At 37.4% G+C, this 115,343-nt stretch carries 95 protein-coding genes (1 of these 95 running past the window's edge); 44 read left to right on the top strand and 51 right to left on the bottom strand.

What is annotated here, in order from left to right:
- The 8 genes from ACFSQP_RS01060 to ACFSQP_RS01025 all read right to left on the bottom strand — a co-directional run.
- Nucleotides 1–9: the 5' portion of a DUF6625 family protein gene (locus tag ACFSQP_RS01060; protein WP_376891144.1), read on the bottom strand. 930 nt of this gene lie to the left of the window's left edge; 9 of the gene's 939 nt are visible here — the first part of the coding sequence; it begins with the start codon at nucleotides 7–9; its stop codon lies beyond the left edge, outside the window.
- Nucleotides 6–977: a glycosyltransferase family 2 protein gene (locus ACFSQP_RS01055; RefSeq protein ID WP_376891143.1), complete on the bottom strand. Its 972-nt coding sequence runs from the start codon at nucleotides 975–977 to the stop codon at nucleotides 6–8. Before ACFSQP_RS01055 ends, ACFSQP_RS01060 begins: the two co-directional genes overlap by 4 nt.
- Before the next feature lie 36 nt (nucleotides 978–1,013).
- Complete coding sequence (locus tag ACFSQP_RS01050; RefSeq protein ID WP_376891142.1) at nucleotides 1,014–2,126, bottom strand: glycosyltransferase; 1,113 nt, start codon at nucleotides 2,124–2,126, stop codon at nucleotides 1,014–1,016.
- Nucleotides 2,123–2,926, bottom strand: coding sequence for a class I SAM-dependent methyltransferase (locus ACFSQP_RS01045; RefSeq protein WP_376891140.1), 804 nt, complete (start codon nucleotides 2,924–2,926; stop codon nucleotides 2,123–2,125). The genes ACFSQP_RS01050 and ACFSQP_RS01045 overlap by 4 nt, the downstream gene beginning before the upstream one ends.
- Nucleotides 2,927–4,204, bottom strand: coding sequence for an ABC transporter ATP-binding protein (locus ACFSQP_RS01040; protein WP_376891139.1), 1,278 nt, complete (start codon nucleotides 4,202–4,204; stop codon nucleotides 2,927–2,929).
- Nucleotides 4,205–4,583: 379 nt separating this feature from the next.
- Complete coding sequence (locus tag ACFSQP_RS01035) at nucleotides 4,584–5,447, bottom strand: ABC transporter permease (RefSeq protein WP_376891138.1); 864 nt, start codon at nucleotides 5,445–5,447, stop codon at nucleotides 4,584–4,586.
- Nucleotides 5,448–5,540: 93 nt separating this feature from the next.
- The gene (locus ACFSQP_RS01030) at nucleotides 5,541–8,015 is read right to left on the bottom strand and encodes a GumC family protein (protein ID WP_376891137.1); all 2,475 of its coding nucleotides are present in this window, start codon (nucleotides 8,013–8,015) and stop codon (nucleotides 5,541–5,543) included.
- A gap of 5 nt (nucleotides 8,016–8,020) precedes the next feature.
- Nucleotides 8,021–8,815, bottom strand: coding sequence for a polysaccharide biosynthesis/export family protein (locus ACFSQP_RS01025; protein WP_376891136.1), 795 nt, complete (start codon nucleotides 8,813–8,815; stop codon nucleotides 8,021–8,023).
- Between the two features lie 104 nt (nucleotides 8,816–8,919).
- Here ACFSQP_RS01025 and ACFSQP_RS01020 point away from each other — a divergent pair, with 104 nt between their 5' ends.
- The 5 genes from ACFSQP_RS01020 to secA all read left to right on the top strand — a co-directional run bounded on the left by ACFSQP_RS01020 (nucleotide 8,920) and on the right by secA (nucleotide 16,147).
- Nucleotides 8,920–10,779, top strand: coding sequence for an ABC-F family ATP-binding cassette domain-containing protein (locus tag ACFSQP_RS01020; protein ID WP_376891135.1), 1,860 nt, complete (start codon nucleotides 8,920–8,922; stop codon nucleotides 10,777–10,779).
- Nucleotides 10,780–10,821: 42 nt separating this feature from the next.
- A complete protein-coding gene (locus ACFSQP_RS01015; protein ID WP_376891133.1) occupies nucleotides 10,822–11,589 on the top strand; it encodes an O-methyltransferase in 768 nt (255 codons plus the stop codon).
- 118 nt (nucleotides 11,590–11,707) lie between these two features.
- Nucleotides 11,708–12,280 carry a cob(I)yrinic acid a,c-diamide adenosyltransferase gene (locus ACFSQP_RS01010; RefSeq protein ID WP_376891131.1) on the top strand — a complete coding sequence of 191 codons (573 nt, stop codon included), beginning with the start codon at nucleotides 11,708–11,710 and terminating at the stop codon, nucleotides 12,278–12,280.
- Between the two features lie 140 nt (nucleotides 12,281–12,420).
- Entirely contained in the window at nucleotides 12,421–12,642 is a 222-nt protein-coding gene (locus tag ACFSQP_RS01005; protein WP_008637498.1) for a DUF2795 domain-containing protein, read from the top strand.
- Between the two features lie 148 nt (nucleotides 12,643–12,790).
- Nucleotides 12,791–16,147, top strand: coding sequence for a preprotein translocase subunit SecA (gene secA, locus ACFSQP_RS01000; RefSeq protein ID WP_376891129.1), 3,357 nt, complete (start codon nucleotides 12,791–12,793; stop codon nucleotides 16,145–16,147).
- Nucleotides 16,148–16,248: 101 nt separating this feature from the next.
- Here the strand turns inward: secA and ACFSQP_RS00995 are convergent, their stop codons facing one another.
- Nucleotides 16,249–16,962, bottom strand: coding sequence for a peptidoglycan DD-metalloendopeptidase family protein (locus ACFSQP_RS00995; protein ID WP_376891128.1), 714 nt, complete (start codon nucleotides 16,960–16,962; stop codon nucleotides 16,249–16,251).
- Nucleotides 16,963–17,241: 279 nt separating this feature from the next.
- On the opposite strand from ACFSQP_RS00995, the gene ACFSQP_RS00990 reads away from it, so the two are divergent.
- Together ACFSQP_RS00990 and meaB are read left to right on the top strand one after the other, a co-directional pair.
- Nucleotides 17,242–17,808 (top strand): DUF2911 domain-containing protein, encoded by a 567-nt coding sequence (locus tag ACFSQP_RS00990; protein WP_376891126.1) that lies wholly within the window; start codon nucleotides 17,242–17,244, stop codon nucleotides 17,806–17,808.
- Entirely contained in the window at nucleotides 17,801–18,880 is a 1,080-nt protein-coding gene (meaB, locus tag ACFSQP_RS00985; RefSeq protein WP_376891125.1) for a methylmalonyl Co-A mutase-associated GTPase MeaB, read from the top strand. The genes ACFSQP_RS00990 and meaB overlap by 8 nt, the downstream gene beginning before the upstream one ends.
- On the opposite strand, the gene ACFSQP_RS00980 is transcribed toward meaB, so the two are convergent.
- The gene (locus ACFSQP_RS00980) at nucleotides 18,872–19,825 is read right to left on the bottom strand and encodes an NAD-dependent epimerase/dehydratase family protein (RefSeq protein ID WP_376891124.1); all 954 of its coding nucleotides are present in this window, start codon (nucleotides 19,823–19,825) and stop codon (nucleotides 18,872–18,874) included. The genes meaB and ACFSQP_RS00980 overlap by 9 nt on opposite strands.
- A 90-nt stretch (nucleotides 19,826–19,915) precedes the next feature.
- Here ACFSQP_RS00980 and ACFSQP_RS00975 point away from each other — a divergent pair, with 90 nt between their 5' ends.
- The 3 genes from ACFSQP_RS00975 (at nucleotide 19,916) to ACFSQP_RS00965 (ending at nucleotide 22,867) form a co-directional block, all read left to right on the top strand.
- Nucleotides 19,916–20,629, top strand: a complete 714-nt coding sequence (locus ACFSQP_RS00975; protein WP_376891123.1) for a glycosyltransferase family 2 protein — start codon at nucleotides 19,916–19,918, stop codon at nucleotides 20,627–20,629.
- Complete coding sequence (locus ACFSQP_RS00970) at nucleotides 20,629–21,258, top strand: lipid-A-disaccharide synthase N-terminal domain-containing protein (protein ID WP_376891122.1); 630 nt, start codon at nucleotides 20,629–20,631, stop codon at nucleotides 21,256–21,258. The genes ACFSQP_RS00975 and ACFSQP_RS00970 overlap by 1 nt, the downstream gene beginning before the upstream one ends.
- A gap of 64 nt (nucleotides 21,259–21,322) precedes the next feature.
- Nucleotides 21,323–22,867, top strand: coding sequence for an ArnT family glycosyltransferase (locus tag ACFSQP_RS00965; protein ID WP_376891120.1), 1,545 nt, complete (start codon nucleotides 21,323–21,325; stop codon nucleotides 22,865–22,867).
- Here the strand turns inward: ACFSQP_RS00965 and ACFSQP_RS00960 are convergent.
- From ACFSQP_RS00960 to mnmA, 7 genes are all read right to left on the bottom strand, one after another.
- Entirely contained in the window at nucleotides 22,864–23,439 is a 576-nt protein-coding gene (locus ACFSQP_RS00960; protein ID WP_376891118.1) for a phosphatase PAP2 family protein, read from the bottom strand. The genes ACFSQP_RS00965 and ACFSQP_RS00960 overlap by 4 nt on opposite strands.
- A 2-nt stretch (nucleotides 23,440–23,441) precedes the next feature.
- Entirely contained in the window at nucleotides 23,442–23,669 is a 228-nt protein-coding gene (locus tag ACFSQP_RS00955; RefSeq protein WP_376891117.1) for a hypothetical protein, read from the bottom strand.
- Nucleotides 23,670–23,678: 9 nt separating this feature from the next.
- Entirely contained in the window at nucleotides 23,679–25,055 is a 1,377-nt protein-coding gene (locus ACFSQP_RS00950; RefSeq protein WP_376892105.1) for an MATE family efflux transporter, read from the bottom strand.
- 451 nt (nucleotides 25,056–25,506) lie between these two features.
- Nucleotides 25,507–28,371: a hypothetical protein gene (locus ACFSQP_RS00945; protein ID WP_376891115.1), complete on the bottom strand. Its 2,865-nt coding sequence runs from the start codon at nucleotides 28,369–28,371 to the stop codon at nucleotides 25,507–25,509.
- A complete protein-coding gene (locus ACFSQP_RS00940; protein WP_376891114.1) occupies nucleotides 28,368–28,826 on the bottom strand; it encodes a T9SS type A sorting domain-containing protein in 459 nt (152 codons plus the stop codon). The genes ACFSQP_RS00945 and ACFSQP_RS00940 overlap by 4 nt, the downstream gene beginning before the upstream one ends.
- A gap of 584 nt (nucleotides 28,827–29,410) precedes the next feature.
- Nucleotides 29,411–30,352 (bottom strand): NAD(P)H-dependent flavin oxidoreductase, encoded by a 942-nt coding sequence (locus tag ACFSQP_RS00935; RefSeq protein WP_376891112.1) that lies wholly within the window; start codon nucleotides 30,350–30,352, stop codon nucleotides 29,411–29,413.
- Between the two features lie 26 nt (nucleotides 30,353–30,378).
- Nucleotides 30,379–31,575 carry a tRNA 2-thiouridine(34) synthase MnmA gene (gene mnmA / locus ACFSQP_RS00930; RefSeq protein WP_376891111.1) on the bottom strand — a complete coding sequence of 399 codons (1,197 nt, stop codon included), beginning with the start codon at nucleotides 31,573–31,575 and terminating at the stop codon, nucleotides 30,379–30,381.
- Nucleotides 31,576–31,746: 171 nt separating this feature from the next.
- Here mnmA and ACFSQP_RS00925 point away from each other — a divergent pair, with 171 nt between their 5' ends.
- Nucleotides 31,747–33,183 (top strand): fasciclin domain-containing protein, encoded by a 1,437-nt coding sequence (locus tag ACFSQP_RS00925; RefSeq protein WP_376891110.1) that lies wholly within the window; start codon nucleotides 31,747–31,749, stop codon nucleotides 33,181–33,183.
- Nucleotides 33,184–33,783: 600 nt separating this feature from the next.
- On the opposite strand, the gene ACFSQP_RS00920 is transcribed toward ACFSQP_RS00925, so the two are convergent.
- The 9 genes from ACFSQP_RS00920 to bshC all read right to left on the bottom strand — a co-directional run bounded on the left by ACFSQP_RS00920 (nucleotide 33,784) and on the right by bshC (nucleotide 45,810).
- Nucleotides 33,784–34,488, bottom strand: a complete 705-nt coding sequence (locus ACFSQP_RS00920; RefSeq protein ID WP_376891108.1) for a toxin-antitoxin system YwqK family antitoxin — start codon at nucleotides 34,486–34,488, stop codon at nucleotides 33,784–33,786.
- 87 nt (nucleotides 34,489–34,575) lie between these two features.
- Complete coding sequence (gene yidC / locus ACFSQP_RS00915) at nucleotides 34,576–36,483, bottom strand: membrane protein insertase YidC (protein WP_376891107.1); 1,908 nt, start codon at nucleotides 36,481–36,483, stop codon at nucleotides 34,576–34,578.
- Nucleotides 36,484–36,592: 109 nt separating this feature from the next.
- Nucleotides 36,593–38,233 (bottom strand): CTP synthase, encoded by a 1,641-nt coding sequence (locus ACFSQP_RS00910; protein WP_376891105.1) that lies wholly within the window; start codon nucleotides 38,231–38,233, stop codon nucleotides 36,593–36,595.
- Nucleotides 38,234–38,456: 223 nt separating this feature from the next.
- A complete protein-coding gene (locus ACFSQP_RS00905; protein ID WP_376891104.1) occupies nucleotides 38,457–38,687 on the bottom strand; it encodes a DUF3820 family protein in 231 nt (76 codons plus the stop codon).
- Nucleotides 38,688–38,699: 12 nt separating this feature from the next.
- The gene (locus ACFSQP_RS00900; protein WP_376891102.1) at nucleotides 38,700–39,110 is read right to left on the bottom strand and encodes an OsmC family protein; all 411 of its coding nucleotides are present in this window, start codon (nucleotides 39,108–39,110) and stop codon (nucleotides 38,700–38,702) included.
- Nucleotides 39,111–39,115: 5 nt separating this feature from the next.
- On the bottom strand, nucleotides 39,116–41,044 hold the full coding sequence (locus ACFSQP_RS00895) for an amino acid ABC transporter substrate-binding protein (RefSeq protein WP_376891101.1): 1,929 nt from the start codon (nucleotides 41,042–41,044) through the stop codon (nucleotides 39,116–39,118).
- 195 nt (nucleotides 41,045–41,239) lie between these two features.
- Nucleotides 41,240–42,775, bottom strand: a complete 1,536-nt coding sequence (guaA, locus tag ACFSQP_RS00890; protein ID WP_376891099.1) for a glutamine-hydrolyzing GMP synthase — start codon at nucleotides 42,773–42,775, stop codon at nucleotides 41,240–41,242.
- 56 nt (nucleotides 42,776–42,831) lie between these two features.
- The gene (locus tag ACFSQP_RS00885) at nucleotides 42,832–44,202 is read right to left on the bottom strand and encodes a pyridoxal phosphate-dependent decarboxylase family protein (RefSeq protein ID WP_376891097.1); all 1,371 of its coding nucleotides are present in this window, start codon (nucleotides 44,200–44,202) and stop codon (nucleotides 42,832–42,834) included.
- 3 nt (nucleotides 44,203–44,205) lie between these two features.
- Nucleotides 44,206–45,810: a bacillithiol biosynthesis cysteine-adding enzyme BshC gene (gene bshC, locus ACFSQP_RS00880; protein ID WP_376891096.1), complete on the bottom strand. Its 1,605-nt coding sequence runs from the start codon at nucleotides 45,808–45,810 to the stop codon at nucleotides 44,206–44,208.
- A 312-nt stretch (nucleotides 45,811–46,122) separates the two neighbouring features.
- Between bshC and ACFSQP_RS00875 the strand changes: the two genes are divergently transcribed.
- From ACFSQP_RS00875 to ACFSQP_RS00865, 3 genes are all read left to right on the top strand, one after another.
- Nucleotides 46,123–46,275 (top strand): DUF5993 family protein, encoded by a 153-nt coding sequence (locus ACFSQP_RS00875; RefSeq protein ID WP_376891095.1) that lies wholly within the window; start codon nucleotides 46,123–46,125, stop codon nucleotides 46,273–46,275.
- 5 nt (nucleotides 46,276–46,280) lie between these two features.
- Nucleotides 46,281–46,805 carry a disulfide bond formation protein B gene (locus ACFSQP_RS00870; protein ID WP_376891093.1) on the top strand — a complete coding sequence of 175 codons (525 nt, stop codon included), beginning with the start codon at nucleotides 46,281–46,283 and terminating at the stop codon, nucleotides 46,803–46,805.
- A 191-nt stretch (nucleotides 46,806–46,996) separates the two neighbouring features.
- Nucleotides 46,997–48,265, top strand: coding sequence for a carboxypeptidase-like regulatory domain-containing protein (locus ACFSQP_RS00865; RefSeq protein ID WP_376891091.1), 1,269 nt, complete (start codon nucleotides 46,997–46,999; stop codon nucleotides 48,263–48,265).
- Between the two features lie 199 nt (nucleotides 48,266–48,464).
- Here ACFSQP_RS00865 and rimO read toward each other — a convergent pair whose 3' ends face one another.
- The 9 genes from rimO to ACFSQP_RS00820 all read right to left on the bottom strand — a co-directional run bounded on the left by rimO (nucleotide 48,465) and on the right by ACFSQP_RS00820 (nucleotide 54,771).
- Entirely contained in the window at nucleotides 48,465–49,766 is a 1,302-nt protein-coding gene (gene rimO, locus ACFSQP_RS00860; protein WP_376891090.1) for a 30S ribosomal protein S12 methylthiotransferase RimO, read from the bottom strand.
- Nucleotides 49,767–49,863: 97 nt separating this feature from the next.
- On the bottom strand, nucleotides 49,864–50,817 hold the full coding sequence (ftsY, locus tag ACFSQP_RS00855; RefSeq protein WP_376891089.1) for a signal recognition particle-docking protein FtsY: 954 nt from the start codon (nucleotides 50,815–50,817) through the stop codon (nucleotides 49,864–49,866).
- A 137-nt stretch (nucleotides 50,818–50,954) separates the two neighbouring features.
- Entirely contained in the window at nucleotides 50,955–51,107 is a 153-nt protein-coding gene (locus ACFSQP_RS00850; protein ID WP_376891088.1) for a DUF4295 domain-containing protein, read from the bottom strand.
- Between the two features lie 45 nt (nucleotides 51,108–51,152).
- Entirely contained in the window at nucleotides 51,153–51,335 is a 183-nt protein-coding gene (rpmG, locus tag ACFSQP_RS00845) for a 50S ribosomal protein L33 (RefSeq protein WP_031444791.1), read from the bottom strand.
- A 27-nt stretch (nucleotides 51,336–51,362) separates the two neighbouring features.
- Nucleotides 51,363–51,599, bottom strand: coding sequence for a 50S ribosomal protein L28 (rpmB, locus tag ACFSQP_RS00840; RefSeq protein ID WP_376891087.1), 237 nt, complete (start codon nucleotides 51,597–51,599; stop codon nucleotides 51,363–51,365).
- 101 nt (nucleotides 51,600–51,700) lie between these two features.
- Nucleotides 51,701–52,948 carry a competence/damage-inducible protein A gene (locus ACFSQP_RS00835; RefSeq protein ID WP_376891086.1) on the bottom strand — a complete coding sequence of 416 codons (1,248 nt, stop codon included), beginning with the start codon at nucleotides 52,946–52,948 and terminating at the stop codon, nucleotides 51,701–51,703.
- A complete protein-coding gene (locus tag ACFSQP_RS00830; protein ID WP_376891085.1) occupies nucleotides 52,948–53,289 on the bottom strand; it encodes an Hpt domain-containing protein in 342 nt (113 codons plus the stop codon). Before ACFSQP_RS00830 ends, ACFSQP_RS00835 begins: the two co-directional genes overlap by 1 nt.
- Nucleotides 53,290–53,901, bottom strand: coding sequence for a fumarylacetoacetate hydrolase family protein (locus ACFSQP_RS00825; RefSeq protein ID WP_376891083.1), 612 nt, complete (start codon nucleotides 53,899–53,901; stop codon nucleotides 53,290–53,292). It abuts the gene before it with no gap.
- A gap of 93 nt (nucleotides 53,902–53,994) precedes the next feature.
- On the bottom strand, nucleotides 53,995–54,771 hold the full coding sequence (locus ACFSQP_RS00820; protein WP_376891081.1) for an exonuclease domain-containing protein: 777 nt from the start codon (nucleotides 54,769–54,771) through the stop codon (nucleotides 53,995–53,997).
- A 232-nt stretch (nucleotides 54,772–55,003) separates the two neighbouring features.
- Between ACFSQP_RS00820 and ACFSQP_RS00815 the strand changes: the two genes are divergently transcribed.
- The gene (locus ACFSQP_RS00815) at nucleotides 55,004–55,534 is read left to right on the top strand and encodes a DUF421 domain-containing protein (protein WP_376891080.1); all 531 of its coding nucleotides are present in this window, start codon (nucleotides 55,004–55,006) and stop codon (nucleotides 55,532–55,534) included.
- A 114-nt stretch (nucleotides 55,535–55,648) separates the two neighbouring features.
- On the opposite strand, the gene ACFSQP_RS00810 is transcribed toward ACFSQP_RS00815, so the two are convergent.
- The 3 genes from ACFSQP_RS00810 to recR form a co-directional block, all read right to left on the bottom strand.
- Nucleotides 55,649–56,959: a dihydrolipoamide acetyltransferase family protein gene (locus tag ACFSQP_RS00810; protein ID WP_376891079.1), complete on the bottom strand. Its 1,311-nt coding sequence runs from the start codon at nucleotides 56,957–56,959 to the stop codon at nucleotides 55,649–55,651.
- An 80-nt stretch (nucleotides 56,960–57,039) separates the two neighbouring features.
- Nucleotides 57,040–58,146 carry a glycosyltransferase family 2 protein gene (locus ACFSQP_RS00805; protein WP_376891078.1) on the bottom strand — a complete coding sequence of 369 codons (1,107 nt, stop codon included), beginning with the start codon at nucleotides 58,144–58,146 and terminating at the stop codon, nucleotides 57,040–57,042.
- 3 nt (nucleotides 58,147–58,149) lie between these two features.
- Nucleotides 58,150–58,767 carry a recombination mediator RecR gene (gene recR, locus ACFSQP_RS00800; RefSeq protein WP_376891077.1) on the bottom strand — a complete coding sequence of 206 codons (618 nt, stop codon included), beginning with the start codon at nucleotides 58,765–58,767 and terminating at the stop codon, nucleotides 58,150–58,152.
- 80 nt (nucleotides 58,768–58,847) lie between these two features.
- On the opposite strand from recR, the gene ACFSQP_RS00795 reads away from it, so the two are divergent.
- Nucleotides 58,848–60,290 (top strand): sodium:solute symporter, encoded by a 1,443-nt coding sequence (locus ACFSQP_RS00795; protein ID WP_376891075.1) that lies wholly within the window; start codon nucleotides 58,848–58,850, stop codon nucleotides 60,288–60,290.
- On the opposite strand, the gene ACFSQP_RS00790 is transcribed toward ACFSQP_RS00795, so the two are convergent.
- Together ACFSQP_RS00790 and ACFSQP_RS00785 are read right to left on the bottom strand one after the other, a co-directional pair.
- The gene (locus ACFSQP_RS00790; RefSeq protein WP_376891073.1) at nucleotides 60,267–60,629 is read right to left on the bottom strand and encodes a CoA-binding protein; all 363 of its coding nucleotides are present in this window, start codon (nucleotides 60,627–60,629) and stop codon (nucleotides 60,267–60,269) included. The genes ACFSQP_RS00795 and ACFSQP_RS00790 overlap by 24 nt on opposite strands.
- Nucleotides 60,630–60,855: 226 nt before the next feature.
- Entirely contained in the window at nucleotides 60,856–61,866 is a 1,011-nt protein-coding gene (locus tag ACFSQP_RS00785) for a 3-oxoacyl-ACP synthase III family protein (protein ID WP_376891072.1), read from the bottom strand.
- Nucleotides 61,867–62,087: 221 nt separating this feature from the next.
- On the opposite strand from ACFSQP_RS00785, the gene ACFSQP_RS00780 reads away from it, so the two are divergent.
- Nucleotides 62,088–64,526, top strand: coding sequence for an alpha/beta hydrolase family protein (locus ACFSQP_RS00780; protein ID WP_376891070.1), 2,439 nt, complete (start codon nucleotides 62,088–62,090; stop codon nucleotides 64,524–64,526).
- A gap of 574 nt (nucleotides 64,527–65,100) precedes the next feature.
- Nucleotides 65,101–67,008, top strand: coding sequence for a molecular chaperone HtpG (htpG, locus tag ACFSQP_RS00775; RefSeq protein ID WP_376891069.1), 1,908 nt, complete (start codon nucleotides 65,101–65,103; stop codon nucleotides 67,006–67,008).
- A 431-nt stretch (nucleotides 67,009–67,439) separates the two neighbouring features.
- Here htpG and ACFSQP_RS00770 read toward each other — a convergent pair whose 3' ends face one another.
- From ACFSQP_RS00770 to ACFSQP_RS00760, 3 genes are all read right to left on the bottom strand, one after another.
- Nucleotides 67,440–68,216, bottom strand: a complete 777-nt coding sequence (locus ACFSQP_RS00770; RefSeq protein ID WP_376891067.1) for a hypothetical protein — start codon at nucleotides 68,214–68,216, stop codon at nucleotides 67,440–67,442.
- A 63-nt stretch (nucleotides 68,217–68,279) separates the two neighbouring features.
- Complete coding sequence (locus ACFSQP_RS00765; RefSeq protein WP_376891066.1) at nucleotides 68,280–68,705, bottom strand: rhodanese-like domain-containing protein; 426 nt, start codon at nucleotides 68,703–68,705, stop codon at nucleotides 68,280–68,282.
- The gene (locus ACFSQP_RS00760; RefSeq protein ID WP_376891065.1) at nucleotides 68,689–69,003 is read right to left on the bottom strand and encodes a rhodanese-like domain-containing protein; all 315 of its coding nucleotides are present in this window, start codon (nucleotides 69,001–69,003) and stop codon (nucleotides 68,689–68,691) included. Before ACFSQP_RS00760 ends, ACFSQP_RS00765 begins: the two co-directional genes overlap by 17 nt.
- A gap of 216 nt (nucleotides 69,004–69,219) precedes the next feature.
- Here ACFSQP_RS00760 and ACFSQP_RS00755 point away from each other — a divergent pair, with 216 nt between their 5' ends.
- The 7 genes from ACFSQP_RS00755 to ACFSQP_RS00725 all read left to right on the top strand — a co-directional run bounded on the left by ACFSQP_RS00755 (nucleotide 69,220) and on the right by ACFSQP_RS00725 (nucleotide 78,704).
- A complete protein-coding gene (locus tag ACFSQP_RS00755) occupies nucleotides 69,220–71,055 on the top strand; it encodes an OstA-like protein (protein WP_376891064.1) in 1,836 nt (611 codons plus the stop codon).
- Nucleotides 71,056–71,088: 33 nt separating this feature from the next.
- Nucleotides 71,089–72,303, top strand: a complete 1,215-nt coding sequence (locus tag ACFSQP_RS00750; RefSeq protein WP_376891063.1) for an aspartate aminotransferase family protein — start codon at nucleotides 71,089–71,091, stop codon at nucleotides 72,301–72,303.
- 111 nt (nucleotides 72,304–72,414) lie between these two features.
- On the top strand, nucleotides 72,415–73,797 hold the full coding sequence (locus ACFSQP_RS00745; RefSeq protein WP_376891062.1) for a tetratricopeptide repeat protein: 1,383 nt from the start codon (nucleotides 72,415–72,417) through the stop codon (nucleotides 73,795–73,797).
- A gap of 62 nt (nucleotides 73,798–73,859) precedes the next feature.
- Nucleotides 73,860–74,867, top strand: a complete 1,008-nt coding sequence (locus tag ACFSQP_RS00740) for a DUF368 domain-containing protein (protein ID WP_376891061.1) — start codon at nucleotides 73,860–73,862, stop codon at nucleotides 74,865–74,867.
- A 3-nt stretch (nucleotides 74,868–74,870) separates the two neighbouring features.
- Nucleotides 74,871–75,890, top strand: a complete 1,020-nt coding sequence (locus ACFSQP_RS00735; RefSeq protein ID WP_376891060.1) for a DUF368 domain-containing protein — start codon at nucleotides 74,871–74,873, stop codon at nucleotides 75,888–75,890.
- On the top strand, nucleotides 75,883–76,620 hold the full coding sequence (locus ACFSQP_RS00730; protein WP_376891059.1) for a shikimate dehydrogenase family protein: 738 nt from the start codon (nucleotides 75,883–75,885) through the stop codon (nucleotides 76,618–76,620). The genes ACFSQP_RS00735 and ACFSQP_RS00730 overlap by 8 nt, the downstream gene beginning before the upstream one ends.
- Nucleotides 76,621–76,721: 101 nt before the next feature.
- A complete protein-coding gene (locus ACFSQP_RS00725) occupies nucleotides 76,722–78,704 on the top strand; it encodes a DUF349 domain-containing protein (protein ID WP_376891058.1) in 1,983 nt (660 codons plus the stop codon).
- 89 nt (nucleotides 78,705–78,793) lie between these two features.
- Here ACFSQP_RS00725 and mazG read toward each other — a convergent pair whose 3' ends face one another.
- From mazG to ruvX, 5 genes are all read right to left on the bottom strand, one after another.
- Nucleotides 78,794–79,573 carry a nucleoside triphosphate pyrophosphohydrolase gene (gene mazG, locus ACFSQP_RS00720; RefSeq protein WP_376891056.1) on the bottom strand — a complete coding sequence of 260 codons (780 nt, stop codon included), beginning with the start codon at nucleotides 79,571–79,573 and terminating at the stop codon, nucleotides 78,794–78,796.
- Nucleotides 79,574–79,686: 113 nt separating this feature from the next.
- Nucleotides 79,687–80,106 (bottom strand): DUF5606 family protein, encoded by a 420-nt coding sequence (locus ACFSQP_RS00715; RefSeq protein ID WP_376891055.1) that lies wholly within the window; start codon nucleotides 80,104–80,106, stop codon nucleotides 79,687–79,689.
- 53 nt (nucleotides 80,107–80,159) lie between these two features.
- Entirely contained in the window at nucleotides 80,160–80,750 is a 591-nt protein-coding gene (gene def / locus ACFSQP_RS00710; protein WP_376891054.1) for a peptide deformylase, read from the bottom strand.
- 114 nt (nucleotides 80,751–80,864) lie between these two features.
- Entirely contained in the window at nucleotides 80,865–81,113 is a 249-nt protein-coding gene (locus ACFSQP_RS00705; protein ID WP_376891053.1) for a hypothetical protein, read from the bottom strand.
- 322 nt (nucleotides 81,114–81,435) lie between these two features.
- Nucleotides 81,436–81,855, bottom strand: a complete 420-nt coding sequence (gene ruvX, locus ACFSQP_RS00700; protein WP_376891051.1) for a Holliday junction resolvase RuvX — start codon at nucleotides 81,853–81,855, stop codon at nucleotides 81,436–81,438.
- A 146-nt stretch (nucleotides 81,856–82,001) separates the two neighbouring features.
- Here ruvX and ACFSQP_RS00695 point away from each other — a divergent pair, with 146 nt between their 5' ends.
- The 3 genes from ACFSQP_RS00695 (at nucleotide 82,002) to ACFSQP_RS00685 (ending at nucleotide 84,838) form a co-directional block, all read left to right on the top strand.
- A complete protein-coding gene (locus ACFSQP_RS00695) occupies nucleotides 82,002–82,817 on the top strand; it encodes a 2,3,4,5-tetrahydropyridine-2,6-dicarboxylate N-succinyltransferase (protein WP_376891049.1) in 816 nt (271 codons plus the stop codon).
- A 202-nt stretch (nucleotides 82,818–83,019) separates the two neighbouring features.
- On the top strand, nucleotides 83,020–84,087 hold the full coding sequence (locus tag ACFSQP_RS00690; protein ID WP_376891047.1) for a glycosyltransferase family 9 protein: 1,068 nt from the start codon (nucleotides 83,020–83,022) through the stop codon (nucleotides 84,085–84,087).
- Complete coding sequence (locus ACFSQP_RS00685; protein ID WP_376891046.1) at nucleotides 84,080–84,838, top strand: glycosyltransferase family 2 protein; 759 nt, start codon at nucleotides 84,080–84,082, stop codon at nucleotides 84,836–84,838. The genes ACFSQP_RS00690 and ACFSQP_RS00685 overlap by 8 nt, the downstream gene beginning before the upstream one ends.
- A gap of 1 nt (nucleotide 84,839) precedes the next feature.
- Here the strand turns inward: ACFSQP_RS00685 and ACFSQP_RS00680 are convergent, their stop codons facing one another.
- The 3 genes from ACFSQP_RS00680 to ACFSQP_RS00670 are packed head-to-tail and all read right to left on the bottom strand — an operon-like array spanning nucleotide 84,840 to nucleotide 87,484.
- On the bottom strand, nucleotides 84,840–85,607 hold the full coding sequence (locus tag ACFSQP_RS00680) for a lipopolysaccharide kinase InaA family protein (protein ID WP_376891044.1): 768 nt from the start codon (nucleotides 85,605–85,607) through the stop codon (nucleotides 84,840–84,842).
- Nucleotides 85,600–86,400 (bottom strand): glycosyltransferase family 2 protein, encoded by an 801-nt coding sequence (locus tag ACFSQP_RS00675; RefSeq protein ID WP_376891042.1) that lies wholly within the window; start codon nucleotides 86,398–86,400, stop codon nucleotides 85,600–85,602. The genes ACFSQP_RS00680 and ACFSQP_RS00675 overlap by 8 nt, the downstream gene beginning before the upstream one ends.
- Nucleotides 86,390–87,484, bottom strand: a complete 1,095-nt coding sequence (locus ACFSQP_RS00670) for a glycosyltransferase family 4 protein (RefSeq protein WP_376891041.1) — start codon at nucleotides 87,482–87,484, stop codon at nucleotides 86,390–86,392. Before ACFSQP_RS00670 ends, ACFSQP_RS00675 begins: the two co-directional genes overlap by 11 nt.
- 114 nt (nucleotides 87,485–87,598) lie before the next feature.
- On the opposite strand from ACFSQP_RS00670, the gene ACFSQP_RS00665 reads away from it, so the two are divergent.
- The 16 genes from ACFSQP_RS00665 to ACFSQP_RS00590 form a co-directional block, all read left to right on the top strand.
- A complete protein-coding gene (locus ACFSQP_RS00665) occupies nucleotides 87,599–88,804 on the top strand; it encodes a glycosyltransferase family 4 protein (RefSeq protein ID WP_376891039.1) in 1,206 nt (401 codons plus the stop codon).
- On the top strand, nucleotides 88,797–89,726 hold the full coding sequence (locus ACFSQP_RS00660) for a glycosyltransferase family 2 protein (protein WP_376891037.1): 930 nt from the start codon (nucleotides 88,797–88,799) through the stop codon (nucleotides 89,724–89,726). The genes ACFSQP_RS00665 and ACFSQP_RS00660 overlap by 8 nt, the downstream gene beginning before the upstream one ends.
- The gene (locus ACFSQP_RS00655; RefSeq protein WP_376891036.1) at nucleotides 89,710–90,405 is read left to right on the top strand and encodes a GNAT family N-acetyltransferase; all 696 of its coding nucleotides are present in this window, start codon (nucleotides 89,710–89,712) and stop codon (nucleotides 90,403–90,405) included. The genes ACFSQP_RS00660 and ACFSQP_RS00655 overlap by 17 nt, the downstream gene beginning before the upstream one ends.
- Nucleotides 90,405–91,532: a dTDP-4-amino-4,6-dideoxygalactose transaminase gene (rffA, locus tag ACFSQP_RS00650; protein WP_376891035.1), complete on the top strand. Its 1,128-nt coding sequence runs from the start codon at nucleotides 90,405–90,407 to the stop codon at nucleotides 91,530–91,532. The genes ACFSQP_RS00655 and rffA overlap by 1 nt, the downstream gene beginning before the upstream one ends.
- Entirely contained in the window at nucleotides 91,516–92,895 is a 1,380-nt protein-coding gene (locus ACFSQP_RS00645; protein WP_376891034.1) for a phospholipid carrier-dependent glycosyltransferase, read from the top strand. The genes rffA and ACFSQP_RS00645 overlap by 17 nt, the downstream gene beginning before the upstream one ends.
- A gap of 327 nt (nucleotides 92,896–93,222) precedes the next feature.
- Nucleotides 93,223–94,683, top strand: coding sequence for a CCA tRNA nucleotidyltransferase (locus ACFSQP_RS00640; protein ID WP_376891033.1), 1,461 nt, complete (start codon nucleotides 93,223–93,225; stop codon nucleotides 94,681–94,683).
- A 23-nt stretch (nucleotides 94,684–94,706) separates the two neighbouring features.
- Nucleotides 94,707–95,720: a COX15/CtaA family protein gene (locus ACFSQP_RS00635; protein ID WP_376891032.1), complete on the top strand. Its 1,014-nt coding sequence runs from the start codon at nucleotides 94,707–94,709 to the stop codon at nucleotides 95,718–95,720.
- 37 nt (nucleotides 95,721–95,757) lie between these two features.
- Nucleotides 95,758–96,273: an IS1096 element passenger TnpR family protein gene (locus ACFSQP_RS00630; RefSeq protein ID WP_376891031.1), complete on the top strand. Its 516-nt coding sequence runs from the start codon at nucleotides 95,758–95,760 to the stop codon at nucleotides 96,271–96,273.
- A gap of 125 nt (nucleotides 96,274–96,398) precedes the next feature.
- A complete protein-coding gene (locus tag ACFSQP_RS00625) occupies nucleotides 96,399–97,295 on the top strand; it encodes an ABC transporter ATP-binding protein (RefSeq protein WP_376891030.1) in 897 nt (298 codons plus the stop codon).
- Nucleotides 97,296–97,316: 21 nt separating this feature from the next.
- Nucleotides 97,317–98,144 carry an ABC transporter permease gene (locus tag ACFSQP_RS00620; RefSeq protein ID WP_376891029.1) on the top strand — a complete coding sequence of 276 codons (828 nt, stop codon included), beginning with the start codon at nucleotides 97,317–97,319 and terminating at the stop codon, nucleotides 98,142–98,144.
- 26 nt (nucleotides 98,145–98,170) lie between these two features.
- Nucleotides 98,171–101,548 (top strand): T9SS type B sorting domain-containing protein, encoded by a 3,378-nt coding sequence (locus ACFSQP_RS00615; protein WP_376891028.1) that lies wholly within the window; start codon nucleotides 98,171–98,173, stop codon nucleotides 101,546–101,548.
- Nucleotides 101,549–101,552: 4 nt separating this feature from the next.
- Nucleotides 101,553–103,937 carry a T9SS type B sorting domain-containing protein gene (locus ACFSQP_RS00610; protein ID WP_376891027.1) on the top strand — a complete coding sequence of 795 codons (2,385 nt, stop codon included), beginning with the start codon at nucleotides 101,553–101,555 and terminating at the stop codon, nucleotides 103,935–103,937.
- 93 nt (nucleotides 103,938–104,030) lie between these two features.
- Nucleotides 104,031–105,821, top strand: a complete 1,791-nt coding sequence (locus ACFSQP_RS00605; protein WP_376891026.1) for a T9SS type B sorting domain-containing protein — start codon at nucleotides 104,031–104,033, stop codon at nucleotides 105,819–105,821.
- A 122-nt stretch (nucleotides 105,822–105,943) separates the two neighbouring features.
- The gene (locus ACFSQP_RS00600; RefSeq protein ID WP_376891025.1) at nucleotides 105,944–110,767 is read left to right on the top strand and encodes a T9SS type B sorting domain-containing protein; all 4,824 of its coding nucleotides are present in this window, start codon (nucleotides 105,944–105,946) and stop codon (nucleotides 110,765–110,767) included.
- 93 nt (nucleotides 110,768–110,860) lie between these two features.
- Complete coding sequence (locus tag ACFSQP_RS00595) at nucleotides 110,861–113,191, top strand: T9SS type B sorting domain-containing protein (RefSeq protein ID WP_376891024.1); 2,331 nt, start codon at nucleotides 110,861–110,863, stop codon at nucleotides 113,189–113,191.
- Between the two features lie 47 nt (nucleotides 113,192–113,238).
- Nucleotides 113,239–115,343, top strand: a 2,105-nt coding sequence (locus tag ACFSQP_RS00590; protein ID WP_376891023.1) for a lamin tail domain-containing protein, incomplete at its 3' end; no start/stop codon positions are given.

Genomic DNA, 115,343 nt, shown 5'->3' with positions numbered 1-115,343 from the left:
GGTTTTCATTTAAAAATCTTATTTTTTATCCGTTTTTCAACTTTATAGATAGTCCTACTACTTAATAAAAATAAACTAATCCAAAACCATAACTGCGCGGTAAATAATTTAGCGTAAATAGCAAATACCCTAGCGATTTTAAGTAAAAAAGACCACCCCAATTTTAATTCTTTATTATAAATACAATCAAACAAATAGTGTATTATAATTTGATAATGGTAATTTATAATTTCCAAATCATTCAAAACAATACCTCGATTCAAATTATTTAGAGAAACTTGAAATAGGGATTCCTTATATCCTTTAACAAATTGTTGTTTATCCTCATAACTTTTAGATTTACTATGTTGGCGATACAGATATAGGCCTTCATTTAAAATAGTATAATCTTCGGTATTTAATTTATAAAATAAGCGAGAAAAAAAATCATTTTCCTGTCCACGTAATAAATTTTCATTAAACAAAGATTTTTCAACTAGAAAACTTCTTTTAACCATTAGTGATGGAAGCATGATATTAGTTTGCCAACAAACATATTCTTTAAAAAGATTTTTAATTAAGGGTAATTGTTTCAATTGTTTATTCTTCAATTCTTTGTCTACCGAAAAACCAGTACAAAAAACTATATTTACTTTATTACTAAATTTCATATATTTTTTACACAAAAAACTAGACAGCATAATATCATCACTATCAAACCACTGAATATACTCACCTGAACTCACCTCAAACCCGTAATTCCGAGCCCCATTCCCACCTGGCAGATGATTGTCAGGTCGTTTATGGTATTGAAAGCGCCTGTCCTTGGCTGTATAGTTTTTAAGTAATGCTTCTGTACCATCCGTACTCCCATCGTCAACTACTATACACTCCCAATTAGTATAGGTTTGTGCTAATACCGAATCCAAGGTCTCACCTATTAAATGAGCGCGATTAAAAGTGGGGATAATTATGGAAACTAGTGGTTGCACGGACATGAAAACGTTTTATGGTACTAATATACAAGTATCAATTTATAATCTATAATCTTTAACGACTTGTTCCAAAATGTCTTGTAGGGCTTCAATATGTCGTTGCATACTAAAATGATCCAAAATATGTATTTTTCCTGCGGCTCCTAATTGTCGAGCATAGGCAACATCATCCAACACCTGCAACATATGTTTAGCCATGACCTTTACATCATGCTCCGCACACAACAATCCTGTCTCCCCATGTTTAATAACATCTGGAATACCCGCATGGTATGTAGAAATTACAGGTAAACCAGCCACACTAGCTTCCAAAACAGCTAATGGTGTACCTTCCATATCGCCATTGCCAGCTGTTATAGAATGCTGCACAAAAGCCAACGACTCTACTAATAGCTTCTGATAAGCTTCCGGAGTAATAACGCCTAAAAATTGAATTTGATTTTCAATACCAAAATGCTTAACAAGGTTTCTACACATATTAAGCAACACACCATCACCTGCCAAAAGCAATTGAGCATCAGGATGTTTATTGGCTACCGCTTTAAAAGCCATTATGGTATAATAGGGTGCTTTTTTATCGGTGAAACGCCCAATTCCAATAAACTGTTTTTTAGAAAAGTTCGGTTTAAGTAATTCAAATTCAGGCTTTGGCCCGTAAACATTATAAACCAGTTTGTCCTCTGGGCAGCCTAGCGCTAGCAACATCTGTTTCATTTTTAGGGAAACAACCATAATTTTGGAGGCTAAACTAAAAATAGTTTGGTGGCTATGGCATGCTTTAACCACATCATGAACACTGGCATCATAACCATGAAAGTGCACAACAATGGGCAAACCACTTTTTTTTAATAAAGCCTGTAAGTTAAAAGCGTGTGTGCCGTATTCTACTAAAATAACCGCGATTTTATTTATTTTTAACGAGGCAAGTATGACTTGCTCATTTAAATGAGAATAAGAATAACCATGCAATTTCCGACGTATTCGATAACCCAAGTAAGTAGCTTTGCTAACTAACTTTGTCTGCCCCTCCAGTTTCATTTGTCCGAGACCTCCATAATAATAAAATACAGTGTCATTTAGATAATTTTTATGAGCCTGAATAAAGGTTTCAGAATACGGATTTTGACTGGGTGTAAAAATAGCTATGTTCATAAATTAAACTTTTTCTTTAAGCGTTTCAGTATGGACCTTATGTTCATGGTTTTGATGATATCCTTATTTTCGGCTTCAATAAAAATATCGAGTTTTGAATTTACACGCTTAACCCTGCTACTTTTTGGTTCTACATCAAGAGCATCTAGCTTTATCTTTCGCGTTTTATCACCATATTGAGGTTTTAACTCTATAACTGCGTATAGGTAATCATAATTGTTCCAAATACCCTGATATTCAAATAAAATAATTTCACCGTCAATATCTTTAGCTATAGTTCTAATCGTCTCAAAATCCACATCTTCATCAATTGGTTGAAGCCCAGAAGGGTTATATCGCTTTAAGAAGTTCTGATGGTATTTGGATGGACAAGCTAAAATGACACGCCCATTTACATCTAATTTGTTTTTTAGTGCATGATGAAAGTCCGTCCTATCCGAAAGTGGTATGTGTTCATAAACATCAATCATAACTATGGCATTAAATTTACCTTTTGGTAATCCTTCTGTCAAATCGTACGATCTAAAAAATAAGTTTTTTTGATTTTCAAAAAGCTTTTTAGCTGTCTCTATTAATACCGGACTTAAATCCACTGCCAAAACTTGGGAATTTGGAAAAGCTTTTGCAAACTCATGACTACTCCAACCTATGCCGCAACCTATATCCAAAACGGAACCAGAATTTTCCGGAATAAATTGACTCAATCTTTTAATTGCGCTAATAATACGCCTATTTCCTGTTACGTAATCATTAATCAGTTTTTTATCAAATTGATTATAATAATCTAAAGATTCTTTCATTTACTTAAATTCGCATGGAACAATTAAAGCGTTATATTTTCTATTAACTTTACCAATATTAAAAAAATCTCCGGGTAAAACGTTTAAACGAAAGGCTCTATCAATATAGTCCACATGATCTCTTTCAGCTGTAGTGTTTTTAGATAGAATAAACTGAAAGTTATAATCACCTCCTCGCAAAGCTAATCGATTAAAACAAATATCGATATACCCTCTTTGAATAAGTGAATTAACATCTACTTCCATTTCATCTGAAACCATCATCACCTTCATAACATTGTGATAATCGTTAATTGAAAACCCAAAAATTAATCTTTCTGAGATGTAAGTTTTTATTTTAAATTCTACGCGCATTTTCAAAAAATCACCTGACAAGACAGAATTAACAAGTGCGTTGCTTTTATTAAAAAGCAATATTTTATCGATAGTGATTTCCCCACTTCCTGAACGTTCTTTCCTTGTTCCAATATAAGAACTTTTACTTTCCTCATTTACTTTCAAATAAAAATCCACAGCCGCATCCGTATCGCCTTCAAAAACGGTTTTTCCGTGTTCCAATACAATAGCCCGCGTGCACAAGCTTTTTACGGCAGCCATATTATGGCTTACAAACAACACGGTGCGCCCATCGCCTTGACTAATATCTTGCATTTTACCAATAGCCTTTTTTTGGAATTCGGCATCGCCAACAGCCAACACCTCATCAATCACTAAAATATCAGGTTCTAAAAAGGCGGCTACGGCAAAAGCCAAACGCACACGCATACCACTACTATACCGCTTTACAGGTGTATCTACATAGCGTTCGCAACCAGAAAATTGGATTATTTCTTCTTCTTTGGCTCGTATCTCGGCTTTACTCATCCCCAATATGGCACCATTTAAATAAATATTTTCGCGACCTGTTAATTCGGGGTGAAAACCGGTGCCCACTTCTAATAAACTGGCTATGCGACCTTTAGTTTTTATTTCGCCTGTTGTCGGTATTGTAACCCGACTTAATATTTTAAGAAGCGTACTTTTTCCAGCCCCATTTTTACCAATAATACCTAACACTTCGCCTTGCTGCACCTCAAAATTAATATCACGCAAGGCCCAAACATAATCACTATCCGCTTTGGTGCTACGGTTGTTTACAGACCCTACCTTTAAATACGGATCTTCCTTACCGCGAATACCAGCCCACCACCTATTTAAATCATGACTAATTGTGCCGGTGCCAACAATACCTAATCGGTACTGTTTACTAATATTTTCAGCTTTTAAAATGACACTCATTATTTTGTGATTCGTGATTCCTGAATGTAAATAACATTCTTTATTTTTATATATTTTTCAACTAATTTCTAAACGCTTAAAGCCATACTTTAATTTGTAAAAACTCGTGATCATTTTTTCTCGCAGCAGCTTAAGCGCAATTTAATGGCTTGGAAACCGCCGCATGTTGCATTTGACTAACAGGTCTAAAATGTTCTAAAATTGGTAATTTAGAAGTTGAATGGACATTTAAAATCTCTAAATTCATGATTTTTTTTTAAACATCTAAATCTTTTCAATCTAAAACTGCATGAATTCATCCTTAATCCACTCACCATCCCTAAACACATATAGCGACACACTGGCTTGCTTCTCACTAATCATCACTCATTTTTCATAACTAAACCGTATCAATAAAGGTTTTTTCGGTTCTGTTAAAAATAATTATTCCCAACAAAACAATGACTGTTGTGGCAGCTATTGTATATAAAACGCCAAACCAGCTAAAAGTTCCTGAACCTAATAACATGAATCTTGCGGTTTCAATTATATAGGCCAGCGGGTTATATTCAACCAACCATGCAATGCGAGGCAATTTTTCGCGCATTAAGGCCAAGGGGTACATAACTGCCGAAACATACATAAGTAACTGCACACCAAAACCTACTAAAAATTTTAAATCGCGGTATTTAGTTACCAAACTGGAAATTATCATGCCTAATCCAAGCCCTAATAAGCCCATAAGCAAAACAAGAAGCGGAAAAAACACCACGGCTTTTGTTAGGTGAATACCAGCTCCATTAAGATAATAATACAGGTAAAAGGCAATAAAAATAAGCAATTGTATGCCAAATTTTAATAGGTTTGATATAATTATGGATAGCGGAACAATAATTCGCGGAAAATAAACTTTACCAAAAATAGCGGCATTAGCTTTAAAGGTATCACTGGTAGCTGTTAAGCAGGTGTTAAAGTAATTCCAGATAGAAATTCCAGCAAGGTTGAACAAGAATGGTGGTACCGTTCCTGTTTCTATATTGGCTACTTTATTAAAAATAAGTGTAAATGTTAAGGCGGTAAATAATGGCTGAATTAAATACCAAAGCGGGCCTAAAATAGTTTGTTTATAAACGGTTACCACATCGCGCTTTACAAACAAAAAAAGCAAGTCACGGTAACGCCAAATTTCGGCAAAATTAAAGTCTATTAGCTTCCGTTTGGACGTTATAGTGTATAGCCAGTTGTCGTCTTTATTTGTATGCACAATTGAAATGTTTATTATTTCTTACCACAAATTCAAATGGAAGCTTGTTAATTACCATCATTTGCAGCCCTGGGTTGCGGTTTGAAGGCCTAGCTAAATGCGTTTTAAAAACCTTTTTGCTCGGCTCCACAGACCTTTAGATTCGGTTTCGTGGTACGCATTACCGTAAACCCCATAGCCATAGCCGTAACCGTATCCATAGCCGTAACCGTAGTTCTGACTTGATTTGTGTTTATAAAAATTTAATACAAAATGAATGTTTTTAATTTCGCCATTTCGGTGTTTGGCATTAATTAAATGAAGCATGCCTTTTTTAGTATAATCCAACCGAATCATAAACAAGGTGGTGTCCGCATGCTTAACCAATTCCAAAGCATCGGTTACCAAACCTAAGGGAGGTGTATCTAATACTATTATATCATAGCGTTGCCGCAAGTCTTGCATTAAATCTTCCAAATCCGAGCTCATTAACAACTCCGATGGATTTGGTGGGATAGGTCCAGAGGTTACCACATCTAAATTTGCAATGTGGGTGGCATTAACAACCGATTCAAAATCAGTTTCCCCGATAAAGTAATTTACAATACCCAATTTATTGGTTAACGCAAAGTCGTCAAAAATTTTAGGTTTTCGTAAATCCAAGCCCAATAAAATGGTTTTCTTACCACTTAATGCGTAAACCGTGGCAATATTTATGGAACAGAATGTTTTACCCTCGCCACTAACAGACGAGGTTACTAAAATGGTGCGACCACCTTCCTGTTTCTTTTTATTTAATACAAACTGCAAACTAGAACGAATGGCACGAAAGGATTCGGCTACTGCCGATTTAGGCTTTTCAAATACCACCAAATTATTGGAATGTTTAAACTTTCCAATAAGGCCCAAAATAGGAATATGAGATAGGCGCTCCACATCTTCCGAGCCGTGAATGGTATGATCTAAAACAAACACAATAAAGATTAAAACTATGGGCACAAAAAAACCTAACAATAGTCCCATCATATAATTTAATGATTTGTTAGGACCTATTAATCCACCGCCAATATCTTTAGCTTCGTCTATAATACTAATATCGGACACGTTTGCAGCTTTTATAATGGCCGCTTCACTGCGTTTATCCATATATACATTATAGGCCTCCTGACTAATATCTAGCTTGCGTTGAATTTTTAGAAATTCTTGCTGATTTTCGGGTAAACTACTCAATTTAGCTTCTAATTTTGCCAAATTGCTGTTTAGTGAATTCATTAAAACACGAATGGTATTTTTCGTAGCCGAAATAGTTTCTAATAACACATTTTTTTCCGCATCTATTTGCCTGTCCAAATCTTTAAAAATAGCCGAACCTTCTCGGGTACTGTACTCGTAACTTTGCCGTTCTATAGAAAGTGCTGTAATTTTAGAAACGCTATTTTGAATATTAATTTCATCAATTCCCACAGAACTGGGTGCTGCTATGCTACTGTAATCGGTTTTCGTGCGTAAATAGGTTTCTAAAGCTTCTAAATAGTTGAGTTTAGTAAGTTCTGCTTCTTTTCGTATTTCCAGCTCTTTTAACTTGCTAGAAACATTGGTCATTTCATCCGAAACGTTAAACACCTTATTTTCTTGTCGAAAGCTGTTCATTTCGTCTGTAAAATCCTTTAAATTACTATTAACAGCTTGCAAACTGCTGTCTATAAATTTTATAGTATTGGTGGAGTATAAATTTTTCCGCTCCAGTTCAAAAGCACTTAAAATAATAGCCGTTGTATTTAGGTAATCAACTATTTTGGCTTTATTGGTGCCCGTTAAGCTTAAACGCAACACAGAGGCAGACGAGCTACTAAAGGGCGCTACCCGAATATTACGTTGGTAGCTACTTACCACAGCATCAAAATTAGAGAACTGAATAAAATAGGTGTCGCCTGGTTTAGCTGTTCTGCCGTCACGCCAGGTAACAATGCCGTGTAAAAAAGGCAAATTTATTACCTGCCCTATTTTAAAAACTTTGGTAAATGGGCCTACGGGTGTGGTAACCGGTTGCCGCTGTCGGGTATCGTATCGTTGCCCTGAAACCGCATCATGCTCGAAATTTGTAAAAACTTCAAAGCTATCGTCGGTTACAAAGCGAAGCCCTATAAAATGTCCTAAAGCTTGCGCCTGTGCACTATCGGGCTGAAATATAAACGGTGCGTTTTTGTAAATATCTACTTTGCGGTAGCGTCCTTCTTTAAAATAACTTAAATAAAATTTTAAGGAATCTACCACCTTTTCATTGTGGGTACGTGTTTGTAGGGTGGTTATGGTTTTCCCCATTTTGCCCGATACGCCTCCCCAATTAAAAGATATACTGGTGTTGGCTGAAAAGTAAGGATTTTGATCGTTTTCTACGCTTATTAACGACTCCAAGCGGTAAACATTTTGTTTGCGCACATTTATAAAATAGGCTACCACCAAACCTATTAAGACGCATACCAGAATAAACTTCCAGAGACTTAAAATTTTAAATAAAAAGCCTTTAAAGTCGAAGTTAAAATTGCCACCGCCAGCGGTATCTAAATCATCATAGTCGTATACTGCCATAATTATTAAAGCCTATCTATAAGGAGAATGGTGGTAGTAACAAAGGACACTACCGTCATGATGGTTCCAAATGTTTGCAGTCCGGTAACCCCTGTACCCCAAGTTTTTTGTTTTAACGGTTTAACGTAAATAATATCGTTCATTTGAATGTAATAATAAGGCGAATTCATAACATCCACATCCAACAGGTTAACATGGTGTATTTTTTGCCCGTTAGGGTATTGCCTTATAACAGCAACAGATTTCCTATCGCCAGTTACCAAAATATCGCCTGCATTGGCAAGCGCCTCAAAAATATTTACCCGCGGTTGGTACAGCGTTTGTGTTCCCGTAGAACCCACTTCCCCCGTTACTGTAAAACGCAATCCGGTTAGTTTTACCGTTACAAAAATATTGGAAGTTTCCTTTAGTTCTTCTTCCAATAGTTTTGTTTCTAGCATGGTTTCTATTTCGTCCGTGGTATAGCCTAAAACACGAACTTCACCTAAAATAGGTATACGAATATTACCGTGCAAATCTACTGTGAAACCGTCAAAAAAAGCCCGCTCATCGCCGGTGGCATTTAAATCGGTTGCTCCAGTTGGGTTAAACATTTGAATATTGCGTTGGTCCATGGCCTTTACCCGAATATTTAAAATATCGTTTATTTGAACGCGATAAGGCGCTTGCTTTTCTGAAACAACCACCAAAGAATCTGTTGCCATAGCTTTATTTTGAAGATACACCAACTCTTTATTAGGAATGCAGGACACCGAAAAAAGGCCCAATAAACAAACAGCAATAAAAAATAATGACTTCATGAAAAGGCTTAAGGGTTAGTGTACAAATATAGCTTTTCAATAGGAAAATGAAAACTTATCGTATAGTTTTTGAATTATTTACGTTCTTTGCAAAAAAACAACACGTGAACTACCTTACAGTTGAAAATATATCGAAATCTTACGGCGAATTAACGCTATTTGAGAACCTGTCTTTCAGCATTCACAAAGACCAGAAAATTGCATTTGTTGCCAAAAATGGTACCGGAAAAACATCTATTTTAAATATTCTATCTGGTAAAGATACAGCCGATTCTGGACAAATTATTTTCCGCAAGGATATTACAGTGGCCGTCTTGGCACAAGATCCAGATTTAAATGAAACCTTAACCGTTGAACAGGCTATTTTCGACACCAAAAACCCCATCCTGGATGTTATAAAAAACTACGAAAAAGCACTTAAAAACCCAGACGATGTAGAGGCTTACCAAAAGGCATTTGAACAAATGGAACGGCACCAAGCTTGGGATTTTGAAACCCAATACAAACAAATATTATTTCAACTAAAACTAAATGACCTAGACCAAAAAATAAGTACCATGTCTGGTGGTCAAAAAAAACGTTTGGCTTTGGCTAATGCCTTACTAAAAAAACCCGATTTATTAATTCTAGATGAGCCAACAAACCACCTTGATTTGGAGATGATTGAGTGGCTGGAGGTTTTTTTTGCAAAAGAAGCCATTACCCTATTCATGGTAACGCACGACCGGTATTTTTTGGAACGTGTGTGTAACGAAATAATTGAACTAGATCAAGGCGAACTATATACTTACAAAGGCAATTATTCCTATTACCTAGAAAAACGCGAAGCGCGGCTAGAAAACGAGGCTACAGAAACCAACAAGGCCAAACAACTCTTTAAAAAAGAATTGGATTGGATGCGTAAGCAACCAAAAGCAAGGACCACCAAATCTAAATCGCGCATAGACGATTTTCACGAAATAAAACACCGGGCCAACAAACGCCGCCAAGACCACCAAATACAGCTAGAACTGAATATGGAGCGTTTAGGAAGTAAAATTCTGGAATTTCATAACGTAAGTAAACGCTTTAAGGACAAAACCATTCTGGATAAGTTTGAGTATACCTTTAAAAAAGGCGAACGCATAGGTATTATTGGTAAAAATGGTACCGGTAAATCCACCTTTCTAAACATCTTAACCCAAACCCAGCAACCAGACGCAGGTAAAGTGGTTGTTGGCGAAACCGTTAAATTTGGATATTACACTCAAGCGGGTATTCATGTAAAACCAGACCAAAAAGTTATTGATGTTATCAAGGAGTTTGGCGAGTACATACCCTTAAAAAAGGGCCGCCAAATTAGTGCCGGACAACTTTTAGAACGCTTTTTGTTTAGCAGAAAAAAACAATACGATTTTGTTGAAAAATTAAGCGGTGGCGAACGCAAACGCTTGTATTTATGTACGGTTTTAATTCAAAATCCAAATTTTTTAATTTTAGACGAACCTACAAACGATTTAGACATTGTAACCCTTAACGTACTGGAAAGTTTTTTATTGGACTTCCCTGGCTGCTTAATTGTGGTATCGCACGACCGTTATTTTATGGATAAAATAGTGGACCACCTATTGGTGTTTCGCGGTAATGGCGTTATTGAAGATTTTCCCGGCAATTACTCCGATTTTAGATCTTACGAAGACAGTCAAGAACCCGAAACCCTTCAGCCTGAAAAAAAAGAGAAAAAACAATGGAAAAAGGATAGCAACACAGCTTTAAGCTATAACGAGCAGAAGGAATATAAAAATCTAGAGAGTAAAATAAATAGTTTGGAACGGGAGAAGGCTGCTCTGGAAAAAGAATTTTTAGACCCCAACTTAACACCAGAAGCCATAAACACCTTATCGGAAAAATTACAACACATTTTAGATACTATTGAAGCCAAAGAGATGCGCTGGTTTGAGTTAAGCGCCAAACTAGAAGACTAAAAGCTAAAAAAACGCTTCAACCTACAAAATTTCATTTTTGCCTTGTTGTACCAAATTAAAAAATACATTCAATTTCTGTTAAAATCATCCAACCAACATGGTGTACATTCGCCTTTTGTATACCAGTTGGTAACACACTGTTTCTACAACCGCCAACCTTACACAGATTATAACAGTTTAAAAACCTATCGGGCAGCACTAATTAAAAACCAAACCGCCTTACAGGTAACAGATTTAGGGATGGGTTCCAAAAAAAACAAAACCACCCAACGCCAAGTTTCGGAATTAGCAAAAACAGCGGGATCTACCTTAAAAAGAGCCAAATTAGCCTACCGCATAAGTCATTATTTTAAACCACAACAAATACTAGAGTTAGGCAGCTCCTTGGGCATAGCCACACAAGCCTTTCATTTAGGGCATCCAGCAGCAAAAATAACCACCGTGGAAGGCTGCCCAAACATAGCGGCTTTTACAAAAAATAACTTAAGCAACTACACCAATATTAGTTGCAAAACGGGCGCCTTTAAAACCTTTTTAAACGCAGAAAATAAAACCACATGGGATATCGTTTTTTTTGACGGACATCATAACAAAGATGCTACCCTAGCCTATTTCCAGGCGCTTTTACCCCAAACGCACAACGACACCCTATTTATTTTCGACGACATTTATTGGTCGCCCAACATGACCGACGCTTGGGAAACCATAAAAAAACACCCCAAAGTTACGGTAACTATCGATATCTTTTTTTGGGGTTTGGTATTTTTTAGACAAGAACAGGTTAAACAACATTTTACTATTAGGGTGTAATTCCAGACCAACAAACAGACCCTAGTAACAACCACATTAGCCCGGGCGCATCCAACAATCGTAAAAATTACTTTGCCTTATCCGTTATATCCAGTAACTTTGAAATTAAAAAACGCTTATGAAAATATACACAAAAACAGGCGACAAGGGCACCACAGCCTTATTTGGCGGTACCCGTGTACCCAAGCACCACATTCGCATAGATAGTTATGGCACCGTGGACGAACTCAACTCACATTTAGGCCTAATTCGCGATCAGGCCATAGATGCGCATTACAAATCGGTTTTAATGCACATACAGGATCGCTTATTTACGGTAGGAGCCATTTTAGCAACCGATCCAGAAAAAGCCATTTTAAAAAGCGGCAAAGAACGCTTAAACATTCCTAAAATTTCTGAAGAAAATATTAAAAAGTTAGAAACGGAAATAGATAATATGAATGCAGCTTTGCCACCCATGACACATTTTGTGCTGCCCGGCGGCCATCAAACCGTGTCATTCTGTCATATTGCACGTTGTGTATGCCGGCGAGCAGAACGGTTGGCAGCTGCATTAAACGATTTAGAACCCATAGACGATAAGGCGCTAACCTATTTAAACCGACTATCTGACTACCTGTTTGTATTGGCACGAAAATTGTCTTCAGACCTTAATGCCGATGAAATAAAATGGATTCCAGAAAAACTGTAAGCCATACAAACCTAACGAAATAAGCAATAAGGTAACAATTGGTAACACACGTTCTTATACTTAACAGGTAAATAATTGATTATTTTCTTGCATATTTTAATTAAAAATATATTTTTGCAAAAATTTAAAACGAAGTATCAATGTATTGGACACTAGAATTAGCATCTTATTTAAGCGATGCGCCTTGGCCAGCGACCAAAGACGAACTAATTGATTACTCAATTAGAACTGGAGCCCCATTAGAAGTAGTTGAAAATTTACAATCTATAGAAGATGAAGGCGACTCCTATGAGTCCATTCAAGAAATTTGGCCCGACTATCCAACAGACGAAGATTACCTCTGGAATGAGGATGAATATTAATAACATTAAAAGTTAAAAAGTCTCGTTTAGAGGCTTTTTTTGTGTATTATATTTAAAAAGTTCAAACAAAAAGCGTTTTTTTGTAGTCGGAACACAAACATTAATTTAATATTAGCGCCGTGCTAATACAACCATAAACACCCATAAAATGAGTTTTTTAAATTCAGTACTGAAGGTTTTTGTTGGCGATAAGTCCAAACAGGACGTAAAAGCCATTATGCCAATAGTTGAAAAAATTAAAACATTCGAAGCGAATCTCGAAAAATTATCGCATGACGAATTACGTGCCAAAACTGCATATTTTAAAGAGCAAATAGCAGCGGCTAGAAAACCGCTAAACCAGTCCATAGACGACCTCCTTCAAAAAGCAAACGAAACAGAAGACATAGACAAACGTGAAGATATTTATCAGGAAATAGATAAAATTAAAGACACCATCTATAGCGTTACCGAAGATGTGCTTAACGACATTCTTCCGGAAGCTTTTGCCGTAGTTAAAGAAACAGCTAAACGTTTTGTGCACAATACGCAAATTGCAGTAACCGCCAATAGTTTCGATCGCGAAATTTCAGGCGAAAAAGACTACGTAACCCTAGATAACGATCAGGCTATTTGGGCTAATTCTTGGGATGCTGCTGGAAAACCTATTACCTGGGACATGATTCATTACGATGTGCAGCTTATTGGTGGTATTGCTATGCACCAAGGTAAAATTGCCGAAATGCAAACAGGTGAAGGTAAAACATTGGTAGCTACCCTGCCAGTGTACTTAAATGCGTTAGCTGGCAAAGGTGTGCATTTGGTAACCGTAAACGACTATCTTGCAAAGCGAGATAGCGCCTGGATGGCACCTATTTTCGAATTTCATGGCATGCGGGTAGACTGTATAGATTACCACCAACCTAACTCGGCTGCACGTAAAAAAGCATATTTAGCAGATATTACCTATGGTACAAATAACGAATTTGGTTTCGATTACTTGCGCGATAATATGGCGCATGCTCCAGACGATTTAGTGCAACGTCCGCATCATTATGCCATTGTGGATGAGGTGGATTCTGTACTAATTGACGACGCCCGAACACCCTTAATTATTTCCGGACCTATTCCGCAAGGCGATCGCCATGAATTTACAGAGCTCAAACCAAAAGTTGAAAGCATCGTATCTGTGCAACGCAAATACCTAACAGGAGTTCTGGCAGAAGCGAAAAAATTGATTGCCGAAGGCGACACAAAAGAAGGTGGTTTTCAGTTGCTACGTGTGTATCGTGGTATTCCTAAAAATAAAGCGCTTATCAAGTTTTTAAGTGAAGAAGGGATAAAACAACTGCTACAAAAAACAGAAAACTATTACATGCAAGACAACAACCGCGAAATGCCTAAAATTGACGCGGAATTGTACTATGTAATAGAAGAAAAAAACAACCAAATAGAACTAACCGATAAGGGTATCGATTTTTTATCGGGTAAAGAAGATCCTAACTTCTTTATTATGCCAGAAATAGGCTTAGAAATCTCTAAAATTGAAAGTCAAAATTTATCCTCCGAAGAGGAAGCTAATTTAAAAGAAGAATTATTCCGAGATTACGGTATCAAATCCGAGCGCATTCATACCCTAAACCAATTACTTAAAGCTTATGCGTTGTTCGAAAAAGATAACCAATATGTGGTTATGGACAACAAAGTAATGATTGTAGATGAGCAAACAGGTCGTATTATGGACGGCCGCCGTTACAGCGATGGCTTACACCAAGCTATTGAAGCAAAAGAGAATGTTAAAATTGAAGATGCCACACAAACTTTTGCTACCGTAACACTTCAAAACTACTTCCGTATGTATCGCAAATTATCGGGTATGACAGGTACTGCCGTTACGGAAGCAGGCGAATTCTGGGAAATTTACAAACTGGATGTGGTTGAAATTCCAACCAACAAACCTATTGCCCGAGACGATCGTGAAGATTTAGTTTACAAAACCAAGCGCGAAAAGTACAACGCCGTAATTGAAGAGGTTACCAAATTATCGCAAGCTGGACGCCCCGTTCTTATTGGTACCACTAATGTGGAAATTAGTGAACTTTTAGGAAAAATGCTATCCATTCGAAAAGTACCACACAACGTATTAAACGCTAAATTACATAAAAAAGAAGCCGATATTGTAGCCGAAGCTGGAAAACCGGGTCAGGTAACCATTGCCACTAACATGGCAGGACGTGGTACAGATATTAAACTTTCGGATGCCGTTAAAAAAGCAGGTGGTTTGGCAATTGTGGGTACAGAACGTCACGATTCGCGTCGTGTAGACCGCCAGTTACGTGGTCGTGCTGGACGACAAGGAGATCCGGGTAGCTCGCAATTTTACGTATCGTTAGAGGATAACTTAATGCGTTTATTTGGTAGCGAGCGTATTGCCAAAATGATGGATAAAATGGGACTTGAAGAAGGCGAAGTCATTCAGCATTCCATGATTTCTAAATCCATTGAGCGTGCACAGAAAAAAGTGGAAGAAAATAACTTTGGTGTTCGTAAACGTTTACTAGAATACGACGATGTTATGAACTCCCAACGTGAGGTGGTTTACAAACGCCGTCATCATGCGCTGCACGGTGAGCGCTTGCGGGTAGATTTGGCCAACATGATTTACGACACCTCCGAAGGTATTGCCGAAACCAACAAAGCCGCTAACGATTATAAAAATTTCGAATTTGAATTAATCCGATACTTCTCCATGAGTGCGCCTATTTCGGAAGCCGAATTTACCAAGTTATCGGTACAAGAACTGGCGGGTAAAATTTACAAAGCTGCCTTCGAACATTATCGCAACAAAATGGAACGCAATGCCGAATTAGCTTTCCCTGTTATTAAAAATGTGTACGAAACACAACGCGATAAATTTAAGCGTATAGTTGTGCCATTTACGGATGGTGTAAAAAGCATTCAGGTTATTACAGACCTAGAAAAAGCATACGAAACCAACGGAAAACAGCTTATAAACGATTTTGAAAAAAATATTACTTTAGCCATTGTAGACGATTCATGGAAAACGCATTTGCGTAAAATGGATGAACTAAAACAATCCGTGCAACTAGCTGTTCACGAACAAAAAGACCCATTACTAATTTATAAATTTGAAGCTTTCGAATTGTTTAAAGGCATGATAGACAAGGTTAATAAAGAGGTTATCTCCTTCTTGTTTAAAGGTGAATTGCCTACCGAAACAACCGATGCCATTCAAGAAGCAAGACAGTCTGTTAAGCGTGAAAAGCTTCAAACACAAAAAGAGGATATTCAGAATCTAGATGAACGCACAGCGCAAAACCGCGCAGCTAGTAATACCCAACGCCAACCGGAAGTTGTTGAAACGATTGTGAGAGAAAGTCCTAAAATTGGTAGAAACGACAAAGTAACCATTAAACATGTAATGAGTGGCGAAAATAAAACCGTTAAGTTTAAACAAGCCGAACCGCTTATTGCTAAAGGCGATTGGGTTCTTGTAAATGACTAAACGCTTGAAATCTTGCATAAAAAGTCCGAAATTTCCCAAAAATTTCGGACTTTTTTTGTCGTAAACACAAACATATTTTTCAAAACTTACCATTAGTGTGCCTAGTAAGCTATCTGGTTAGCATCGGGCAGCTTTAACAGCAAATTAGGGTCCGGGCAATTACTGGAAAAATAAGCTAAATTAGAAGCACCACACACACCTGGGTAATCGCCTTCCCAACCTTGTAAATCCTTTATTATTTGAAAGTGCAAATGTGGTGCATAATCGCCATTTACATGAGGGGTTCCTAAAGTGCCAATTTGCATGCCTTGTTTTATGGACATACCCACTGTTTTGTTGTTTAATGAGGCCAAACTTAAATGCCCGTAAAGCGTATAAAATGTAACCGCCTTAATACGGTGTTCTAGTATAAGCGTGGGACCATAATCGCCATACCGCGCATTATTAGCAAAGCTATGTAAAACCCCGTCCAAAGGCGCATAAATTGGCGTTCCTGCGGCCACCCACAAATCCATACCCAAATGAATGTTGCGTTTTTCGGAGGTTGCAGGGTCATTAAAATGGCTGCTGCGGTTGTAAAGCCCACGAACTTCCTTATAACCTCCAAAAACCACATCGGCTTTATGTGTTTGGCAGTAGGTTTTTAAATAAGCAGACCAATCGGTTACCGTAACCAAATGAATCTCTTTACTATTTAAATAATGCCCTGATAAATTAATGCTTTTATAGGCAGAAAATGGAATTTGATTCGTTAATACGCGCAAGGGCGCTGGGCTCAAGTCCCTTAAAAATTGTGTAAAAGCGGCGGTCTTCATATTACTAAAATAGGAAACATTTATAACAAGTTGTGGTATATTACATAAAAAATAATACCACCATGCCACAACCAGTTTTAATACTTCAAACGCCAATTCAACAGGAAATTAAGCTGCTAATATTGTGTTTTGTAAGTACCAAAAAAGACCTTTTTTCTGTTTTTGCAGCCATTCGTTACTAGCCCACAAAAAAACAATACCCAACACTTAAATAAATGTTATAGTATTTCAATAAAAACAACATTTAAAGTATCTTTATATCCATTATTTAAAATAGATATGCAGAAGGTTTTTAGATGGTTTTTAGGCGGATTATCGCTTATAGCCATTGGTTTATTTTTATATTCTTTTTTTGTTGATGGTAGTTTGTTGGCACCGCGAAAAAGTCCCATTGATACCGTATCGTTTGCTAAAAACGATTTGCAATTAGACATCGTTTACAACAGGCCGTCCAAACGTGGCCGACTGGTATTTGGTGGGTTGGTTCCCTACGGGAAAGTGTGGCGAACAGGAGCCAATGAGGCTACGACATTTAAAACCAATAAGGCACTAAAAATAAACAACGATTCGCTTCCAGCAGGAAAGTATACACTTTGGACCATTCCAACAGATACTACTTGGCAAGTAATATTTAATTCCAAGCAATATCCTTGGGGTGTCGATTCCGAAATGAAACCCTTACGAGAGGCTCGCTTTGATGTCCTTACCATTAGTGTTCCTGTAGAAGAAACAGGCGTAACTGTAGAACAGTTTACCATTGGTTTTGACAATGCACTAGATAATTTATCATTAACCATCGCTTGGGATGAAACCAAAATAGCCGTACCATTAGAAACTTTTGAGTAAACAAACGGATAAACATAAAGCTTTACAGGAATCGGCTGGTGTGTCTCAAGTAGAAACCACCAACCAAGCCATTATTGCGGCTTTAAAAAAACGACGCCAAAAAAAACCAACCACGCAACAATTGGTTTCAGACATTTTAGCTGGTAATATGACAGCTTTAAGTCGCGCCATTACTTTAATTGAAAGTACCAATCCGGCTCACGCCCAACAGGCCAACGATATAATTACGGCCTGCTTACCACATGCCAATAAATCTGTACGAATTGGCATTACTGGAGTACCCGGTGTAGGTAAAAGCACGTTTATTGAATCCTTTGGTAGCTATTTATCCGCCATTGGAAAAAAAATAGCGGTTCTAGCTATTGATCCTAGTAGTTCCATAAGCAAAGGCAGTATTTTAGGCGACAAAACCCGAATGGAGGATTTGGTTAAAGATACCAATGTATTTATAAGACCTTCGCCTTCAGGCACATCCCTTGGTGGTGTAGCCAGAAAAACACGCGAAACGATCATTTTATGCGAAGCAGCCGGTTTTAATACCATTTTAATTGAAACCGTGGGCGTAGGACAAAGCGAAACGGCAGTACATAGCATGGTAGATTTTTTCTTATTGCTAAAACTAGCAGGCGCTGGCGATGAGTTACAAGGCATTAAACGCGGCATTATTGAGATGGCCGATTCTATCGTTATTAATAAGGCCGATGGCTCTAATGTAAAAGCCGCTAAAATAGCAAAAGTAGAATTTAACAGAGCACTGCATTTATATCCTAAAAAAGCCTCTAACTGGCAGCCAAAAGTAATGCTTTGCAGCGCTTTAAAAAATGAAGGCATTGAAACCATTTGGGACAGCATTCATACCTATGTAATGCTTACAACTAAAAATGGCTATTTTGACCAACGGCGCCACGACCAAAACAAATTTTGGCTTATTGAAACCATTAAAGACGCGCTTCACAGCACCTTTTTTAACAATCCTACTATAAAAATAGCCTTGCAGCAGCAAATTAGTTTAATTGAAAATCAAAAAACAACCCCTTTTGCAGCAGCCGAGTATTTATTAGGTTTAACCTAATGTAGGAAGCACATGAGTTTTATACCACATTACCTGTTTTTCAATACCTTCTAATAAGGTGGTTTGCGGATTGTATTGTAGTAATTTTCGCGCCTTTTCTATATGGGCTTTCGTACGAAGTTGGTCGCCTGCCCTAGCCGCAACAAGTTGAATAGGAATGTCTGTTTGCATAACTTGGCGTACTGCATCAATACCCTCTTGTGTGGTGTGCTCCTGCTCTGTTCCTAAATTTATAACGGCTCCGTTTACGGCATCTACTGCTTGCAAAACAGCAACTACCCCATCTACAATATCCGAAACATAAGTAAAACTGCGCAAATGATTGGCGCTACCAGTATATAATGGAAATGCTTTATTTTTAAAGCCACAGGCAATAAGCTTGGTATACATTTTTTCCGGACGTTCCCTAGGGCCATAAACCGAATACAAGCGCAAAGAACAGGCTTTTAGTTGCTGCTCGCGCGATTTTTGAAGCACCAACTGTTCGGCTGCTAATTTTGTAACACCGTAAAAGGAAGCTGGTTGTGGTGCAACAGATTCCGGAAAGGTTGCCTCCAACCCATAAATAGATGACGTGGCAATGTTTACAAACAATTCCAGATTTGGTAATTGTAAAGCGTAGTCTATTAGGTTTTTTGTAGCCAGTACATTATTACTCAAGTAATCTTGAAACGTTGACGTTTCCGAAATACCCGGTTGCGCTGCAAAATGAAAAATAAAGGCTACATCGTTTGGTAATAGCGCGCTTATATTATCTGCTCGTAAATCGATGTTTAAAACGGGAATACCCAATTGCCGCAATGCCGCTTCATTTTGCTTTTTTAGTAACGGACTATAATAAGGTGAAAAATTATCGACACCCACTACATCATAACCCATTATTTTTAAGCGTTCGGCGGTATGCGAACCAATAAACCCAACGGCACCGGTAACTAGTATTTTCATATTTTTCGACTGAACTACAAAGAAACATTTTTTTTCTGTAAGATTAGAATTCTATAAAAAAGAATACATTTGTAAAACAATACATATTTTATGGATTACCAATTTACAATAATAGTACCTGTTTATAATGAAGAAGCTAATTTGGCTCGCGTAGAGCAAGAACTAACAAACTATATAAAAATAGCGACTAAAAAAACAAAGGTGCTTTTTGTAAATGATGGCTCGCAAGATAATAGCCAAAGCCTTATTGAGGCAATTGCCGATAAAAATCCCGCGTTTCATTATATCACTTTTAAAAATAATTGTGGTTTAAGTGCCGCTATAAAAGCGGGTTTTGATTACGCCGACACCGAATTAGTTGGCTACATAGACTCCGATTTACAAACAGACCCGCAAGATTTCAACATTCTTTTAGAGCATATTAACCAATATGATTTAGTTACAGGCGTGCGTGCCAACCGAAAAGACAGTTTTGTTAAAAACATGTCGTCCACAATAGCCAATGGTATTCGCAGGGCCTTTACGCACGACGGTATGGATGATACAGGTTGCCCCCTTAAAGTTATAAAAACCGATTATGCCAAACGCATTCCAATGTTTAAAGGCCTTCATCGCTTTTTACCTGCCATGGTTTTACTACAAAACGGCACTATTATTCAAGTTCCTGTAAAACATTTTCCACGGGTAGCAGGCCAAGCTAAATTTGGTGTTTGGAACCGCTTAATTGGCCCCTTAATGGATTGCTTCGCCTATTTATGGATGAAAAAAAAGTACATTAATTACACCGTTTCAAAAAGAAATTAATGGATAACTGGCTTGTATACAGCATTGGATTTTTAGCGCAGCTCTTGTTTTCGTCGCGGCTAGTAATACAATGGGTATACTCGGAAAGACAAAAACGGGTTATTACTCCCACAATTTTCTGGACTTTAAGTTTACTAGCCTCTTTTTTACTATTTATTTACGGGTATTTACGTGACGATTTCGCTATTATGCTAGGTCAGGGTTTAACCTATTTTATTTACATTAGAAATTTGCAACTTCAAAACCAATGGCAGCGCTATCCCAAGTTTATGCAGTGGTTTTTGCTGTTAGTTCCTTCGTTTATTGTTATTTTTTATTTTAATAATAATGCCATTGATGTTGAAAAGTTATTTAAAAACGATGCCATTCCTTTTTGGCTTCTTTTGCTGGGTATTGTATCGCAAGTAGTATTTACCTTTCGTTTTGTTTACCAATGGCTTTATTCTGAAAAACTAAAAGAATCTGCCTTACCTTTCGGATTTTGGTTATTAAGTTTAATAGGCTCACTTCTTATTTTAACGTATGCCATTTTCAGAAAAGATCCGGTTCTATTTATTGGCCATGTTTTGGGCGCTATTATTTACATACGCAACATTATTTTAACTAGAAAACATGTTATCGCTACTTAAAAAACACCCCATTTTGGTTATTTGTCTAACCATACTACTGGTTTTACTGCCAAATTTACACATCATGGAAGTTACCATAATGGAGGCTCGAAATTTTATAACGGCCCGTGAAATGCTAACGGATGGCAATTGGTTATTAACCACCATGAACGGCGAACCACGCTATCAAAAACCGCCACTTCCCACTTGGTTAAGCGCTATATCTGCCAGTATTTTTGGTATGCATAGCGTTTTTGCCATGCGCTTACCCGCCGTATTATTTGCCATTATTATTGCTGTTTATGTATTTAAATTGGCCAAAAAACTGGACGGAAATAAAACTTTTGGTGTACTAGCTGCAGCTATTGTAACGAGTTCTTTCTATGTTTTAGGCATCATGATAGAAGCACCATGGGATATTTTTACACATGCTTTTATGTTAGTAGCCATTTACTACTTATTTGTTTTTTTTCAATCTGAAAAAAGAAATTGGCAAGCAGCTATCATAGCGGGTATTTGCATTGGTTTTTCAATTTTAAGTAAAGGCCCTGTTAGCTTTTACGCCTTATTACTCCCCTTTTTGCTAGCGTATGCCCTAATCTATTCTTTTAAAGGCTTCACACCTAAAATAGTGCCATTTTTAACGCTATTACTTATTGGCTTTACAATAGGCGGCTGGTGGTATTTATATGTACGTTTAGAAGATCCAAACACATTTTTAGCCATTGCCGAAAAAGAAACAAGTAATTGGAGTAGCTATAATGTACGCCCTTTTTACTATTACTGGAGTTTCTTTACTCAAAGTGGTTTATGGACTATGCCAGCTTTTATTAGTTTGCTATATCCGTATTTAAAAACCCGCGTTACCAATTTGAAAGCTTATCAATTTAGTTTGTTATGGACACTTTTAGCAGTTGTACTGCTATCGCTTATTCCAGAGAAGAAGTCGCGGTACCTCATGCCCGTTTTAATTCCGTTAGCTATAAACTGTAGTTTTTATATTGCCTTTCTAATTCGAGAATTTAAACACCTAAAACATAAAGGCGAAACGATTCCGGTATATGTTAATTTTGGCCTTATTGGCCTTATTGGTTTGGTTTTTCCAGCTTTAGCTTATTTGTTTTTAAAAGAGAATTTACAAGGCTATTGGGCTTATTATGTGGTGGCATCGGTTGTTGTTTTTACCATGGGCCTTATTATACTGCATGCGTTAACACAAAGAAATATAGGCCGTGCTGTGCAAGCTTCTGTTGGTCTTTATGCCGCCTTACTGCTCACTGCACTCCCACTAAAACCGGCTTTAAATAGTGACAGTTTTCACCCCATAACAACCAATTTTAATGGCTTACTACCGCTATACCAGTTACAATATATGGCACCCGAAATGATTTGGGAATACGGTAACAAAATTCCAGAGCTAATTAGCGAAAATGAAACCTTTAAGCCACCTGCTGAAGAGCGCTTTGGTTTGCTCGTTTCAGAAGAGCAGCTAGCACAGGTCCAGCAGTTAAAAACCAGTTACACCATTAAAAAACAGGACAGCTTTAATTTGAATACTGTTTTAAAAACATCGCGCCAATATAAAACGCGACTGGTAGCACATTACTTTGTTTTAACTAAAAAGGACTAAACTGTTTTATACTTATTTTGAAGATAGCCGTCTAATTTATAAAACATAAAACCAGATAGCGCACCAAAGGTCCAGCCGCAAAGCACATCTAATGGGTAATGAACACCAATGTAAATACGGCTATACCCCATAACAGCCGACCAAAACAGCATAAAAAAGATTAAATACTGGTATTTAAAGCGCAGCAACAAACCGCTAAAAACCGCAACAGCCATTGAATTGGAAGCATGCCCCGAAAAGAAACCAAACTGGCCACCACAATGGGGCTTTACCACACGCATTAAACCTTCCAATGCCGGATCGTGACAGGGCCGCAAGCGCATAACAAGAACCTTCTTAAATAAATTGGTAACCTGGTCCGTAAACAAAACCATTAACACGATAAGTACAATGGTTAACAAAAATAATTTTGGGGTTCTTGTTTTATATATGGCATATAATAATACCGCATAAAAGGGTATCCAATTAAACTTATAGGTGTAAAACATCCAAAAGCCGTCCCAACTGGGTACGCCCAAGTTGTTTAAGTATAAAAACAGTTCGGTATCTAATTGTGCAAGTTGTTCTATCATAATTAACTTTCGTAACGTTCTATTTCCCGATCGTAAAAATCGGTTGCTTGTTGAATAAGTGTTTCGGCTTCGGTTTCCAATTCTTTCTGATCTTGTGCATCAAAATCTTCTAACCATTCCACCTCATCGTTTTCCAGATTAATAATAAATCGCGGAAATTCGGTATGAATAACAAAAATGGCATTGGGAAAATCGGTGTTGTCGCCTAATAAAAATTTAGGAAAGTCCATATACAGGTATTACGAATTAGTATCAATTAAACGTTTGGTAAGATAGTTAAATCGGATAAATAATAAAACAGCAGCTACTGTTAATCCCGCCAATAAACCCATCCAAATTCCAAAACTGGCATAACGCTCGGCACTTCCAAAGTAAATGCTAATAGGAAATCCTACTACCCAGTAGGATATAAAGGTTAGTAAGGTAGGTATTTTAACATCCTGAAGACCGCGTAAAGCACCTAGCATAACCACTTGAATACTATCCGAAATTTGAAAAATGGCAGCAGCTATTAACAAATTGGCCGCAATGCTTAATACTTCGGCATTATCTATGGCGTTTATGACATCGTTATTATCAAGGTATAATTTTGGTAATTGCTGATGAAAAATAAAAAACAACAAGGCAAAACCGGTAGCTAAAATAAGACCAAGCAAGAAAATGGAAAAGGCAATACGGCGTAATTCGTAATAATTTCTTAATCCCTTCTGGTTGCCAACACGTACCATTGAGGCCACGCTTAAACCAGTTGCCACCATAAAAGTCATAGACGATAAGTTTAGCGCAATTTGATTAGCTGCTTGCGCATTTTTACCTAATAAGCCGCTTAACCAAATAGCAGCCGTAAAAATGGCTACTTCAAAAAACATTTGCATAGCACTGGGCAAACCTAAATTGTATATTTTTTTAAGCATGGCTGTTTCCAATACAAACAATTTTATTCGAACTACATAGGCTTTGGATTTGGCATGGCCTTTTAGTAACCACCACAAAAATAAAACCATAGCCACCCTAGATATTAAAGTGCCATAAGCAGCTCCCACAATACCCAATTGTGGAAAACCAAACTTGCCAAAAATAAGAACATAATTTAAAACCACATTTACAACGTTGGCAACTATGGTGGCATACATGGGGTAACGCGTCATGGAAAGACCGTCGCTAAATTGTTTAAATGCTTGAAAAATAATTAAAGGCACCAACGAAAACGCCACCCAATCTAAATATGGTATAGCCAGTTCCACCACCTCTAAAGGTTGTTTCATGGCGTACATTAATGGTTTTGCGAGTAATAAGACCAAAAATAAAAAAAAGCCTAAAGCAGTACATAAAAACAAACCATGCTTAAAAGCCGATTTACCTTTGGCAAAATTGCCTTCGGCATCGGCCTCGGCAATTAAGGGTGTAATAGCTGTAGAAAAACCAATGCCTAAAGACATGGCAATAAACATAAAACTATTACCAAGCGAAACAGCTGCTAATTCGGCTGTGCCCAATTGCCCAACCATAATATTATCTACAAAACTAACAAAGGTATGACCTAGCATGCCTAACATAACAGGTGCTGCCAGTTGCCAATTGTATTTAAATTCTTTGGTGTAGTTGCTTAAAACCAATGTTTCGTGTTTTTTTTCAGGAGCCAAAGGTAAGCCAAAGAATGGTATATGTCGGGTTGTTTTTGAAAATTCATAAAAAAATTCATCTACGCATATTTCATCTAAACAGTCTTAATTTTTGCATATTTAGAGCTGCCGATTAAAGGCTTATTTTTAGTTTTAAATCGGCTATTTTTTCAGATGCTTACTACTAAACAAATGGCTCTTAATAAATGGTTTATGAAGGCTTTTCACTTGTTCTGAATTTATAAAATGCCTTGTTGTTTCATCTACGAATGATTTATAATGCTAAAACAAGCCCTTCACATCACAGGCTCAAAAAACAGGATTTACATTTAATTCATTTAAATAGTTAAAAAGGCTTGCTTCGATAAACGAGGCAAGCCTTTTTTAATTTGTATGCGCAATACAGGCTGGTTTCTAGATTATAAACACAGCCAAGATGACACCTTTAAAAATTTTGAGAAATCGTGGCATAAAACGAACTGCCATCGTATATTAAAGTAATAATATCGGTTTTATTTGCTACTTGGGTTACCACAGGCACTTCACCACCAGACCATTTCCAATTGTTTGGAAAACTAACAGTTTTACCGCCTGTACTATCCTGTACCAATTTTACCAAATAAGTACCAACCGCTGGGTTGCTTGTTATTAATTGGGTGTTTGTTTGTAAAGTAATGGTAATAACATTTCCAGAACTTAAATCTACTGTTGTTTGGTTTGTTGCAGAAACAGCCTCTGGAGCCGTAAGCACATAACGCTTGGCTGTTACATCTGTTTCAAAATTAGTGGTATTAGCCAACCGACCGCTATAAGAAGGTGTTGCCCAAGTTGCTTGGCCAGCTGCGTTAATAGTTAAAACCTGTCCTGCTACACTATTATGCGTATTCGGATAAGTAACCGTACCCGCCTGCAACGTTCCTGCCACCGTGGTATTCCCGTTAAAAAGTACCTTAAATGCATCGGAGCGTGCCGTATTGGAACTACCATTACCAATAACCAAAGCGGTGTTGTTTGCTGAATAGTATGATGCATAACCACCACTAGTTACTGTAGCACTGGCATTGTTAAATTGTCCCATCACAACCGAACCGTAATCGCTTGCGGTGGTAAAATGCCCCATGGCAACAGAATTGCTACCGCTTGCAGTGGTATCTGACCCCATAGCTGTGGAATAAGTACCTGTTGAAGTGGTATAATAACCCATTGCCGTAGAAGATACACCACTTGCAGTGGTATTTTGCCCGATAGCCGTTGCATTGTCACCACTTGCATCAGTACTTCGCCCCATAGCCGTTGCAATGTCACCACTTGCATAAGTATTGCGCCCCATGGCCGTTGCATTGTCACCACTTGCATAGGTATCGCGACCCATGGCCGTTGAAGCTGCGCCACTTGCAAGCGTATCATCACCCATAGCAGTAGCAAAGTCGCCGCTTGCGGTAGTATCACCACCCATAGCTGTTGAAGATTCACCACTTGCACGGGTATCGCGACCCATGGCCATGGAAAATGGGCCGTTTGCACGAGTAGACAGACCCATTGCTGTTGAATTTATGCCACTTGCCTCTGTAACAGCACCCATGGCCGTGGAATAGTTGCCGCTAGCCGTAGTAGAAAAACCTAAAGCTAGCGAATTGGAGCCAGTAGCCCCACGAGAAGTGGATGAAGAACTGTTATACGATAAATCTACAGCCCCTGCTCCAATATTCCCATAATTTGCCGGATCCGCATCGGCACGGCGGTAACCAGTTACATTATTTTCTGTAATGCTTTCTAATCCTGGGGTTATTACTTGGCTGTCTACATAATTTTTGGTGGCTGCATCTTGCGCCTCGGTAGGATTGCCTACTCCTGTTAGTTTGTATGTACCTAAAGCTACATGGTCCGTAGCTGGCCCGAAGCCACTTAAAGGAATGTTCGGTTTGTCGAGTTTGTTATTGGTAATGGCATCCTCACTAATAGTAAGAGCGCCTGTATTACTCAACGTTGCGTCAGCAGATAGCGTTACCGCTGTGGGCGTATCCGCGATATCGCCTACTAAAATTTTACCCGATTCCAAGGCACTAATACTCCCCGCTGGGCCTTGCGGACCCATTGGGCCTATTTCGCCTTGGATACCTTGTTCGCCTATTTCGCCTTGCGGACCTTGCTCGCCTTGTAAGGATGCTAGCCAAGTAGCCTCGTCGCCAATGGTATTATCGGCTGCAAAAGCAATATCGTAAGCGCTTAAACCATCTGCGCCAGCTTGTCCTGGTAAGCCTTGCGGCCCCATAACACCAGGTGCACCATCCTGTCCATCCACACCTGGTAAACCTTGTGGACCAGGCAATCCCTGCGGCCCCATTGGGCCTATTTCGCCTTGGATACCTTGTTCGCCTATTTCGCCTTGCGGACCTTGCTCGCCTTGTAAGGATGCTAGCCAAGTAGCCTCGTCGCCAATGGTATTATCGGCTGCAAAAGCAATATCGTAAGCGCTTAAACCATCTGCGCCAGCTTGTCCTGGTAAGCCCTGCGGCCCCATAACACCAGGTGCACCATCCTGTCCATCCACACCTGGTAAACCTTGTGGACCAGGCAATCCCTGCGGCCCCATTGGGCCTATTTCGCCTTGGACACCTTGTTCGCCTATTTCGCCTTGGGGACCTTGCTCGCCTTGTAAGGATGCTAGCCAAGTAGCCTCGTCGCCAATGGTATTATCGGCTGCAAAAGCAATATCGTAAGCGCTTAAACCATCTGCGCCAGCTTGTCCTGGTAAGCCTTGCGGCCCCATAACACCAGGTGCACCATCCTGTCCATCTACACCTGGTAAACCTTGTGGACCAGGCAATCCCTGCGGACCCATTGGGCCTATTTCGCCTTGGATACCTTGTTCGCCTATTTCGCCTTGCGGACCTTGCTCGCCTTGTAAGGATGCTAGCCAAGTAGCCTCGTCGCCAATGGTATTATCGGCTGCAAAAGCAATATCGTAAGCGCTTAAACCATCTGCGCCAGCTTGTCCTGGTAAGCCCTGCGGACCAACGGGACCTTGGGGACCTTCCATACCCTGAAGGTTATTCCAGGTTGTTCCGTTAAAATAATAAAAACCAGAAGTACCGTCAGTTTGATATACCATCAAGCCTGTTGCAGATGTAGCTGGGTTAATGGCCAAACGCTGGGTTTCTGTCATTCTTGGTATGAGTATGCCCTTTTCTGTAGACTGAATATCTAACGCCGCCGATTCGTCTGGCGTGTTGGTATTAATACCCACACCATTTTGCGCTGAAAGCGTAAAGGTTGTAATAATTGCTAAAATGGTTAGTAGTTGTTTCATTTTTTAATGACTTTAAAAAGTTTGGAAGCGTTACTGTTTTGATCTTGAACTTGCAATAAATAGGTGGCCTCTTCATATAAACTTAAATCCACTTGATGTGAATTTCCTGTTTGAATAACTTGACCTATCATGTTGTACACCGTTGTTTTTACGGGATACGCGTATTTAATGTAAACCACACTAGCGGTAGGATTTGGATATATGGAAATAGCCGCCATAATTTGCGGATTATCCACATTTAAAGCACTGTTAAAGTCCGCCGTGACTTTGCTAAAAGTTGCCGCAGTGTTAAATGTATAGGTTAACCTGTTGACATTAGTATCAATATCAGGCACATAACCCAACCACATACCGGTAGCATTGCTAATGGCTAGAGAGAGTTCCGCTTCGTTGAGGCCATTTAATTCAGATTCTTGATACTCAAACTGAAGTTGCCCGGAAAAATCTGAAAGCACCGGACTAATATCGTTATGGGCAAGAATGGATTCCCTGTATTTACAGATGCCACAAAGCGCTGAAATTGCGTGTTTGCCGGAATGTTATAATCCTGATCTGGCGTTAGAGTCAACCCGTTAATGTAAAGATTGGCATTTGCTTGCAAGGAAACAAAACTATCAGCACCCACGAAAAAATCCTGACATTTCGCCTTCCAAAAACATAAAATAAAGAGGCAAGCTAGTGTAATATGCTTCATAATACGGTGATTTATTTTATTCAAAAATAAAAAAATACAACGTACTAATTTACAGGTGTTTATGGTATTTCGACGAACATAACTTTTAACAAGGCAGACATATTTAATTAGTCGATGAAAAATTAAAAAAAAACTTAATTGGACACTTAAAATTTCATTTTTGATAAAAAAAGCAAAGCTCATTTAAGCTAAAATCAAAAAAAAACCACATTATTTAAAAATAATATGGCTTTTTTTAAATGATTTTACTAAAAACTTAAAGCTTGCAAAAGATTATGCAGCATTGCCGTTAAATAGACTGTTAGTAGGCTTAAAATTGCTTTGATTTTTGTGGCCCATGCTACACTATAAATTAGGAACCTGTTGTTTTGCCGCTTCAAAGTCGGTAACAATTTCAGTCACAATATCTGCCACAGGCTTAATGTTATGAATAAGACCAGCTATTTGCCCGATTTCTAATTCGCCATCGTCCAAATCGCCTTCAAACATACCGCGTTTAGCACGCGCACGCCCTAACAATTCTTTTAATTGTTCTGGTGTGGGTGCTGTTTTATAAAGTTCTTGAATATCGTTATAAAACTTGTTTTTTAATAAACGTACAGGCGCCAATTCTTTTAAAGTAAGTTGGGTATCGCCTTCCTTTGCTTTTACAACTTCCTCCTTAAAAGATTGATGAGCGGAACTTTCCAAACTCGCCACAAAACGACTCCCTATTTGCACACCATCGGCACCTAGAATCATAGCAGCCAACATGGCTCTGCCCGTGGCAATCCCTCCCGCCGCAATTAAAGGAATGGAAAGCTGTTCTTTCACCATAGGTATAAGTGTAAGCGTTGTGGTTTCGTCCCGACCATTATGGCCACCAGCCTCAAAACCTTCGGCTACAACAGCATTTACACAGGCCTCTTGCGCTTTCAATGCAAATTTTACACTACTAACCACATGCACCACTATAATACCGCGTTCCTGCAACCAACTTGTCCAGGTTTTAGGATTTCCGGCGGATGTAAAAACAATCTTTACGCCCTCTTCCACAATAATATCCATAATTTCCTTTATGTTAGGATATAGCATAGGTACGTTAACACCGAAAGGCTTTTTAGTTGCTTTTTTACATTTTTGAATATGCTCTCGAAGCACTTCTGGATACATACTTCCAGCGCCTATTAAGCCTAAAATGCCTGCGTTACTCGCGGCTGAAGCCAATTTCCAACCAGAATTCCAAATCATACCAGCTTGTACTATTGGGTATTGAATATGAAACAGTTCCGTAATTTTATTGGACATATTTTATAGTTTAAATTAGTGGTTTTTTAAGAAATAACACCAGAGCCAATGAGCTCGTCTTTTAAATACCATGCAGCAAATTGACCTTCGGCAATGGCCGTTTGCGGATTAGAAAACTGAATATACAATCCAGAATCTACGCGGTATAACACCGCATTTTCTAGCGCTTGCCGGTAGCGAATACGCGCTAATACGGACAGGCTTTCGCCTTTTGCTAATTCTAAATCTTCGCGTATCCAGTGTACATCGTCATTTTCAATAAAGAGGGTTGTTTTGTACAAACCAGGATGCGTTTTACCCTGACCGGTATAAATAACATTGTCTTTTACATCTGTATCGATTACAAAAAGTGGTTCTACGGTACCTCCAACGGCTAAACCTTTGCGTTGGCCTTTGGTGTAAAAATGCGCACCTTGGTGTTTACCTACTATTTTTCCGTCAGAAACTTGGTATGTTATTTTTCTAGACAGGTAGGCAAGTTCTGCTTCTTTATTGGCAAATGTTGGTGCCGCTTCTGTATAGGCGTCAAACGTTTTAGGTATTTCTACAATTACACCCGCTTTTGGCTTTAATTGTTGTTGCAGAAAATCGGGTAAGCGCACCTTGCCAATAAAACACAAACCTTGCGAATCCTTTTTATCGGCTGTAATTAAATTTAATTTGGCAGCAATGTCGCGCACTTCCGGTTTTGTTAATTCGCCTATGGGAAATAAAGATTTGGCTAATTGCGCTTGCGATAATTGACATAAAAAATACGACTGATCTTTATTACTATCTATTCCTGCTAGAAGTTGATGCGTTGTTTCGCCATTATTGTTAAAAGAGGCTTTTCTGCAGTAGTGGCCCGTAGCAACATAATCGGCCCCCAAGCTTAAAGCTATTTTCATAAAAACATCGAACTTTATTTCTCGGTTGCACAACACATCTGGGTTTGGGGTTCGGCCGTTTTCATATTCTTTGAACATATAATCGACTATGCGTTCCTTATATTGTTCGCTTAAATCCACCGTTTGAAAAGGGATATTTAGTTTATTAGCAACCAACATAGCATCGTTGCTATCATCCAACCAAGGGCACTCATCTGAAATTGTTACCGAATCGTCATGCCAATTTTTCATAAAAAGGCCAATGACTTCGTAGCCACTTTCTTTTAAAAGGTAGGCTGCCACACTGGAATCTACACCACCGGACAAGCCAACTATAACGCGTTTCTTTTTCTCCATAATATTGGGTACAAAGATAGCGGTTTTATAACAATTACCACTTATTAAACCGCTACAGACATGCAATCCAATATCTTATTTGTTTAATATTTTGTTAAAATAAATAAACAAATGCTATTTTTTGTTTAATCTTTTCATATATTAGCTGAACAAATTTTAAATTTTATTATTATGAAAACATTAACAGCATTAAAAAGATTATCAGCAGCTTTGTTGGTAGTTCTATTTGTTGCCTCGTGTAGTAGCGATGACGACAACAACGTTCCAACCCCAACGCCACAGTTAAACAATATTGTGGACCTTGCTAGCGCTAACCCCGACTTAAGCTCGTTAGTAAGCGCGTTACAAGCAGCCGATGGTAATTTAGTTTCTGTACTGCAAGGTTCAGGACCATTTACAGTTTTAGCACCAACCAACGAGGCTTTTGCTTCTTTTTTAGCGGATAACGGATTTGCTTCTTTAGATGCAGTTCCAACTGATGTGCTTTCGCAGATTTTATTAAACCATGTAATTTCCGGTAGCATTTCATCGTCCAACCTAATCTCCCAAGGTTCAGGATATGCGTCAACAAATGCCACAGGTGTGGGAGATGCTAGTATGAGTTTGTATTTTAACACCTCCAACGGCGTCGTTTTTAACGGGGTTTCTACGGTAACAACTGCCGATATTTTTGCCTCCAATGGTCTGATTCATGTGGTGGATGCCGTAATTGGCCTTCCTGATGTTGTGGATTTCGCCAATGCTAATCCTAATTTGGATGGTTTATCTGCAGCTTTACTTGCAGCAGATGGTAATTTAGATACGGTGTTACGAGGCGATGGCCCTTTTACAGTTTTAGCTCCAGATAATAACGCTTTCAGTACGTTTTTAGACGATAATGGTTTAAATAATTTAGGTGCTGTGCCAACCGATTTGTTAGCCGACATTTTATTAAACCATGTGGTAAGTGGTGCGGTCTTTTCAGGAGACTTAGCTAACTTGGGAGCTGGTTACACCAATACAAACTCTGTTGGACCTAATGGCAATAATTTAAGTTTATATTTCAACACATCTAACGGTGTTGTATTTAATGGAACTTCCACGGTTTCTGCTGCTAATATTGTGGCTAAAAATGGTGTCATTCACGTTGTGGATGCCGTAATTGGCATTCCTACAGTAGTAACATTTGCCACTGCCGATCCTAATTTTTCAACATTGGTGCAAGCCTTAACAGCGTTAACACCTGCTACAGATTTTGCTAGCATTCTGTCTAGAACAGAAGGTGGTAATCCAGACGGTATAAATCCTGAATTTACAGTATTTGCTCCTACTAATGCCGCTTTTGCAGCGCTTCCAGCTATTCCAGATGAGCCTGCTTTAACGGATATATTATTATACCATGTGGTAAAAGAAGCGAACGTAACCTCTGGCGATTTAACTAACCCAGGAGACACCGTTCCAACAACCCTTCAAGGTGGCAGCTTTACAATAACCTTGCCAGGAACTAATGGAAATATTGCCGATGTTACCGATGGCTCTGGAGCTTCTGATATTGGTATTATTGCTGTAGATGTACAAGCTGGTAATGGCGTAATTCACGTATTAAACAAAGTAATGCTACCTAACTAAAAGTTAGTTTGGTGCCTTACAAAATGCCCAATTCGTCTAGGCGAATAATAAATTTAAGGTGGTGCAACCTTATCTGATGCAAACGGCAGAATGGGCAACATTATTGCTGTTGATGTAAAGGCTTCTGATGCCGTTATACATACCAGTAATGAGGTTGCTTGCCACCGATTACGTATCGGTAGTAACCATCTTTTAAAAATGGTGAGATGAAAACGCCATTGACATTAAAAATTACTATGAAAAAGAAAATAAGGCCGGACAGCAATGTTCGGCTTTATTTTTTAGCAGCACCACATTATGTACGCTTAAAAGAAAGCATTAATGACTAATAACCAACTTTTATAAGTCTTTGACTAGTTCAAAAATATCCACCATTGCATTTTCGAAAAGGGATGGCAGCTAATTTTTAGAAACAATTAATTGTAATAATCCAAATTATGTGTACCTTTGTTGCCTTGTTAGGTATTCCTCATTTTTGATTGATTAATAGCTTAAGAATTTTAAAATGTATACCTAAAAAAAAGGCTCCTTAATAAGGAGCCTTTATATTTTATATTATTTTTTACTTACAGCAGAAACAAAGACTTATATTAGCTTTAATTAGTCTTTATTTTTATAAGGATTTTTACTTTTAATAGTAAAGTCTTTTTCTTCCTTTAGCGCGCCATTTTCATAGTACTTCCAAATACCATGTTTTTTATCGTTACGATAATTTCCTTCCTGCAATAAGTTTCCCGAATTGTCGTAAAACTGGGCCAGACCATGTAATAAATCCATGTTATAATGATACATTTTTATTAAAGTCCCCGCTTCATTGTACCAGGCGGATTTACCATGTAGCTGCCCATTTTTGTAAAGCGATTTCTCGGCTACAACACCAGACGGATAATACACCAAGCGCTCACCCTCTAAACGTCCTTCATTGTTATAATGTTCCAAAGTCATTAACTGCTTACCATTGCTGTGGTAATATTTCCAAGTACCTATATAAGTTTTTTCGCGCATTGTACCCTCACTAATAATTTTACCCGAACTCGAGAAAAAAGTTACCTTGGCTTTATTTGTGTTGGGCTCGAATGCTTTGGTGGCCGTTAAAACCGCTTTGCCTTTTATATTTTTATAAAACTTAAAAACGCCTTCCTCCTGACCGTTGTTAAAAGTACCTTCGTAGCGCAAAACATTCGTGTTTTCAAAATTTTTCTTCCAAACCCCATGGCGTTCGCCGTTTTCATTAAATTGATTAATAGTTTGTGAAAAAGATGTTAAGCTAACACACAGGCTTATTAAAAAAAGAATCGGTTTCATAACAAGTGCTTTATTTACTATTTAAACGTTGGTATTGTAAATTTGTTTTATAGAAAAAAAGCCACCAAAATTGGCAGCTTTTAAGGGTTATTTTTTCTTCCGTTGCTCTTGGGCCTGCCGTTGTTGTTCTGCTTGCTCCATTAAATCTGCCATTTTTTTCTGAAATTTATTCTGTTTTTTAGGCTTGGTTTTATTTATTTGAATTTGAGCGTGAATTTTATCTTCATCTAAAATAAAATTCTTGATTACAATCATAATACCAATACTAATTAGATTGGAAATAAAATAATACAAACTTAAACCAGAGGCATAGTTATTAAAGAAGAATAGCATCATTATTGGCGACAAGTAAATCATGTATTTCATGAGTTTTGCCATATCTGGCATACCTTCTTGTGTAGGTTGTGTAGCCATTTGTTGGCCTGTTGTCATTTTCATGTAAAAGAAAATAGCTACGGAAGCCAAAATTGGAAACAAACTAACATGATCCCCATAAAATGGAATTGTAATTGGTAATTCCGCTATAATGTCGTAAGACGATAAATCGTCTGCCCAAAGAAAGCTTTTTTGTCTTAAATCGAATGCCGAAGGGAAAAACTGGAACAACGCATAAAAAACAGGCAACTGTATTAAAGCTGGTAAACAACCGCTTAATGGACTAGCACCAGCTTTGGTTTGTAAGGCCATGGTTTCTTGCTGGGCTTTCATTTTATTGTTTTTGTATTTTTCCCGAATAGCATCTAATTCGGGTTTCAATACTTTTAGTTTTGCTTGCGATAAAAACTGTTTGTATTGAGCAAAAGACAATAAGAATTTAATTAAAATAGTCATGACAATAATAGCCACACCATAGGGTAAGAAACCGGCTAAAAAGGCAAAGAGCGGTACAAAAACATACCGGTTTATCCAGCCAAAAATGCCCCATCCAAAAGGAATACTATCCTCCAAACCGATGTCGTATTGTTGCAATACTTTGTTATCTGTAGGGCCAAAATAAAATCCTAATTGCTCGTTAACCTCGCCAGCACGTGGCTCTAAATTAAAATTAGCCTGATATGCTTTTGTAAAAACAGTGTCTACATCTTCATTTTGAACTAAATCCGTTGAATTTAATTTCACTGATTTTAAAGGCGCCTTGGCAGTTAAAATACTGCTAAAAAAGTGCTGTCTGAAGGATAACCAACTAACATCCGCCTCGGTTTCGGTGTCTTCGCCTGTAGGACTTAATTTATCAATTTTACCACCCTCATATTGGTAGGTTAAACGGGTGTAACGGTTTTCATAACTAATACTTTTATCGTGACGATACGTTTTTAATTGCCAATCTAAATTAATAGGCTGGGTCGTATTTATAACATTGCTTAAACCCTGCGAGCGTATCGTAAAATCGATCATGTAGTTATCTGGCTTAATCTCGTACAAGTACTCCAAAAATTGACTATCTGAAACTTTCAATTTCATGGAAACCACCGTATTTTCGCCTTGTTTGGTTACTTGTGGCTCAAAAAATAAATCTTTGGTATTTAAAATCCGACTATCGGTTGTCCCAAAATTGATATTAAAGTTGGTGTTCCCGTCTTTAATTAGGTAAATAGGTACCGAATCAAAATCGACAAATTTACTTAAAATGACCTCTGATAAATAACCACCTTTATTGCTAAACTTTAAATCTAATACATCTGTTTTTACCACGGTTTCGTTTGGCGTAGCAGAAGGTAATAGTGCAGAATATGCAAACGCACCAAGCTTGTTTTGTACAGCAGCCACCCCAACAGAATCTTGAGCACTTATTGCCGTAAAGTCTTGAGCCGTTGTAATAGCTGTTTCATTTTGTTTAGCCCTTTCCTGCGCTGCCTCTACTTGCTCTTGTTTAATGCGTTCTTGTTCGGCAAGTTCTTCTGGTGTAGGCTGATTGGTGTACATCATGTACACTAAAATTCCGAAAATTAAGGCAAAACCAATAATCGAGTTAATATCTAATTTTTTTTCTTCCATACATTTAATACCTGTACTTTTCTATTTCCCTGCGAGGGGTAAAAAAAAGACACTGTTAATTTTATTTATTTCGATGCAATTTTAATGACTTACAAAAAACTATCCAAACCTATTGTTTTGCCATACTGGCATGTTTGTGCTTTTGTTTATGTTTTAAAGCTGCTGTTACAAAAGCTACAAAAAGCGGGTGTGGGTTGGCCACGGTACTTTTATATTCTGGGTGGTACTGAACCCCCATGAACCAAGGATGGCTTGGTATTTCTACAATTTCCACTAAATTGGTTTCCGGATTTAAGCCTGTAGCATACATACCAGCAGATTCCATTTGCGCTTTGTAATCGTTATTAAACTCATAACGATGCCTATGACGCTCTTCAATATTTGTAGATTGATATACTTGGTGAGCCAAACTATTGGTTGCTAATTGGCAACTCCATGAACCTAAACGCATGGTGCCTCCTTTTTTGGTAACCGCTTTTTGCGATTCCATTAAACCAATAACAGGATGCGAGGTAGTAGCATCCATTTCGGTTGAGTTGGCGTTTGGTAGCTGCAATACATTTCTTGCAAATTCAATTACTGCCATTTGCATACCCAAGCAAATACCAAAAAATGGCATGTTATTTTCTCTAACATATTTTACCGCATCAATTTTTCCTTCAATACCCCTTTCGCCAAAGCCTGGCGCCACTAAAATACCGTTTAAATGTCCAAGCTTTACGTGAATATTGTCTGCATTTAAATACTCCGAATGTATAGGCTCCACATGTACTTTAACCTCGTTTTCTGCACCTGCGTGAATAAAAGCCTCTAAAATAGATTTATAAGAATCTTGAAGTTCCACATACTTGCCTATTAAACCAATAGTTACCTCGTTTTTTGGGTTTTTATGTCGGTTTAAAAAGGCATTCCATCGCGTTAAATCTGGGGTATGACTCTCCAATGCCAGTTTTTTTAGCACCACTTTATCTAGGCCTTGTTTAAGCATTAGGTTAGGTACGTCGTAAATGGTTGAAGCATCTATAGACTGAATAACTGCCTCTTCCCGAACATTGCAAAAAAGTGCTAATTTTTTTCGAAGATCGTCTGGTAACTCGTGTTCTGTTCGGCAAACCAAAATATCAGCCATAACACCACTTTCCATAAGTGTTTTAACACTATGTTGGGTTGGTTTGGTTTTTAATTCGCCTGCCGCCGATAAATACGGCACGAGTGTTAAATGAATTACTAATCCGTTATTATCGCCCAAATCCCAACGCAATTGTCTTACCGCTTCTATGTATGGTAAAGACTCTATATCGCCCACGGTGCCTCCTATTTCAGTAATTACAATATCGTAAGCTCCCGAATTTCCTAATTTTTGAACGCGTTCTTTAATTTCATCTGTAATATGTGGAATAACTTGTACGGTTTTGCCTAAAAACTCACCGCGGCGCTCTTTGTCTATAACACTTTGATAAATACGACCAGTGGTAACATTATTAGCCTGACTGGTAGCTACGTTTAAAAAACGCTCGTAGTGCCCCAGATCTAAATCGGTTTCCGCACCGTCGTCTGTTACGTAGCATTCGCCATGCTCGTAAGGGTTTAAAGTACCTGGATCTATATTAATATAAGGATCTAACTTTTGAATAGTTGTACGGTAGCCCTGCGCTTGTAGGAGTTTTGCCAATGAAGCCGCAATAATACCTTTCCCCAGTGAAGATGTTACGCCGCCTGTTACAAATATGTATTTTGTTGTTGTTGTCATGATGCGTTGTTAAACGCCTGCGAATTTACGATTTTATGTTTAAAAGTGTCCTTGTTTTGTGGTTTATTTTAAAATAGACAGCTCTGGTTTTTCAGCTACTTATCCGTTGCTGCACACAAAATCAATTTACTGGAATGCAAACCGTTGAAGAAAGCAAAAGCGTTACAATTACCATGCAAGCGGTTTTTAAAAACCATGCAAAGCCGCTTAAACAAAATTCGGCTTATTGTTTGGGGTATTTTTTTTTAATGGTTCTAACTAAATCTTCTAATCCGTTAAGTTTAAGTTCGTAAACAGATTGAAGCATTTCGCCTAATTTCCCTTTTGGAAATCCTTTATTATAATACCAAACAATATAATGTTCGGGTAAATCTATTAAATACCGATCTTTATATTTACCAAAAGGCATTTTGGTGTGCGCCAGTGTAATAAGAAAGGTCTTGTCTGGTTCCATACTTAAAATTGCCTAGCTTAGCGCGTTCCAATTAAAAAGGATGTGTATCTCAATATCTGGATGTAGGCTATAAAACACAGGGCAAGTACGTCCTGTTTGCTCCAAAATTTTCTGTGTTTTTGTATCGGCTGCTTTTGGAAAGCTCACCTGTATATCTATTTTTGAAATACGCCGAGGATTGGCCGCCATTGTTTTGGTTACATGTGCTGTAGTACCTTCCATATTGTAACCCAAATCTTGAGCTTTAATTCCCATAACCGTTATCATACAATTGGCTAAACCAGTAGCAACGGTGTCCGTTGGTGAAAATGCTTCGCCCTTTCCATTGTTATCTAAAGGGGCATCGGTAACATAGCTATTACCCGACTTAACATGCGTATTTTTTGTACGCAAATCTCCTAAATAAATTACGGTTGCCGTCATAGGGCTTATTGTTTTATTTCTTCAATTTTTAAATCGTTATACTTAACCAAATACACCGTATCGTTATAATAACCACCAAAAGGTTGCTTTTTGTAAGCAAATTTATTTTCCACGTATTCAGTTAATGGTGCTTGTTGCACAGATTCGTATAAATTATTGAAATGTACCAAGCGCAGCACAACATCCATGGTAATATCGAATCCGCGAACTGCTAATTTGTTTGGCGTTACGCCAAATCGCTCTTGGTAGGCCTCTGCAAAACTATTTTTATCGTCCTCGTTATAGGTTTTTGCAATTGTAGCAAAGGTAAATTGCAAATTAGAAAGATGGTAATTGGACACATCATCGTCCTCGAAAGCACTGCCCATATTAGTTGTAGCCAGTACAATTTGTATATCTTTGGAGCGTAAAGAGTTTAGTTTACTTGTAACATTAGAAACAAATCCCGAACTGGTAGTTTCCAAAAACACGACATTTTTTCCCGGTTTTAATTTTGGAATAATATCTGTGTCGTAAATATAAAACGCATCATTATCATCTTTGTCCTTGCGGGAAAAGATTTGAATGGCTCCAGGGAAGTGGGATTTTAAGTTATTCGAAATTTCTTTTTTTCCTTGATCTGCAATAACAATAATTTGATTTAGACTGCTATCATTTTTTACAAAATTGATAATTTTATCCTTTAGTAAATCTTCCGAAGGTCTGGATTGAAATACGTTACTAGCTAAAGCCACTTGTTTTGTTAAAGGTGATACCACTGGCGTATTAAGTTCTTGAAGTTTTTCAGACACACGTTTAACATTGTCTGGCATAAAAGGACCAATAACGGCATGCACACTATCAAAATTATTTTCGTTTAAAATGTTAGTTACCTCACTTGCCATGTTTTTGGTATCATAAACATCCACTTTTAAATTAAGGCCTAATTTTTTAAGTGAATCCAAGGCTACCACCATGCCCGAGTAAAAATCTAGCGACGTGTTTAAAAACGGATCTTTCTGTATAAGTTCCTGGGTGTCTGCTACAGAATCGATAGTTACTTTTTGCAACCTAAAAGGCAGCATAATAGCAATATGCTTCTCATTAAAATTTGTTATATTATTGGTAAGATTACTAGCCTCTGCTTGCGTACTGCTGGCATCGAGATTGGTATTATTAGGTACTTTTAAAATCATTCCTACTTTTAAACCTGTTTCTGCTAGCCCTGGGTTTAAAGCTTCAAGTTCCGCCTGTTCCACACCTAGCTTAACTTTAAGTCTGTAAAAACCTTCTTTAGGCAATACTTCGTAATACGAAAACCGGTTGTCAATGGGCTTGATATCGGAATCGATACGTTTAGGTACATTTATTAGGGCACCTTCTTGCAATACCGGGCCCATATTTGGATTTAAAGCTTCTAACTCCGCTACGGTAATACCAAATTTATAAGCTATGCGCCATTTACCTTCTTTTGGCAGTACGGTATATGTTGTGGTAGTGTCTGCGGCCGCTTGTTCGGAAATAGTAAGCACCCGTTTGTACTCTGGAATTTTAAGTTCATCTCCTTTTCGCAAATTATTGGCGTACAAAAAAGGATTGTGTTTTTTTAATTCATCTTGCGTAATGTTGTATTGCTTTGCCAAACTAAAAAGCGTTTCTTTTCGCTTTACTTTGTGAGTTATAAAACCTGTAAGCTCTTTATTAATGGTTGCCTGTGGCGCGTACAAACCCACTTGCTCACTCGGAATAATTAAAACAGCGTGCCGTTTTAATTCTTTTTTTGCATCGGGGTTTAAAGCATAAATAGCCTCTGCAGTTGTTTGGTATTTGTTGGCAATACTCGCTATCGTCTCGCCTGCTTTAACTTTATGTGTTTTATAGTTTTGAGCTGTAGCTGTTGCTGCGTACATAAACACAAACAGCATGCTAACCATGTAAAATATTTTTTTCATCATAACTAAATGTAACAATTTAGAGTGTATCCGCAAGCAACTATTTTCTGCGAGTTACTATGTAACGCCCATAATTGCACTTTGGTATGCACATTTAAAAGGCTATTGGTGTTTATTTAATTTAAAAAAAATAGACACAGTCCATTGGGCATTGAGGGCGCATTTCAAACTTTTTAAAATTGGCTAAAATAGGGTAATTTACTCCCACTCGATGGTTGCTGGTGGTTTTGAACTAATATCGTACACCACTCTGTTAACCCCTTTCACTTTATTTATAATCTCGTTTGACGTTTTTTGTAGAAACTCGTAGGGCAAATTTACCCAATCTGCGGTCATACCATCGGTGCTTTCTACAGCCCGTAAAGCCACACATTTTTCGTAGGTACGTTCGTCGCCCATTACACCTACACTGTTTACAGGTAATAAAATGGCGCCCGCTTGCCAGACGCTGTTATACAGATTCCACTTTTTTAAATTTCCAATAAAAATGGCATCCACTTCTTGCAATATGCGGACTTTTTCTGCCGTTATATCGCCTAAAATACGAATAGCTAAACCAGGCCCAGGAAACGGATGTCTGCCTAGTAAATCGGCATGCATGTCCATAGATGCCCCCACGCGGCGCACTTCGTCTTTAAATAATGCTTTTAAAGGTTCTACAATTTTCAACTTCATAAAATCTGGCAGTCCACCTACATTGTGATGGCTTTTTATAGTAGCACTAGGGCCGCCTGTAGCCGAAACACTTTCAATAATATCTGGATAAATGGTACCTTGTGCTAACCATTTTACATCAGAAATTTCGTGAGCTTCATCGTCAAAAACTTCAATAAAAACCCGTCCAATGGCTTTCCGTTTTTCTTCCGGGTCGTTTAATCCTGCTAAGGCGTCCAAAAAGCGTGCCGATGCATCAACTCCCTTAACATTAAGTCCCATATTTTTATACTGGTCTAGCACCTCCTGAAACTCGTTTTTACGCAAAAGGCCGTTGTTTACAAAAATACAGTACAGGTTTTTTCCGATGGCTTTGTGAAGTAACATAGCTGCCACCGAGGAATCTACACCACCCGAGAGCCCTAAAACAACCCTATCTGAACCAAGCGTGTTTTTTAAATTGGCTACGGTTTCCTCTACAAACGATTGTGGTGTCCAATCCTGATCTAGATGCGCTATATGTACCAAGAAGTTTTCGAGCAGTTGCTTACCGTCTGTAGAGTGGTATACTTCTGGATGAAATTGAATGGCATAGGTGTGTTCGCCTTCAATTTTGTAGGCTGCATTTTTAACATCTTCTGTACTAGCTAATAAAACGCCATTATCTGGTAAGGTTTTTATGGTGTCGCTATGGCTCATCCATACTTGGCTGCCTGTTTTTATTTTATTAAAAAAAGGATCGCTTTCCAGTATAAACGACAAATTTGCACGGCCATACTCGCGGGTATTGGATGGCGCGACTTCGCCTCCAGAAAAATGCGCTAAATACTGTGCGCCGTAACAAACCGCCAATAAAGGCATTTTGCCTCTAATATTTGTTAAATCGGGGTGTAACACCGCTTCGCCCCGAACAGAATTGGGACTTCCGGAGAGAATAACGGCTTTAAAGGTTTCTAAATTTTGAGGTATTTTGTTAAACGGATGAATTTCGCAATAAATGTTTAACTCTCTAACACGACGCGCAATAAGTTGGGTGTATTGCGAACCGAAATCTAATATTAATACGTTGTTGTGTTGCATGCTCAAAAATAAGAATAGATTTTATATTAGCTATTTATGGTGTCCTTTTTTTTCAATTAATTCATACTAGCTAAAATCATTTGAATATCATTTTCTGTGGTATCTGGATTTATAAAACAAAATCGGGAAACGGTTTCAAACGAATCGCCATTTTTCCATTTGGTAGGCGTCACTAAAGCGAAACCTTTTTTATGATTTTCATACGTCCAATTTGTATAATCTTCTGGCTTCCAACCTTTTCTTCTAAACAATACACAAGACAAACTAGGTTCTCTAACCAATTCCACATTTGGATTTTCTTCAATCATTTTACCTGCTAGCTGTGCCAATTCTAGGCCGCGTTCTACGGCTTCTTTATATTTTTTTGTGCCATGTGTAGCCAAAGAAAACCACAGTGGCAAACCGCGCACGCGCCTGGTTAATTGAATTTGGTAATCGGTTGGGTTAAAGCCGTGAGCGCCTTCATCTTTAAAAATATCCAGATAGGAACCCTGCTGCGAATGTGCTGCTTTTGCCAATTCCGGGTTTTTATAAATAACGGCACCACAATCGTAAGGCGAGAACATCCACTTATGCGGATCGATGGTAATACTATCGGCGCGTTCAATACCATTAAACAAATGACGAACAGAATCGGCTGCCAGGGCACCTCCGCCATAAGCAGCATCTACATGGAACCATAAGTTTTCTGTTTCACAAATTTCAGCAATTCCTTCCAAATCGTCTATAATACCTGCGTTGGTTGTGCCGCCTGTAGCCACTACGGCGAATAGGCGTTTGCGTTGGTGAAAGTTTAAACCATCGATGGTTTTACGTAAATCTACTCCCGTTAAACGCTCTTCAGAATCTACCAACAATATATCTACATCGGCTACTTGTGCCATAGCTTTTATAGATGAATGGGCACCTATAGAGGTAATAATTAAGCCTTTTTCGCGTTTATACGTATCGTCTCGACGCCAATATTCGCGCGCTGTAACAATAGCCGATAAATTGGCAGCCGTACCACCACTTGTAAACACACCAAACGCTCCGGCCGGAAGCCCCGTTAGCGAAACAATCCACGACATGGCCTCATTTTCGCAAAAAATACCACCTGCACCTTCCATCCAATAGGCACCGTGGATGCTAGATGCCGATGTAACCAAATCGAACATTATAGCGGCACGTGTTGGCGAAGCCGGTACGAAAGCTAAATTTCTAGGATGATCTACAGGTACATTTGCGGTTGCCAAATGTTCTTTCCATAGGTTAAAGGCATACTCGCCACCAACACCACTTTCGGTAACGGTATCGCCCACTAGGCGTTTAAGTTCTTCATATTTTTTGGGTTTCCCTATTTGGTGTTCCGTTGCAGACAGTCGGCCAATGGCAAACTTCATGACATCTAAGGTCATTTCTACAAGTTCCATATCTATTTTATGCATGATTTACTCTAAATTAAGTATTGTAAAATCGTTTTTTAAAGGCTGCAAATTTAGCATTAACTGCTGGATTAATTGGTCGCCAAACTCCAAATAAAAGGTAGAAAAATTAGCCTGTCGCTCTTGTAAACTTTGATTGGGAAACAAATTATCTTGCAGTAATTTTACACGATTTAATACATCTGCTTGCTTACGTTTTTGCGCTTTTAGCAAGCGTTTTTCTAGATTATCCAAGCCATTAAGTTGTTTTTTCTCTTGCGCGGCAACTGCTCCTAAAAACGATTTATCCGTTTTTTCTGCTAGGTGGTACAGCGCTTTAAACTGTTTTTCTAGATGTGTTTTTTGTTCCGTAAAATCGATTGAAATGGCAGAAACATCTTTAGTGACTTTCGTAATTAATGCTGGTTGTTTTAAAAATAAATCCTGGTAATTTAAGCCTAATTTTTCTAGTTTGTTTTGTTGTTTTTTAGTTGCTAGTAAAACTGAATTACGCAAAAGCAACATAGGAAAAGGCACGTTTTGTGTTTTAAAAAACTCGTGTAGCTGAAGCCAATACGCTAACTCCCCACCACCGCCTATATAACAAATGTTTGGCAGCACCACTTCTTGGTAAAGGGGCCTTAAAATAACATTTGGACTAAACCGTTCTGGATACTTTTCAAGCTCGTTTAACAAATCGTTTTGCTCCCAACTGATATCTGTATTTAAAACGTGATAGGTGTTATTTTGGAATACAATACGCTCGCGCAAGTTGGCTTTTAAGTAGAATAAATTTATTTCGCGTGGGTTTACCTGAATTTTATAATTTTCAGGCAGCGCATTTAACTTTTTGTTGGTTTGCACAACCGTGTTGTGGGCTGTTTGTTTTAACAGTTCCTCTTTTGCGTAGGGTACAAATTGTTTTTTTAATTCAGGTTTATTACCATCCACAATTACCAAACCGGTGTCCCCAAACAGGGTGTTTACCAAATACCGAGTAGCGGCGGCCAATGTATTGTTTTCTAGGTAGGCCTTTTTAAAAAGTATCCGTAAATTTTGAGCGTTTTTACTTTTAGGAAGCTGGTTGCTAAAGGAATTATATACGGCTTCTAACCCTTGCAAATCCAAGGAGCCTACAGCGCCGGAAGCCTTTTTTTGCCACTGCACTTTTTTATCTTTAAAATTGAAGTAATTTATTTCTTCAAAATCATGATCTTCTGTTGCCATCCAATAAACAGGAACAAAATGTGTGTTTGGGTATGCTGTATTGAGTTCTTTGCACAAATTAACAGCAGATATAATTTTATAGAAAAAATAAAGTGGTCCCGTAAAAATATTTAACTGGTGTCCAGTAGTAATGGTAAAGGTATTGTTTTTTTCTAAAGCTGTAATATTTTTATTTGTTTCCGCAGAAACGTTTACATGTTTATACTGTTGTAGTAAGCTTTTAACTAAAATGGTGCGCTTTGCTACTGTAAAAGCTTTCTGTTTTTCTTTGACTTGCTCTAAAAAGTTAGATTTTTCGGGAAACCGGTTGTAAAAAGGCTTTAGAGCCGAATCTTGATCCAGATACTTACAAATTAACGATGAAAAATAAGGGGTTTCCTGGTACGGTATAAACGCGGTAGACATAAGCTAGAATTGCAGTTTTTAAAAGCTCAAAGATACTGTTTCTTGTCTTAAAATTAACTTAAAATACACCTAACTAGCAGATACTGCCCATAGCCGCTTAAGGAATTTTTTAATTGTTGAAACCCCGTTAAGTCGCTCATACAAACAAAAAGAACTAAAAAAACAGGCGTCCAAAAACGTTAAATTCTTGCAGAATGAAATATTTTCCTACAAACCCAATTAAAATTATTATATTTGATTACTAACTACCTAAAAGCCAGTTTTTAATTATTACCCAATAGTTAAGCAGGCAGAACTAATTTTACAAAAAATATGAGTCTTATTTTTCTTACCTATTTCGTATCGTTTTTATGCTTATTTAAACAAAAGCAGAAATTAGCTTACATTTTTTTTGCTTTAGCCTCTGTTTTTAGCATTGTTATGTTTTTATACCACAGCTCGTCTACATTAAATTTAAGCTTTTAAACCTTATGAATACTTTAAAATACATAAACAGCATTTGCATTTTATTGGTTTGCAGCATCCTAATTGGTGCTTTATATTTCCAATTTGTATTGCACGAGCAGCCTTGTCCACTTTGTTTATTGCAACGTTTGGGTATGTTTGGCGTTATTTTTGGGTTGTTACTTAATAGTCATTTTGGGTTTAAAGCCAAACATTTTGGCATTGTTATTATTGCTGCGCTTATTGGCGGCACCTTTTCTACTCGCCAAGTGTTGCTCCATATTTGTCCTTCGCCAGACGATTTAGGCTACGGCACACCTGTTTTTGGACTTCATTTGTACACTTGGGGCGTTGTTATTTTTGTAGCAAGTATACTCGGGTCTGCACTTTTTTTACTGTTTAGTCATACCTTTGAAAAAGTAAAAAAAGAGATGCTTCCATTTGAAAAATTTACATTTTACCTAGCCACTGCCTTGTTATTAATAAACGTGGTAGCCACTTTTTTTGAATGCCAGTTGGGGCCGTGTTGCGAAAATGGGCCTTGCCTGTAAAAGCTTATTAATTAAAAACTTACAGATAGCAGCTACCAATACATTTTTTTTGAAAATCTTAAAATACGGCTAATAACCAACCAAATTAAAATTATTGGTTTAAAGCTTTAAAAACCTTAACATTTCTTTATCAGGTAATTACTAGGGCTATTCGCGATTTTTAAGTATCTTAAATGTTATTTTTAAGTCCTATGAAAACGCGTTCCTTACTCACTCAATTAGCCCTATTTGTAGCATTTTATGCTCCTATTTCTCTTGTAAAAGCTCAAGTTACACCCCAGACAACACTGGAAATAACTGGAAAGGTAGTAGATATAAACACCAACCAACCGTTACTGTTTGCCGATATCGTTGTTTCTGGATCCAATGTAGCAACAATTTCCAATAACGATGGCTATTTTACATTGAAACTGGCTTCAAATTTAAGTTCCGAAACACTTCAAATAAGCTATTTAGGTTATGCGGACGCCTATTTACCGGTTTCTGAAGCGGTAACAACTAAAACCATTGCCTTAACTCCAGTAGCAACGCCGCTTGATGAAGTAACTATTTCCAGGCCGCAATCTGCCGAAACCTTGGTAAAACTTATGTTAAAAAACCGCACAACAAATTATGTAGATAACGCATTGGAAATGACAGGATTTTACAGGGAAACGATAAAAAAGCGGCGTAAAAATGCCTCACTATCGGAAGCTGTAGTTACCATTTATAAAGAACCTAACAGCAATAACAAACGGGATGCTGTAGCCTTATTAAAGTCCAGAAAAAGCACCAACTATGCCAGATTGGACACCATTGCTATGAAATTGCAGGGAGGCCCCTTTAATAATTTGTTTATTGATTTTATGAAATATCCACAATTTATGTTTGGCAACGGCAATATAGACAAGTACACTTTTGAATTTGACAAAACCACCGTTATAAATAACCAAGTTATGTATGTGGTAAACTTTAAACAAAAAAACACATATACCACACCTTTATATTATGGCACCCTTTATATAGATGCAAAAAACTATGCCTTAACCAGCGCCCGTTTCAGCTTAAACCTTACTAACAAAGAACAGGCAAGTGCTTTGTTTGTTAAGCGAAAACCCAACAGAGTTAAAGTGCATCCTACAACTGCAAACTATCGTGTGGATTACAGAAATAGCAACGGTAAATGGCATTACAGTTACAGTAATATTTTATTGTCTTTTAAAGTAAACTGGAAAGGGCGTTTATTTAACTCGGTGTACACCCTAAACAGTGAAATGGCAATTACCAACTGGTTAGAAACAGACCAGAAGTATAGCAAGCCAGAAAATAAACAAACCATTTTAAAGCCTAACACTATTTTAATAGACGAAACCTCGGGTTTTATGGATGTCGATTTTTGGGGTATTTACAATATTATTGAACCTGAAAAATCTATTGAAACAGCGATAGAAAAAATTAGAAAGCAGTTAGATAATTCCTAATGAGTAGTTAGTGCTATGTCACTGTTATTTTGTTATAACCCAAAAACTAAAAACAAACCTAATATTAAAATCCTTCCAATAGCATTATAAAAATGCATTTGGAAGGTTTTTTAATTTTTATAGCATGGTGCTACTCCTTACTTACTACGTTCGGTTATTTCATTTATATCTGTTAGCACTAATGTATAGCACTGGTAAATTACACCACTTCAGCGTATAAATCAAAATCGGCTGCTTCTGTAATTCTTACCTGTGCAAATTCGCCTGTTTTTAAGTAGGTTTTAGACGCATCAATGAGCACTTCATTATCTACGTCTGGCGAATCGAATTCGGTGCGACCAACAAAATAGGCGCCTTCTTTTCTATCGATAACCACGTTAAAAATCTGGCCAATTTTTTCTTGATTTAGCTCCCACGAAATTTGCGACTGTATTTCCATAATCTCGTTGGCTCTTTGCTGTTTTACAGCTTCAGGCACATCGTCTACCAAATTAAAGGCATGCGTATTTTCCTCATGGCTGTATGTAAAACAACCTAGGCGTTCAAAACGCATAGCCTTTACCCATTCCTTAAGTTCTTGAAAATGCGCTTCTGTTTCGCCTGGATAGCCAACAATTAAAGTAGTCCTAATGGTCATATTAGGCACTGCCTGTCTGAATTCTTGGAGTAGTTTCGTGGTTTTTTCTTTGGTAGTACCTCGACGCATACTTTTTAGCATGTCGTTTGAAATGTGTTGCAGTGGAATATCCAGATAATTACAAATTTTAGGCTCACGATTCATAACATCCAACACGTCCATAGGAAAACCGGTTGGAAAAGCATAATGTAAACGAATCCATTCAATTCCTTCAACCATAACCAACGCTTCCAGAAGTTCTGCTAAATTCCGTTTTTTATATAAATCCAGTCCGTAATACGTTAAATCCTGTGCAATTAAAATTAACTCTTTAACCCCGTTAGCGGCTAGTTTTTCGGCCTCTGTAACTAAATTTTCAATAGGCGTACTTTTATGTTTTCCACGCATAAGCGGAATAGCACAAAAACTACATGGCCGGTCGCAGCCTTCTGCTATTTTTAAATAAGCATAATTTTTAGGGGTGGTTGTGAGCCTTTCGCCAATTAATTCGTGTTTATAATCGGCTCCCAAAGCTTTTAACAAACTAGGTAATTCTGTGGTACCAAAATACTGATCTACATTAGGTATTTCTTTAATTAAATCCGGTTTGTAGCGTTCACTTAAACAGCCTGTAACAAAAACTTTATCTACTTCGCCAGCTTCTTTTTTTTGCATGAATTCTAAAATAGTATTCACACTCTCCTCCTTGGCATTATTAATAAAACCGCAGGTATTAATAACTACAACATTTCCAGTTTCCTCATGCACCACCTCTTTACCGCTGGCTTTAAGTTGCCCCATTAACACCTCGCTGTCGTACAAATTTTTACTACAACCCAATGTTACTACATTGATTTTATTTTTTTTAAGTGATTTTGTTCTCATATCATTATTTCAAGGCTGCAAAGATACAACATGTTTCCAAACAAAAAGACTTCAAAAATTTTGAAGTCTTTTTCTATAATTATGGTACGTTTTTATGTTATTTAAAGAAAGAATCGACAAATTCAAATTTATTAAACACCTGTAAATCTTCAATACCTTCGCCTACACCAATATATTTTACAGGAATTTTAAACTGATCTGAAATACCAATTACCACACCGCCTTTCGCTGTGCCATCCAATTTGGTTACTGCTAGCGAGGTAACTTCTGTTGCGGCTGTAAACTGTTTGGCTTGCTCGAAGGCATTTTGGCCCGTAGAGCCATCTAGCACCAACAGCACGTCGTGCGGCGCATTGCCAACAACCTTTTGCATAACGCGTTTTACTTTGGTCAGCTCGTTCATTAAATTAACTTTATTGTGCAAGCGTCCGGCAGTATCTATTATTATAACATCGGCGTTTTGATTTACACCAGATTGCAAGGCATCAAAAGCAACGGAAGCAGGGTCTGAGCCCATATCTTGGCGCACCATGGGAACATCCACGCGGTCTGCCCAAACTTGTAACTGGTCTATGGCCGCGGCCCGAAAGGTATCTGCAGCACCCAATACCACTTTTAAACCCTGCTTTTTAAACTGGTAGGCCAGTTTACCGATGGTGGTGGTTTTGCCCACACCATTCACACCAACTACCATTAAAACGTAAGGTTTATGTTGTTTAGGAACCACAAATTCCGTGTCTTCGCCTAGGTTTGTTTCACTTAAAAGTCCGGCAATTTCCTCGCGTAAAATTTTATTTAGTTCGTCTGTACCTAAATATTTATCTCTTGCCACGCGCGCTTCAATGCGGTCTATAACTTTTAAGGTGGTATTAACGCCTACATCGCTACTAACTAGAATTTCCTCCAGATTATCTAAAACTTCGTCATCGACTTTAGATTTTCCAGCTACAGCTTTACTTAATTTCCCTAAAAAACTAGTTTTAGATTTTTCTAGACCTTTATTTAAGGTTTCCTTTTTCTCGGAAGAAAATATTTTTTTAAAAAAACTCATTCCCTTTAATTTCTTTACCCATTAGTAACCAAAGCGCTGTTTTAAAACTAGCTTTAGGTTTTTATTCCGTTATAAAGATAAAACAAAAAGCTGCTCCCAAATGGAAAGCAGCTTATATATTTTTTAAGTTGGTGAAATTATTTTTTTTCTAACCACTCATTTACAAATTCCGGAGCCATTACAGACTCTACAAATGTGTAAGCACCAGTTTTAGGCGACTTTACCATTTTAATAGCTTTAGTTAAACGTTTAGAGCCGGTTTGTAATGATGCTACTGATTTCTTTGCCATGTTATATGCTTTTTAGATTATTATCACGATGTGACAATAATAAATTTATTTAATCTCCTTATGAACAGTCATGCGCTTAAGAATTGGATTAAATTTCTTAATCTCCATTCTGTCTGGCGTATTTTTCTTATTCTTTGTTGTAATATATCTTGAAGTTCCTGGCATACCAGACTCTTTGTGCTCTGTACACTCTAATATTACCTGTATTCTGTTACCTTTTTTTGCCATTGTTCTGTATTTTTATAAATCAGACTGTTACTTAATAAATCCTTTAGCTCGTGCTTCTTTTAAAGCCGCAGTAATTCCAATTTTATTAATAGTCTTTAATGTTGATGTAGCAACTTTTAGGGTTACCCACTTATCCTCCTCTGGAATATAAAAACGTTTCTTAATAAGATTTGCATCAAATCTACGCTTTGTTTTATTCATTGCGTGCGACACGTTATTACCAACCATGGCTTTTTTTCCTGTAAGTTCACAAACTCTTGACATTGTTCTTTCTTTAAAAGTGTTATTTCGACTATTTCAAAACAGACGTTTCAAAACAGGCTGCAAATTTAATAAATCTTTATAATAACAGCAAGTTAATATGCTTACTTTTTTAAAATTTCTTTTTGAAGCATCTCAAATGCCTTATTTACGGCTTTCATGACAACTTTAGTACGGTGGTTACCCAAGGAAAATTCTTCAGAATACACCCGTTCTTTAGTAGCAATAGCAATAAAAACGGTTCCTATTTCGGCATCAGAATCGCCTTTTTCTGGACCAGCATTTCCAGTGGTAGCAATGGCATAATCTGTTCCAAATAAATTTAAAGCGTGCTGCGCCATACACTCTGCAACAGGTGCACTTACCACCGTATGTTTATCTATAAGGGTTTGAGGCACCTGTAATACATCTATTTTTGCCGATGTGGCGTAACTAACCACACTACCTTTAAAAAAGGCTGACGCACCGGCATTTTTTGTAAATAATTGGGCTATTTTACCGCCAGTACAACTCTCTGCAGTACATACAGTTTTGTGTAAGGCTGTAAGCTGTTTGCCTAGCATTGCTTCAATGGATTCATCCGATTCAAATCCAACAAAAATATCGGAAATAAGCGGCAATACTTTTTTTACTTCTGCCTCCAGTGCTGCTTCTACCCCATTTTTATTGATCGATTTTGCAGACAACCGAAGTCTTACACGTCCTAAACCTGGCAAATACGCTAGTTTTATAAAGTCTGGCAAGTTATCTTCCCAATCCTCTATACGGGCTGCCAGCGAACTTTCTCCCAAACCATATGTTAGTAGTGTCACGTGTTTAATATACGGAAACTGAAATGTAGCGCGTAGCTTTGGCATGACGTGTGTTTCCATGATGGCTTTCATTTCGTAGGGCACACCTGGTAACGAAATAAATACTTTACCATTTTTTTCAAGCCACATACCCGGTGCGCTACCATGGGTGTTCATGAGCACTTGAGCCTTGGACGGCACCAATGCCTGATCGATATTTACTTTGGCTAGAGGTTGTTTAACATAGGTTTTCCAGATGTGTTTAATATTAGCTAAAACGGCCTCGTCTTGAACCAAGGTATCGTTAAAATAAGCGCAAATTGTGCGTTTTGTAATGTCGTCTTTGGTAGGGCCTAATCCGCCGGTAATTATAATTATATCAGCATTGGCTTCGGCTTCTTGTAGGGCTTTTGTAATGTGCTCCAAATCGTCTTGAACCGAGGTTATTTGGTACACCGAAACGCCAATTTTATTGAGCGCTTTGCTTATGAAAGCCGAGTTGGTATCTACTATCTGACCAATTAGAATTTCATCACCTATGGTAATTATTTCTGCTTGCATTATAACTTAAAATCTGATTTAATACTGGCCACTGCATTTTCTACTGCATTACTAACAAGAGTTACTTGTGTGGTAACGTCTTCATTGGTTTTTGTAAACTTGCCCCAATCCTGAATAATTATTAAATCGTCCAAAACTCCCAATTCAAACAAATCAATTGTTGGCTTCATTTTGTGCGCAGTTTGGTAGGCCTTTTCATAATTTTTATTCGCAACTGCGGTTTTTAATTGCTCCAAATCCTCAGGAACTTCCTCTAAAAAAGCAGCTGCCAATGTTGCCACGAAGTCTTCATCGCCATCTGCCAATTCCCGGACGCGAAATAATTTATAATGCTCTTCCATTTATTTTACTATAATTGAAAATAATTCTTGTTCTTCTAAATATCCTGTTAATGTATCGTTTGGTGCTACTGCTCCCACACCAGCAGGCGTTCCCGTAAAGATAATATCCCCAATCTTTAAAGTGAAATATTTAGACACATATTCTATGATTTCATCAATTTTCCAGAGCATATGACTGGTATTACCAGTTTGCACGGTTGTATTGTTTTTTTCTAGCCTAAAATTAAGTGTGTTTACATCTTGAAATTGGCTTTTTGGGAGCCAAGAACCAATAACAGCCGCCCCGTCAAAAGCTTTTGCTTTTTCCCAAGGCAAGCCTTTACTTTTCAAATCCGCTTGCAGATCTCGAGCTGTAAAGTCGATACCCAAACCTATTTCGTTGTAGTACTTGTGGGCAAACTTTTTGTTTATATACTTACCCACTTTATTAATTTTTACCAAGACTTCTACTTCGTAATGTACATCGTTAGAAAAATCTGGAATAAAAAACGGTTGTTTTTTTAATAATACAGCTGTATCGGGCTTTAAAAACACCACCGGATGTGCTGGTTTTTCGTTTTTGAGTTCTTCTATATGGTCTACATAATTCCGACCAATGCAAATAAGTTTCATAATAAGGAACGCGCTATAATTTTTGCAATTACATTTAAAATTTGTTCAACTTAGCTTCTTTTTGGTTACCAAGCGTTAAACTTACAAAATTGATTAGCTTAATTTGTTGTTAAAGCCACGTAATTTTATAGCTGTTAGCACTTTTTTGGTGTACAACGGAAAATCGGCATTAAGCAACCACCCAAAATATCCGGGCTCGTTTTCCAATATATCTGTTACAAGTTTGCCTTTGTGCTTGCCAAAAGAAAAGGTTTCTTCACCATTTTTGTTAAAGCTAATGAAGCCGGCAAAATCTGCAAACTTTTTGTGAGCGCTAAATTCTGCCAAAAATGCTGTGTCGTTTTCTAATTCGTCGTATTTGGCTATTTGCGCCTTTAAAACCTGATAGGTAGCCAAGGTATCTGCCTCTGCTGTATGCGCATCGGCCAGAGTTTTATTACAGTAAAACTTGTAGGCAGCGCTTAGGGTACGTTGCTCCATTTTATGAAATATTGTTTGAACATCCACCGAAACGCGATTTTTCATATCAAAATCAACACCAGCACGCAACAGTTCCTCTGCCAATAACGGTATATCGAATCTGTTTGAATTAAACCCACCTAAATCTGAATCTTTAATAATTTGATGAATTTCCTTTGCCAAAACCTTAAAGGTGGGCGCTTGAGCAACATCGGCATCCGAAATGCCATGAATAGCGGTAACCTCTTTAGGTATAGGTATTTCTGGATTTACAAGCCACCTGTGCGATTCCTCCTTGCCATTAGGATGTACTTTTAAAATTGCTATTTCTACAATCCTATCCGCCGTAATATTTATACCGGTAGTTTCTAAATCAAAAAAGCAAATGGGTTTGGTTAAATTGAGTTTCATGCCTCTTGTTTTTTTGCAAAGGTAACTAGAATAAATAGAAAAGCCTTTAGGAAATAGTAAACCTTGTATGGCCTAGTAGGAATTTTGAATGCCTATGGCTTGGCTAACCATTTAAAAATACATTGTTGTAATCCCTTTTGCGTAAACAGGCGCGTTATTTATTTAATTGAATTCTTTTTGTGAAAAAAAAAACCGCTAGCTTTCCCAAACTATCAATTTTAACAACCTATATATGGATTGGATTTACAACACATCAGACCCCATACTGAATACATTTTTAGCCAGTATATTAATTTTTGTAGTCATCATTTTTCTAACCCGGCTCATTGGTTTGCGCTCTTTTGCTAAATTTACAGCCTACGATTTTGCCTTTACAATAGCCATTGGTAGTATCATATCGTCTACGTTAACATCTAGTACATCGGTAGCACAAGGCGCAACAGCTATAGCCAGTTTGTTAGTATTAGCATTTGTGTTTTCCTATTTACAACGGCGGTCCAAAGTGCTTAACAATGCTATTTCCAACAAACCATTACTGTTAATGAAGGGGAATACCATTTTAGAAACCAATTTAAAACACGCACGCATACATAAATCGCAACTCATTGCCAAACTGCGGGAAGCCAATGTTACTAACACAAATCAGGTTATGGCAGTTATACTGGAATCTACCGGCGATATATCTGTTTTACACAGCACGAGCGATACCAGTTATAATGCCATTGCCACCGTAATATTAACAGATGTAAGAGAAACGGTTTAGAAACCGACTTGCATTTAAAAAAGGGTTACCCGTTTTAACCATTTACAACAAAAGGTGCACCGCTATGGTACACCTTTTTAAAATATTTATTTAAACAACCTAAAAACTGGTCTTTTAAATATCCCTATTGGAATCCCAGGCTTCTAGATAATCTTTAACCGCTTTCACAAACTGGCCGCCTAAAGCACCATTAACAACGCGGTGGTCGTAAGAGTGCGACATGAACATTTTATAACGAATGCCAATAAAATCGCCTTCTGGTGTTTCTATAACCGCTGGTACTTTTCTAATAGCTCCTAATGCTAGAATACCCACTTGTGGCTGATTTATAATTGGAGTTCCCATAATACTTCCAAAAGTACCTACGTTAGTAACCGTATAAGTACCACCTTGGATGTCGTCTGGTTTTAGTTGATTCATTCTAGCACGATTTGCCAAATCGTTTACTTTTTTAGTCATGCCCACCAAATTAAGCTGATCGGCGTCCTTAATTACAGGCACAATTAAATTACCATCTGGTAAAGCTGCAGCCATACCTAGGTTAATATGCTTCTTTTTAATAATACGATCGCCTTGAACGGAGATGTTCATCATTGGGAAATCGCGTAAAGCTTTTGCAACTGCTTCCATAAAAATAGGTGTAAAGGTTAGATTTTCACCTTCACGTTTCATGAAGCTATCTTTAACCTTTTTACGCCAGTTCCATATTTTTGTAACATCGGCTTCAATGAAGCTTTGCACATGGGCAGAAGTTTGAACCGATTCTACCATGTGATGCGCTATTAATTTGCCCATCCTGGTCATTTCGATAATTTCATCATCGCCAGAAACCACAACAGGAGCTGCTTTTGGCTTTTCTGTTTGTTTAGGAGCTACCGACTGGGCAGGTTGTGCCGCGGCAGGTTGTGGTGCTGCCGAACGGTTTTCTAGATACGTTAGCATGTCGTTTTTAGTAACACGACCATCCTTACCTGTACCTGGAATGGCATCCAATTCGCTTTGCGAAATGCCTTCTTTTGTTGCCATATTTTTTACCAATGGCGAATAAAAACGCTCTGAAGATGATGCTACAGGTGCAACTGTTTCTTGAGCCGCACTTACCGTTTTAGCTACCTCTGCAACTGCTGGTGCCGCTTCGTGCGTAGTTTCTTTACTGGTTGAACTAGCTGATGCCTCGGAAACTGCTTCTGTTTCAATTATTGCTATAGTTTGCCCTACTTGAACCACGTCGTCCACATTAAACAAAACTTCCACTAAAACGCCGTCCACCTCACTTGGAACCTCACTATCTACTTTATCTGTAGCAATTTCTAAAACTGCTTCATCTGCTTCTATAGTATCGCCTACTGATTTCAACCAAGATGTTATGGTTGCTTCTGCTACACTTTCTCCCATTTTAGGGAGCTTTAATTCAAATTTTGCCATATCTGTAACTAAACCGTATGTTTTTAAATTTCGACTGCAAAATTAATGAAAAATCATCAATTTACTTGTTGTTTTATTAATTAATTCTTTTTAAATACCTGCACACTGCCTCGGCTGCGTGAACTCTGACTTCCTAATATAAAATGCGCGTCTTGCGACGCTATCTTAAATGAAATTCCCGGAACTGTCTTTAACCGCTCCATTTCTTTAAAAATAACCTTGTAAGACACAGTTGCCGCATCCAAAATAATCTCTGTAAATGGCTTAACAGCATTTAGTTGCGAGCAAGCAGCCACCGGTTTTTCCAGGAAATCCAGTAATTTATGTGTTTTTTGTGTTGTGAAAATAATGCGCTGTTTCACGGCGGCAGGCTGGGTTTTGTTTGTAAAACGCATCATAGACGCTACGCGAATAGCCAACCAAACCAAGGCATTAAACAAAACATTGCTTTTAAAGTGTTTTTTATAAAAAATAAGCATGGCCCCGTAAAACCGTTTGGCATAGGTGGCATCTTTTAAGGTGCTTTCGCCTTTAAAATGAATAACCGTAGTGCCACCAAAATAGTAACTAGCATAACCTGCTTTTTTTATTTTGTACGATAAATCGATGTCCTCGCCATACATAAAATACGCCTCATCAAAACCACCTACTGTTAGGTATACCTCTTTTTTTAGAAGCATAAACGCTCCAACAAAAATAGGTACCTCTGCCGTTTCCAACTCATTTGTTTCCACTACATAATACTTATTAGAAAAACCCAATAGTTTTTTGAGTGCCACAACAGGCGTTGGAACATGGCGCTTACTTTCTGGTAAAAAATTGCCCGTACCATCTATTAAACGGCAGCCAACAATACCCAGATTTGTTTGGTTATCGGCAAATGATACCAATTTTTTAAAGGTGTCCTCGGCAACCACTGTATCTGGATTTAGAATGCATACATACGTTCCTTTGGCATGTTGTACCCCTATGTTATTTCCATGAGAAAACCCACTGTTGGTTGGATTTTCGATAAGCGTAACCTGCGGAAACTTGGTTTTTACCATAGCGCAACTTGTGTCGGTAGATTTATTATCGACCACAATAATTTCGGCATCGAGGCCTTGCAGGGCTTTTTCTACACTCTGTAAACAAAGTTCCAGAAAATAACGCACATTATAGTTTAGGATAATAACAGATAGTTTCAAGTGCTAGGATTTTAAGGAGGCTTCAAAAGGAATCCGGTTTACAATGCTGCGTCCTAATGTAATTTCGTCTGTGTATTCCAATTCATTTCCTACCGAAATACCTCTTGCAATGGTTGAAGAAATAACAGGAAAATCTTGAATTTGGCGGTAAATATAAAAATTGGTGGTATCGCCTTCCATGGTGGATCCTAATGCAAATATAAGCTCCTTTACTTTACCTTGCTTTACTTTATCTACAAGAGATTGAATGTTTAAATCTTGCGGACCAATGCCGTCCATTGGTGAAATTTTACCTCCTAAAACATGGTATAACCCTTTAAAGGAGCTAGTATTTTCTATAGCAATAACATCCCGAATATCTTCCACAACGCAAATAACATTGGAGGTCCGGTTTGGGTTAGCGCAAATTTCGCATAACTCCACATCGCTAATATTGTTGCAACTTTTACAAAATTTAATATCGGCACGCATGGTTTTCAGAGCGTCTGCCAGTTGAAAAGTCTGACTTTCAGGCTGATTTAATAAATGCAACACCAATCTTAACGCCGATCGCTTACCAATTCCTGGTAACTGCGACACCTCGTTAACCGCTTTTTCTAATAGTTTTGATGAAAATTCCATAGCTGCGAATTTACGATTTTCAATTTAAGAATTGCATATACCACGGTAATTTGTATTTTGCTGCTTCATTTTATAACCCTATGAGTCCGACACAAATTTTACTCCTTATTGCTGGCTATTTTTTGGTTTTAATTTTAATTTCTTTTGTTACCGGAAAAGAAGACTCGAACGCCGCGTTTTTTAAAGCAAACAAATCGGCTCCCTGGTATTTAGTAGCATTCGGCATGATAGGCGCCTCCTTATCTGGTGTCACCTTTATTTCCGTGCCTGGCGCGGTTGAAACCAAACAATTTGGTTATTTACAAGTTGTTTTTGGCTACTTTTTTGGCTACCTAATTATTGCATACGTCCTGTTACCCTTGTATTACCGGATGAATTTAACGTCTATTTACACTTATTTACACGATAGGTTTGGACCTACAAGCTACAAAACAGGCTCGGTTGCGTTTTTAATTTCCAGAACTGTTGGCGCGGCATTCAGACTGTTTTTAGTTGCTAAAGTGTTACAGCTTTTAGTGTTTGATGGGTTAGGCATGCCATTTCCATTAACGGTAGTTATTACTATTGCACTTATATGGCTTTACACATTTAAAGGCGGTATTAAAACCATTATTTTTACCGATACCTTACAAACATTGTTTATGCTAGTTTCGGTGGTGGTTACTATTTCATTTTTAGCTGCTGCGCTGGATTTACAAAGCGTATCTGATGTATACCATAACATTGCCAGTAACAGCATGAGCAAAATATTCTTTTTTGAGGACTCCAAAGATCCGCAATTTTTTATAAAAAGCTTTTTAGCCGGCATATTCATTACCATAACCATGACGGGACTTGACCAAGATATGATGCAAAAAAACTTAACCTGCCGTAACCTAAAAGACGCGCAGAAAAACATGATTGTTTTTAGTGTTGTTCTGGTGTTTGTGAATATATTATTTCTTGCTTTAGGGCTATTGTTAACACAGTATGCACAACAAAATGGCTTAACAGCCGCTAAAGACGACTTGTTCCCTACCATTGCTATGCTTCCCGAAATTGGCATAGCAACTTCGGCCTTTTTTATATTAGGGCTAGTTGCCGCCGCCTACTCTAGTGCAGATTCCGCATTAACTTCTTTAACAACGGCCTATTGTATAGATATTTTGGATATTCAAAACAAAGCAGCCGAAAAACAAAAAGGTATCAGAAAACGGGTCCACCTAGCCGTTAGCTTGGTTTTAATTCTTATTATAATTTTATTCGATTCGCTTTTTACAGACGTGTCTGTTATTTGGGAATTGTTTAAGGCTGCCGGTTACACCTACGGACCATTACTAGGCCTGTTTGCTTTTGGTATTTTAACAAAAAAAGCATTAAAAGATAAGTATGTTTGGATTGTGGCGCTTATGGCACCCATACTTTCCTATGCCTTAAATAGCTATTCTGAAGTATTATTTAATGGCTACAAAATAGGTTTCGAAATTTTAATTATCAACGGACTTTTAACCTTTGTAGGTTTAATACTGATTCGTAGCAAGTAACACCAAGGTACAGGCTACTTCACTTTTAATATTGGCCGCTTTTAGCAACGCATAAAATTCTGGATTTTCGGTACCGGGATTAAAAACAACTCGTTTTGGTTTTACAGCCAATATTGCTTGGTAATACGCTTTTTGGCGTTCTGGATTTAAATACAATGTTACCGTATGTATGTTGGCAAAGGCATCCCATGTTGTACTAATAGTAACACCTGCAACTTGACCACTTCGCAAACCAAAAGCCACAACCTCGTGTTGGTGCTTTACCAAACGTTTTATAGCTATATTAGAATACCGATCTGGATTAAGGGACGCGCCCACTACTAAAGTTTTTTTAGACATATTTAAGCTGTTTTAGGGTTACTTTACTGGTTTTAATGTTAAAAGCGCGTTAAAACACAACTAATATGAAATAATTCCCGCCTTTTTTCGTCTATAAAGGTAAGTGATAAGTTTTAAGTAATTTTAAACTGTGAAGTTTATAGTTTAGTGTTAGTTAAATTGGTTAATAGCAGAAAACCCGAAACCAGTGTGTTTCGGGTTTTTTTATGGCTTCTATAATTCCCTTCTACCACTTTATGATGGCACTACCCCATGTAAAACCACTTCCAAAGGCAGCTAGAACCACCGTGTCTCCAACTTGAATTTTTCCAGACTCCCAAGCCTCTGTTAAGGCTATTGGTATGGAAGCTGCAGTGGTATTGCCATACTTTTGGATGTTGTTAAAAACTTGATTGTCCGTTAATCCAAACTTTTTTTGAATAAATTGTGCAATACGCAAATTGGCTTGATGCGGAATTAACAAATCTATATCGGCCACACTCAAATTATTGGTTTCCAGACCTTCGTTAATTACTTCACTAAAGCGCATAACAGCGTTCTTAAAAACAAATTGGCCGTTCATGTAAGGAAAATAACTAACATCTTCGGCGTTGTTATCAGCTAAGATATCGGTAACCCATCTACTACCCATGCCAGGCGCTTTCAAAACCAATTCTTCAGCGTGTTCGCCTTGCGCGTGCAAATGAGTAGATAAAATACCTTTCTTAACGTTAGTTTCACGGGTTAAAACCGCTGCGCCTGCGCCATCTCCAAAAATAACAGACACCCCGCGACCCCGCGTTGTTACATCTAAACCATGCGAATGTAATTCGCTCCCAATAACCAAAATGTTTTTATACATACCGGTTTTAATAAAATTATCGGCAACAGAAAGCCCATAAATAAACCCAGAACATTGGTTACGTATATCTATAGCACCAACCGTTTTAATGTTTAATGCATGCTGAACTTGCACGCCGGGCCCAGGAAAATACATGTCCGGACTTAAGGTCGCAAACACAATAAAATCAATATCATCTTTCGAAATTCCGGCACGCTCTATGGCAATTTTAGCCGCTTTCACACCCATAGTAGCCGTGGTGTCCTCCGAACCTTTTTTTACCCAACGACGCTCTTTTATACCGGTTCGTTCCTGAATCCACGCATCATTTGTATCCATTAGTTTGGATAAATCGTTGTTAGTTACAACATTATCAGGCACATAATAACCTAAACCAATTATTTTAGAATTGTACATTAAACCTATTTTGAGGCCACTAACCGAATTATTTTTAGTTGTATTCTGAAAGTGTCTGATTAAACTGCTTGCAATTTAACCATTTCCGTGCTACGAGATTCAGAATCCGAATTGTATTCGTTATGCACGCATAATAATTCAGAGGTATTTCATAGAAAGGCATCACCGCAAATAGGGTAGTTTTCCGTATATTTCAGAGTTCAAAAAAATACACGTTCATTATGAGATTCTTACACATTTGTTTACTACTCTTTTTTGTTATTACGGGCTATGCACAAGAAAACTTGGGTTACCAAAAACCACACGACAACATCCTTGAATTGGCCGAAGCTCCTTTGGCACCAAGTATTAGAATGGATAGCGAAGGTAAAAACATTGTATTTCTGTACCGCAGTGCCTACAAAACTATTGAAGAGCTGTCTGAAACCGAAATGCGTTTGGGCGGATTGCGAATAAACCCGGAAACCAATATTGGCAGCCGAACCCGTTTTTACAATAATATAAAGGTAAAACACAATCAAAAAGGGCAACCTAAAGCCGTATCTGGATTACCTGAAAATGGCAGGTTTGCCAATTTTTTATGGGCGCCTAACCAAGAATATATGACCTTTACCAATACTGTTGCCAACGGAACAGAATTGTGGCTCCTAACCATTGCCAATGCCCGTGCTACCAAGCTAACCAAACCTAATTTAAATGCCAATATGGGCAATCCGGCGGTGTGGCTAAAAAACAGTGAAGCCCTGTTGGTAACCATGTTATCCGAAACGAAAAAACCGTTAATAAACACCAAAGAGGCAGTGCCAACAGGACCAACTATTTCTACCAGTACGGCTGGTGTAAAAGCCCAAAATAGAACCTATCAGGATTTGCTTAAAAATAAAAACGACGAGCATAATTTTGAACAATTAGCGCAATCGGTGTTATACAAAGTAACGCTAGATGGCATTACCACCCTATGGAAAGGGGAAGCCATGTACAGGGGCATCTCGTTTTCGCCAGATGGGAACTATGTGTTAATAACAACTATAGATAAACCGTTTTCTTATTTAGTACCTTATTACAGATTTCCTTCAAAAACTTCGGTTTATAAAGCTAATGGCGATTTAGTAAAAACCATGTTACAGGTTCCGCTAATAGAAGATTTACCACAAGGTTTTATGGCAGAACGTACCGGAATGCGCGACTTAAACTGGCGTAACGACAAACCAGCTACCTTATATTGGGCTGAAGTTTTGGATGGTGGCGACCCAAGTAACGAAGTGCCTTATCGGGATGAAGTGTTTCAACAAGATGCACCGTTTAACGGAGCAGTGACATCGCTATTAAAAACAAAAGACCGCTTTAGAGGTATTATTTGGGGTACAGACAATGTGGCCATTGCAACAGATTATTGGTGGAATACCAGAAATACACGCACCTATGTGTTTAATCCGTCCAACCCAGACCAAGAAGCTACTGTGTTGTTTGATAGAAATTACCAAGATGTGTATAGCAACCCAGGTAGTTTTGTTTACACAAAAAACAAATTTAACGAGTACGTATTGGACCTACATGCCAATAAAGCCTATTTAATTGGCGATGGGTATAGCGATGCCGGAAAATTTCCGTTTATAGATGAAATAAATTTAGAATCGCAAAAAACAAAGCGCTTGTACCAATCTCGTTTAACCGACAAATTAGAGAGTATTAGCTCTGCCATAAACACCCAAGATGGCACCTATTTAGTGCGAATAGAGTCGAAAAACGAATTTCCTAATTACTACATCCGAAATATTAACAAACGAAACCGACTAATACCACTAACTACTTTTGAAAACCCATTTAAAAGTATTCAGAATGTTAAAAAAGAAGTGATAAGCTACAAACGTGCCGATGGATTGGATTTATCGGGCACGCTGTATTTACCTACCAATTTTGAAGAAGGCAAAAAATATCCGATGATTTTATGGGCTTATCCACGCGAATACAAAGATAAAAGCAGCGCCGGACAAAACACCTCTAGCTCCAACGAATTTACGTATCCGTATTATGGTTCGCCAATATATTGGGTTACCAGAGGTTATGTGGTGCTGGACGATGCAGCTTTTCCAATTATTGGTGAAGGCAATGAAGAACCAAACGACAGTTTTATAAAACAACTTATTGCTAACGGCAAGGCTGCTATAGATGCCGTAGATGCTATGGGGTATATAGATAGAAACCGTGTGGCAGTTGGTGGCCATAGTTATGGCGCGTTTATGACAGCAAATTTACTGTCGCACTCCAATTTGTTTGCAGCCGGAATTGCACGAAGTGGCGCATATAACCGGACTTTAACACCGTTTGGCTTTCAGAGTGAAGAGCGCAACTACTGGGAAGCTCCAGAAATTTATTATAACATGTCGCCTTTTATGCACGCCGATAAAATGAAAACGCCACTACTTCTTATTCACGGAGAGGCCGATAATAACTCGGGTACGTATCCATTACAAAGCGAACGATACTTTAATGCCCTAAAAGGCTTGGGTGCCCCTGTACGTTTAGTAATGTTACCAAAAGAAAGTCATGGGTATGCTGCAAAAGAATCTATTTTACACATGCTGTGGGAACAGGATGAATGGCTGGAAACCCATGTTAAAAACAAAGAAATTAACACCAACAAAACCAGCCAAAACTAACTAGTTATAAACCAAACAAACAGGTTCCTAAAAAGTAACTACCCTACAATTTTACTTCAAATTAGGTAGTAAAATACGCCATGTGTAGCATACAATATTTAATTAAACACCTGCTTTTTAGGAACTTGTTTTTATATAGTAAGCAACTAAATAGGCTTATCTGTATATTAAGCCCCCTATTAACTTTTGTCTCTGCGCTATTTATTAAACACTTTTGGGAACACCAATAACCAAACAGAGGTTAAAATAAGTTGTGCAACACAGACCATGCTCCTGTTTTTTTAATAGTAAGAAATAGTTTTTGTTTTGGGCAACTACATGTTAAACGCGCCCAGGTATTATTTTCAGTATAACGGCCATTACAGCAGAAAAAACATTTCAAATAACACAACCTATTTAGATGTGCTTCCCCAGGTACCGCAAAAAGGCTTTTGTAGTCAGTAATGGCATTTTTTCACTTTAACAGTGTCAGTTTGTCACGTTTTTATACTTGGTACTTTTTTTGACATCCAACACCAAACAAAATGTTTAACACTTTTCCACCTCTGTGGAAGCAACTAAATACATCAAATTTATGGCAAAAGGAAACATTAATGTATCGGTAGAGAATATCTTTCCACTCATTAAAAAGTTTTTATACAGCGATCACGAAATATTTTTACGTGAGTTAATTAGTAACGCAACCGATGCGACGCTAAAACTTAAGCATTTAACCAGTATAGGTGAAGCTACCGTGGCTTATGGAAACCCTCAAATTGAAGTTAAGATTGATAAAGAAGGTAAAAAATTACACATCATCGATCAAGGTTTGGGTATGACTGCCACCGAAGTTGAAAAATACATTAATCAGGTAGCCTTTTCTGGTGCAGAAGAATTTTTAGATAAGTACAAAGATTCTGCCAAGGACTCCGGAATTATTGGTCATTTTGGACTTGGGTTTTATTCGGCTTTTATGGTAGCAGAAAAAGTAGAAATTATAACCAAATCTTATAAAGACGAACCTGCTGCTCATTGGATTTGCGATGGCTCGCCAGAGTTTACTCTAGAAACTGCCGATAAAACCGAACGTGGCACAGAAATTATTTTACACATAGCAGAGGACTCAACAGAATTTTTAGAGGAAGCCAGAATTAGAGAGTTACTTTTAAAGTACAATAAGTTTATGCCTATTCCAATTAAGTTTGGAACCAAGGAAATAAACGACCCCGATTTTACCCCAAAAACAACAACCGATAAGGATGGTAAGGAAACGACCGAGCCACACAAACAAATTACGGTAGATAATATTATAAACAATCCAAATCCAGCGTGGACCAAAACACCCGCCGATTTAGAGGATGCGGACTATTCTAACTTTTACCGCGAACTTTATCCAATGCAGTTTGAGGAGCCGTTGTTTCACATTCATTTAAATGTAGATTACCCATTTAACTTAACGGGTATTTTGTATTTCCCAAAAATGACCAACGACCTTAACATTCAAAAGGATAAAATTCAATTATACCAAAATCAGGTGTTTGTAACAGATAATGTAGAAGGCATTGTACCTGAATTTTTAACCATGTTGCGCGGGGTAATTGATTCGCCAGATATTCCATTAAACGTATCGCGTAGCTACCTGCAAGCAGATGGCGCCGTTAAGAAAATTTCGTCTTACATAACCCGTAAAGTTGCCGACAAATTAAAATCGCTTTTTAATAACAATCGTGAAGATTTTGAGAAAAAGTGGGACGATATTAAAATTGTTATTGAATATGGCATGCTATCTGAAGAGAAATTTTTTGACAAAGCAGACGCCTTTGCCCTGTATCCAACAGTAGACGGCAAATATTATACCTACGAGGAATTGTTTAATGCCATAAAGGCCAAACAAACAGACAAAGATGGCAAATTAGTTATTCTGTATGCGTCTAATAAAGAAGAGCAACACAGTTATATTGAAGCTGCAAAAGCCAAAAATTACGAGGTACTGTTACTCGATTCTCCAATTGTTTCGCATTTAATGCAAAAATTAGAATCTACTAAAGAAAACATTACCTTCTCGCGTGTGGATGCAGACCATATTGATAATTTAATTAAAACCGAAGATACCAAAATTTCAAAACTATCGGATGAGCAAAAAGAAGCTTTAGAAGGTTTATTAAAAGACGTTATTCCTGCGGAAAAATTTATGGTACAACTGGAAGCCATGGATAGCGAAGCTACGCCTTTTATGATTACGCAACCCGAGTTTATGCGACGTATGAAGGAAATGCAGCAAACCGGTGGTGGCATGTTTGGCATGGGTAATATGCCAGAAATGTACAACTTGGTGGTTAATACCAATTCGGCTTTGGTTAGTGACATTTTAGAAACCAAAACCAAGAAAAAACAAGAGCGATTAATTTCGCAAAGTTTGGATTTGGCACGACTGTCGCAAGGTTTATTAAAAGGCGAAGAGCTAACCAACTTTATTAAACGTAGCTACGATTTATTAAAATAAGCTTACCAGCTAGATAATTAATAGTTTAAAACCACTTCTTTACGGAAGTGGTTTTTTTATACACTTATATCCCTATACCTAACATAAATTGCTATGCAATACGTTGTACCACAGGAACCAAAAAAACCGATAAAAATTGAAAATTACATGTAACACACCAGAAAAGAGAATATTCCGAAATTTTACAAAAATTGAAATAGATATTACCAGTATTACGGATTAAAAAGAATTAATAAAGCCATAAACCTGTTTTCGCAATAGGGATTGCAGCGGCATCCTTTTTAAACCCCTAAACAGCTAGCTGATAAAAAACCAGGTTAGGCTACTGGAGCAATGCTTATAAGGGCTACAGGTTGTTTGTTTTAAAAAGATATAGCACAAAGCCCGGTGCTTTAGCAATTGCCCAAAAAATAAAGAAACACCCCAAATATTTATAGATAAAAGGTGGCACCTGCCCTAATGGTGTTACTGTGGTATGTAAAATTAGGAAAATAGCCCAAGTTGGCTTTTAGCTTGTTTGGTACAACCATGTGGTTTAGGTTAAACTCGCCTGTCCAGGTTGTTTTCCAGTTATTATTGCCATGCAAAACGGTGGCTATTGGATTTACAAATAAAAACCATGTTTTTGTAAAGCTGATACTCATGTTTACCTGTGTTGAAAACCCTGTGCTTGAAAATTTTAAAGATTCAGGAATTGTTGAGGCGCTGGGTTTTGTAACATGTACCACACTTAACCCGGGAAACATACTTATGTTTTTAGCTGCAGCAAAACCGTACACAACACCAGCTCCTATTACCAAACTACTACTTCCTAAACCGTCTTTAAAGCTTCCTGTTGGCAGGGTAACATCTATAAAAGGGGCTACAACCGAAAATTTTTCGGGCGTTTGCACCCGCTTTACAACACCAAAATAACGTACACGAATGTCGCTTAATCCAAAAGCTGTTGTTTGGTTATTGTATAGTAAAGGTATTTCGGCCAGAATTAAATTATCTGGATTGAAGGAATATTGTAAATTACCGCGGAAGCCATATAAACGCGTACCGTTTTTAAGCTTGGTAAATTCCATTAAGGTATTAACCTGGGTGTATAAATTGGTAGGTTTGGAGGCATCTACTTCCGTACTTGGTTGAGGGTCTGATTTTTGTGCTTGGGCTCTTAATACGGCAAACAGAACTAGCAGAGCGCAAATTGTTAGCTTTTTCATGGTACACTTGGGGGTTTAATTAATAAATGTAATGCTTACCAATTAAGAAACCAAATTAAAAGTTTAAGGGGTAACCACTTTAAGACCCGCTTGCGTCCAGGCTGCCATGCCACCTTTGTAATCGTATATTGTTTTAAAACCAGCTTCTTTAAGTTTTTGCGCGCACAAGGCACTGCGCCCGCCTAACTGACAGTAAATTAATATGGGCTGTTGTGGATTTAATTTCTGTATAGCTGCATTAAAACTAGGTGCTAAAAAGTTGATATTTTGAAAACCAGAAATAGCTCCTGCTGCAAACTCTTTAGGTGTTCGGATATCTACACGTTGCACGGTGTTGTCCGCTAAAAGTGCTTGTACGTCTTGCGTGGAAACCACCTGAACACCTCCATTATGGGCTGCCTCATTACAGGAGCTAACTACTAATACCACAAAAAGTAAATATATAGAAATAACCTTTTGAGGGTTTAATTGTTTAAGGTATAACCACATCGCCAGTCCAATCGGTAAAACCACCCATTAAATTATAGGCGTTTTCAATGCCCAACTGATTCATAAGGGCGCAGGCTTGTGCGCTACGGCCGCCAGATCTGCAATACACATAATAGTTTTTGGTTTTATCCAAGGCCTGTAGCTTATCCATAAACTCCTGTGGTTGATAAATATCCATTTCCAGCGCGTTTGGAATTTTCCCTTCGGCTATTTCTGCCTCGGTACGAACATCTACTATCACTGCTTGGCTGTCATTTTCCAGCTGTTCTTGCCATGCTGTTTGGGTTAAATCTGTCATAATTAAAGTTTAATTTTCGCAAACTTACTATTTATTCGGTTTATGCACCAAAAAAACAAAGGCAAACGCTCCTTTTAAACACATCTTAATACCAGTTTCAATTTATAATGAAGCGTACTACTTACCAGAAAAACGCAACTGAAATTTCTATTAAAATATTCACAAAGCACCCAAACACGTCATTTTAATGATTATTTTTGACACAAATTTTGTAGTTTGAAGTATTCAGCTTTAGTATATGTTACTGTTTTTGCGTGCCTTTTGGTTTCCAATGTGGTTTTAGCGCAGCAACCCAAACAAATTCAGATTGTGTACTCTGGTTTTTTGAATTTTGACGATGCCGTAGAACCGGGCTTAAAAGTTATGACACGCGATGATTCTGGCCAGATACATGTAATTCATGAAGGTATAGACATGTGGTGCGACCAAGCCAATTTATACAGCAATGAAAATTTTGTAGAGGCCTTTGGAAACGTTACCATGAAGCAAGGCGATAGTATAACCATGACAGCCAAATACGTGGAATACAGCGGAAAAACCCAATTAGCTTTTGCTAGTGGCCAAGTGGTATTGGAAGAACCCAATTCGGTTTTAACCACAGATACGCTTTATTTGGACCGCTTAAAACAAGAATCCTATTACAAAAGCGGCGGACGAGTAGCACGCGATTCTTCTGGCGTAATTACCAGTACTATTGGCAGGTATTATATGAATGCCCAAAAATATCAATTTGTAAATTCGGTGGTACTCAATCACCCAGACTATGTAATTAACACCAACCAATTAGATTTTTATTCTGAAACTGGGCACGCCTATTTATTTGGTCCGTCTACCATTGTAACCGATGCCAGTAAAACCTACTGCGAAAAAGGGTTTTATGATACGGAAAACAAATTAGGCTATGGCGTTAAAAACACCCGAATAGATTACGACAATAGGATTTTTGAGGGCGATAGCATGTTTTTTGATAATGGCAGAAGTTTTGCCTCGGCTACAAACAATATTAAGGTAACAGATACCATTAATAACAGCATTATAAAGGGGCATTATGCCGAAATTTATAAGGACAAGGATTCTGTTTTTATAACAAAACGTGCGTTGGCTATAACGGTGCAAGAAAACGATTCTATATACATGCACGCCGATACTTTAATGGTTACAGGCCAACCAGACAAACGCATTACGCGCGCATTCAGAAATGCTAAATTTTATAAATCTGATATGAGCGGTAAGGCCGACTCTGTTCATGTAAATCACGCTACAGGCTTAACACAGTTAATTAATTTAAAACGTTTGGCCCCTGCAGATGCTTTTGCAAACAGGCGCGATCCCATAATTTGGAATTTACAAAACCAAATGACGGGAGACACCATACATATAAAATCCAATCCGAAAACCGAGAAAATAGATTCGCTTTTTGTATTTGAAAATGCCTTTGTAGTTAGTAAAGACACCTTAAGCGAAAACGGTTATAACCAAGTAAAAGGTAAAACACTGGTTGGTTTGTTTGATGCACAAAACAATTTAAAAAAAGTGGATATTGATAAAAACGCTGAATCTATTTTTTATGCCCGAAACGATGAAAACGACCTCATTGGTATAGACAAAGCCAAATCTGGTCAGATTTCTATTTTATTTTCCGACGGCGAAATAGAACAATTTATTCGCTACATGTCTCCAGATGCTACCATGATTCCCGATTCGCAATTTCCAGAAAATGGCCGCTTATTAAGAGGCTTTGTTTGGCGCGAGGACGAACGGCCAAAAAGTGTGGAAGACCTTTTTAGTGAAGACCCACCTTTGGAGCTGCCGAAAATAAAAGGCTTGGACGATTACGTGCCGCAAGAAGAATTTTTTGACGAAGCCTTATTAAAACGGGTTGAAAAAGCAGATGCTAATACAAACCAAAAAAAACCAAAAGAAGCGGGCGATCATGAAACCCCATCAAAAGCCTCTAGAAATATCCCTGAAAACAAACGAAATCCAAACGCCCATAAAAACAAGTCAGACGCTTTACAAAACACCCTTATTAACGTAAAGAAACCCGAATAATTAATTGATAACTTACTGATACGTTTACAACTCGTGAAAACAGATTTTTACACCTTTCAAGCCCAAACATCGCCACATCCATTAGCCATGGAGGTGTCGCATGCCGAAGGTTCCTACATTTACGATACCAACCAAAAGGCTTTTTTAGATTTTGTTGCCGGTGTATCGGCCTGTACTTTGGGGCACAAACATCCCAAAGTGGTTGCTGCAATAAAAAACCAATTAGATAAGTACTTACATGTTATGGTATATGGCGAATACATCCAGGAGTCCGCCGTAGCCCTTACAAAGCTAATGGCACAACATTTACCTGCCAGCTTGCAAACAACTTACTTAACCAACTCGGGTACAGAAGCCGTAGAGGGCGCTTTAAAACTAGCCAGACGTGCCACAGGCCGAAGTGAAATTATTGCGGCTCACCATGCCTATCATGGCAATACCATGGGCTCATTAAGCGTTATGGGTTTTGAAGAGCGAAAAAAAGCGTTTCGACCACTTGTACCAGATGTTCGTTTTATAACCTTTAATAAGCTTTCCGATATTACCCATATTACCCATAAAACAGCAGCGGTAATTTTGGAAACCATTCAAGGTGGTGCTGGTTTTATTGTACCAGAAAACAAGTATTTGGAAAAAGTAAAAAAACAATGTGAAGCTGTTGGTGCCATGCTTATTTTAGATGAAATTCAACCCGGTATTGGCCGGACCGGCAAACTTTTTGCTTTCGAGCATTATAATTGTGTGCCAGATATTTTGGTTACGGGTAAAGGTTTAGGTGGTGGTATGCCCATAGGTGCATTTACAGCTTCCACTCATGTTATGCGTTTGCTACAGGACAACCCCAAATTAGGTCATATAACAACTTTTGGCGGCCATCCCGTAATTGCGGCCGCAGCGCATGCCACATTATTGGAGGTTGTTAACACCAATTTAATGGCCGAAACACTAGAAAAAGAAGCTATTTTCAGAGAACATTTAAAACACCCACTAATAACAGAAATTCGTGGCCGCGGACTCATGTTAGCGGCATTAACAGTTTCAGCAGAAATAACAAACCAAGTGGTATTAGAAGCTCAAAAGGCCGGATTAATACTATTTTGGCTGTTATTTGAAACCAAAGCTATAAGAATTACACCACCGCTAACCATTAGTAAGGATGAAATTAAAGCAGGTTGTAAAATTATTACAACAATATTGGATGCTATTTTAGAAAACAAGGAATTTAACCCACTGCCAATTAGCCAGTAAACGACGTAATTGGCCTAATTGTTGATTACTTTGTTAAAAACATTTACCCCTAAAATTCCAGAACCCCAATTAGAACCTGTAATTTAGAAAAGGAAAACTAGAAAACCGCTTATGGAGTTAAATCCAAACGAGAATAACAAATTATCGCTAAACCGTTTCGAGTCCATGTTAAAAACAAACAATGTATTGTTTTTCGACTCGGATGAATTTGATAATATCATTCATCATTATCTTAATCATGGCAAAATAGCACGTGCTAAAAAAGCCATAAAACTAGGGTTAGAACAACACCCCTCCTCTATTAATTTGCAACTTTTTAGAGTAGAAATATATGTGTTTGAAAACAACCTTGAAAAAGCAGACAATTTAATTAACGAATTGTATTTGCTAGAACCCTTAAACGAGGAAATATACATCCAGAAAGCCAATATTTTATCGAAACGAGACAACCATAAAAAAGCCATTGAGGTTCTTAAAAAAGCCTTAAAAATGACCGAAGACCCTACCGATATTTACTCGCTAATAGGTATGGAATATTTGTTTTTAGATGAATTTGAAGAGGCTAAAAATAATTTTATGAAATGCCTAGAGTCCGATATTGAAGACTATTCGGCACTACATAACATTATATACTGTTTCGATTATTTAGAACAACACGAGGAAGCCATTAAATACCTGAACCTGTATTTAGAACGAAATCCATATTGCGAGGTTGCTTGGCACCAACTAGGAAAGCAATTTATGGATTTAAAAGCTTACGAAAAAGCCCTATCTGCTTTCGAATTTGCAATCATTTCAGACGACGGTTTTATTGGAGCCTATCTAGAAAAAGGTAAAGTTTTAGAAAAATTAAAACGCTACGAGGAAGCAATCGAAAACTACAACATTACGCTGGAACTGGACGACCCTACTTCCTTTGCCTTATTGCGTATTGGCATGTGTTATCAAAAATTAAAAAACAACGATTTAGCCGTTCAGTATTTTTACAAAACCGTAGAAGAAGACCCGTTGCTGGATAAAGGTTGGATAGCAATTACCAAGTTTTACAACCAACAAAAAAACTATCAAAAATCCTTATACTACATAAATAAAGCACTAAATATAGATGCCGAAAATATTGCCTACTGGAAATTGTTTGCTCAAATTAACGAGCGTTTAAACTATTTAGAGGAGGCTGAAAAAGGCTACAAAAAAGCCATAGAATTAGGCAGTTACGAGTTAAGCACTTGGCTAACACGTGCCGATATTTTATTGCAATTAGGCGAGCCGCAAGGCGCCATTTACAACCTGTTGCAGGCATCGGAGTTTTATCCTGAAAATGCTGAAATAGAGTTTCGTTTAGCCGGATTGTATTACCAACTGCACGAAACTGAAAAGGGGTTTTACCATCTAAAAAATGGACTGCGTTTTAATGCAGAATACGCTATTATTTTAGAGGAATTGTTTCCAAATATTTATAAATCGCAACAGCTAAAAAGTGCTTTGAAAGCCTAGATTTGCATGGTTTGTGTAACATAAATTAGTTACCTTTGAAGCGCTTTACAGAAAAATAAATCATGCCAAGACGCTTATCCAATTACCTACTTATATCCCTTAAAGGCGCTGCAATGGGCGCAGCCGACGCCGTTCCTGGTGTTTCTGGGGGCACCATTGCTTTTATTTCTGGTATTTATGAGGAACTTATTAGCACCATAAGCAATGTTAATTTAAGCCTTTTAAAAATATGGAGGCAATCGGGTTTTTTTGCCTTTTGGAAGGCATTAAACGGAAACTTTTTAGTTGCCTTATTATTAGGTCTTGTTATTAGCTTTGTCTCTTTTATGCGTTTGGCCAAATATCTTATAGAGTACCATCCGGTGCTTATTTGGTCTTTTTTCTTCGGATTAATAATTGCCAGCATTTATTTTGTAGCCAAACAAATTACTATTTGGCGTGCGGGTACTATTGTGGCCCTAATTTTAGGAACCATTTTAGCCTACATTATTACAGAATTACCCTTATCGGCCAGTAACGAATCGCCTTTTTTTCTGTTTTTTGCTGGAGCCATAGCCATTTGCGCTATGATTTTGCCAGGTATCTCAGGCTCTTTTATTTTGCTAATTTTAGGTGCCTACAAAACCCTAACCGATGCGTTTCATGATTTCGATTGGCAACGGATAGCCTTATTTGCCAGTGGTGCTTTAGTTGGCTTATTAAGTTTTAGTCGCGTATTAAAATGGCTTTTTAAAAATTATCATAATATTACGTTGGCCTTGCTTACCGGCTTTATTTTTGGTTCCCTTAATAAAATATGGCCTTGGAAACTTACCAATTTGGTCATGGAAAAAGATAGTGGAACCGTATTAAAGTTAACAGATATAACGTCCTATGGTAATTTAACGCTTTATCAACAGCAGTTAGTAGACTTCGATTCGTTAAAACTCATTTCCGAAGCTAGCGTATCGCCTCAAACATATGCCCTTCAAAATAATGGTGTAGATCCGCAAATATTGCCAGCGCTAGCACTCATGCTTGCTGGGTTTTTAACCATTTTTATTTTAGAGCGTTTAGGAAACAAACAATAAACTATGCAACGCACCAGAACCCTATCCGATAAAGTTTTCCTCATCTTAAAGGGACTAGGTATGGGAGCCGCTAATAAGGTTCCTGGCGTGTCGGGTGGCGTGGTCGCTTTTGTTGCCGGATTTTACGAAGAGTTTATTTACTCGCTACAAAAATTTAATGCCAAAGCCGTAAAACTGCTTATTAACGGCCGATTTAAAAGCTTCTACACCTATGTAAACGGCAGGTTTTTAAGTCTCTTGTTTTTAGGAATGATTATCAGCTATTTTAGTGTATCCAAAGTGTTGGACTATTTAATAAAACACTACGAACTTTACGTATGGAGCGTGTTTTTTGGCATGATTATCGGGTCCATATACTACATTAGTAAAGATTTTAAAGATTGGGAACTTAAAACCTATACAGCGCTATGCATTGGTATTATTATGGGTATCAGTGTAAGTTTTATGGATCCTGCCACAGAAAACGACAATCTTTGGTTTGTATTTTTTTGTGGTATTATTAGTGTTTCAGGAATGACCTTGCCAGGGTTTTCAGGGTCTTTTATTCTCATTTTATTAGGGAATTACGTCCTCTTGTTAGTCGATTCAGTTAACGCACTTTTCGATACCTTTGCCGAAATGCTTCAAGGCGATTTCAGTTTTATAAAGAATGAAGCGCGCCTGCGAATGCTAAAAATACTGGCTGTTTTTACTGGCGGTTCGGTGGTTGGACTCGTTACGTTTTCGCATGTTTTAAACTACATACTTAAACATTACAGAAGCATTACCATAGCTGCTATTATTGGCTTTATTGTAGGTTCGCTTGGTGTTGTCTGGCCCTGGAAAGAAACCAAATTTAAATATCAGGCAGATGGCAGCGCTCTTTTGGATTCTAACGGTAAACAAATTATTGAAAATTACGAACGGTATTTACCACAATTAAACACCGAAACCTATTGGGCTTTAGTCTATATTATGTTAGGAATTGCCATTGTTTTAGCCTTGGAAATATACGGTAGAAAAACCACCAAACAACATGCGTAAATTTGGCTTAATTGGAAGGGATATTTCCTACTCATTTTCTAAAACGTATTTTGCTAACAAATTTCATAATGAAGGCATTACTAATGCTAAATACCTTAATTTCGATATCCGCCATATTGAACAAGTAAAGCCGTTACTAGAAAACCCAGACAACTGTGGTTTTAACGTAACCATTCCCTACAAGGAAGCTATTATCCCTTATTTAAATACCTTGAGTACAGAAGCGCAGCAAATTGGCGCCGTTAACACCATTAAACGAAACAAGGATGGTGGTTTAACAGGTTATAACACAGACTATTTTGGCTTTACAAAAGCCCTGCAACCGCTATTACAAAGCAAGCACAAAACCGCCCTTATTTTGGGCACAGGTGGCGCTAGTAAAGCCGTAGCATACAGTCTGCAGCAATTAAATATAGCTTACAAAATCGTTTCCAGAAACCCCCTTAACCCGGCACATTTTAGCTACCACGACCTAACGGAAACCATAATAAAAAACCATGCCATTATAATAAATTGCACACCGCTAGGAACCTTTCCAAACGTAATGGCAAAACCAGCTATTCCTTACCAATACATAACCCAAAACCACATACTATTCGATTTAATTTACAACCCGTCGGAAACACAATTTTTAAGGCACGGTAGGGCTAGCAAGGCGCAGGTTATAAATGGCTGGCTCATGCTTAAACTACAAGCAGAAAAATCCTGGTCCATTTGGAACAGCCTTTAATTGCTACATTATAAACATTTATACTAGCTATCTTTTTGTATTTCTTACGGTTGTTGCTATCTTTAGCGCAAGAGTGAAGTTAAAACTAACACCTGTATAACATGTCAGAGCACGATAACCTGCCCAAAGCAGACGGAAATCCAGCAGAATTGCAACCCGAAACAGTAGTAAATACCGCTAGTACAAACCAAGAAGCCACGCAGGCTGCTAATTTGGAAGTAACTCCGGATGCAGAACAAACCCCTAATCCAGAAACGGTGCAAACAGAAGCAACTATAGCAACCGTAAGCGACGAGGGTATGAACGAAATAGACGAAGCCAATGCCGAAGATGCCGAAGATGAGGGCAATGCTGATAGGCATGAAATAGCCGAAAAAGCTTACGATAAACTATCAATGCAAGAGCTTGTAGATGAATTAAATTATTTAATTGCAAACCACAAAGTACAAGCCATTAAAAAGCATGTAGAAGCTATTAGAACCGAGTTTAAAACCCAATTTAATGCGTTATTAGAGGAGAAAAAAGAAGAGTTTCTAAACGACGGTGGTAACGAAATAGACTTCTTTTATTCTAGTCCGGTGCAAAAGCAGTTTAAAGATAGCTACAAAACATACAAAAGTAACTTACACGCTTACCACAAAAATATTGAAACCAATTTAAAGACCAATCTGGCTAACAGACTTCAAATTATTGAAGAAATAAAAGGCCTTTTAAACGACGAAGAAAATATAAATTCTACCTATAAAACCTTTAAGGAGCTTCAAGACCGCTGGAAAACTGCTGGCCCAATTCCGCGCGATAAATACAATAACGCTTGGAATAGCTACCACCACCATGTAGAAATTTTTTACGACTATCTGCATTTAAACCGCGATTTGCGCGATTTAGACTTTAAGCATAATTTAGATCAGAAACTGAAAATTATTGAGCGTGCCGAAGAGTTGGCCGCAGACCCAAATTTGAACCGTGCATTCCGAGAATTACAAGTGCTGCACAAAATGTGGAAGGAAGAACTAGGACCAGTTGCTAAAGAACATCGAGATGAGATTTGGGAGCGCTTTAAAGCCGCTACTAAAACCATTCACGATCGCAGACAAGCGTATTTTGCTGAACAGGAAAAAGAGCAAGAGAAGAATTTAGAGGTAAAAAATGAAATTATTGCACATCTGCATAAAATAACCGAAAAAGGGGCTAATTCGCACAATGCTTGGCAAAATAGCATTAAAGATGTAGAGACGCTGCGCGACTTGTTTTTTAAGGCTGGCAAAGTACCTGCTAAAGTAAACGAAGAAACTTGGGCTCAATTTAAAGAAGCTGTTAGAAATTTTAACAGACAGAAAAATGCTTTTTATAAAAACCTGAAGAAAACCCAATTTGATAATCTTCAAAAAAAACAGGCCTTAATTGATATTGCCGAAGCTCATAAAGACAGTGAGGATTTTGAAAGTACAACAGAACTTATGAAAAAAATCCAAAGCGATTGGAAAAAAATAGGCCATGTACCGCGGAAAAACAGCGATAAGGTTTGGAAGCAATTTAAAGCAGCTTGCAACCACTATTTTGAGCGTTTACACAAAGTAAAAGATGCGGCAAATGCCCAAGGCAACGAAGCCTACCATAAAAAGGTTGCTTTGCTAGACAATTTAAAAAATTTAGCGCTTTCAGGAAATAAAGACACCGATTTAGCCGCTGTAAAAACACTTATTGAAAACTGGAAATCTGTAGGAGCTGTACCTCCTAACAAACGCTACATTGAAACCAAACTAAACAAGGCTTTGGACAACACCTTTAAAGCGCTTAATTTAAACAAAACCGAAGCCGAATTAATTAAGTTTGAAACCAAATTAGACGTTTTAAGTAGCAAGGAAGATTCGCGGCAATTGGACCACGAACGTGAATTTGTTAGAAAACGCATTAACGAGATAAAAGCAGAAATTAACCAGTTAGAAAACAATTTACAGTTTTTTCAGAATGTAAACGACAACAATCCGCTGGTTCAAGACGTCCATAAAAACATTGCTAAACACAAGCAAGACCTAAATTTATGGAAAACAAAACTTTCAAAAATAAAGGCGCTTTATTAAGTTTTAAAGCAACAAAAAAACCTGCTAATTACTTTAGCAGGTTTTTTTTTACAATTTTAAAATTATCTAAAAAACTATCTTAAAAGCCATTAGTGTGTATGCGATTTAGCCTCTTCCCACAAAGCATCCATTTCACCCAGGGTCATATCACGTAAGTTTTTATTCATGCTTTTAGCTTTAGTTTCTAAAAATTGGAACCGGTTTATAAATTTTTTATTGGTGCGCTCCAGTGCATTTTCTGGATCTATTTTTAAAAAGCGCGCGTAGTTTATTAGCGAAAAAAGCAAATCGCCAAATTCATTTTCCATACCCACCTGGTTTTTAGCTTGCACCTCATCTTTAAACTCTTGAAGCTCTGCCATTACCTTATCCCAAACCTGATTGTCGGCTTCCCAATCGAAACCAACACCAGCTACTTTATCCTGAATACGATTGGCTTTTACCAAAGCTGGTAAGCTTTTAGGTACACCTTCTAGCACACTGGATTTCCCTTCTTTCAGTTTTAAGTTCTCCCAATTTCGTTTTACATCGGCTTCATTGGCTACGGTAACATTTCCGTAAATATGGGGGTGCCTGCTAATTAGTTTATCGCAAATAGCATGGCACACATCGGCAATGTCAAAATCATTGGTTTCGCTACCTATTTTGGCATAAAAAACAATATGTAGCAACACATCGCCTAGCTCCTTTTTAACCTCATCCAAATTATTATCTAAAATGGCATCGCCCAATTCGTAGGTTTCTTCAATAGTTAAATGGCGTAAACTTGCCATGGTTTGTTTCTTATCCCATGGGCATTGCTCGCGTAATTCATCCATGATGGTTAGTAACCGGTTAAAGGCTTCCAACTGGGCTTTTCTGTTGTTCATAATATAGGTTTTGATAAAATTACGGTTAATTTTCCCAGAATAGCAAGCATCCTGAAACAAAAAATCCAGTAAGCTAGGCACTACTGGATTAATAATATTTAAAAAATTACTTTTTATTCTTCTTCATTGGCAGCAACTGGTTCTGCATCTAAATCCAATAAATCGTTTTTTTGCAATAAATTATACCACTGGATAATTTTTTTAATATCGCCAGGATAAACACGATCTTCGTCGTAATCTGGAAGCACTTCAAAGAAATAGGCTTCCAATTTATCTTTACTATCTTTGTGGCTTATAGGTGTTTCATTTCCAGACTCTTTCTCCTTTATAAGTTTTAACACCTCACGTAAAGGTTTTTCTTCGGTTAGGGTGTAAATTGCAATTTCGCTTAATACACTAACATTATGCTGAATACCTACAGAGGTTTTTTTTCCATCCAATAAAGATTCGGCAATAAAACCACCACGTGTTTGTGCCACCATTTTATATAAGCCAGGTTTTCCAGCTATAGCTAATATTTTTTCTAAACTCATAGTATTATTTTAAGGGAAGCAAATATCAAATGTTTACAACTGTTTTACAAATATTATCGTTTCTTTTTTTGACTTGGAAAACGCATGCGGTAATCGACATTTATTTTACCTTTAGAGATATTGGTAAGCTTTCCTTTAATAAGGCGTTTTTTTAAAGACGATAATTTATCGGTAAATAGAACGCCTTCAATATGATCGTACTCATGTTGTATAACCCGTGCTATTAAACCCGAATACGTTTCTGTATGTTCTTTAAATGTTTCGTCGTAATATGTAATGGTAATGGTTGGTTTTCTAAATACATCTTCACGCACATCTGGAATACTTAAACAACCCTCATTAAAAACCCACTCCTCGCCTGTTTCCTCTGTAATTTTAGGATTTATAAAGGTTTTTTTAAAGCCTGTAAGCGCCGCTTGCTCGGCTTCGGATAAGGATTCGTCTTCAGCAAAAGGTGTGGTATCTACAATAAACAACCGAATATCTAAACCTATTTGTGGCGCGGCAAGTCCAACACCAAAAGCATTGTACATGGTTTCGTACATGTTTTGAAGTAATTCATCCAATTTAGGATAATCTGCAGGAATGTCCTTGGCTACTTTTTTAAGTACTGGATCGCCGTAGGCTACAATAGGTAATATCATGATTATTATTTCAATAAATTAAGGGGCAAAAATACAACAACTCTCATATATACGCACAAAAAAACGCCCTTAAAATGGGCGTTTTGCGTTATTTCCGTGTGTATCTGCTTTTCTTTAACAAATAACGCGGGTTTCTTTTAGGGTAAATAAATTTATTTTACCGTTTATTTTCGATTCAATTTTTTTGGTAAGAATGTCTTTTTTTCTGGCAGCAATATCCTGTGGTAAAACCGAACAGCTTGACGCCTGGTTTATGGCAATAGGCATTGATTTTATAGTTGTAACGGGCTCCAAACTGTTTTGTGCCTGAACACTAAAAAAACTACCAAACATAAACATACCGATTAAGAAAAAATGCTTCATTCGTTAAGACTTCTTTTATACGTGTACAAAGATACAGTCGATGAACGGTACAAGTAGAATTATTTTGTTGAAACACAAGATATAATCGTTAAGGTGGCTTGGGCTTACATTTAATCGATAAATGCCCTATTTTCAACTAATTTACACTTACTTTTATATGTGTATAAAGGCTAAAAAAGAGAATATAAAAGAAAAAATTTATCCCAAAAACGACTTGCTTTTACAGCAAAAAAAGCTTGTTTTTAAGCCCATTCGACAAACGGTAAAACTGAAAACTATGTTATAAATTACTAAAAGCGAAACCGAAAAAAACCTGTTAGTTTTAAAATCGTTTTTGAGCTTCTAAATAGCTTTGCAGAATTAAGGTGGCGCTAATTTCGTCTATCAGAGCTTTATTACGACGCTTTTTTTTGGACAACCCACTATCTATCATGGTTTGGAATGCCATTTTAGACGTAAACCGTTCATCTACACGCTCCACAGGAATTTGGGGTATGGCTTTTTGTAAGGTTTTTAAAAACGGCTTAATAAGTGCTTCGCTTTCGGAGGGCATATTATTCATTTGTTTGGGCTCACCAACCAGAAATAAGTCAACGGTTTCCGTTTCAATATAATTCAATAAAAATTTCAATAAATTAGGGGTTTCAACGGTTGTTAATCCTGATGCTATTATTTGAAGTTCATCTGTTACAGCTATACCTGTTCGTACCTTACCGTAGTCTATTGCTAATATGCGTCCCATAGCTGGCAAAGTTACTATTAAAATATAAATAGCCTTACAAGTCTGCCAATAAAAACAATTGTGACATTTAAATTTCAATTATAACTATATCTTTGTAACAAACAGCGCTATTTTTTTTAGAACATTAAGAAAGCAAGATAAATATTATGAAGCAACTACAACAAATAATTGAAGATGCCTGGGATAACCGCGCATTACTTACCAACGAATTAACCATAAATAGCATAAAAAATGTTATTGACTTACTGGACGCTGGAACCCTGCGCGTGGCGGAACCTACACCTAATGGTTGGCAGGTAAATGAGTGGGTTAAAAAGGCCGTAGTATTGTATTTTCCAATTCAGAAAATGGAAACTTTGGAAGTTGGTATTTTTGAATATCATGACAAAATTCCTTTAAAAAGAGGGTATCAAGACAAAGGGATTCGTGTCGTGCCAAATGCCGTGGCTCGCCATGGTGCTTATATTTCAAGCGGGGTTATTTTAATGCCTAGCTATGTAAATATTGGCGCGTATGTAGACGAAGGAACTATGGTAGATACCTGGGCTACCGTTGGTAGTTGCGCTCAAATTGGTAAAAATGTACACCTTTCTGGTGGTGTTGGAATTGGTGGTGTTTTAGAACCCCTTCAAGCGGCACCAGTTATTATTGAAGATGGTGCTTTTATTGGGTCTCGTTGTATTGTAGTGGAAGGTGTGAAAATTGAAAAAGAAGCCGTTTTAGGCGCCAATGTTGTACTTACCATGAGCACCAAGATTATTGATGTTACGGGTAGCGAACCCGTTGAAATGAAAGGCATTGTACCCGCACGATCTGTGGTAATTCCTGGTAGTTACACCAAAAAATTTCCTGCTGGAGAATTTCAAGTACCTTGTGCTTTAATTATTGGGAAACGTAAAGAAAGCACAAATAAAAAAACATCTCTAAATGATGCTTTACGCGAATACGATGTTGCGGTTTAGTTTAATTTAATTTGCAGTCGCTGTTTTTAAAATGGAGTGCTTAAAAAACCAATTGGCTTGAAGTTTATACCTTTTTTTTCGAATTGTTATTGGGTTAATAGGTTATTAGCTCGCTTATTTATTTCGTTGGAATACCTTATTAATTTAATATATCAAGAATTTAAGAACGAGAAGATTCTAAATTTAACTTAAAAAAATTCATTTGAAAGTATTAATTATACAGCAAAAAATGATTGGTGATGTGCTGACGTCTACAGTACTATTTGAAGCCCTGCGTGCGCATTATCCGGATGCGCAATTGGATTATTTAATCCATACGCATACGGTTCCTGTGGTTGAAAATAATCCGTATATTGATCGTATTATAGAATTTACACCGCAAGCCGAAAAAAGCAAAAAAGCCCTGTGGATTTTAGCCAAAACTATAAAAAAAGCCAAATACGATGTGGTTATTGATGTGTACTCCAAAATATCGAGTAATTTAATAACCGCTTTGTCTGGCGCCAAAATTAAAATTTCCTATCACAAAGCCTATTCTTCATTTATATATACACACACTATAAAACGAGCCAAACAAACGGTACAAGACTGCGGTTTGGCAATTGTAAACCGTCTGCAACTATTGGAACCTTTGGATATATATTTAAAAACGGCCACGCCAAAAATTTATATGACTACTTCCGAACTTGAAAGTAGTAAACAATTTCTAATCTCAAACGGCATTAATTTTCAACAAGCACTTGTTATGATTAGTGTTTTAGGAAGTGGCACCAATAAAACCTATCCGTTTGAATATATGGCACAGGTAATTGATACCATTGTAAGTACGTGTAAGGCTCAAATTTTATTTAATTATATACCCAAACAAGAAACAGAAGCCCAAGCTATTTTTAATTTATGCCAACCACAAACCCAACAACATATTTATATGAATTTATTTGGGAAAAGCCTGCGCGAATTTTTAGCACTCACAGCACATTGTCATGCGTTAATTGGTAATGAAGGTGGTGCTGTAAATATGGCAAAAGCATTAAATATAAGGACATTTACCATTTTTTCAACCTGGATTGATAAGGATACTTGGAATATTTTTGAGGAAGAAACCGTAAATGAATCCGTACATTTAAAAGATTACAAGCCCCAATTGTATATTGGCCAAACCGAAAAAGACATGAAGCCCAATGCTTTGGCACTATATCAAAAATTTACACCAGATTTGTTTGCCGAGAAATTACAAGTATTTTTACAAAAATTACATACACATGATTAAATTATCTGCCGTAATAATCACCTATAATGAGGAAGAGCATTTGGAAAAATGCCTTACCTCGCTTACTGGTATTGCAGATGAAATTATTGTGATAGATTCTTTTTCAACAGATAGCACACCAAATATATGCAAAGCTTTTAACGTGACTTTTATTCAACGGGCTTTTGAAGGTTATATTGAGCAAAAAAATTATGCTATTACACAGGCTAATTATAATTATATTATATCTCTGGACGGCGATGAGGCGCTATCTAAACCTTTACAAAAATCAGTTTTAGAGACCAAAAAAAATTGGAAATTTGATGGCTATTACTGCAAACGCTTGAATAATTATTGCGGCCAATGGATTAAACATTCCGATTGGTATCCTGATAAAAAATTACGCCTCTTTAAAAAAAATAGTGGCGAATGGAAAGGCATTAACCCGCATGATTGTTACACGCTTAAAGCTGGGAATCGTGCCGGTAAATTAGATGGTAATTTATTACATTGGATATATAAGGACTACCAAGAGCATAATTTAAAAGTGGAACGGTTTTCATCAATTGCTGCTGAAGCCTATTATAAATTAGGAAAAAAGTCGTCTATCTGGAAAATTATTTACCGACCATCATGGGCCTTTTTTAAGGCGTATTTTTTACGACTTGGCTTTTTGGATGGTTTAAACGGATTTATAATCTGTGTACAAACGTATAATGTCACATTTTTAAAATACATTAAACTACATCAACTCTGGAAAAATAACGAGTAGCTTATTTTTTACGCCAGAAGAAAATCTTGTTTTTAAGGCGTCTTTTTCTATGAAATCTATATTGAAAAGCTTCGGTTTCTGCCCACATTAAATTAAAAACACGCTCATAATCATAACCGCTTAATTTGGCATATTCATCACTCATAACTTCTACCATAGATTTATGAATCGTTAGCCTAGCGAAATTTTTAATCCGTGTTTCAAAATCCAAAGTACCAAATTCCATTCGATTCAAATCCACTAAATAAAATTTATAGGTTCCACCATTTAATTGAATCAACGTGTTCCCAGGCGAATGATCTAAAAAATTAACACCGGCTTTATGCAAACTAAAGGTAAAACGTGTAAAAGCCCGCAAAATGGCTTCATGATTTGGATATTTTAAATCTGTTGTTAATTCCCTATACGTTAAATCGTAGGGCAAATGGGCACTCATATAGTAACTCTTCTTATATAAGAACGGTGTTTTATATTCAAAATAAGCAATGGGTTGTGGTGTACCAATATGCAGCTCTAAAAGCCGGTTAGCATATTCAAAAGACCGTTGTGCTTTACTTTTTCTAAAAAAACGATAGGCAATTTGATTCACCAAATTGGGAATTTTAAAGGATTTTACGTTAATAGTTAATCCATTTAAATCAAATAATTTAAGGGAGTTCCGATCTTGATTTCCAAAATTTTCTCCAGTTGTATCATAATTTTCAATGATACTATTTAAATAGGCTTCATGCGCTAAAAACTCGTTATTAACCCTGCCGTTTTTAATCATTTAAATATTTATTTATACCGTTTTTACAGCTTATTAAATTCTCTTTTTTTGCTTTTTCTTGAATTTCATGATTAATATTCAAATTGCTTTTAGAGCTTTCTTTGTGCCAAATATGATAAAGAATAGCCTGAAATTTTAAACGTTTTCCCTGTACACCTTTATTCATCATGCGAGTTATTAATTCCGAATCTTCTCGGCCCCAACCAGTCATATCCTCATTATAACCATTAATTTCGATAAAATCTGATCGCCAGTACGATAAATTACAACCGCGCAACTTCTTGGAAAGTTCGTTGTTTTTTCGGTATAAAATAGATCCTAAAAACGGCATATAAATGGTTCTATTTCGTTTTTTAATACCTTTTGAAAAATAGGAGAAAGACACTATTTTTTTATTGAACAATTCGGATAAAAAATCGGCTTTAATACTCACTCTAGAGCCAAATAAATAGGTTTTTTTTTCTAAAGAATTTTTATGATTTTTTATGAAATTTTTATCAATGATACAATCGCCATCAATTTGAACAATATAATCTGCTGTAGTTTTCGAAATGGCCAAATTCAAAATAGCCGAACGTCTAAAACCTTTATCTTCATGCCATATATGAATTAAAGGAACTGGAAAATTTTCTTGATATGTCTGTATTAAACGTCTTGTTTCCTCTGTTGAGCCATCATCAGCTACAATAACTTGATAGGGCAACACGGTTTGATTTTTTATACTCATTAAAACCAATTCTAGTGCTTCTGGCCAGTTATAAGTGGTTAGTAATAATACTAATTTAGTTTCCATGTAATATCGAATTATATAATTTTAAGGTGTTTTCGCCCATTTTATTCGCGGTAAAACGCTCTTGCAATATAGCTTGAGAACGGGTGGCAAATTTGACAGCAAGTTGTTTGTTATTACGCAATTCTAAAATCTGTAAGGCCAAACCTTTATGATCGTTTATAGGCGATAAAAATCCATTTTCACCCGTTTCAATAGCTTCCGGGATACCGCCAGCATCTGTACTAACAACGGGAACATTATGTTTAAAAGCTTCCATAATTGTTAAAGGCAACCCCTCTCTATTGGAAGTTATTAAAAGTGTATCAAACAGAGAAATATAGGCCTGTGCGTTTTCTATAAAGCCCAATAAAAAAACATGATTTGATAAATCGTAATCTATTATGGCTTGATTTAAGGGTTCTGTTAATTTACTTTCACGCCCAATTTGGACAAACTTAAGGTTTTTCATCCCCATATCATGCACCAGAATTTTTGCGGTTTCAATAAACGATATTAAGTTTTTTGCACGTGTATGATTTGCAACATTGCCAACAAAAAAAGCGTCTGGATTATTTGATAAATTAGTAATTACGTTGGTATCTATTGGTAATTTGGCGTTATTCACTTGAATTCCATCATAGATAGTATGTAATTTTTTATAGGACTTTTTAAAGGCTACCTCATTTTTAAAATGATTTTTAGCCGCATTAGAAACAAAATGAATGGCATCTATTTTAGAGTAATTATACTTTAACCGACTCATAAAACTCTTTTTACGCATAATTCCATTAATCGTATAAACACAGGGAATGGAAAGTCCGTAAAATATGTTTAAAAGAATAAAATCCTTAATAAAACTACCAGTATGAATGTGCAATAAGTTAGCCTCGCTATTTTTTATTATATGTTGTAAACTTTTCAGATTTTTAGTTTCGATGCTAACAAAATCCAGATTATTTTTCACCACATATTTATGTAGCGCCGAATTTTTAAAACAAACAAGCGGATTTTTAATACCCAGATCGTTTAAAGCATGAATCAAATCAATCATTTGCTGCTCGCCTCCACCCCAAGTGCTAGCATAAGAAATATGAAGTATCACCATTAATTACATAAGTTTTAAAAAGCCAAAAATACCAATTCTTATGAGAATATATTTAGTTAATAACTTTAATTTAAACCAATAAACACTATTTTTGCCCGCATATATGCCAATTTTATGACCATTCTCTTTCTAACCAAGGAATACAATCATCCAAAAATGCCTAGTTATGGAGGAGCCGGATCCTTTATAAAGATTATTGCGCACGATTTAACAAAAAAAGGTCATAAAGTTCATGTCTTTGGAACACACAAAAACGGATTACATTTTACAGATCAAGACATTAACTTGCATTTTGTGAAAAAATTCGCAAAAGCACATCCAGTAACTAACTTATTAGCGTCTGCTTCAAAAAAACTAAATCTCACCAATTTATACGTCAAATTTAAACTTAAAGAATACAACTATTGGGCAGCAGAACTTAAAAAATACGTAGCAAATAAAAATATAGATATTATTGAAGCTTGGGATTATGGTGGCTTTTTTATGAAGTTAAATATGCTAAACATACCAACAGTTATAAGGTGTCATGGAAGTGCTGGATTTTTAAATAAATATTTTGGTTATAATGATGTAAACCAGTATTTTATATTCGAAAAAATAGCTTTTAAAAATTACGAGCATATCATAGCTGTTTCGGATTACAGTAAACGCATTAACCAAACCTTATTTAAAAAAGATACTATTACCGTAATAAACAATGGTATTGATACGGCTTTATTTTCGCCCTTAAAAGATAAAGATACGACCATAATAAAAAATTCTATTTTTTACTTCGGAACCTTATCCGAGCAAAAAGGAACCTATAATCTAGCTGAAATTTTCAACAAAACACTCGAGCATCATGAAAACGCCACACTGCATTTAATAGGCAAAGGCGCCGCCACGTTTCAATATATAAAAGCGCATATTTTAACAGCAAAAGCTTTGGCAAATACCACGTATTACGATTTGTGTAACTACACGGATATGCCTGCACTTTTAAGACAAGCTCATGTAATTGTTTTTCCTACTAAAGGCGAAAATTTCCCGTTTTCGTTCCTGGAAGCTATGGCTTTAGAAAAACCCGTTATTGTATCAGATATTGCTGTTTCTAGTGAAATTATAACACACGGCAAAGATGGATTAATTGCCACATCCAACAGTGATTTTGTTTCAAAAATAAACACTATTTTTAATGATGCTATGTTAGCTGAAAAACTAGCTAAAAATGCCCGAAAAAAAATAGTCGCTAATTTTACTGTATCTAAAATGAGTGAAGATACACTAACCTATTATCAGTCCGTAATTGATGCATCAGGACCACCGCTTAATTATGAATAAAACACCAGAAATTTCGATAGTCAGTCCTATTTATATGGCTGAAAATATTGCCGAAAAGCTAGTTGAAGCGATTTCGAAAAGCATGCTAGAGCTGGGTGTTTCTTTTGAAATTATTTTGGTGGACGATAGAAGCCCTGATAATTCCTGGCCCGTAATTAAAAAATTATCTGTAACCCATAATCATGTAAAAAGCATACGCTTGAGCAGGAATTTCGGACAACACGCTGCCATTATGGCCGGGTTATCCCAAGCCCAAGGGCATTGGATTGTTGTTATGGATTGTGATTTGCAAGACCAACCCAAAGAAATTAAAAAATTATATCAAAAAGCGCTAGAAGGTTATGAAGTTGTTTTAGCCAAACGCACGCAAAGACAGGATAATGCTCTAAAAAAAATGTCGTCTAAAGTTTTTTATAAACTCTTTAATTATCTGGCGGGTGTAAAAATTGATAACGAAATTGCTAACTTCGGAATTTACAAAAACACTGTTATTCAAAGCGTCTTAAAACTAGGTGACGCCCATATATTTTTCCCGCTTTTTATTCGCTGGGTAGGCTACAACCAAACGGCTATTGCTGTGGAGCATGCTGCTCGCGATAGTGGCAAGTCGACGTATAATTTACTAAATTTAATAAAACTTGCTTCAAATACCATTATTTCATTCTCTGATAAACCTTTGCGTTTATTTTTAAATTTAGGATTAATAATATCCTTATTTTCGTTTATTGGCGCTCTATATGTGCTTGTCCAAGCCTTTAGAGGTGACATTGAAGTTATGGGATATAGTTCGATATTTATCAGTATTTGCTTTTTTTCTGGTATAATAATCACAACCCTAGGTGTTTTAGGTATTTATTTAGGAAAAGCCTTCAACCAAACTAAAAACCGACCAATATTTATAATTGATGACACCCAAAATTGAAAAACTGGAATGGGATTCGGATTTTTTCGAAATTCGTGTCGGCCAATTAAACAGCGACGCGTTGGTATTTTGTGCACACGATTTAGCAGAATTTGACCTATTAATAGATAAATCGGAACTAGATAGAACGCTAGAAATCGACGGTTTTACCAATACCTTTGGCGAATGTAAACTCACCTTTTCTAAATCCATAAAAAAACGAAATTTCAGCAATAAAACACCTATATTAGATAGTGATTTACATCCTATTACTGCCGAAAAATTATACACCTTGGCTTTTGAAAGTGGTAAACACAGCAGATTTAAGTTAGACAAAGGCTTCTCGAACGATAAATTTGAAGCCCTTTATAAAAAATGGATACGCAATAGTATTAACAAAACCTTTGCCTCTAAAATATTTTATACCGAAAAAAACGGTGAGGCCATGAGTTTTGTAACCATAAAACAATTTCATGATTATGCCGAGTTTGGTTTATTTGCCATTTCATCAAAACATCAAGGGCAAGGTTTAGGACAACAATTAATGGATTATGTGGAAGCCTATTGTGCGACTCAAAATTTAAAATCGATTCGGATACCCACACAAAAAAGCAATATACCGGCCACCAATATTTATATAAAGAACGGATACACCATCCACGAACAACTATTTATTAAACATTACTGGAAAAATAAATAATGATACCATTTAACAAACCGTTTCTTACCGGAAATGAAACAAAATATATAGAAGAAGCCGTGGCTAGCGGTAAAATTTCAGGCAATGGTATGTTTACCAAAAAATGCCAAGCTTTTTTTGAAAACACCTATGGTTTTAAAAAATGTTTACTCACCACATCCTGCACAGATGCCTTGGAAATGTGTGCCATTTTAGCAAATATTAATGCGGACGATGAAGTTATTGTACCTAGCTACACATTTGTGTCTACAGCTTTAGCCTTTGTTAGGCAAAATGCTAAAATAATTTTTGCTGATTCGTCCCCAAGGCATCCCAATATGGATGTGGCCACAATTGAACCCTTAATTACCAATAAAACAAAAGCAATTGTAGTGGTTCACTATGCTGGGGTTGCCTGTGATATGGACGCTATTATGGACTTAGCAAGCACCTATAACCTTATTGTTATCGAGGATGCCGCACAAGCTATAGCTTCTTATTACAAAGGAAAACCTTTAGGAACTATTGGGCATTTATCGGCGTTTTCATTTCATGAAACAAAAAATATTATTTCTGGTGAAGGCGGACTTTTAGGTATTAATGACGAACAATTTATAGATAGATCGGAAATAATTTGGGAAAAAGGCACCAATAGATCCCAATTTTTTAGGGGCGAAATTAATAAATATGGCTGGGTAGATACCGGATCTTCTTTTTTACCTTCAGAAATTATTGCTGCTTTTTTATACGCACAACTTGAAAATTTAGAGCAGATCCAAAATAAACGCAAGCAACTTTGGAATGCCTATTACAAACAACTTTCCGAAGCAAATATCACCCATTTCAGTTTACCACAAACACCAGAATATGCTACTCAAAATGGTCATATGTTTTACCTTGTTGCAAAAACGGAAAAGCATAGAAATGATTTAATAGCCCATTTAAAAGATCATAATATTCATGCTGTTTTTCACTATCAATCGCTTCACGAAAGTGATTATTACAAAAATAATCATACCGGTCGCGCTTTAATTCATGCTAATTTTTTTACGGCGTGCTTGGTAAGTCTTCCTTTGTTTTTCGATTTAACCTTGGAACAGGTTGCCCAGATTACTAAAACCATTATAGCGTATGATAGGGAGATTTAATATCCTTAAAATAGAGACTGTTTTAATTCTAATGGGTATTGGACTATTACTGCTATATTTTGTAATATATCCAGTGGTATCTTTCGATTCGGGTTATTATATGAGTACTATGCGCGAAATGCACCAAGGCAATATATACTTTAAGGATATTGCCTCGCCATACAATCCGTTAGCCATTAGCATTTTAAGTATCCCCTTTTTCTTTAGTGATTTTCCCGATTTCCGTTGGTCTTTATTTCTTAATATATCATTTATTATTGGGTCTGGGTTTATACTCTATCACATACTATCCCACTTTAAAATACCTAGAATTTTACAAACATTTCTAGCCTTATTTTTTATAATTTTGTGTTTTACGCACGATGGTAACCATATTATGTTGGAGCCTATTTCTGTGTTTTTTCAGCTTTGCGCTCTATATCTCTATATACAGCACAGAGCGGGTTCTAGTTTCAATAAATTATTTTTTATAGGTATTTTTCTCGGCCTATCATTCCTTACAAAACAGTATGCTCTTTTTTTGTTGGCACCCATTGGCATTGATATTTTATTAAGACGAAAAGATATTTTAAAGCACATTGCCATTATTGGTGTTGGTTTAATATTCCCCATTTTTATACTATTTATATATTATTATTTCAATGATATGCCCGTAGGTGTTTTTATAAAAAACATTCTTGGCAAAGGCGTAAATTTAGATATTGGCACGGGCACGGGCATAGGTAGTCCTTTTAAACTATCGTATTTAATAAGTTTCCTTTTAGCCAATGCTTTTGTTGTTATGATACCGTTTTTAATAAAACGCAGCCAAAGCAATACACCCGATTTAGTATTTTATACGCTTCTGGCAGCCTCATCTTTTAGTGTGTTTTTATTTGCTGCTTACAGTCATTATTTCCAATATACGTTTCCATACGTTTTAATCGTATTTGCTTACGCTGCGTCAAGTGTGCCCGATATAACAAAAAACAGAATATTTCAAATACTGTGTTTAATAGCATTAATAAAAATAGGTTTACTAACGGCATCTACTGTAAAACACCAAAGACGAAATTTTAAACAACAAGCACATACTTTACAGGTTATAAAAACCCATATTCCAAGCGGTTCTAGAGTTTATTTAAGTGGTCCCTCGCCTGCTTACTATTATTTAGGGAATTTTAAATCCATTCAATTAGATCGGATAGGCTTCTCATTTCCTGGGTATTTTTATCCAGAAAGTATTATTTCTGCTATGGAAAAAAATGATTATTTAGCTATTTCTGAAGCCTATATTCAATCCTTTGAAAGTTTTAAAAGCGACTTCATCCGAAAAAAAATCACCTTAAAGGATACGCACTTCTATTTGTATCAGAAAAAATAAACGAACACCGTGTTCAGGCTAGTTAGCTGTTTTAAATCGATAAAACATACTAACTAAAATTAGAGCTATAGCTGTGATAATTTTACTTCAAAATCATTCAAATAAATACATGCAGACATTTTAAAAGATGTAGACTATGTTGTAAATTTGCAAAACCAAAATATCAGCAGCAAACCAGGTATCTAAATTACGATACTTTTAAATGGAATACTGATGGTTATTTGGTATTACACATAAGATTTCAAGTACCAAAATTCGCAAAATAAGTTTGGGTTTATATTACTGAAGCACAGTCTACCCCTTTAGTGGGCAGGAAATTTGAAACAAATGAATTACAAAAACGCATTAGACCATCAGCTATTTAAAATAATTTTAAAATCTGCCACAGAGCTGCAGATAGATGCCTATGTCATTGGTGGTTTTGTACGCGATTTTCTTCTAAACCGTGGTAATCCGAAAGATATTGATGTGGTAGCCATTGGCAGTGGTATTGAATTAGCCAGACAGGTAGCCAAAAACCTGCCCAATAAACCAAAAGTTCAAATATTTAAAACCTATGGCACGGCTATGTTACGTTTTGAAGATGTTGAAATTGAATTTGTAGGCGCGCGTAAAGAAAGCTACCATGAAAATAGCCGGAATCCTGTTGTAGAAAATGGCACATTGAAGGATGACCAAAACCGTCGCGATTTTACCATAAATGCGTTAGCCTTAAGTTTAAATACTACTAATTTTGGTGATTTATTAGATCCGTTTCAAGGTGTTCAAGATCTGGAAAATAAAATAATCCGTACACCATTAAACCCAACAATTACCTATAGCGATGATCCGTTGCGCATGATGCGTGCCATTCGTTTTGCTACCCAATTAGGTTTTACTATTGAAAAAGAATCCTTGGATGCTATTACCAAAAACAATCATAGAATAGAGATTATTACCAACGAACGTATTGTTGTTGAACTGAATAAAATTTTAGAATCGCCAAAACCATCCATCGGCTTTTTACTGTTAGAAAAAACAGGATTATTAGACCATATTTTACCCGAACTCACCGCCCTAAAAGGTATTGACGAAAAGGAAGGGCAACGCCACAAGGATAATTTTTATCACACCTTGGAGGTGGTTGATAATATTTCGAAAAACACCGATAATGTGTGGCTACGCTGGGCAGCATTGCTCCATGATATTGGAAAAGCCCCTACCAAACGTTTTCATAAAAAAAACGGTTGGACCTTTCATGCCCATGAGTTTGAAGGTTCTAAAATGGTTTACAAACTTTTTAAAAGGTTGAAAATGCCATTGAATGATAAAATGAAATTCGTTCAAAAAATGGTGTTTATGAGCTCCAGACCTATTGCATTGTCTGGAAATTTAGTAACCGACTCGGCTGTTAGAAGATTGGTTTTTGATGCCGGCGACTATGTGGACGATTTAATGACTTTGTGTGAAGCAGATATAACAACAAAAAACCCAGCTAAATTTAAAAAATACCACAATAATTTTAAACGTGTGCGACATAAAATTATAGAGGTAGAAGCGCGAGATCAGGTTAGAAATTTTCAGCCTCCAATAACTGGCGAAGACATAATGACCACTTTTAACATCCAGCCTTCCAAAGAAATTGGCATAATTAAAGAAACCATTAAAGAAGCTATTCTAGACGGCGACATACCCAATAATTATGAAGCTGCTTTCAAACTTATGTTACAAATTGGCGACAAATTAGGCCTGCAGATTAGTTCGAATATAAAGGACCCGAAAGAAATAGAAAAGGAAAAAGAAAATTAGGATTTTTAAAAATTGCATAAATTATGAAAAAAGATAACAAAACAGTAGTGTACTGGCTGCTTACAGGATGCATCCTTATTTTTATAATGGTGGTAGTTGGCGGCATTACCCGATTAACAGATTCTGGTTTGTCTATGACGGATTACCGCCTCATAACAGGTACCATCCCTCCTTTAAACGAAGCCGAATGGCAGGAAGCTTTTGAGGTTTACCAACAGTATCCAGAATTTCAGAAACTACATTACCACTTTACTTTAGAAGATTTTAAGGATATTTATTTCTGGGAGTGGTTTCACCGGGTAATTGGCAGGGTAATTGGCTTGGTTTTTATTATCCCATTTATTTACTTTCTCATAAAAAAACGCCTCACCGCCAGTACCATAAAAAAATGTTTGGTGCTTCTGGCCCTTGGGGCTTTTCAGGGCTTTTTAGGCTGGTATATGGTAAAAAGTGGTTTGGTAGACATGCCAGATGTAAGTCATTTTAGATTAGCAGCTCATTTAACTACTGCTTTTTTAACCTTTGCGGCAACCCTATGGGTGGCATTGGACTTAATTTACCCTGAGAAAAAAACCATTAATAAAAACTTCCGTAACTGGGTAATTGGTAGCTACATATTACTTATCGTACAAATTGTTTACGGTGGGTTTGTTGCCGGACTAAAAGCCGGACTTTTACACAACCACTGGCCCTTAATGAACGAAGGTAAATTTATGCATGAAACGGTTTATATTTTAGAACCCTTCTATAAAAATTTAATAGAAAACCCAAGCGGGATTCAATTTATACACAGAACCCTAGCCTATTTTGTGGTTGCATCAATTTTTGTATTATGGTTTAAGGCCCGCGAATTACCCTTAACAATGCTCCAGCAAAAAGCCATAAACACCTTACTTATTTTAGTTGGTTTTCAGTTTTTAATTGGTGTCCTTACTATTATTTACGCGGTTCCGCTGTGGTTAGGAATATTACACCATATTGGTGCCTTTTTCCTAATTGCTGGCATGACATTTACATTGCACCGCTTTAGCAAATAATAATAAAAAACATACCTTTGCGGTTTACTTATAATTTATGATATACAGATTTCGAATAGTACTAGATAACGACAGTGAAGACGATGTGTTTCGCGATATAGAAATACGCGAAAACGATACATTAGAAGACCTACACAATACCATAACGCAATCGTTTGGTTTTGACGGTATGGAAATGGCTTCTTTTTATGTTTCTGACGATGAATGGAATCAAGGTGAAGAAATTTCGTTATTTAACATGAACGACGGTCCAGATGCCGTGAAATTAATGAGCGAAACCAACATAAACGAAGTGGTTAACAAAACAAAAACCAAACTCATTTATGTATACGATTTTTTAAGCATGTGGACATTTTTTGTGGAACTAGCCGAAATTGCAGACGAAGCTAAAGGTGTGGACTACCCCAATTTAATGTTTGTGCATGGCCAAGTGCCAGATAATGCACCCGAAAAAAACTTTGAAGCCGAAAGTTTTGACGACTATAACGAATTTGAAGACGATTTGGATATAGACGATTATGATAATCTAAATTTCGATGAAAATTGGAATTAAAGTATTCTTACTACATAAAAAAAACAAACCAAAAAGCATTCTCCTTGAATGCTTTTTTTTGTAACATGTGTAACAAACTTACATCCCAATCGTTTTAATTTTAGTTAACTTAAAACATCCGCTATTTGGAAACAATTTTAAGCATTTCAAACCTCACCAAAAAATACGGTTTTATAACCGCTTTAAACCAAGTATCTTTTACCATTAAAAAAGGAGAAGTTTATGGAATTTTGGGTCCTAATGGTAGTGGCAAATCCACCACATTGGGCATTGTGCTGCAGGTTGTAAATAAAACCTCTGGACATTTTGAGTGGTTTGGTGGAAATTACAGCACTCACGAAGCTTTAAAAAAAGTAGGCGCTATAATTGAACGACCAAACTTTTACCCATACATGTCGGCTTACAACAATCTAAAATTGGTTTGTAAAATAAAAGGGGTTCCGGAATCTAAAATTGATGAAAAGTTAGCACTTGTTAAACTTCTGGATCGTAAAAACAGTAAGTTCCAAAGCTTTTCCTTGGGCATGAAACAACGCCTGGCTATTGCTTCTGCCCTACTTAACGACCCCGAAATACTAATTCTAGACGAGCCAACCAACGGTTTAGATCCTCAAGGCATTTATCAAATTAGAAGCCTTATTAAGCAAATAGCTAGCCAAGGCACCACTATTTTACTAGCTTCCCACCTGTTGGACGAAGTTGAAAAGGTATGCTCCCATGTGGTTATTTTAAACAAGGGCAAAAAATTATACGCCGGCCCCGTGGACCAAATGGCAAGCACCTATGGCTATGTAGAACTACAAGCCGATAATCAGGAAAGCATACTGGCTATTCTGAAAGCGGAAAATATATTTGGTGCTGCTACCGTAGAAAATGGTCTTGTAAAAGCGTATTTAAAAAAACCTGTTAGCACAGGCTATATTAACCAGCTATTTTTTAACCAAGGTGTTGTATTAAACCATTTAGTGGCACGAAAAGAAACCTTAGAGGAACAATTTTTAAAAATAACCGACCAATTATAGCGTCTTACATTACTTTAATTTATGCGCCGACTAATTCAAATAGAATTGCAAAAACTACTATTAAGTAAAACTAATAGAGTCCTTATTTTTATATCCTTCCTCTTACCACTAACCATCTTAATTTTAGCATCTATAAAAATAAATTTTTTCGGTTTTTTTACACTGGAATTGGGTCAACTGGGTATTTTCAACTTTCCAATTATTTGGCATATTAGTACTTTTTGTGCCTCCTATTTTAAGCTATTTTTTGCTATTGTAGTTGTTAGCATGATAGGTAACGAATACAGCAATAAAACTATAAAACAAAATTTAATAGATGGGTTAAGCAAAACGGAATTCATTCTTTCAAAATTTTATACCATACTACTCTTTTCCTTTTTAGCCACTGTGCTTATAGCCGTAACCACCTTTTTTATAGGCTTATATTACTCCGCTTACACCGAGGCTGCTATTATATTTAGAGAAACTGAATTTTTACTGGCGTATTTTTTAAAACTAGTAGGCTTTTTTACCCTGTGCTTGTTTTTTGCCTTGCTTCTTAAACGCTCTGCTTTTGCCTTGGCCTTTTTATTTGTTCTCTATCTGGCAGAATGGTTGGTGTTTTGGGGTGCTTACAAAATATTCGGAACCACCGAAATGGCTTTTAAAATAAAAGGCTTTTTACCTCTGGAATCTATTTACAATTTAATAAATCAGCCACTTAACCGAGTTATATTAACAAAATTCCCGGATAAAACCGAATTAGCTTACGACTATGACGTGCATTTTCACGAAATAATAATTGTTGTAATCTGGACCGCCCTTTGCGTGTTTTTCTCCATTAGATTATTAAAGAAGCGAGATTTGTAATACCTTTGGGTTATATTAATACCCACATGAAAAACATTCGAATTCTTTTATTTCTTATATCAAGTATTTCTTTTGCGCAATACCAAGCTGCCAATTGGTATTTTGGCGATTTTGCCGGTATCAACTTCAACAATACCACTGGGGTTATAACAGCTTTAACCGACGGCCAATTACAAACCGATGAAGGTTGTACCAGTATTTCAGACGAAAACGGCAACCTCCTTTTTTATACAGATGGTATTACAGTTTACACAGGAAATCATCAGGTTATGCAAAATGGTAGCGGCTTGCTAGGTAATCCCTCAAGTACCCAATCGGCCATCATTATACCAAAACCAGGCGATCCAAATATGTATTACATTTTTACCCAAAGCACTGATTTTAACAATTTATCAGATGTAGGATTTAGGTATTCTGAAGTAGATATGCGTTTGGATAACGGATTGGGTGGTGTTGTAAGAAGTACTAAAAACACCCAATTGCGCGATGAGAACAATGTACCCATTATTGCTACAGAAAAACTAGCTGCGGTTTTAAAAGACTGCGAATCTGGCAATATTTTAGTAGCTACCCAAGTAAATAACAATTCGGGCTCCGATTTGTTTTACGTTTTCGAAGTATCTAATTCCGGTATTACCCTTACAGGCCCGCCTTCCAGTGCTGGTATGAACTCGCCAAATAACGGACGTGGCTACTTAAAGTTTTCTCCAGATGGAAGCAAACTGGTTTCTGCAAACATAGAATCGGGCTTATTTTTATACGATTTTGACACCAATACGGGTCAAGTAACTTTTAGGCAGCGTATTATTATAAACGACGACGAATTAAACACGGCAAATCGTGCCTATGGTGTAGAATTTTCTTCTAATAGTAACGTGCTCTATGTAAGCACTTACAACGATTTTAGTTCCAATTCAACTAGCGAAAACAACAACCCAAACAACCACTTTAGTGCGTTACTGCAATTTAATGTGTCTTTAAACAGAGCGAGTGCTGTTAACTCCAGCCAAGTGATTCTTGAGGCAAAGCAGGGCTACAGAAGCGCTTTACAGCTTGGACCAGATGGCAAAATTTACAAAACCGAGAGTAGCACCTACAATACTGGCTTACCTTATTTAAGTGTTATAGAGCAACCAAATGTATTAGGAACGGGTTGCAACTACCAAGAAAACGTTATTTTTTTAGATACGGACAGAAGTAACCGCTTGGCAAGACAAGGATTACCGCCATTTATTGCATCTTTTTTCACTGAAAAAATTGACATTACCAACAACGTAGCGGTTGAAAATGTGTTACCACTATGTTCTGGCGATACTTTTACACTTGTAGCCGAAGCTATTCCCGGTGCCATATACACATGGACCCAAAATAACAATCCTATAGCAACACCTACCCCAGCCAACGAATTAGAAATTAGTACAGGAGGTAATTACAGCGTTTTTATAGAAGTACCTGGCAACGATTGCGAATCTAAAGAAGGCCAAGCGCTTGTTACATTTTACGATGTACCTACTGCCAATCCAGCCGCAGACATTTCTGTTTGTGCCGACTCCAGTACAACAGAAACAGCTAGTTTCGATTTAACCGAACAGAATGCCAGCATTCTGGGCACTCAAAATGCTTCCGTTTTTAATATACGCTATTTTAGAAACTTGGTAGACGCTCAAAATAACAGCAATGAAATTGTGGGTACATTTGAAAACACCGAAAACCCGCAAACCATTTATGCAAGAATTCAAAACGATAATAATCCAAATTGTTTTGATATAACTTCATTTAATTTACGCCTATTTGCGCAAGCAAACGCTAACCCTATTAACAATTTGGTGTTATGCGATGACGACTTGGATGGCGACCCTAGCAACGGCCAAATAACCACCAATTTAGCAGATTTTAATGTCCTCGTTTTAGGTACACAAAGTCCAGCCGACTTTAATGTAAGTTATCACAATTCCCAAGCAGATGCCAATACAGGTGCCAGTCCGCTGCCAACAAACTATTACAACCAAACACCCTTTGCAGAAGAAATTTTTGTACGCGTTGAAAACGTTTTAAATACCAACTGCTTTAGCACGACATCCTTTAACCTTACCGTAAATGCGCTACCAGAGGCCTTTAATAGCAATCTAACACAATGCGATACAGATGGTACACCAGATGGGCAAACTACCTTTAATTTAAATGAAGCATTTGATGCCCTAACTGGAGGCAACCCCATGGTTACAGTTGCTTTTTACAGTAACACCATCAACGCTGAAACGGACACAGCTATGCTAAATGCAAATGCCTACCAAAACACCAGTAATCCGGAAGTAGTTATTGCCAAAGTTATAAATACCGAAACCCTTTGCTACAGTTTGGCTACGCTTTCTTTGGAGGTAAGCACTACACAAATTCAAGATTATGTAGCAGATGGGGTTTGCGAAGATTTAGCCATTGGAACTGGTTTAAACACATTTAATTTGGACACCATTGCTACCAACATACAAACCATAAACAACATTACATTTCCTGTGGTGTTTTATGCGAGCGCTAATGACGCCCTTTTAGAGCAAAACCCTCTAGCTTCACCTTTTATAAATACGATTCCATTTAATCAAACTATTTATGCCCGTGCCGAAAACAACAACGCGTGTTATGGCATAGCAGAGGTAACTTTAATTGTAAACCAACAGCCCACTTTAAGGGCCGATGAAACGTTGTTATATTGCTTAAATTCTGCGCCACAAACCATAATTTTACAAGCGGGTGTAATAGGTAATACCTCTGGTAATTATAGTTATGCTTGGTCCTCCGGACAAACAACCAGTACCATAGCAGTAAATGAAATTGGCAGCTACACCGTAACGGTTACAAATAGTTCGGGTTGCACTGAAACTAGAACCATAACCGTAAATCCGTCTGATATTGCTACTATTCAGAATATAAGCGTAACAGATGGTTTAAGTAGCAATAACAATATTACCGTTACTGCAACCGGTGAAGGCGAATATGAGTACGCATTATTTGATGCCAACGGCAACCTATATGCTCCCTACCAAAACAGTAACGTGTTTACCAATATAAAACCAGGTATTTATACGGTTACCATTCGAGATATAAAAAACGACTGTGGCGAAGTAAGCCAAAAGGTTTCAGTTATAGGCTTTCCAAAAGTGTTTACGCCAAATGGCGATGGCACAAACGATATGTGGAATGTACAAGGCGTATCGGCACTTTTTCAACCAAATACCAGCATTCAAATTTTTAATCGTTTCGGGAAACTTTTAACAGAAATTAGTGCCTTAAGCCGCGGCTGGGATGGCACGTATAATGGTGAACTCATGCCTAACGACGATTATTGGTTTGTAGTAAAATTACAAGACGGGCGTATTTTTAGAAGTCATTTTACCCTAAAGCGCTAATATTTTGAAATTACAGCAACTCGTTTTATTTTTAGGACTTTTAATAAGTGCTTCCAGTAGCGGCCAAAATGAAGCGGCTAATTGGAACTTCGGAAATAACGCTAGTTTAAACTTTAGCTTTGGCTATCCCATTGCACAACAAGGCGCTTTAATTGATACCGAGGAAGGCTGCTCCTCCATTTCAGATAATTTAGGAAATTTACTGTTTTATTCAGACGGTATAACCGTTTGGAACCGCAACCATATGGTTATGCGCAATGGAACGGGTTTACTGGGAAACAAATCGGCTACCCAATCGGCTTTAATTGTTCCAAAACCAAACGATGATTTTATCTACTATATTTTTACGGTTGATGATCGCGCGGGAACGGATGGTTTGCGATTTTCTGAAATCGATATGCGTTTGGATAATGGATTAGGTGCTCTTACCGACCAAAAAAACATACTTCTTGAAAGCCCTGTTACAGAAAAAATAACAGCTATTGAAAGTTCCGACGGACGCAGTATTTGGGTAATAGCCCACAAATGGCAGAGCAACCAATTTATATCTTTTTTAATTTCAGAAACCGGAGTTAACCAAACACCTGTTATTAGTGCTGTAGGTTCGGTTCATGGCGGCGCAATTAATAAAACTATTGGCTATTTAAAAGCGTCACCCAATAGGGAAAAGGTGGTATCCGCTAGATCGTATACCAATAGCGAAGTGCAAATTTTCGATTTCGATGCCACGCAAGGCATTCTGTCCAATCCGGTAACTATTTCGAATTACAACTCCGATAATATTGGCGCCTATGGTTGTGAATTTTCTCCAGATAGTACCATTTTATATATTTCGGAAATAGACAGAGACAATAATGTTTCAAGCATATACCAATACAATTTAGCCCTAAACACGGAAACGGACATTATAAACTCGGCCACCATTATAGCGCAAGAAAGTAGTAAACAGTTTGGTGCACTGCAACAAGCCATAGATGGCAGAATTTACGTTGCTGTAAAGGATGGTCAATATTTGGCTGTTATTACCAACCCCAATACACTTGGAACGGCAGCTAATTTTGAATTAAATGGCGTTTATTTAGAAGGCAACACCAGTCAATTTGGGCTACCGCCATTTATTCAATCGTATTTTTTTGCTACGAATATATTCAGAAACACCTGTTTTGGTAATACCACAGAGTTCAATATTGATACATCCACCGTTATCGACAGTATAACCTGGGATTTTGGCGATCCCGCATCTGGAAGTAACAATACGGCAACCGTTCAAAATCCGACCCATGTGTACACGCAACCTGGCCAGTATGTTGTAACCATTACTATTCAAACCGAAGGCGAAACGCAAGTTGTTTACCGTAGCTTAACCATTTCTGAACAACCAGAACCCTTGGATTTAGCGCCTTTAGTAGCCTGTAGTTCCAGCAACAATCTTCCCAATTACAACTTAACGGATGCCATTCCTGAAGTTATACTAACTAACCCTAATATTGGCGTTGCTTTTTATGATAATCGGGCCGATGCTGAAAACCGCGTTAACGCCATCGCAAACACCAGTAATTACCAAAGTACATCGGGTAATGAAACACTTTATGTTAGGCTTCAGAATATAGCTAGTTCAGATTGCTTTAGCATTAGCACTTTGGAATTAATTAGTACCTTGCCGCCCGCTATAGAGCCCTACGAAACGGTTTTTTTCTGCAAAAACAGCACCGAGGACAGTATTAGCATTAACGTAGGTAATTTATCGGAACCACTATCCAATTATAGTTTTTTATGGCTAGAATCATTAGAAACTACCCCTGAAATATCAGTAACAAATACGGGTACGTATCGGGTAAGAATTGCCCTAAACACAACTATAACAGACGAAAATCCCGATGGGTGTTATGCTGAAAGGGAGGTAACAGTTAGTGCCTCTAGCATAGCAACCATAACTAATTTACAAATTACTGACAATAGTGCCACTGTGTACGTTATGGGCTTGGGAAATTACGAATATGCGCTAGATAACCCGGACGGACCTTACCAAAACAGTCCAACCTTTACGGGTTTAAGTACAGGTATGCATCGCATTTATGTAAGAGACACCAATAATTGCGGATTGGAATCTGTTAGTTTTACAATTATTGGTTTTCCAAAATTTTTCACACCCAATGCCGATGGGGTTAACGATCGTTGGCAGATTGAAGGCGATGCCACGCAATTTTCACCAAACACAAAAGTATCTATTTTTAATCGCTATGGTAAACTGATAAAGCAACTGGATCCTAATGGCGAAGGTTGGGATGGCTTTAGTAACGGGGAGCCTGCTATAACAGACGATTATTGGTTTTCGGTAATTTTAAAAGATGGTCGGGTGTATAAAAGTCATTTTACCTTAAAACGATAAGCAGAAAAAATTGTACATTTAAAACTGTAACACCAAATCATGTTCCAGTTAAAGAAATGTTTCATTAGCTTATTTTGCCTGACTAGCTGCTTTGTGTTTTCACAAGAAATGGCACTGTTCCAGCAGTACAGTGGTCGTGTAGATTATTTGGCTATCGGCAATACGCTCAATCCATTTGAAAATAATTTAGACCGCAGTTTCTGCGAAATTCTAACAGAATCTGCTGCCGAATTAACACTAAATCCCGACTGGAATATTGTGGCAGCTTACCTGTATTGGGCTGGCTCCGGCTTGGGAGATACTAATGTCCGCTTGAATAACAGCCTCTTGACTGCTGAAGACACCTACCAAGTTACTTACAACGACCCTACCTATGGACCCTTAACATATTTTTCTAGCTATGTTAATATAACCGATTTTTTACAAACCAATGGAAACGGCCTGTACACCTTTACAGATTTAGACATATCCGAAACACTGCTCTCAAATAGTGGTTATTGTAACAATAGAACCAATTTTGCTGGATGGAGCATTTATGTTATTTATGAAAACGCCGACTTACCAATAAATCAAATAAATTTATTCCAAGGACTTGAAATAATTAATAGAAACGTACCTGAAAAAACCATTGTTTTAAACGATGTGAATGTTTTAGATAATAATGGTGCTAAAATTGGCTTTCTAGCCTGGGAAGGCGATGCCAATCTGGATTATGGCGAATCCATTTTAATTAACAACAATTTGCTGTCCAACCCACCCTTAAATCCGGGTAACAATGCCTTTAACGGCACCAATTCCTTTACAGGCAGCAATACGTTTTATAATGGCGATTTAGATGTTTACGCCATTGAAAACAACATTGCAATAGGCGACACACAAGTGGCCATTACCTTAACCACTGGTGCTTTGGACGATTTTGGTGTATTACGAGCCGATTTAATTATTTTAAACAATATTGTTACCGTCTTAAATAGTCAGTTACCAGATGCCACAGTTGAAATTAACACCTATAATGTGCCATGTGCCAGTCGTAATCTAGAGGTTAATTACACTATTTATAACAATAACGCCACCGATATTTTGCCTCCTGCAACACCCATTGCCTTTTACGCCAATAACACTTTAATTGCCCAAAGTGCCACCGAAAATACGATAGCTATAAATGGGTTTGAGACACAAAGTATAACCGTAAACATACCGGAAACCATTGCAGATAGTTTCACGCTACAAATACGCGTGGACGATACAGGTAACGGCACCGGCTTGGTTACAGAGTTAAATGAAGGGAACAATACTACCAACCTACCCATAACGCTTTTGGCGCCGCCAGAAGTTATTAGTTTAAACCCTCTAGAAAATTGCGACATTGGTTTTAATAGTGCCGTGTTTAACTTAACCGAACAGCTTCCGCATATACACGTTGAAAACATAGAATCAGTTGGCTTTTATGAAACGGCCACCGATTTATTTAATCTTGAAAACAACATTTTAATACCCGAATACTACAGAAATACGGCACCTTTACAAACCATTTATATCCGCGTTGACACGGAAACCTGTTTTAATTTCTATAAATTCGATTTAATTACTAAAAACTGCCCCCCTATTATACCACAAGTTTTTACACCCAATCAGGATGGTTTTAACGACTGGTTTCAAATAGAAGGCCTTTATGATATTTTTGAAAAGCACCAACTGCTTATTTATAACCGGTGGGGAACGCTTATTTTTGAAGGTCATAATAATTTGCCGTGGTACGGTAATAGCAACAAAGGTAGTTTACACCGGGGAAAAAGAGTTCCTGTGGGCACCTATTTTTACGTGCTTTATTTAAACGACGGGAACTACAAGCCTGTTAGCGGTTGGGTATATGTTACCTATTAAGAACTGTTAAATGTATCAAAAAATAATTGCATTTTGTCGACTAATTATGTCTTTCGTCTATAATTTTTCGTATATTTGTCTCGTTTTTAGATACCTACAAAATCCATTTGAACCCTACAAGAATGAAATATGCCCTATTTTTTACATGTCTGTTTTTAGCCAGCAACAGCTTTTCGCAACAGATTTCTATTGATGACAGCCTACCCGTTCAGCAACTAATTGAGGAGCGGCTTATTAGTGGTTGTGTAGAAATTTCAAATGTACAATCTGCCGTTAATGGTTCGGTAAACAATATAAACAGTTTTGGTTATTTTGAACGTGGTAATTCGGCATTCCCGTTTCAAAATGGTATTCTGTTATCCACAGGCGCTGCTGTATCGGCAGGTAATACCACAAACAGCAATCCTTTAAATGACGGTGATTTAAACTGGGGAACAGACAACGATTTAGAAACTATCTTGGGTATTACAAACACGCTAAACGCCACGACTATCGAATTCGATTTTATTTCCGTTTCCAACCAAATTCAATTTAATTATATTTTGGCTTCCGAGGAATATTTTGATAATTACCCATGTATCTATTCTGACGGATTTGCCTTTTTAATTAGAGAAGCTGGCTCCACCGATCCTTATGTAAATATAGCGGTAGTTCCTGGAACAAACGTGCCGGTAAATACCAGCACTATTCATCCAGAAATTTTGGGGTTTTGTCCCGCAGACAACGAAGCATATTTTGAAGGATACAGTTTAGGAGATACTAATTTTAATGGACGAACAACCGTACTTACGGCAGCTGCTACTATTCAACCTAATGTGCCGTATCAAATTAAACTTATAATTGCGGACCAAACAGATCAAAATTTCGATTCGGCTGTTTTTATTGAAGGTAATAGCTTTAATGCATCTGTAGATTTGGGTCCAGATGTGACAACCTGTGCAGATAATCTGATATTAGATGGCGATATACAAAACCCTTTAGCCACTTATGTATGGTTGGATAATAACGCTCCTATTCCGGGTGAAACCAGTCCTACATTAACCGTTACCGAATCCGGAACGTACACTGTTTCGGTTAGCATTCCGCTAAATAACACTATTTGTACTATTGAGGATACAATTAATGTAACCCTAAACTCCGAACAGGCCGCTGAAGCTATTCCCGATTTTGAGGTCTGCGACGACCCCACTAACGACGGAATCTACACCGTAGATGTATCTGTAATGGACGCCGCTGTTCTTGCCGCTGTACCCCCTGGCAATTACACTATTTCTTACCATTTTAACAGTACCAACGCCCAAGACGGTAGTTTTCCTATTACTGCGCCATTTCAAAATTCCAGTAACCCCCAAACCATATTTGTACGCATTTTGGACATTAATACTGGCTGCCTAGCATTTGGCTCCTTTAATATTTTAGTTAATCCAGTTCCAAACATTACGCCACCAGACCCACTAGAAGTTTGCGACGATGGTAACGGCGATGGCATGACACAAATTGATTTGTCTGCTAATAATAACACCATTACCGGCGGTAATCCCGACTATACTGTAAGTTATCATTTTAATCAAACAGATGCAGACACGGGAGCAAATCCTATAGAAATGCCTTACACCAATAGCTCTCAAACAGATACTGTTTTTATTCGGGTTGTTAATGCGCTTACAGGCTGTGTAACTACCACCACGCAAGAAATAACGGTTTTGGAAGGTCCGCAAATTAATAACGAAACCCAAGTTATAGACGCTTGCGAACAGGATGAAGATGGTTTTGAAACCTTCGACTTATCCAGTGTTATTTCAGATGTCTTAAATAGCTTAAACAATGTAACTACAAGCTTTCACATCACCTATGAAGATGCGCAAACTGGGGCCAACCCCATTGAAGATATTACCAACTATACCAACACAACGCCACAACTTCAGGTTGTTTACATACGTGTGGTAGATAATCTTACCGGCTGCCCAGCTATTGCCAGTATCGAGTTGCATGCTAATTTTCTAACAAATAGCACCAATATTAGAGATTTTGCGGTGTGCGATGACGAATCCAATGACGGCATTGCAGATTTTAATTTGGAAAACATAGCTACCACCATTTCCAATGGATTAGAAGACACCACGGTAACATTTTTCGAAAACGAAACAGACCAGTTAAATAATGAAAATGCTCTGGATGCAAGCATTCTTTACCAAGTTACTAATGCGCCCCAAACGTTATATGTAACCGTTGCAAATTTAGATTGTAGTATTAATTCTGAAATTGCATTACTCATAGACCCCGCTACTATACTAAATCCGTTGCCAGCCACCACATATTGCGATACGGATACAGATACCTTTGCCTCCATTGACATGTCCAGCTTTAACAGCTTTGTTTCTGGAAGTATCCCAAATGCCACGGTAAGCTATTTTGAAACAGAACAAAATGCATTAGATAATACAAATCCATTACCACCATTTTACAACAACACCAGTAACCCGGTTACTGTATTTGTGCGCGTTACCAACAGCGTTACCGGTTGTTTTGATGTTGAAAACCTAGAAATACTTGTACTACCAGCTCCAGAAACAAACCAGCCAACTAACGCCATTATTTGCGACGACGACCAAGATGGTATGACACGCCTTAATTTAGAATCCAAAATATCTGAAATTGTTAGTAACACCACCGATTTAAACCTATCATTTTACAACAGCTTGGCAGACGCCGAGAACGACACGAACCCAATAAACAATACCACCAATTACAACAGTGGTACAGAAACCATATTTATCCGTATTGAACGTATAAGCACGGGCTGTTTTAGTGTTGAAAGTTTTGATGTTATTGTAAATACCTTACCCGTATTTACAAGTATTTCAGACTTTAATGATTGCGAAACAGATGGCAATCAAATTGGCGCTTTTATTTTTCAAGATAAAGATGCCGAAATTTTAAATAATCAGGTTGGCAAACGCGTGCTTTACTTTGAGACACCAGAAGATGCCTTAAACCGTACCAATAGTATAGATAAAACAAGTGTGTATGAAAACACTTCAAACCCACAACGCATTCATGTAAGGGTAGAAAATATTACCGATACAGCCTGCTTTGGTGTTAGTAGCTTTTTAATAGAGGTAGGTTCCTTACCTATTTTTACACCTCCAACCGATACCTTTTTATGTGACGATATTTCCAACGATGGCCAAGAAACATTCAACCTCACTGCCATCCAAGACCAAATGAGTTTAAATAGTCCGGAAAACCTAACAATTACTTTTTACGATAGTCTAGAAAATGCCACCAATGCTATAAACGCACTGCCTTTAAATTATACCAACCAAAACAATCCGCAACAAATTTACACCCGAATTGAAAATGGGACATTTTGTTATGGTATTGCAGAATTTGGGCTAAATGTTATTCAGGTACCACGCGTTAACCAGGCATCGGAAATGGTACAATGCGACTCGGATAACGATGGGTCTACCAGTTTCAATTTAACCGTTGCAGAGTTAGAAGTGCTTAATATCAGGCAAAACGATATTTTGGTAACCTACCACGAAAACATAGCCGATTTAGAGGCCAACACAAACAATATACCCAATCCAGAGGCTTACAATAATATTGAAAATCCGCAAACTGTTTATATCCGTGTTACCAATACCGTATCGGCTTGTTATGTTAGTGTCCCATTAAACTTACGTGTTAATGTACCACCCACTATTAACCCTATTAACGCGTATCCAGTATGCGAGACACCCAACAATACCGTTAATTTGTTAGACACTTATGAAACTTTTATTGGCAACCAACCCAATGTAAACCTCAACTTTTTCGCCACCGAAACCGATGCTCAAAACAACGAAAATGCTTTAAACACCACTTATAATTACAGTTCCAATAGCGATATTATTTATATTCGGGCCGAGAATACCCAAACAGGATGTTTTGCTACTAGTTCATTTGTGTTAACAGTTAATCAAAACCCAATAGCAAATACACCACCAAATATGGAGGCTTGTGATACGGATTTTGATGGGATGCTTATTTTCGATTTATCGCAACAAACAAGATCTATTTTAGGTAGTCAGAATGCTGCTAATTTTACCGTATCATATTTTGAATTAGAGATTGAAGCCTTGGAAAACAACAATCCTATTGCCAACTTAAATTACAATGCGTTTAACGAGCAAACCATTTATGTACGGGTTCAAAATAATGCAACTGGCTGCTTTAGTACCACTAGTTTCTTAACCCTAGTGCAACGCAAGCCTTTTGTTCAAATTCCAGATCAAACGGTATGTTTAGATAATTTGCCGCTTGTAGTAAGTGCCGATACTGGCTTTGAAACAGATACCTACTTATGGTCCACAGGTGCCAGAACATCAGAAATTGAAATCACAGAAATTGGCATGTACTCTGTAACCGTAACAACCGATTATGGTTGCACAACTACAGCTACCTTTAACGTTATTGAGTCCGAACAGGCTACCATAGAATTTACAGAAACAGTAGATTTTTCCGATCCCAACAATATTACAGTTACCATAAGCGGTATTGGCAATTACCTGTATATTTTAGACAATGGCGTACCACAGCAATCCAACATTTTTTACAACGTTTCTTTAGGGCCACATACCATAGAGGTAATCGACTTAAATGGTTGTGCATCTGCTATTAAGGAATTGGTTATTATTGATGCCCCACGCTTTTTCACGCCAAACCAAGATGGCCAAAATGACACGTGGCATATTACAGGCGTAGACCAAATACCGGGCACTATTGTTTATATTTTTAACCGATATGGCAAACTGCTTACAACGTTAAATCACACCTCCGTTGGTTGGGATGGTACCTACAAGGGACAAAACATGCCTACAGATGACTACTGGTTTTTAGCGCAAGTAAAAAAAGGCGATATCGCTTTTGAAGTAAAACGCAATTTTACCCTAAAACGCTAATAAAGGATTTAACATAAACTTATCATAAAAGCAACAAGCGCTGTGAATTAATAACAATTCTTATTCCGTATCTTTGCAGCCCAATTGCAAAAAATGAAACCGATATTTTTTATACTTTTCTGTCTATTTACATCCCTGACTTGGGCACAAAACGTAGAAGTTGATGCGCGTTTGTACACACCACAGGAACTTATTGAAGAGGTATTAATTGACAGCGAATGTATTTCAAACGTTGTTGTAACGAATGCCGTTAGCGGAGATTTTAATGGCAACGATTTAAGCTACGGCTATTTTGAGGCGAATAATGCTTCTTTTCCATTTCAAAATGGCATTGTACTCTCAACTGGACGGCTAGCCAATACAGCAGGTCCAAATACCACTTTAAGCGATGATGACGCACCCAATTGGAACGGAGATAGCGATTTAGAAACTGTCCTAAACGAAACCAATACTTTAAACGCTACCATTCTAGAGTTTGAATTTGAAGCCATAGCAGACCAAATTAGTTTCCGATATATTTTTGCTTCAGAAGAGTATCAAGAAGGGAATGCCAATACTTGTCAGTATTCCGATTTATTTGGCTTTTTAATCCGCCCCGTAAACCAATCGTCTTACACCAATATTGCTGTTGTTCCTAACACCAATACACCCATAAAAGTTACCACCGTTCACCCGGGAATACCAAATAGTTGCGCACCTATAAACCCACGTTATTTTGGTAGCTGGAACGGCCCAGAAGCACCTATAAATTTTAATGGCCAAACCGATATTTTAACAGCAGTGGCTAACGTCGTTCCCAACACACGCTACCATGTAAAATTAGTTATTGCAGACGAACAAAATTACCGCTACGATTCGGCTGTTTATCTTGAGGCGGGAAGTTTTCAATTACGCTCCAATTTGGGTCGCGACCTTTTAATTGCGGATAACTCGGCACTTTGCACCGACCAAACCATTGAGCTAAACGCCTTTCAGCCCGGAAACAATACCTACAGATGGTTTCGAAATGGACTTGAAATTACTAACGAATCAGGTCCTACCTACACGGTAACAGAGGCGGGTACCTATGAAGTTGAGGTAATTATAGACGGCAGGTGTTTAAGTACAGGCCAAGTTACCATAGAATACGACACAAATCCCGTAGTAAGTAATACCACTTTGGTGGCATGCGACTGGGATTTAAACGGACGCACTACCTATAATTTATTTGATGCCGAACCAGCTATTGTAAACGGTAACACCCAATTGGATGTTAATAGTTTTTATGAAACCTTTTCTGGAGCAGAACAAGGCGGCGCAGACCGTATTGCAAATCCAACAAACTACATTAGCTCGGGAGCTTTACAACCTGTTTATGCACGTGTAAATAATGCTAATGGCTGCGTTTCTGTGGCGGAAGTGACATTAGATATTGCCGATAACATTATTGATTTAGCATCTTTTTCAACCTGCGATACCGATAACGATGGCGTAGAAACTTTTTCTATTTCAGAATTAGAGGCTCATGTATTAGCGCACCCCGATGTGCCCAATTCGGCTTTCGTTTCCTTTTACCCGACCCAAAATGATTTGGAAAATCAGCAAAACGAAATTTTAGGAAGTTATAGCAACACCACCAGCCCTAATCTAGATGTATTATACCTTCAAATTACAAATAATAATCAGTGTTTTGCTTTTACTTCGCTTACTTTAAATATTTCTAAAAAACCGGAACTACCTAGCGATGAAACCGTTTTTTATTGTTTAAACAAGGCGCCTTTACCTTTATCTCTTTCGGCGGGACTTACAGATAATCTGCCAAATAATTATTCGTACCAGTGGTTTTTTAACGGAGCCGATTTAATGCAAAATACTTCTCTAATTCAAATTAATAACATAGGTACTTACACGGTAACCGTTACAAATACAGCAGGTTGTGCAAGTACAAGAATTATTAGCGTTTTACCATCCAACCTGCCAACAATTGAGGATATTGCTATAATGGATGCCTCATCAAATAATAGTGTTACAATAACAGTTTCGGGCGATGGTACCTATGAATATGCTTTAGATTTTGGAACCTTTCAAAACAGCCCTACCTTTTACAATGTTTCGGCCGGCCTGCACAGCATTACGGTAAATGATGTAAACGGCTGTGGCTTTGTTTCCAAAGAAATATCTGTTTTAGGTTTTCCAAAATTTTTCACACCAAATGGCGATGGCATGAATGATATGTGGAGGCCCATAGGTTTAAATCCGAGAACGGCACAAATGCAAATTGCTATTTTTAATAGGTATGGCAAACTTATAAAACAGCTTAACAGGGCCAACGCTGCATGGAATGGCACTTACGAAGGTCAGCTTTTAGGGGCAGACGATTATTGGTTCCGGGCTACACTTCCTAACGGAAAAATTTATACCGGGCATTTCTCATTAGTGCGCTAAACCCTTGTCTATATATTTTTCAAGTCTCTAAATATTTGCTACTTTTGATGGCTATTTCCACTACCATGAAGCCTTTACAATTTATTACCATTCTTATTTTTTTCGCAGTTAGTAACATGTTCAGTTTTACTGCTGGCAGTTTACATAATCCAGATGTAAACACCACTTTTTCCAATCCGTGTCCGGCACCCGAAATAACTTCATTTTATCCTTTAACAGGTGGGGAAAACACCATGGTTACCATTTACGGCAACAACTTTACCAACGCGGCAACTGTAGCTTTCAATGGTATACCAAATGGCTTCAATATTATTAGTGATACTGAAATTACGGCTTGGGCCGTATCTGGCACAAATGATAGCGCCACTATTTCTGTAACCAGTTCTGGCGGTTGTACGGGAAATTCAGCAACTGAATTTGGCTTTATAAAATCGGAGTGTACCGATAGCGATATCTACATATCTGAAGTGTACGATGCAGAAACAGGAAGCTATGCGGTTATAGAACTTTTTAACCCAACAACTAATACCATAACTCTGGACAACATGTACTTAATAGAACGCTATGGCGATATTGGCAATGCAACGCCCAGTCAAACCTATACTATTACCGGTACTATTGCCTCGTTAGATACGTATATTATTTTGTTAGGTAATGGCGCTATATGCTCGGGTTTAACAGCAGATTTTACAGTAGACACGGGAATTAACGATAACGACGAATTTAAGTTATTAAAAAATGGAACCGTAATAGATGTTGTTGAAGCCCCAAATGAACGTGGTTACAGCATTATTAGAAACCCCGATGCCATAGCTCCCAACAACACATACACACCTTCGGATTGGACTATAAATTTAAATGAAACATGTTCCAATTTAGGCACGCATACAGCAGACCCAATTACAAATAATCCGCCGTCCTATGTGCAACCAAACTGGCAATATACCTGCGAGAATGGTGATGCTGAATTTGCTATTTCTATAGCTACAGGGACATACACCTACCAATGGAAAATGTTAGATATTTCGGGAAACTGGGTAAATGTTGTTAATGACGCTCAACATTCTGGTGCACAAACTGATACGCTAACCTTAAATAATGTACCAGGGAGCTTTAATAACAATCAGTATTATTGCGAAATTTCATCAAGTAATTGCACCTACCTTACAGATGTTACAATTTTGTTCGTTTCTACGGTAGATACCATGCAAGATCAAGAGGTTTGTACAGATTACACCTTGCCACCATTAACAAACGGTAATTATTTTACAGGAACTAACGGAACGGGAACACCGCTTTTTGCTGGGAATATTATAACAAGCACCCAGACTATTTATATTTATAACGAGTCCGGCACCGCGCCTAACATCTGCTTTAACGAATCTAGTTTTACGGTTAGCGTTTTAGGCACGCCTCCTGTTGATGTTTTGGCCAATCAAACAGTTTGTACCGAATATATTTTACCCGTGTTAACCCATGGTAATTACTATACAGCACCCAACGGAGCTGGCACGCAATTAAACCCTGGTCAGGTTATTCAATCCACACAAACCATTTTTATTTATAATATCATTGGTACGCCACCCAATACCTGTTTTAACGAAAGTAGTTTTACGGTTACCATTATTGGAGCGCCTTTGGTAGATACCATACAAGACCAAGAAGTTTGTACAGATTACACCTTGCCACCATTAACAAACGGTAATTATTTTACAGGAACTAACGGAACGGGAACGCCGCTTTTTGCTGGGAATATTATAACCAATACGCAAACTATTTATATTTATAACGAGTCCGGCACCGCGCCTAACACCTGCTCTAACGAATCTAGTTTTACGGTTAGCGTTTTAGGCACGCCTCCTGTTGATGTTTTGGCCAATCAAACAGTTTGTACCGAATATATTTTACCCGTGTTAACCCATGGTAATTACTATACAGCACCCAACGGAGCTGGCACGCAATTAAACCCTGGTCAGGTTATTCAATCCACACAAACCATTTTTATTTATAATATCATTGGTACGCCACCCAATACCTGTTTTAACGAAAGTAGTTTTACTATCACCATTATTGGAGCGCCTTTGGTAGATACCATACAAGATCAGGAAGTTTGTACAGATTACACCTTGCCAGCATTAACAAACGGTAATTA

Source organism: Bizionia sediminis, from assembly GCF_042684585.1.
Classification (GTDB): Bacteria; Bacteroidota; Bacteroidia; order Flavobacteriales; family Flavobacteriaceae; genus Algorimicrobium; species Algorimicrobium sediminis.
The sequence above is the reverse complement of the archived record's forward strand: the minus strand, read 5'-3'. Positions and strand labels throughout refer to the sequence as shown.

Excerpts from the sequence above, each read along its gene's own strand:
- ACFSQP_RS00810 (WP_376891079.1), bottom strand. The coding sequence starts at position 56,959 with ATGGCAAAATTTGAATTAAAGCTCCCTAAAATGGGAGAAAGTGTAGCA.
- ACFSQP_RS00740 (WP_376891061.1), top strand. The coding sequence starts at position 73,860 with ATGCCAAGACGCTTATCCAATTACCTACTTATATCCCTTAAAGGCGCT.
- ACFSQP_RS00635 (WP_376891032.1), top strand. The coding sequence starts at position 94,707 with ATGAAAAAAGATAACAAAACAGTAGTGTACTGGCTGCTTACAGGATGC.
- rpmG (WP_031444791.1), bottom strand. The coding sequence starts at position 51,335 with ATGGCAAAAAAAGGTAACAGAATACAGGTAATATTAGAGTGTACAGAG.
- ACFSQP_RS00980 (WP_376891124.1), bottom strand. The coding sequence starts at position 19,825 with ATGAAAATACTAGTTACCGGTGCCGTTGGGTTTATTGGTTCGCATACC.
- ACFSQP_RS00670 (WP_376891041.1), bottom strand. The coding sequence starts at position 87,484 with ATGGTGATACTTCATATTTCTTATGCTAGCACTTGGGGTGGAGGCGAG.
- ACFSQP_RS00795 (WP_376891075.1), top strand. The coding sequence starts at position 58,848 with ATGAGTCCGACACAAATTTTACTCCTTATTGCTGGCTATTTTTTGGTT.
- ACFSQP_RS00925 (WP_376891110.1), top strand. The coding sequence starts at position 31,747 with ATGAAAACATTAACAGCATTAAAAAGATTATCAGCAGCTTTGTTGGTA.
- ACFSQP_RS00765 (WP_376891066.1), bottom strand. The coding sequence starts at position 68,705 with ATGTGGTTATACCTTAAACAATTAAACCCTCAAAAGGTTATTTCTATA.
- ftsY (WP_376891089.1), bottom strand. The coding sequence starts at position 50,817 with ATGAGTTTTTTTAAAAAAATATTTTCTTCCGAGAAAAAGGAAACCTTA.
- ACFSQP_RS00675 (WP_376891042.1), bottom strand. The coding sequence starts at position 86,400 with ATGGAAACTAAATTAGTATTATTACTAACCACTTATAACTGGCCAGAA.
- htpG (WP_376891069.1), top strand. The coding sequence starts at position 65,101 with ATGGCAAAAGGAAACATTAATGTATCGGTAGAGAATATCTTTCCACTC.
- ACFSQP_RS00820 (WP_376891081.1), bottom strand. The coding sequence starts at position 54,771 with ATGAAACTCAATTTAACCAAACCCATTTGCTTTTTTGATTTAGAAACT.
- bshC (WP_376891096.1), bottom strand. The coding sequence starts at position 45,810 with ATGTCTACCGCGTTTATACCGTACCAGGAAACCCCTTATTTTTCATCG.
- ACFSQP_RS00745 (WP_376891062.1), top strand. The coding sequence starts at position 72,415 with ATGGAGTTAAATCCAAACGAGAATAACAAATTATCGCTAAACCGTTTC.
- ACFSQP_RS01005 (WP_008637498.1), top strand. The coding sequence starts at position 12,421 with ATGTATTGGACACTAGAATTAGCATCTTATTTAAGCGATGCGCCTTGG.
- mazG (WP_376891056.1), bottom strand. The coding sequence starts at position 79,573 with ATGAACAACAGAAAAGCCCAGTTGGAAGCCTTTAACCGGTTACTAACC.
- ACFSQP_RS00875 (WP_376891095.1), top strand. The coding sequence starts at position 46,123 with ATGAGTCTTATTTTTCTTACCTATTTCGTATCGTTTTTATGCTTATTT.
- ACFSQP_RS00735 (WP_376891060.1), top strand. The coding sequence starts at position 74,871 with ATGCAACGCACCAGAACCCTATCCGATAAAGTTTTCCTCATCTTAAAG.
- ACFSQP_RS00705 (WP_376891053.1), bottom strand. The coding sequence starts at position 81,113 with ATGAAGCATTTTTTCTTAATCGGTATGTTTATGTTTGGTAGTTTTTTT.
- ruvX (WP_376891051.1), bottom strand. The coding sequence starts at position 81,855 with ATGGGACGCATATTAGCAATAGACTACGGTAAGGTACGAACAGGTATA.
- ACFSQP_RS00825 (WP_376891083.1), bottom strand. The coding sequence starts at position 53,901 with ATGAAACTTATTTGCATTGGTCGGAATTATGTAGACCATATAGAAGAA.
- ACFSQP_RS00995 (WP_376891128.1), bottom strand. The coding sequence starts at position 16,962 with ATGAAGACCGCCGCTTTTACACAATTTTTAAGGGACTTGAGCCCAGCG.
- ACFSQP_RS00645 (WP_376891034.1), top strand. The coding sequence starts at position 91,516 with ATGATAGGGAGATTTAATATCCTTAAAATAGAGACTGTTTTAATTCTA.
- ACFSQP_RS00615 (WP_376891028.1), top strand. The coding sequence starts at position 98,171 with ATGAAAAACATTCGAATTCTTTTATTTCTTATATCAAGTATTTCTTTT.
- ACFSQP_RS00990 (WP_376891126.1), top strand. The coding sequence starts at position 17,242 with ATGCAGAAGGTTTTTAGATGGTTTTTAGGCGGATTATCGCTTATAGCC.
- ACFSQP_RS00695 (WP_376891049.1), top strand. The coding sequence starts at position 82,002 with ATGAAGCAACTACAACAAATAATTGAAGATGCCTGGGATAACCGCGCA.
- mnmA (WP_376891111.1), bottom strand. The coding sequence starts at position 31,575 with ATGGAGAAAAAGAAACGCGTTATAGTTGGCTTGTCCGGTGGTGTAGAT.
- ACFSQP_RS00910 (WP_376891105.1), bottom strand. The coding sequence starts at position 38,233 with ATGACAACAACAACAAAATACATATTTGTAACAGGCGGCGTAACATCT.
- ACFSQP_RS01030 (WP_376891137.1), bottom strand. The coding sequence starts at position 8,015 with ATGGCAGTATACGACTATGATGATTTAGATACCGCTGGCGGTGGCAAT.
- ACFSQP_RS00770 (WP_376891067.1), bottom strand. The coding sequence starts at position 68,216 with ATGAAAAAGCTAACAATTTGCGCTCTGCTAGTTCTGTTTGCCGTATTA.
- ACFSQP_RS00920 (WP_376891108.1), bottom strand. The coding sequence starts at position 34,488 with ATGAAACCGATTCTTTTTTTAATAAGCCTGTGTGTTAGCTTAACATCT.
- rpmB (WP_376891087.1), bottom strand. The coding sequence starts at position 51,599 with ATGTCAAGAGTTTGTGAACTTACAGGAAAAAAAGCCATGGTTGGTAAT.
- ACFSQP_RS00730 (WP_376891059.1), top strand. The coding sequence starts at position 75,883 with ATGCGTAAATTTGGCTTAATTGGAAGGGATATTTCCTACTCATTTTCT.
- ACFSQP_RS00620 (WP_376891029.1), top strand. The coding sequence starts at position 97,317 with ATGCGCCGACTAATTCAAATAGAATTGCAAAAACTACTATTAAGTAAA.
- ACFSQP_RS00935 (WP_376891112.1), bottom strand. The coding sequence starts at position 30,352 with ATGTCCAATAAAATTACGGAACTGTTTCATATTCAATACCCAATAGTA.
- ACFSQP_RS00885 (WP_376891097.1), bottom strand. The coding sequence starts at position 44,202 with ATGCATAAAATAGATATGGAACTTGTAGAAATGACCTTAGATGTCATG.
- ACFSQP_RS00945 (WP_376891115.1), bottom strand. The coding sequence starts at position 28,371 with ATGAAACAACTACTAACCATTTTAGCAATTATTACAACCTTTACGCTT.
- ACFSQP_RS00850 (WP_376891088.1), bottom strand. The coding sequence starts at position 51,107 with ATGGCAAAGAAATCAGTAGCATCATTACAAACCGGCTCTAAACGTTTA.
- ACFSQP_RS01045 (WP_376891140.1), bottom strand. The coding sequence starts at position 2,926 with ATGAAAGAATCTTTAGATTATTATAATCAATTTGATAAAAAACTGATT.
- ACFSQP_RS00900 (WP_376891102.1), bottom strand. The coding sequence starts at position 39,110 with ATGACGGCAACCGTAATTTATTTAGGAGATTTGCGTACAAAAAATACG.
- ACFSQP_RS01040 (WP_376891139.1), bottom strand. The coding sequence starts at position 4,204 with ATGAGTGTCATTTTAAAAGCTGAAAATATTAGTAAACAGTACCGATTA.
- ACFSQP_RS00665 (WP_376891039.1), top strand. The coding sequence starts at position 87,599 with ATGACCATTCTCTTTCTAACCAAGGAATACAATCATCCAAAAATGCCT.
- ACFSQP_RS00655 (WP_376891036.1), top strand. The coding sequence starts at position 89,710 with ATGACACCCAAAATTGAAAAACTGGAATGGGATTCGGATTTTTTCGAA.
- ACFSQP_RS00960 (WP_376891118.1), bottom strand. The coding sequence starts at position 23,439 with ATGATAGAACAACTTGCACAATTAGATACCGAACTGTTTTTATACTTA.
- ACFSQP_RS00790 (WP_376891073.1), bottom strand. The coding sequence starts at position 60,629 with ATGTCTAAAAAAACTTTAGTAGTGGGCGCGTCCCTTAATCCAGATCGG.
- ACFSQP_RS00905 (WP_376891104.1), bottom strand. The coding sequence starts at position 38,687 with ATGGAACCAGACAAGACCTTTCTTATTACACTGGCGCACACCAAAATG.
- ACFSQP_RS00780 (WP_376891070.1), top strand. The coding sequence starts at position 62,088 with ATGAGATTCTTACACATTTGTTTACTACTCTTTTTTGTTATTACGGGC.
- ACFSQP_RS01055 (WP_376891143.1), bottom strand. The coding sequence starts at position 977 with ATGTCCGTGCAACCACTAGTTTCCATAATTATCCCCACTTTTAATCGC.
- ACFSQP_RS00975 (WP_376891123.1), top strand. The coding sequence starts at position 19,916 with ATGGATTACCAATTTACAATAATAGTACCTGTTTATAATGAAGAAGCT.
- secA (WP_376891129.1), top strand. The coding sequence starts at position 12,791 with ATGAGTTTTTTAAATTCAGTACTGAAGGTTTTTGTTGGCGATAAGTCC.
- ACFSQP_RS01025 (WP_376891136.1), bottom strand. The coding sequence starts at position 8,815 with ATGAAGTCATTATTTTTTATTGCTGTTTGTTTATTGGGCCTTTTTTCG.
- ACFSQP_RS00685 (WP_376891046.1), top strand. The coding sequence starts at position 84,080 with ATGATTAAATTATCTGCCGTAATAATCACCTATAATGAGGAAGAGCAT.
- ACFSQP_RS00895 (WP_376891101.1), bottom strand. The coding sequence starts at position 41,044 with ATGATGAAAAAAATATTTTACATGGTTAGCATGCTGTTTGTGTTTATG.
- def (WP_376891054.1), bottom strand. The coding sequence starts at position 80,750 with ATGATATTACCTATTGTAGCCTACGGCGATCCAGTACTTAAAAAAGTA.
- ACFSQP_RS00865 (WP_376891091.1), top strand. The coding sequence starts at position 46,997 with ATGAAAACGCGTTCCTTACTCACTCAATTAGCCCTATTTGTAGCATTT.
- ACFSQP_RS00715 (WP_376891055.1), bottom strand. The coding sequence starts at position 80,106 with ATGAGTTTAGAAAAAATATTAGCTATAGCTGGAAAACCTGGCTTATAT.
- ACFSQP_RS00785 (WP_376891072.1), bottom strand. The coding sequence starts at position 61,866 with ATGTACAATTCTAAAATAATTGGTTTAGGTTATTATGTGCCTGATAAT.
- ACFSQP_RS00595 (WP_376891024.1), top strand. The coding sequence starts at position 110,861 with ATGAAACCGATATTTTTTATACTTTTCTGTCTATTTACATCCCTGACT.
- ACFSQP_RS00760 (WP_376891065.1), bottom strand. The coding sequence starts at position 69,003 with ATGACAGATTTAACCCAAACAGCATGGCAAGAACAGCTGGAAAATGAC.
- ACFSQP_RS00725 (WP_376891058.1), top strand. The coding sequence starts at position 76,722 with ATGTCAGAGCACGATAACCTGCCCAAAGCAGACGGAAATCCAGCAGAA.
- rimO (WP_376891090.1), bottom strand. The coding sequence starts at position 49,766 with ATGAGAACAAAATCACTTAAAAAAAATAAAATCAATGTAGTAACATTG.
- rffA (WP_376891035.1), top strand. The coding sequence starts at position 90,405 with ATGATACCATTTAACAAACCGTTTCTTACCGGAAATGAAACAAAATAT.
- ACFSQP_RS00955 (WP_376891117.1), bottom strand. The coding sequence starts at position 23,669 with ATGGACTTTCCTAAATTTTTATTAGGCGACAACACCGATTTTCCCAAT.
- yidC (WP_376891107.1), bottom strand. The coding sequence starts at position 36,483 with ATGGAAGAAAAAAAATTAGATATTAACTCGATTATTGGTTTTGCCTTA.
- ACFSQP_RS00630 (WP_376891031.1), top strand. The coding sequence starts at position 95,758 with ATGATATACAGATTTCGAATAGTACTAGATAACGACAGTGAAGACGAT.
- ACFSQP_RS00835 (WP_376891086.1), bottom strand. The coding sequence starts at position 52,948 with ATGCAAGCAGAAATAATTACCATAGGTGATGAAATTCTAATTGGTCAG.
- recR (WP_376891077.1), bottom strand. The coding sequence starts at position 58,767 with ATGGAATTTTCATCAAAACTATTAGAAAAAGCGGTTAACGAGGTGTCG.
- ACFSQP_RS00870 (WP_376891093.1), top strand. The coding sequence starts at position 46,281 with ATGAATACTTTAAAATACATAAACAGCATTTGCATTTTATTGGTTTGC.
- ACFSQP_RS00640 (WP_376891033.1), top strand. The coding sequence starts at position 93,223 with ATGAATTACAAAAACGCATTAGACCATCAGCTATTTAAAATAATTTTA.
- guaA (WP_376891099.1), bottom strand. The coding sequence starts at position 42,775 with ATGCAACACAACAACGTATTAATATTAGATTTCGGTTCGCAATACACC.
- ACFSQP_RS00680 (WP_376891044.1), bottom strand. The coding sequence starts at position 85,607 with ATGATTAAAAACGGCAGGGTTAATAACGAGTTTTTAGCGCATGAAGCC.
- ACFSQP_RS00660 (WP_376891037.1), top strand. The coding sequence starts at position 88,797 with ATGAATAAAACACCAGAAATTTCGATAGTCAGTCCTATTTATATGGCT.
- ACFSQP_RS00600 (WP_376891025.1), top strand. The coding sequence starts at position 105,944 with ATGAAATATGCCCTATTTTTTACATGTCTGTTTTTAGCCAGCAACAGC.
- ACFSQP_RS01050 (WP_376891142.1), bottom strand. The coding sequence starts at position 2,126 with ATGAACATAGCTATTTTTACACCCAGTCAAAATCCGTATTCTGAAACC.
- ACFSQP_RS00970 (WP_376891122.1), top strand. The coding sequence starts at position 20,629 with ATGGATAACTGGCTTGTATACAGCATTGGATTTTTAGCGCAGCTCTTG.
- ACFSQP_RS00815 (WP_376891080.1), top strand. The coding sequence starts at position 55,004 with ATGGATTGGATTTACAACACATCAGACCCCATACTGAATACATTTTTA.
- ACFSQP_RS01010 (WP_376891131.1), top strand. The coding sequence starts at position 11,708 with ATGAAAATATACACAAAAACAGGCGACAAGGGCACCACAGCCTTATTT.
- ACFSQP_RS00965 (WP_376891120.1), top strand. The coding sequence starts at position 21,323 with ATGGAAGTTACCATAATGGAGGCTCGAAATTTTATAACGGCCCGTGAA.
- ACFSQP_RS00830 (WP_376891085.1), bottom strand. The coding sequence starts at position 53,289 with ATGGAAGAGCATTATAAATTATTTCGCGTCCGGGAATTGGCAGATGGC.